Here is a 115,343-nt window from a genome sequence, read left to right on the forward strand (position 1 = left end):
AGCTTCCAATAAGGCAAGGCCTGCAACGCCAGCTACATTTTTTGAAGTCTCTAAAGGTAGCTGTTGCCCCTCTATTTTAGTAATCCTGATTCCTTTTTCAGCGGTTTTGGTAATCACCATTTCATCCCCAACACTATCCAATGCCACTCCGAGCACATCAAAACCACAAGAGATATTGGCAATGGTGCCAGGGCAAAATATTTTGACCTTGTTTTTCATCCGTTAGAAATTACCAATTCTAATAATATCCGCAAAAATACCGGAGGCTGTAACATCCGCACCCGCGCCCGCGCCTTTGATGATCATGGGCTGGTTTGGATAGCGTTCCGTATAAAAGAGTACGATGTTATCGCTTCCTTCTAAATTATAAAAATCGTGCCCTTTTGGTATTTCCTGTAATCCTACACTGGCTTCTCCTGCTTCAAATTGCGCCACATATTTTAGTTTGCTTTCCTTTTTAAGTGCATCATCATATAGTTTCTGAAAATCCGCTTCATACTTCACCAAAGATGCAAAGAAATCTTCGTTATTGTTAGTGTCCAAGCTTTCCTGTGGTAAGAACGATTTGTTCTTGATGTCCTCTATTTCCAAAACATGGCCACTTTCCCGTGCTAAAATCAGAATTTTTCGCATGACATCTATTCCGCTTAAATCAATCTTTGGGTCGGGTTCCGTATAACCTTCTTCTTGGGCCTGTTTTACAATGTCATGGAATGTAGTGCCGTTATTAAAATTGTTGAACACAAAGTTTAAACTCCCTGAAAGCACCGCTTGAATTTTAAGAATCTTATCCCCGGAAGCAATCAAATGCTTTAAGGTATCAATGATGGGGAGTCCTGCGCCAACATTGGTCTCGAACAAAAACGGAGCATTGTATTCGCGGGCCAACCTTTTCAAATGGGTATAGTTTTCAAATTGGGAAGAACAGGCAATTTTGTTACAGGTAACCACTGAAATACTATTGCCCAAATAATTTTGATAGGTAGAGGCCACTTCATCACTAGCCGTATTGTCAACGAAAATACTGTTTCTCAGGTTTAGGTCATTTACGTGGGCCAAAAATTTCTCCTTGTTCGCTTTCTCACCATTTGCCAATAAATCTTCCCATGATTTCAAGTCCATCCCCTGCTCATCAAAATGCATGGTTCTCGAATTTGAAATTCCTACGACGCGAATATTGAGCTTAAGGTTTTCTTTCAGGTATTTACGTTGTTGTTTTATTTGGTTCAGGAATTTGGAACCTACGTTCCCCACGCCCATCACGAAAAGATTCAGTTGTTTGATGTTTTCTTCAAAGAATTCTTCATGCAATGCGTTCAATGCTTTTTTAACATCCTTTTCATCGACTACACATGAAATGTTTCGCTCCGAAGCCCCTTGCGCAATGACCCTAATATTGACATTGTTTTTGCCTAAAGTACTGAACATCTTACCACTTAACCCTTGGTGACTTTTCATATTATCACCCACGAGCGCGACAATAGCCAAATTGTTCTCGGGCTTTACTTTATTGATTTTGCCTCTTTCAATTTCGTAGGCAAAGTTTTCGTTCACTATTGCTATGGCTTTTAAGATATCATTAGCCGAGATTCCCACGCAAATAGAATGTTCCGAAGAGGCTTGGGTTATCAATACCACACTGATATTCGCTTGGGAAAGCACTTCAAAAAATCGTTTTGAGATACCTGGAATCCCTACCATGCCCGGGCCTTCAAGAGATAGTAGGGAAATATTCCCGATGTGGCTTATACCCCTTACCGTTTTGCCTTGTTCATTTTTTGATTTGGTAATTAGCGTACCTGCTTCTTCAGGATTGAAAGTATTTTTTATTCTGATAGATATACCCTTTGCCAATACTGGTTGAATGGTTGGCGGATACAATACTTTGGCTCCAAAATGGGAAAGCTCCATAGCTTCTTCATAGGATAAATGGGCAATGGCTTTTGCTTGTTTTACCATTTTTGGATTTGCGGTATACATACCGCTAACATCCGTCCAGATTTCCAAAACAGATGCTTCAATGGCCGATGCATATATTGCCGCGGTATAGTCGGAACCGCCTCTTCCTAACGTAGTGGATTCACCATTTTCGGATGTTGCTATAAATCCGGGAGTGACTGTAATTTTGTGTCTTTGCGAACTAAAATAAGACTTGCAATTGGCATCCGTTGTTTTAAAATTAACGATATGTTTTTCATTTATCAATTGAGTTTTGATAAGTTCTCGGCTATCCTTAAAAACACAGTCCATATCCTCGCTTTGAAAATACTCGCTGATGATATAGGAGGATAACAATTCCCCAAAACTCACGATTTTATCCGATAATTTTTCCGTGATCTCACCAATGAAAAAAGCGCCCTCCAGCAAGGTTTCCAAAACATTTAGGTTGCTTTTTACACTGCTCAGGACTTTACTTTGCAAAGACACGGGAACTAATTCCTTTACCGCTTTTAGATGCCTATCCTCGATATTTTTTAAAACGGATTTATATGTTTCATCCCCTGTTGATGCCAATTTTCCGGCTTCCAATAATTCGTCCGTAATACCACCAAAAGCGGAAACTACAACAATAATGGTATCATCGTAGGTGGCGATGATATTCTTGATTCGTTTTATATTATCTGAATTTGCAACGGAAGAACCGCCAAACTTGAGAACTTTCATGATACTGTAAATTAGCTTTTAAGATTTTTTTTGGTGTGTTAAAACACGGGTACGAAGGTATATAGTTCATTAACCCCTAAGGGTTGTAATACCTGTTGTGAAAAAACCTGTAGTGAAGTTTTTTGAAGAGAAAACAAATTTTATGATCGTGCTTGTGCAGTACATGATAATTGTTGAACGTCAAAAGTAGTACATTTGGTATGTTAATCAAATGGTTGCACGGATTTTTGTGAAATCGTTATTTTTTATCTCAAAACATTAGGGAATGAAGCTTTTTACTGCCGAACAAATCTATTCTGCTGATAAATTCACAATTGAAAAACAAGGAATTTCGAGTGATGAATTAATGGAGAGAGCCGCAATACAGATTTTTAATTGGATGCATTTACGAATGCAGGGAGCTCCGGTAAAAATCCATTTGTTCTGCGGTATTGGTAATAATGGTGGTGATGGGATAGCCTTGGCAAGACATCTGCAAGAACACGGTTACAATATTGGCGTATATGTTGTGAATTATAGCGATAAGCGTTCAAAGGACTTTCTCCTGAATATGAATCGTTTGAAGGAAAGAAAAATATGGCCGGAATTTTTGGATTCAGATTGTAATTTTCCTGAAATTGGACAGGATGATATTATAGTCGATGCCATCTTTGGTATAGGAATTAATAGGACTCCTTCGGATTGGGTCATTAAATTGATAGCACATTTGCACGCTTCTAAAGCCTTTATTTTATCTGTGGATATTCCTTCCGGTCTTTTTACCGATAGTATACCCGAGAACAGGGAAGCAGTAGTAAAATCTAATTACGTGCTTAGCTTTCAAACTCCAAAGCTCGTTTTTTTCTTGCCGGACACTTCAGCATATATAGAACAATGGGAAGTATTGGATATAGGTTTGGATGCCGAGTTTTTAATGACTACCGAAACGGAATATAATCTGATCGGAAAAAACGAAGTACTACCATTTTATAGACCAAGGCAAAAGTTTTCCCATAAAGGGACCTACGGACATTCTTTGATTATAGGAGGAAGTTATGGAAAAATAGGCGCTGTACAATTGGCTACAAAGGCCGCATTAAAAATAGGTAGCGGATTGGTCACCGCTTTCGTTCCCGTATGCGGATATCATTCTCTCCAAACAGCGTTACCGGAAATAATGGTGTTAACGGATGAAGCAGAAGAGAGTTTATCGAATCTAGCGTACAAGATAGAACCAGATGCAATAGGAATTGGTATGGGTGCGGGAACGGAAAAAGAGACGGTGAATGCTTTTAAATCCTTTTTGAAATCGAATAAATCTCCGTTAGTAATTGATGCGGATGGATTAAATATACTTTCAACGAACAAAGAATTACTGGAATTGTTACCGGCCAATAGTATTTTAACACCCCATCCAAGAGAATTGGAGCGGCTCATCGGGAAATGGAAAGATGATTTTGATAAGTTGAAAAAAGCAAAACTATTTGCTCAAAAAATAAAATGCATTCTAATAATCAAAGGTGCGAACACAGTCACGATTTCGGGACAAAAAGGATATATCAATACTACGGGAAATCCTGGTATGGCCACTGCCGGAAGCGGTGATGTTTTAGCCGGAATTATTACGGGATTACTTGCTCAGGGATATACCGCTTCGGAAGCTTCCCTTTTTGGGGTATATCTACATGGTAGGGCAGGGGATATTGCCGTAGAAAATACAGGATATCAAGCTTTGATCGCTTCGGATATTATTGAAAATGTAGGTAAAGCTTACATGGACCTATTCAAAGTTCCTGAAAATGAACAAACGACTACTGAAGATGAAAAATAATTTTCCATATCATGTGGGCTTGGAAAATTTTAATTCTAATCAATACTCCAAGTTGAATAGCTATTCAGAGGCATAGTGTTCCATATTATCGTCACTGATATAAGTATCCGTAATCGTTTTGGAAAAGTCATCCGATACAGGTTTCTGGCTACTATCCCTTATATCATTACTTTCTAGCGTAATTAGATTGCCTTGGTCTTTCATGGAAATTTTCACATCTTTTTGTTCCAAGTTGGAATACAAAAATATTGTTAGTAAGAGCAGGCTAAAATAAATTAATGAACGTCTCATTTTTTAAAAGAGTTAAAAACTAAAACGTTTTAAAAGCAAGATTATAAGTACCAGAAAAGAGACATAAAATGATACCAAAGGAATAATGAAATACACAGTTTTATTGAACTGAATATTCTTTAAACGTTTAGCAGTAAGTTTATGTAAAAGTTCCATAATATTTTTTATCAAAGAAACGTTGAAGATCGGCTCTGAAAAATAAAACCATCGTGAATTGGAAAAACAAGCCTTAAAGCGGAATATATTTTAACAAGGAAACATAATTTATTCCACGATTTGGTCTAAAAATGAAATCCGGTCTTCAATCGGGAAGAACTTTTCTTCACTTCTTTGTCTTCACCCTTCGTTTTACCCATTTCAATGCATTCTCATATTCAATGAAGAATTTCATGGGTTTCTTATAAAACAATTTTTCAATCTTAAAGTTATGCATGTCTATTTCCTTCACGGAAACTATTGCAAAGGCCTTAAGGTTTTCCAATTCTTTTAGGTAGGTGTAAATAGTTGGATCAATGGCATAAGAATTTTTACGTAGGCTTATAAAGCCAAAGTTCTTGTCCCTAAAATGAATTTCTGAAATTCCAATGATTTGGTATGCACGTTCCAGTGTAAGGGTAGCCCCTTCATCGAACATGGAGACCATGTAGTTTTCAAAAACTTGAATTTTTCCAATTTCCAACTCGTATTCGCGTACGATTACTTTTCTCTTCGTAGATCCAACGTCCATTAAAGTGTATTATAGTGTGTCTAGGACGAAAGTAGCGGTATGCCCAAGGATTTGATAAAATATTAGATTAAAGGCTTAAATATCGTTCGTATTGTAAAGTGCTAGAACTGTTTGTATTTGTATTCCTACAGACTAGGATTTATGATATGAAAAAGGGAGTCCGTAATCGGACTCCCTTTTGTAAATCTATTTTATAGAAATGATTATTCCTCTTTTGAGGATTTTTCGGTTTTCTTGATTTTAATGGTCAATTCTTCTTTCTTTTTGTCCAAATCCATAAAAATACTATCGCCTTCCTCTAGTTTGGAATTTACAATTTCCTCCGCTAAAGCATCTTCGATATATTTTTGAATAGCTCTTTTTAAAGGTCTGGCACCATATTGTTTATCAAAACCTTTTTCCGCGATGTAATCTTTGGCGGCATCGGTTAGATTAAGGTCATATCCTATATCCTTTATTCTAGTGAACAACTTGGAAAGTTCAATGTCTATAATTTGGTGAATATGTTCTCTCTCAAGCGCATTGAATACAATGACGTCATCGATTCTATTTAAAAATTCTGGCGCAAAAGCTTTTTTGAGCGCATTTTCAATTACTCCTTTTTGATGTGCGTCCTCTTGGGCTTTCATGGATGCAGTTCCAAAACCAACACCTTGTCCAAAATCCTTTAATTGACGTGCTCCAATATTAGAAGTCATGATAATAATAGTATTCCTAAAATCTATCTTGCGTCCAAGACTATCGGTCAGGTAACCATCGTCCAAAACTTGTAATAGCATATTGAAAACATCCGGATGTGCTTTTTCAACTTCATCCAAAAGGATTACGGAATAGGGTTTCCTTCTAACTTTTTCTGTTAATTGTCCGCCTTCTTCATAACCCACATATCCCGGAGGTGCCCCTACCAGTCTGGAAATAGCAAATTTTTCCATGTATTCACTCATATCGATACGAATGAGTGCATCTTCTGAATCAAACAGTTCCTTGGCCATAACTTTTGCCAACTGCGTCTTACCTACACCGGTCTGACCCAAGAAAATAAAAGAGCCTATAGGTTTATTGGGGTCTTTTAGACCTGCCCTGTTACGCTGTATGGCCTTTGATACCTTGGCAACGGCTTCGTCCTGACCAATGACATTGGATTTTATTAATGCTGGTAGCTCTGCAAGTTTATTACTTTCCGTTTGTGCAATTCTATTTACGGGAATTCCGCTCATCATGGATACTACATCCGCTACATTATCCTCAGAAACCGTTTCTTTGTTCAATTTGCTATCGTCTTCCCATTGTTCCTGCGCCAACGCCAAATCTTTTTCAAGACTCTTTTCGTCATCCCTTAACTTGGCGGCCTCCTCATACTTTTGTTTTTTAACAACCGTATTTTTGAGTTCGCGAACATCCTCAAGCTTTTTCTCCAGTTCCAAAATTTGCTTAGGAACATCCATATTTACGATGTGGACACGGGAACCCGCTTCATCCAACGCATCTATGGCCTTATCCGGTAAAAAACGATCTGTCATGTAACGGTTCGTCAACTTCACACAGGCTTCAATGGCCTCGTCCGTGTAACTTACGTTATGATGATCTTCATATTTTCCTTTAATATTATGTAAAATTTCAATCGTCTCATCTACCGTAGTAGGCTCAACGATGACTTTTTGAAATCTACGCTCTAAAGCACCATCTTTTTCGATATACTGTCGGTATTCATCTAAGGTTGTGGCACCTATACATTGAATTTCACCTCGTGCCAAAGCAGGTTTGAACATATTGGAGGCATCTAGACTTCCAGTTGCACCGCCAGCTCCGACGATAGTGTGTATCTCATCAATAAAAAGAATAACGTCATCATTCTTTTCCAGCTCGTTCATCACGGCTTTCATGCGCTCTTCAAACTGGCCACGATATTTTGTACCAGCCACTAAAGAGGCCAAATCTAACGTTACAACACGTTTGTTATAAAGGATACGGGAAACTTTCTTGTTAATGATTCGTAAGGCCAACCCTTCCGCGATTGCACTTTTACCAACGCCCGGCTCTCCGATGAGCAATGGATTGTTTTTCTTTCTTCTACTTAAAATCTGTGAAACGCGCTCTATTTCTTTTTCACGCCCTACAACAGGGTCCAACTTATTCTCTTCCGCTAAATTGGTGAGGTCCCTCCCGAAATTATCCAATACGGGAGTCTTGGATTTTTTAGTGCCTTTTTGGTTGGAGGTTGCCCCGAAGGTACTTTCTTTTCCATCACCATTATCATCACTATCGCTCGGGAAAGATTCCGAGGTAGGCGCATCTACAATATCATCGTCACTGGTTATCATAAACTTGAACTGCTCCTTGACCCCATCATAATCCACTTTTAATTTATGTAAAAGTTTGGTAGTAGGGTCGTTTTCATTCCTTAGGATACACAATAACAAATGTGCCGTATTGATAGAGGAACTCTGAAATAGTTTGGCCTCTAAAAAAGTTGTTTTCAGGGCTCTTTCTGCTTGTCTGGTAAGATGAAGATTCTTTTTGTCTTTCTGAACACCACTGGCATTTGGATTGGAAGGACTAAGAATTTCCACCTTTCTACGAAGGTGATCCAAGTCTACTTGCAATGCATCCAAAATACTAATGGCCTTTCCATTTCCATCGCGAAGCAACCCCAACATCAAATGTTCAGTACCAATAAAATCATGGCCAAGTCGTAATGCCTCTTCTTTACTGTAGGCAATTACATCTTTGACCCTTGGTGAAAAATTATCATCCATAAATATCTGTATCAACTATAAAATTACTAAATCTCCTGCAATCATGGGCAAATACCGTACCTATATTCGTTAAAGTTGTTCTAAAAGACGAAAAAAGTAAATCTTTCCAAGGTTTTGGAGCGTATAATAAATAACCAACAGGTCATCAGAAAGTGTTAATAAATTATTGAATAAATAATAGATGATAAGCGTTGAACGCATCGATTTTACGTAAATTGTGATGCTTTTTTACTAATAAAAAACATTATAAGATTTTAAGATGGCTGAAGGAGAGAAATTGATTCCTATTAATATTGAAGAAGAAATGAAATCTGCCTACATTGATTATTCAATGTCGGTCATTGTGTCACGAGCGCTCCCAGATGTCAGGGACGGATTAAAACCGGTACATAGACGTGTACTTTTCGGGATGCACGAATTGGGAGTTAGAAGTAGTAGTGCCCATAAAAAATCTGCCCGTATTGTGGGAGAGGTTTTAGGTAAGTATCACCCACATGGAGATACATCGGTTTACGATACTATGGTAAGGATGGCGCAAGAATGGAGCTTGCGTTACATGTTGATAGACGGTCAAGGTAATTTTGGATCTATAGATGGAGACAGTCCGGCGGCCATGCGTTATACGGAAGCCCGTATGCGTAAAATTGCGGATGACATGTTGGCGGATATCGATAAGGATACCGTAGACCATCAACTTAATTTTGACGACTCGTTACAAGAACCAACCGTACTTCCCACCAGAGTCCCGCAACTTTTGATCAATGGAGCATCGGGTATTGCCGTGGGTATGGCCACCAATATGCCACCGCATAACCTGTCCGAAGTTGTAGACGGCACAATAGCTTATATCGAGAACAATGATATTGAAATCGATGAGTTGATTACGCATATAAAAGCACCTGATTTCCCAACGGGAGGAATCATTTATGGCTATGATGGTGTGAAGGAAGCCTTTCATACCGGAAGGGGAAGAATCGTAATGCGAGCCAAGGCTACTTTTGAAGAAGTCCAGGGAAGGGAATGCATTGTCGTGACCGAAATACCCTATCAAGTAAACAAGGCCGATATGATTAAGAAAACGGCCGATCTCATCAACGATAAGAAAATAGAAGGTATTTCTACTATACGCGATGAATCTGACCGAAAAGGAATGCGCATAGTGTACATTCTAAAAAGAGACGCTATTCCTAATATTGTTTTAAACACACTCTATAAATACACCGCGTTACAATCTTCATTTAGTGTAAACAATATTGCACTGGTAAATGGCAGGCCTCAATTATTGAATGTTAAGGAAATGATTCATCATTTCGTAGAACATAGGCATGAGGTAGTCGTAAGGCGTACGAAGTTCGAATTGAAAAAAGCCGAAGATCGGGCCCATATTTTAGAAGGGTTGATCATTGCTTCCGATAATATTGATGAGGTCATTGCTATTATCAGGGGCTCTTCCAATGCTGATGATGCCAGGACCAATTTAATGGAGCGGTTTAAGCTTACGGAAATTCAAGCAAAGGCTATAGTAGAAATGCGATTAAGGCAACTTACGGGTCTGGAACAGGATAAGTTGCGTTCCGAATACGATGAGATAATTAAAACCATTGCAGATTTGAAGGACATCCTTGACAAGAAAGATCGTAGGATGGCTATTATTAAGGAAGAGTTGTTGCAGGTTAAGGAGAAGTATGGGGATGAACGCCGCTCGGAAATTAATTTTGCCGGCGGTGACCTGAGTATGGAAGATATGATTCCCAATGAGCAAGTGGTTATTACCATCTCGCGTGCCGGGTACATCAAAAGAACACCGTTAACGGAATATAAAACGCAAAACAGAGGTGGCGTTGGTCAAAAAGCATCTTCCACCCGTAATGAAGATTTTCTGGAACACTTGTTTGTTGGAACCAACCACCAATATATGTTGTTCTTTACGCAAAAAGGTAAATGTTTCTGGATGCGTGTTTTTGAAATCCCTGAAGGTAGCAGAACGTCAAAAGGAAGAGCTATTCAGAATTTGATCAATATTGAGTCGGATGATATGGTAAAAGCCTTTATCTGCACGCAGGATCTAAAGGACGAAGAATATGTGAACAGCCACTACGTTATCATGGCCACTAAGAAAGGAACGGTAAAGAAAACTTCTTTAGAACAATATTCCAGACCAAGACAGAATGGTATCAATGCAATTACCATACGTGATAATGACGAACTTTTAGAGGCCAAATTGACCACGGGAACAAGTCAAATCTTCCTTGGGCTGAAATCCGGGAAGGCCATTCGTTTTGAAGAAAGTAAAACTAGGCCAATGGGCAGGAATGCATCAGGGGTTAGAGGTATAACCTTGGCCAATGATTCCGATGAGGTCATTGGAATGGTTTCCGTTCATAATTTTGAGGACGAGTTGCTTGTGGTTTCTGAAAATGGATATGGAAAGCGCTCCAGTATCGAAGATTATCGTATTACCAACAGAGGCGGTAAAGGTGTCAAAACAATCAGTATTACCGAAAAAACGGGTGATTTGGTAGCTATTAAGAACGTAACGGATTCAGATGACTTGATGATCATCAACAAATCGGGTATTGCCATTCGCATGAGCGTAGAAGATTTGCGGGTCATGGGAAGGGCTACACAAGGAGTTAAGCTCATTAATATCAAGGGGAATGATTCTATAGCCGCCGTAGCCAAAGTTATGAAGGATGACGATGAATTGGACGAAGCCGATATCATGGACATTGAAGTAAACCCTGATGAAGATGGCACGGGAATTGATAAAGGAGATAGCGAAGAGACAGAATCTTAAATTTTAAACACTAATAATTAATATAAATTTTACAATGAAAACTAAATTTTTAATTGTAGCGGCACTTTCTATCACAATGGCAGGTTTCGCTCAAAAAAGCGAAATAAAAGCTGCGGAGAAAGCCCTTAAAAGCGGTGATTCTGCTGGTGCTAAAACAGTGCTTGAAGCAGCTTCCGGTCTCATTTCTGGAGCCGATGAAAAATTGCAGGCACAATATTATTTTACGAGAGGTAAAATATATACCGATTTAGCCAAAAAAGGAGATGACAGCGCCTTTGAACCTGCTGTTGATTCTTTTCAAAAGCTTTTGAATATTGAAGAAAAAAGTGGAAAAGTAAAGTATACCGCTGAGGCTAATCAATACATTACCACTCTTACCGCAGATCTGGTGAATTCTGCCGTTTCCGATAATGGTAATAAAAAGTTCAAAGAAGCTGCCGAAAAATTATATATGAGCTATAAAATAAGCCCGCAAGACACTTCTTATTTATACTATGCGGCGAGTAGTGCCGTGAACGGTGGACATTACGAAGAAGCCTTAAAATATTATAATGAACTACAGGAAGTAGGATACGATGGTAGCGGTATCGTTTATAAAGCTACCAATACGGAATCCGGAGAAGTAGAGGCTATGGATAAAGTACAAAGGGATTTAATGGTAAAGTCCGGTACATACAACAATCCAGTTGACGAAAAAACACCTTCCAAAAAAGCTGAAATCGTAAAAAATACAGCTTTAATTTATACGCAATTAGGTCAGGATGATAAAGCTTTGGAAGCTTACAAAGCTGCTAGGGCAAACGATCCAAACGATGTAAACCTTATTTTAAATGAAGCCAATCTCTATTTCAAGTTAGGTGATAAGGACAAATTCAAGTCGTTGATGGCAGAAGCTATCGCGGTTGCTCCTGATAATCCAGACCTACACTATAATGTTGGGGTCATCAACATGGAGCAAGGCAATCTAGAGGAAGCAAGAGCATCTTATAAGAAAGCCTTGGAACTTAACCCAGGTTATACCAACGCATATTTAAACTTGTCTACGACCTATGTAAATGAGGGCAACGGTCTTATTGACGAAATGAATTCCCTTGGAAATTCAAGGAAGGATATTACTAGATATGATGAACTAAAAGCCAAGAAAGATGATTTGTTCAATGAAGGTGCTACGGTTTTAGAGGAAGCTTTGAAAACTAATCCGGACAATCAGGGTATTTTAACACAGTTGAAAAATATCTATGGTGCAATGGGCGATAATGAAAACTTTATGAGAGTGAAGAAATTGTTAGGGGAGTAATCACTTCGCTATATTGAATAGAAAGGCCCTCTAATGGGCCTTTTTTTATACAATTTTTTTAATTACCCTGAGCTTATGCGTGTAGTTCCTTAAGTCGTTATTGAATATTCCCGTATGGTCCAAACGGTCTATTCTGACCTTTCCGTTCACATGAATAATATAATTATTGTCCATGATGATGCCCACATGGTCAATGATTCCGTTGGCATTATCAAAAAAAGCAAGATCTCCGGCTTCACTTTCCTCCACAAAACTCAATGCGATCCCTTGTGTGGATTGTTCTTCCGCGGTCCGTAATAAGGTATATCCGTTTATTTTATAGACTATTTGAGAAAAGCCGCTAGAGTCAATTCCAAAAGGAGTTTTTCCACCATTTAGTTCTGGGGAATTTAAATATAATAGTGCCGTTTTTACAATATCCGTTTTTTCATTTTTGCCACTCTTTGTGTTTCCTTCATGCGTCACTTCTAATTTAAGGGCGGCACTAATACAGGCTCCTATTAATACTGGAGTTAACAATTCATTTTTATCGGCAACGTAAGATATCAGATCAGAAGCGTAAGTAGGATTCGTTTCGGCATGTATTTCCTGATATTCCTCTTGGGTTATGAAAATCAATTGTCGGTTGAGAATCCAACCTTCGCATTTATCAAAGGCCACCCTGATTTTGGACCATGTTTTTCTGGATTCCAAAACTTTAAAATGTTCACCAAACAAAAGCTGCGTTATCATGGCCGCAGAATGTTCTGCCGCAATCCTTACCGGAACTATACTTAATGGACAAATACCGTATTGCATGGATTTCTTTGCGAAACTATACTCTTTCCATTATCAATGCCGATGCTCCACCGCCGCCGTTACAAATGGCCGCAGCACCCAATTTAGCATCTTTTTGTTCCAATACATTTAAGAGCGTGACCAGAATTCTTGCCCCGGAACAGCCTAAGGGATGTCCTAACGATACGGCGCCTCCGTTTACATTAACATTACCATCCGAAAGTCCTAAAAGTTTCATGTTGGCAAGGCCTACTACGGCAAACGCTTCGTTAAATTCAAAATAATCTACATCTGTAATAGAAATGCCTGCTCTGTCTAGAGCCTTGGGCAATGCTTTTGCAGGTGCCGTGGTGAACCATTTTGGCTCATGGGCGGCATCGGCATAACCCTTTACTTTTGCGAGTGGTTTTATATTCAATTCCTTTGCTTTATCAGCACTCATTAAAATAAGTGCCGCTGCACCATCATTGATAGTAGAAGCGTTAGCTGCTGTAACGGTACCATCTTTAATAAAAGCGGGTCTTAGTGTGGGAATTTTTTCAATTTTAACGTTTTTAAACTCCTCGTCCTCTGAAACGATTATCGCATCACCCCTGCGTTGGAGTACTTCTACAGGAACAATTTCATTTTTAAATCTACCCTCGTTGGATGCACTCGCAGATCTTTCATATGATTGTATGGCGAAATTATCTTGATCTTCCCTGGAAAATTGATGTTCTACGGCACAAGCATCGGCACATACGCCCATAGCATTTTGATCGTAAACATCAACGAGTCCATCTTTCTGCATTCCATCTATAAGCGGGGTAGGTCCAAATTTTTGTCCCTTACGCATGTGTACATAATGTGGAATTAAGCTCATGTTTTCCATGCCGCCTGCAACTACGATTTCCGCATCGCCCAAAGCTATGGCCTGAGCGGCCTGCATGACCGTTTTCATTCCCGAGGCACATACTTTGTTAATGGTAGTACAAGGAACGGTATCTGGAATTCCTGCATAGATTGCGGCCTGTCTTGCGGGGGCTTGACCGGTACCTGCCTGTACTACATTTCCCATAAGTACTTCATTGACTAGCCCTGGTTTTAACCCTATTTTTTCTAAAGCTCCTTTAATGGCCACAGCGCCTAATTTTGGAGCTGGAACAGTTGATAAAGCGCCCATAAAACTTCCGATTGGAGTACGGACTGCGGAAACAATAACGACCTCTTTCATATTCTAATTTTCAAAATATTGACGAAATTACTAAATTATAGTGCAACCTTAGGGTATTGCTACCAATTCATCGTTTAAAGAGGAGTTTTTTCTATTTTTGGAAAATATACCTCTAAAAACGTATTCTTGGACAACCTTTACAAAAAACAATCGCTCATTTATAAGTACATTCTGTATTTCATTGCCGTTGGGTTCATTGTTTTCTTTTTTCCAAAAGGAGGTAAGTTCAAATACGAATTTCAAAAGGGAAAACCTTGGCAATACGAAAACCTTTATGCTCCTTTTGATTTTTCGATCAAAAAATCCGATAATGAACTTTTAGAAGAGCGAAAGCGTATAACGGAAGGTCAAAATAAATACCTCAAGTACAATCAGGAAACGGTAGATGCGGTCTATGAGAAATTCGAAGATAGAATAGCAGGTCAGTGGCTGGAAGCCAATCTGAACAATAATTTAAAAAGAAGACTTACTAAAACTGCTACTGAAATTCTAGATTCTATCTATACAAATGGAATTCTGGAAAATATGGGCAAAAAGCTCAGTGGAAGATATGTGTTTTTGGTGAAGAAAAACGAGGCCAAAAAGATAAGAACCTCAAACTTCATTAAGCTTAATGAGGTAGATAATCTGGTGAAGTCTGTTCTTGCACGAAAGGGATTATTAAATTTTCAAGAGGAATATGAAGAACTTTTTTTCGATTTAATAGCACCTAACGTCTCTTTAGATGAAAGTCTTTCAAAAAAAACGTTACAAGAGGCGCTGTCAAAAATATCCTATACCCGCGGCACGGTAGATGAAGGTAAATTGATTATTGCAAAAGGGGAGGTCGTAGAAGCCGAGAATTTGAAAATCTTGGAGTCTTTGAAGGCTGAATACGAGTCCGAACTTTGGACGGCAAGTAATTACTACTATATCATTATAGGTTACACGGTTTTGGTAGCCCTTGTATTATTGATGTTATTTCTATTTCTAAAAAAATATAGACCAGAGGTTTATAGAAATAATACCAAGGTCACTTTTATCTTTTTCAATATCTTATTAATGGTATTTATCACCACTATGGTCATCAAATATAATGATGCGTTGGTCTTTGTAGTTCCCTTATGTATTCTACCGCTTATTTTGAAGACTTTTTTTGATGCTCGATTGGGATTATTTGTGCATGTACTCACCGTGCTGATTTTAGGATTTGTAGTACCCAATAGTTTTGAATATATTTTTCTTCAAATAATTGTAGGTATTGTTACCATATTAACGGTCTCCGAACTGTACAAAAGAGCTAATCTATTCGTTTCTGTGGGCCAGATTACCTTAATTTATATTATTGGTTACTTAGCTTTTCATACCATACATGAGGGAAACCTGAACAATATTGCTTGGTTTACTTTGGGTCTTTTTCTGTTGAACGGCATGATAACCCTTTTTGTCCAACCCTTGATTTATATCTATGAAAAGGTATTCGGTTTGGTTTCGGATGTCTCTTTGTTGGAGTTATCGGATACCAACTCCAAATTGCTCAAGGAACTTTCCAACAAAGCTCCGGGTACATTTCATCATTCATTACAAGTGGCGAACTTGGCCGAAGCGGCCGCTAACAATGTAGGTGCCAATGCGATGTTGGTAAGGGTAGGAGCCTTATATCATGATATTGGAAAAATGAAGAACCCTACGTTTTTTACCGAGAACCAAATTACTAATGTGAATCCGCATGATGAAATAAGCCCAAAGGAAAGTGCCAGAATTATTGTTGATCATGTTATTAATGGAATAGAATTAGCCCGTAAAAATAAACTCCCAGATCGTGTTATTGATTTTATTAGATCTCACCACGGGACTAGTCTTGTGTATTATTTTTATCAAAAGCAAAAAGAAATTGGCGGTGAGGTGAATAAGGAGGATTTTCAATATCCAGGTCCGCTCCCTTTTTCTAAAGAAACAGCTATTTTAATGATGGCAGATGCCGTAGAGGCTGCATCTAAAAGTTTAAAAGACCCTACTTTTTTAATAATCGATGAATTTGTGGACAAGATTATTGATGGGCAAATAAAAGCGAATCAATTTTTGAACGCTGATATTACCTTTAAGGAGATAGAAAGTATTAAAAAGATTTTCAAACAAAAGCTCACGAATATTTACCATTTGAGAGTTGAATATCCTGAATAGTAATATGTTATATAAGTGCGAAAAAAAGTAAATGAATTGTTGTGTATTCGTGGTGGAAAAATGTACATTTGCATCCGCATTTTAAGCGAAAGTTCTTTAGAATATTATTTTTAGGAGAGGTGCCGGAGTGGTAACGGAGCAGATTGCTAATCTGTCGACGCGTAAGTGTCGCATGGGTTCGAGTCCCATTCTCTCCGCAATTTTCTTGAAAATTACAACAAGATAACCAAGTATCGGAGTGTAGTCCTTCGACTGCGCTCAGGATAAACTGCCCAACAACGTGTTGGGTTTTTTAAAGTTTGGTATTTTATTGAAATTGATAACCAAGTATCGGGGTGTAGCGTAGCCCGGTTATCGCGCCGCGTTTGGGACGCGGAGGTCGCAGGTTCGAATCCTGCCACCCCGACAGATAGGGTATTAAAATTAATTTTTTAATACGTAAATTAATGAAAACCAGTAAAATACATTTTTACTGGTTTTTTTTGTTTCCATTTAAGAACAAATCTCTTAGTGTCCTATTTTTTTTAGGAAATAAATTCTTAAATTTAAGGGGACAGCCCGTATTTGACTTTCGAGACGATTTGGCTTTCGTTTTAACTGATTTTATAATCTTTAAAAACGGAAGTGATGACAACTTCACACACATTTAGTATCAATTTTTTGGTTGAAAAAAAAATCAATCAGAAAAATGCCTCCTTCTCTTTATAAAAAAAAGTATAGAACAGTCGATGTTCATTTACTTAAATAAACTATTTCTTTGTTTTTCAGAAACTTACCTGCTCACATGTGAACCTCTAATGATATCTCAACTAATGACTAATAATAGTATTTCACAGCATATGGAGTGTTTTAAAAATAACATTTTAAACAAAGACGGAAGGAGGGATTGATATTGCGCTTAAAAGATTTGAGTTATCTCGGAAATCAAGTATATGGCCTGATTGAAATAGAAAATAAATCAAAAATTGATTTTGAAGTTGATTACATCAAACTATTTAAAGTAAATGGAAATAATAGAAGAAAGGCGTCATATCAGAAGTTAGAATTAATTCCTTTTTTAACTCAAGGTCTTCCTAAGAAAGTGAAAACGGGTAAGTTGAACAAGTTTTTATTTGTTTTCCCAAAGTTTACATTAGGCGACTCTGAAAAACTAGTTGTTGAAACAATTGAAAAGAATGGTAGCCGAGAACTGAAGCTACTTTGGAAGTAGATTTATCGTTAAAAAAATTATAGTCTGGAAAGCAATTCGTAACCCCGCCGATATTTTAAGGCAAACAATTTCAGTCCTTTTACAATCGAAGCGTATCGCATTTTAAGGTTAGCTCCTACCGTCCAGAGAAGGTAAAAAAAGTAGTGCTTTGAATACATAAATATAAATTTAATCGATTAACCATTAATTTACAATTTATTAACGTTAAATTTACATATAAAGTATTTCCAGACCAGCCGATTTTATATCTCAGCTCTTATTTTTTTAGGGAAGTGATTTCTCAAATTGTATGAATCTGTTATCTAAATCCTTTAAAAGACCTTTCTTTTTTTCGATATCTATAAAACTGAATTCTAAACTATTATAAACACATTCTTTAATATCCGCATAGTGAAAACTTGGGTAGCTTTTGGCTAAAGTCACAAATTGATCTGTCAAGTTTGTTCTTAAAATACCTGCATCGTCAGTGGAAATGACTATGGGAACACCATAGTCTTTAAAGAGCAAAATGGGATGCTCGTCTTTCCGAATATTTAATATAAAAGCATTACTGGTTAGATTTACTTCCACCGGTATTTTGTTTTCTGCCATATAACGTAAAAGTCTAGAACTATTGATTTCGTAGGGCATTCCTGTGGCGTGACCAATGCGATCTGCATTGGCTAAATAAACCGCATCATTTATATGCGATGTTAGTTCTTCCGGTTTTACCAGCCCTAGGGTGAGTTCACCCGCATGTAATGCGTAATTGACCTTTGTAAATTTCTTTTGACAATAGTTGAACATGAGCATATGTAACCAATAGTCCCGCATTGAAACTTCGCCATGCTCTGGAGCTACTATGTTCACCCCTACGATTAAATCACTTGTTTCGTCTGAGATTGATGACAGAATAAGACTTTTAAAAACATCGACGGGTGGCATGAAACGAAGAAGATAATTTTGGTACCGCATCGTAAAGTTATCCGAGTCGATTTTGAGACTATCATGTGGATTTTCAATATGTTTCGCGTTGAACTCGGCCACTTTCTCTAGGGCATTTTGTTTAATAATACTCTCATAAATTTTGTCAAAAATTGTAAAAATTGCTGTGGTATCTTTTTGGGATGCCAAGCTAAGAATCTTACTATTTGCATTTTTGAATTCAGAAAGGTCTAACCGAACCTTGACCTCTTTGTACTGTGTTTCTATGTAACTGACATTCTCTTTTATGGCCCTTTCTTTAAACTCCAATAAGCCTTCTGCGGTATAGTCATTAACGACCTCTCTGAATTTGCCAAACGAATCGAAGAAATGCTTATCTGAAGGTATTTCGGTATTATAATATTGGATGGACCAATGTTTTAGCATTTTCAATTTATACTCATTCAGCTTACCCTCTTCACGTAAAACGGAAAGTTTTTTCCAATTATTTCCTTCTTGTGGCGCTCTTTTGGCGACCATAGTTTTGATGTTTAAAAAGTAATCATCCTTAATTGCTTTTTCAATCAAGGATTCGGTATAGACCGAACCACTATAATGATGATGCAAATCTCCACCTTTGGGCATCTTGGACATAAAGGAAATCAAAGCAGCTTCATCATGCCTAATCCTTTCAAAATATTCATCAATAGACTGAGCAGAGATAATGGCAGTTCCAAAAAATAAATTGAGAGCAAGCAGGATTATTTTCTTCATACTTTATTTATTGGTTACTAACTATTTGGTTAGTTAAAGGCCGGTGTTTCCACCGACCCGTGCTTAAAATAAACTAACTCAAACTAACTTTTTAATACGTGACCCATTCATGCTTGGAAGTTCCATCCGGAAACAAATCTATAATCGTGAATGCGGGTTCAAATTCTTGAAAGGCACCTTGCCACCAGTTGCCACAAACCGCTCCGTTACACAAATATTTCACATTTAAATATTCTATTTCTTCTTGCATGTGCAAATGACCCGCGATACATAGTTTTACCTGTGGATGCTGATAAATAAGATTCTTCATTTCCAGAGGCTGTGAATTCATCAGTATTCCTTGTGGTAACACAATCAACTTTCCATCTTGCCCCACTTTGAAGAGTTGATGACAAAAGGATAATAAAGGTACATGCGACAATATGCATGTAAATTTATCCTTTGAGGCAACCAAGTCCTTTTCCAACCACTCCCATTGTTCTTCATCTAACTTTACTGTATACCCTTTGTCTTGATATTGTACGCTATCAAGGACAACAAAATGCCAGTCGTTGTGGTCAAAACTATAGTATCGCTTTTCCATAGCCAGTTCATCCATCGCCCATTGTTTTCCTGACATGATATTGCTCTTCGTGGGGTTGTTTAGTGAACCCCACCCATAAATATCATGGTTTCCGATACAGGCATGAATGGGTAGACTGTTATCATTCTTCAATACGGAGTGCCATAAACCCCATTGTGCTTTGGTATCATCTTTTGTGGCTTCCATTGCATCGAAAATAGCATCACCTCCATTGAGGATGAAATCTGGTTCTTTATCTAAGGAGTTTATCTTTTGCAGTGCTTTTCGCAATCCGTTTTCCGCTACTCCTTTGGTATCAACGTGGCAATCTGTCAAATGAATTATTCTAAAAGGTTTAGGGGATTCATTTACCGTTGTGGTTACGGGCATAGTGCACGCTCCAACTGTTACAATCGATGAATTTTTAATAAACTGTCTACGTTTCATTTGCTGATGCTTAGTTCATCGAAATTAGAAAATAATTACCCCTACTAGTATTCATTTCAATATATCGAAAATAGAACAAACGATTGTTCAAAACTAAATTATTTGATTGAATTATCAAAATAGTCGAGCAACTTTCCTTTTTAATGTAGTAATAAAAGACAGTGTTATTGGAGTAGAAGACAACGAAAAAAAACAGGATTCTTTGATTTTAAAATATAAATCCTATATTTGAACAATCGTTTGTTCTAAAAGTAATTGTAATACTGTCGTACTTACTATATCTTACATTCGAGTCTTAATCCTTTTTTAAATTTTAAGAAGAGAAAATTCCAACCAATGAATAAATCAATAACTGTAATAGGCAGCACAAATACCGACATGGTCATTCAGACACATCAATTTCCTCACCCTGGTGAAACCGTTATCGGTAAGAATTTTGTGGTTTTGCAGGGTGGTAAGGGGGCCAATCAGGCCGTAGCTGCCTCTAGACTTGGTGGCGAGGTAACCTTTGTGAGTATGTTGGGCAAAGATGATTTTGCGCAAATTGCACGAAAAGGGTTTGAAGCTGACGGTATAGAGACCAAGTTTGTTTACGAGACAAAAGAAAAACCCACAGGGGTTGCTTTCATTACCATAAACCACAAGGGTCAGAATTCCATAGTTGTTTCTCCCGGTGCAAACCAATGTTTGGGAGAAAAAGAAATTGATTCTTCGGTAAAGGCTTTTGAACAATCATCTATTCTGCTAGTACAGCTAGAAATTCCTGTACCTACCGTAGCTTACGTCTTAGAAATAGCGGCAAAGTATGGTAAAAATGTGATTCTGAATCCAGCGCCTAGCAAGAACTTGGAACTGGAAATTTATTCAAATTTATACCTTATCACACCTAACGAAACTGAAGCTTCTGAATTAACGGGAGTACCTGTAAATGATGTGGACTCGGCAAGTGAAGCTGCCGACATATTTTTGATACGAGGTGTTAAAAATGTGATTATAACACTTGGGGATAAAGGAGCTTACTTTAAGAATTCTGACGAATCTTTTTTGGTTCCTGCACAACTGGTGGAAACAGTTGATACTACTGCGGCCGGAGATATTTTCAATGGCGCTTTGGCCGTTGCGCTGTCAGAGGGAAATGACTGGAGAAGTGCCATCGAATTTGCCAATAAGGCCGCTTCCATCGGAGTCGGAAAATTGGGAGCACAGGCTTCTATTCCTTTCCGCGCGGAGGTAGATAAATTGGTTCATCATTAATATCATATAAAATTAGGAAAACAGATGCCAAGAAAACTTATAATTGATACAGATACCGCCTCGGATGATGCCGTGGCTTTAATCATGGCCGTGAAACAGCCGGAAGTATCAATTGAGGCCATTACCGTGGTAGCAGGTAATGTGCCATTAAATCAAGCGGTACAAAACGCAATGTATACCTTGGCACTTTGTGAGGCGGATTTACCTGTTTATCCAGGGTTGGATAAACCCTTGGTTCGTGCGCTTAAAACTGCCGAACATGTGCATGGTAATGACGGTATGAGTGATATCGGATTGCCACTACACGGTTTTACCCCTAAAAGTGAACATGCTGTTACCACGTTGATAGATAGGATAAACAAGTACGAGGGGGAAATTTCCTTAATCTGTTTGGCTCCGCTAACGAATATCGCCACGGCGCTACTTTTAGACAAGTCTATCGCGACAAAAGTGAAAGATTGTGTTATCATGGGCGGTGTAGGCCAAGGTAGAGGCAATGTAACCCCACTATCGGAATACAATTTTTGGGCGGATCCAGAAGCTGCTAAAATTGTCTTTGAATCTGGTATTCCCATTAAGATGGTGGGCTGGGATGTTTCGCGAGAATATGCTGTTTTTGATGACACAGAAGTACAAAAATTACGAGAAATCGGCACACCTTTGGCGGACTTTGCTGTCGATGTTCAAAAAACTTTGGTTGAATACGCACAACAATCGTCTCATTTAAAAGGGTTCGATTTGCCCGACCCCATCGCCATGGCTATTGCCTTGGATGATACAATCGCGACAGAAAGCAAAAAGGCTTTTGTTTCTATTCTTCTGAACGACGATGAGTCGCGTGGGCAAACAGTCATTGATTTTATAGGCTCATCCGGTAGACCTCCCAATGCAGAGGTAGTCTTGAAGGCGGATAGTCAAAAATTTATTGCGATGTTACATCGCGCTTTGGCCGAACATCCGGCATAAAAATCCAACAACTTTTAGGTGAAATTTTATAACGAATCCGAATGGATATAAAGAAACGACTGGCTATTCTGAACTTTTTAGAGTTTTTCTCATGGGGCTCATGGCTACTATCAGCAGGAGCCTACATGGTAGAAACTTTGAATTTCACAGGACTTCAGGTGGGTTCTGTGTATGCTACTTTAGGTATTGCTTCAATTTTTATGCCCCCTCTTCTGGGTATGGTAGCCGATAAGTTTTTAAATGCTGAAAAAGTATTTGGCATCTGTCATTTATTATTGGCGCTGCTCTTTTTAACCCTTGGTCAAATTACAGACTATGCTGCATTTTATGTGCTGATGCTTCTCGTTTCCATTTGTTATATGCCGACATTGGCCTTGAATAATTCCATCTCCTATTTTAATCTTGAAAATAAAGGTTTTGACGCGGTAAAAACCTTCCCTCCTATTAGAGTGTGGGGTACGGTAGGTTTTATTTTGGCGGCTTGGTCAGTCGATGCTTTGGGTTTTAAGGTCAGTAGTTCACAATTTTATGTTGGTGCGGTTGCTTCGTTTGTATTGGGCCTGTATGCTTTTACCTTACCCAAAGTCCCAGTTGATAATACTGAGGCTAAAACTATCGTGCAGCGCTTCGGTCTTGACGCTTTTAAGCTTTTCCGTAATCGAAATCTCGCTGTGTTCTTTATATTCTCAATGCTTTTGGGGATTGCCCTTCAGGTTACGAACATCTGGGGCGTCCCATTTTTGAACGACTTTGAGATTGACTACAGTGACTCTTTTGCAGTAAAGCATTCCGTATTCTTGATATCGCTATCCCAGCTATCTGAAGTACTTTTTATTTTGGCGATACCCTTTTTTCTGAAACGCTATGGTATCAAAAAAGTAGTGTTGATGAGCATGTTCGCTTGGATGCTGCGGTTCGCACTTTTCGCAGTTGGCTATCCTGAAGGCATAGGTTTGGTATTCTTGATTCTATCCATGCTGGTATACGGTATGGCCTTCGATTTCTATTTTGTGTCCGGTTCGCTCTATATAAATCGAGAAACGAGTCCGAAAATACGCTCTAGTGCGCAAGGTCTGTTTATGATGATGGTCAATGGAATCGGTTTTATGTTGGGCGCGTATGCAAGTGGTATCATAGTAGATTTTTATACTACCGAAGGCATGAAAGATTGGCCGATGATTTGGTTTGTTTTTGCCATCTATGCTATGGTTATTGGTGCGGCCTTTGCCATATTCTTTAGATACAAGCATAAAAAAGATGTCGAATTTAACTGATTGGAACTTATGAGATTTTTTATTGATACAGCAAATTTGAAGGATATCGAAGAAGCACAGAATCTTGGTGTACTGGACGGTGTTACAACCAACCCTTCGCTGATGGCTAAAGAAGGTATTGTTGGTGAAGAAAATATTCTGAAGCACTATGTGGATATATGTAATATCGTCGATGGAGATGTTTCGGCAGAAGTTATTTCTACAGATTATACAGATATGGTTTCCGAGGGAGAGATTTTAGCGGCCTTACATCCGCAGATAGTAGTGAAATTACCCATGATTGCAGATGGCGTAAAAGCTTGTAAATACTTTTCCGATAAAAAGATAAAAACAAATGTCACCTTGGTGTTCTCCGTAGGGCAGGCGCTATTAGCTGCTAAAGCCGGAGCTACTTATGTTTCACCATTTTTAGGAAGATTGGATGATATTTCTACAGATGGCTTGCATTTGATAGAAGAAATAAAGCAAGTATATGGCAATTATGGGTTTGAAACGGAAATCTTAGCGGCGTCTATAAGGCACACGATGCATGTCGTTAATTGTGCAAAAATTGGCGCGGACGTAATGACCGGACCGCTATCTGCCATCGAAGGTCTATTGTCTCATCCGCTGACGGCAAGTGGATTGAAAAAATTCTTAGCGGATTATCAAAAAGGTGATAACCAAAATATTAAGGTTTAGATAATTAAGTATGAAGATTTCAGTAATTAGAATTTTTACGCCTTTGTTATTATTTTTTTACACTACAAATGCGCAGCAAAATCCAAGACCCAAATTAATTGTTGGTATTGTGGTCGACCAAATGAGGTCCGAATATCTATATCGGTTTTATGACAATTACTCTGAAAATGGTTTTAAAAAACTGATGCACGAAGGGTTTAACAACAAAAACACCCATTACAATTACATACCTACGGAAACCGGACCAGGGCATGCAACAATCTTTACTGGAACCACCCCTGCAAACCATGGAATCGTATCAAACCATTGGTATGATAGGAAATCGGGTAAAATGATGTATTGTGTTGCAGATAGTACGGTTTCATTCATAAGAAGTTCGACAGATACTTCCGGAGATAAGAGCATATCACCCGCATCACCGAGAAATTTGCTTGGTACTACAATTTCTGATGAACTGAAGCTGCATACCAATAAAAGGTCAAAAGTAATCGGACTGTCCCTAAAGGATAGGGCTGCAATTTTACCAGCGGGACACCTAGCCGATTATGCCTTCTGGTTTGATGAAAAGAGCGGCAATTTTATTTCCAGTTCCTACTACACCGATATTTTGCCCTCGTACATAAACACGTTTAATGACAAACGTAAATCGGATGAGTTAATCAATACGATTTGGAAACCGCTATTATCCGACGATAAATATAGAAATAGTAATCCCGACGATTCTGAACATGAAAAAATCTTTGTGGGCAGGACAAAAGCCACATTTCCTTATGACCTAGGGAAGTTAAAGCATAAAAATGGTGGATACAGTCTTTTGATGCATTCACCATTTGGGAATACGCTACTTACCGACTTGGCAACAACCGTTATAAAAGAAGAAAATCTAGGTAAAGGAGAAACTACTGATTTTATATCTATTAGTTATTCGAGCACTGATAAAGTAGGACATGATTTCGGCATCCGCTCCAAAGAATTGGAAGATACCTATATTAGATTAGATAGAGATTTGGCAGAACTTTTGGCGTTCCTGAATAATGAAGTCGGTGAGGGAAACTATCTTTTGTTTTTAACCGCTGACCATGCTGCCAGCGACAATCCAAAATTTTTAAAAGAGGTAAACATTCCCACCGGCACATATAATCCAAAGTCGATGACCAAAATCTTAAACGATAAATTAAAAATGGCATTCGGCGAAGGTGCCAAAATCTCATTTATGGACAATACACAGCTATATGTTGATACAGATGCGGGCTCTAAAAGAGAAGTTTTGTATAAAATTCAAGAGTACTTGAATGATTTTGAGGGAGTGAAAGAGGTTTATCTACCTACTGGCGTTAATACTAAGATTTCAAATGGTGATATGGATATGCTCCTCGGAAAAAGTTACAATAGAGGTCGTTCTGGAGATGTGTATGTCGCGTATCATCCGGGTTGGATGCAGGATTGGGAATATGGCGCTACCCACTACACTTCATATAATAACGATACCCATGTACCCATGCTTTGGTATGGGTGGAATATAAAACCTGGTCAGTCAGCAAAAAAATATACCACAGACCAAATTGCGGCCACATTATCAATGTTATTGAGCATTCCTTTTCCAAGTAGTGCTCAAAAAGAAACAATGCAGGAATTATTCAATGATTATTAGCGAAGTTCATAAAATTCAAAGAAGTTTTAAGTTTTTTGGGATAGTTCGGATTTTTTTTAATAAATTGAACAAACGATTGTTCAGATTGTTTTGTATGCCAAACAGTTTGGCGTACTACTACGATACTTTAAAATTATGATTGAATTTATTCTAAACAATAAACACATTCGAACCGAAGCTAAATCTGGTATGACGCTGCTGGATTTTGTTCGGTATCAGCAACGCCTGACCGGTACAAAAATCGGCTGTCGAGAGGGCGACTGCGCTGCCTGTTCCGCACTGGCAGGAACCTTGAATAGTGATGGCGGCATTGATTATCAAAGTATAACATCTTGCATTTCCCCTTTAGGGAATGCCCAAGGAAAACACATTGTTACAATTGAAGGAGTAAACCTTACTAGTAAATTGAATGTCGCCCAAGAGGCTATGAAGCGGAACTATGCCACTCAATGTGGGTTTTGTACACCTGGCTTTGCACTATCGCTTACTGGATTTGCCTTTTCGGAAAAAGAGAAAAGCTACGATAATGTTCTGGCAGCCATAAGCGGCAATATTTGTAGGTGCACAGGCTATAAATCCATTGAGAGAGCGGCAAGAGAAGTAGCGGAGGAACTAAGTGACATTGATTCCGATAACAGAATTTCATGGCTGGTCAAGAATCGATTCATCCCAGAGTACTTCCTTGAAATTCCACACAAGCTTGAAAAGATAAGGCGTAAGACTAAAAATAGTAGGAGGTCTTTGCTAGTGTCGGGTGGAACCGACATGTATGTGCAGCGACCTGAGAGTCTAATCGAAGAAGATGTTTTCTTGGTTGCTGCCGAACAAAAGTTCAAGGGCATCCGGATAAAACAACATAGATGTTTCATAGGGGCCAACACTACAGTTACCGAGTTCTGGAATAATCCTCATATCCAGAAGATGTTTCCTAATTTAGACAAGCATCTTACTTTGGTTTCCTCGGAACCTATCCGAAATATGGCCTCCTTTGGTGGCAACTTGGTCAACGCATCTCCTATAGGCGATATGACCATTTTCTTTTTGGCGCTCGATAGTACTATCACGCTAAAAAAAGAGGATAGTGAGAGACAGATATCGCTCAAAGACTTTTATCAAGGATATAAAACGTACGATTTACAGGAGGGAGAAGTGTTGTCGGAAATCAGTTTTGATGTGCTTTCACCTAATACCTCATTTAATTTTGAGAAGGTCTGCAAGCGTACTTATTTAGACATCGCTAGTGTAAATACCGCAATCAGTATTGAGCTAAGTAATACAGGTACTGTTGTTAATGCCCATGTGGCCATGGGCGGTGTCTCTCCGATACCCAAGTACTTACGAAAAACCTCTGAGTATCTAATAGGAAAGTCTTTAGACGTCCTCACGATAGCATTGGCGGCCGAACTTCTCCAAGAGGAGATTTCACCTATTTCCGATGTTCGAGGCACTAAGGAATACAAACGTCTATTAGCAAGACAATTGTTCACTGCCCATTTTACGGAATTGTTTCCCAACAAATTTAAACTACAAGATTTTTTGACCCATGCAGCTAGTTAAGACCCTACACCCGCCAAAAGTGAAAAAGAGTTCAAAACCTATTGATAGGGGAATACGGAATATTGACTCCTATACCCACCTAAGGGGAGAATCTTTGTACGTAGATGATGTAAACGTCCGAGAGGGTACGTTACATGCGGTGGTTTTCGATTCGAATTGTGCCCATGGTAAAATCAAAAATATCGACTACTCCAAAGCTCTCGATTTGACCGGTGTCGTTAGTATTTTAACATCGAAGGATGTGCCTGGTGAGAATCAGATTGGCGGTATTTTTCCTGATGAACCCTTATTCGCAGAAGGTGAGGTACATTATTGGGGCCAACCCATGGCTTTGATTGTAGCGGAAACAAAAACCATAGCAAAAAAAGCCCGTAGGCTAATAGTAGCGGAGTATGAAGAGCTACCTGTTATAACAACTGCCAAGCAGGCAAAAGAAAAGGGCAGTTTTATAAGCGCGCCAAGGTCTTTCAATTTGGGCGATGTGGACGGCACATTTGCTGAATGCGACTATATTTTTGAGGGAGAATCATTCTCAAATGGGCAAGAACATCTTTATATAGAGGCACAAGGTGCCTATGCGGAACCATTGGAAAATGGTAACATCAGAATTGTTTCTTCAACTCAGGGCCCTACTGCCGTTCAAAAAACTACGGCTCAAGTTTTGGGTCTACCCATGCATAAAATAGAAATAGATGTAACCCGATTAGGAGGTGGATTTGGAGGTAAGGAAGACCAAGCGACTCCTTGGGCGGTCATGGCCGCATTGGCAGCACAGCATTTGAACCAATCCGTGAAATTGATTTTGGACCGTCATGATGATTTACGAATGACGGGAAAGAGACATCCTTATAATAGTACCTATAAAATTGGTCTATCAAAGGATTTGAAGATTTTGGCTTACGAGGTAGAACTACTTCAGAATGCGGGAGCTGCGGCCGATCTATCTCCGGCCATTGCAGAACGTACTCTTTTTCATGCAACCAATAGTTATTACGTACCTAACGTAAAATCAACGGTATATAGTTGCAAGACAAACCTTCCTCCGAACACGGCGTTTCGCGGTTTTGGAGGGCCTCAGGGCATGTTCGTAATCGAATCCGCTATAGCCCAAGCGGCATCTGAACTAGGGGTTTTACCGAGCGCTATCCAGGAAGCTAATTTGTTAGAAGAGAATCAGGAATTTTCTTATGGGCAAGTGGCTACCAAGGTAGAGGCTAAAAATTCGTGGATGTCCGCCAAAGAAAAGTTTCAGCTTGAGCAGGCGCGAGAAAAAATATATGAATTCAATAGCAATAGTCCCGTGGCTAAAAAAGGCCTCGCAGTAATGCCAATTACTTTTGGTATTTCCTTTACCAATACCCAAATGAACCACGCCCGTGCTTTGGTACATATTTATCAAGATGGGAGTATCGGTATCAGTACGGCCGCCGTTGAAATGGGGCAAGGCGTGAACACCAAATTACTCCAGATTGCCGCTGATATTTTTTCAGTAAACGGTAGAAAGGTCAAAATAGAAAGTACTAATACCACTCGGGTCGCCAATACTTCGCCATCAGCTGCGAGCTCAACGGCAGATTTAAATGGAAAGGCCCTTGTTATGGCCTGTGAAAACCTTTTGAATCGACTTAAGACTATCGTAGCGCAGGAATACAAAGTCGATGAAAAAGAGGTAGCGTTAAAAGATGAGTGGGTCTATGTAGCCGGACAAAAAACGGATATAACCTGGGAACAATTGATTTTTAAGGCCATGGCACTGCGCGTGGCACTAACGGAAAATGCCCATTACGCCACGCCTATTATCCACTTTGATAAAAGCAAGGAAAAAGGGCATCCTTTCGCATACCACGTATACGGTACGGCAATCGTTACTGCAACGGTAGATTGCCTTCGTGGCACCTATGAATTCGATAGTGTGAAAATTGTGCACGATTACGGAAAAAGTATGAATCCCGGTATCGATTTGGGGCAGGTAGAAGGAGCGCTCATTCAGGGTATTGGATGGATGACTTTGGAGGAAATCGCCTATGCCGAAAATGGCAGATTATTGTCGAATGCGCTGTCAACATACAAAGTACCGGACATCTATTCAGTGCCAAAAGAAGTGGAGGTTTTACCATTGGAAACGGATGGTAATGACATGGCCATTTTAAAATCAAAAGCGGTGGGTGAGCCGCCACTGATGTATGGTATAGGTGCCTATTTTGCTATTCAAAATGCGATGAAAGCCTTTAACCCTAACTATAAAATGAAGTTCCATGCACCAATGACTCCTGAAAAAGTCTTATTGGGATTATATAACCAATAGGACAATGACAGTTTTTCTTCTTCATAGCAAGCGTTGTTTTATTGAAAATAAATTTCAAGAAGCTACACTTTATATAAAGGACCGCTGTATACATTACATTTTTAATGGACAAAAACGTATTGACGACGTTCCTTTCACTTCTTACGGCGATTTCATCATCATGCCGGGCATTATCGATGCCCATGTTCACATCAACGAACCTGGTCGCACAGATTGGGAAGGTTTTGATACGGCGACACAGGCGGCCGCAGCCGGTGGAATTACTACACTAATAGAAATGCCATTAAATGCAAGTCCGGTAACGACAACTATAGATGCGTTTCGGCAAAAAAAGGAAGCTGCAAAGGGAAAATTGCATGTAAACTGCGGATTTTATGGCGGACTTATACCTCTCAATGCCGTTGAAATAGAGCACCTTATCACGTTTGGTGCATTCGGCATTAAGGGGTTTTTATCGCATTCCGGTATAGATGAATTTCCCAAGGTTGATGCTGAGCATCTTAAAGCCGTTGCTCCCGTTCTTAAGCAATATGACGTTCCCTTATTGCTTCATTGTGAATTAGAAGATGGTGAAGTGCCAAAGGTTAAAAATCCAAAAAGCTATCAAGAATACCTTGATTCTCGGCCTCAAAGATGGGAGAATAATGCCATAGACCTGGCATTGGAAATTCAAAAGGAATTCGATATCAAGGTTCATATTGTGCATTTGTCCGCATCGGAATTGATTGAAAAATTGGCTGACCGAAAATCAAAAACGGATAAGTTGAGTGTTGAGACTTGTCCGCACTACCTTTTTTTTAGTTCAGAAGAAATTCCAGATGAGGCGCCGATTTATAAATGTGCCCCTCCCATTCGGGAAAAGAAAAATAATGAATTGTTATGGGATGCAATTGAAAAAGGAACTATAGATTTCATAGCCTCCGACCATTCTCCAGCACCTGCTGAAATCAAACAATTGGGCTCCGGCGATTTCTTTACTGCTTGGGGAGGTATTTCCGGATTACAATTCACCCTTTCGGTAATGAATACAGAATTCAAATTGCGGGGTATTCCTTTAGAAAAACTAATCCCGATGTTGACCCAAAAACCAGCGGAATTTTTAGGTCTGGAATCCCGAAAGGGTTTTCTAAAGAAAGGTTACGATGCTGATATCACGATTTGGGATGATACTGTAGAATACATGCTAACCGAAGAAATAATAAACCATAGGCACAAAGCAACTCCATATTTGGGACAGAAACTGAAAGGAAGGGTTACCGATACATTCGTAAATGGATGTCATGTTGTTCACGCCTCGAAATGTATCAATAAAAACAAGGGTGAACTTTTAGAACGAAGTGGGCGCAAAGTAACAACTGGCAATAATTCAAAAAGGAGATGATGATGAAATTGATGATATTGCTCACTTGGCTTTTCCTTTTTGTATTTGTCGTTTTGGGAACGTACAAAATTCGCCAAATGATTAAGCACTTCAAGCAGCAGGGGAATGAAGTCAAAGTTACTTCGCTACAAACGTCTCAAAATTGGTTTTATGCGCTTCTTGTATTCGCCGCTTTGAGCGGCCTCGGCATTGTTTATCTTTTTTTAAGGGGAACCATCTGGGAAGGTCATTTTATGGAATGGATGAACCTGGTGGTACGTGTTATTCATATCACATTTGGTATTGCCTGGATTGGAGCCTCGTTCTATTTTGTTTTTCTAGAAAATGCCCTCAATCGCACGGAAAATGTGCGCGACGAACTTGCTGGAAATTTATGGGCCGTTCACGGTGGCGGTTTTTATTATTTGGAGAAGTACAAGTTGGCGCCTAAAAGGATTCCCAAAGACCTCCATTGGTTCAAATATGAAGCTTATTTCACTTGGCTTTCGGGGTTCTCGCTGTTGATTATCGTTTACTATTTCAACGCGAAGTCGATACTCATCGACCCAGAGGTGTTGGACATTTCCGCATTTACCGCAATAAGTATTAGTGTTCTTTCTTTGGTCATCGGGTGGATTCTATATGACCAAATCTGTAAACATCTGAGCAAGAACAAAACAATATTTACAATTGCCATTACCGTGCTGGTTTTTGTTTTTGCGTGGATTTATTGTCAGATATTTAGTGGTCGTGCCGCCTATATTCACTTCGGTGCTTTCTTAGGGACTTTGATGGCGGCCAATGTGTTCTTCGTGATTATCCCTGGGCAAAAACGTATGGTCAACGCTGCTAAAAAAGGAGAATTACCAGACCCCAAGGATGGGAAGGCCGCAATGATGAGGTCATACACCAATAACTATTTTACACTGCCGGTGCTGTTTGTGATGGTGAGCAACCACTTCCCTAGCACCTTCGGGAACGATTACGAATGGGCGGTACTTATCGCAATAACTGTTGGAACCGCTGGCATAAAGCATTATTTAAACCTTCGTGAGAAAGGACAACTCTCGGTGTGGATTATGCCTATTTCCGTTATAATTCTATTGGGGGTAGCCTTTACTACGGCACCCGAACCACCTAAGTATGAAAACTGCACAACCGAGGTATCCTTCACTGAAGTGGTCAGTATTGTAAAAAATAGATGTGCGGTCTGCCATTCCAAGAGCCCCAAGGACGAGGTTTGGAAAGTGGCTCCCAACGGGGTAATGTACGATACCCCTGAACAAATCTATAATCTAAGAGAGAAGATTTATCAAAGAGCGGTATTGAGTAAGAACATGCCCTTTAATAATAACCAAACAGGAATGCTCGAAGAAGAGCGTGATATGATTAATTGTTGGATGAACCAAGGCGCACCAAAGTAAAAAACCTCGGGGCAAGCATACGAGACATTAGAAGGAAAATTAACATTGATTACGGCGCAAGCGTCGGAGCATATTAAATCTCGATTATCGAGTAAACGAATATGATGACAACCTTAAACGAATTGAATGCTCAGAATGTGGAACAAGTTGCCGCGGCACTAAATAAGTGCTGTGTATCCGTTCAATGGGCGAAACTATTGGCAGACCAAAGACCTTTCACTTCAAGCAGTGATTTGATTGCAAAAGCAGCATCGATTTGGTACTCGAAATGTGGCAAGGAGGATTATCTGGAGGCGTTTAAAGGACATCCGAAAATAGGGGATGTTGAAAGCCTAAAAGAAAAGTTCGCACATACCAAAGAATGGGCCGGCAAAGAACAGGCAAAAGTAGATGATGCTGATATGGATACGTTGCTAGCCTTAAAAAAGGCAAATGATGAATATGAATCAAAGTTCGATTACATATTTATTGTAAGCGCAAGTGGTAAATCAGCAGAAGAAATGCTGGCTATAGTTGAGAAAAGGCTATTGAATTCGCCCGAAGAAGAGCTTCATGTTGCTATGAACGAGCAGCATAAGATTACGGTTATTCGATTGATAAAATTAATAGAAGAAGTTGCCCTGGATAAAAGCTTAAGAAGCCATATCACCACACATGGGCTAGATACAAGAACAGGGCTTCCTGCGGCGGGACTCCCCGTTTCGCTAAAGCAAATTAGCGGTAATGGCAAAAAATTATTGAGCATAGGCGTTACCAATTCAGATGGTAGGGTTTCCGATTTGCTTCCTCCTGGAAGAAACTTGGAAATTGGAGATTATGAAATGGTTTTCGAAACGGCATCCTACCAAAAAACCAAGGGGTTAAACTCCTTTTATCCCCAAGTACAAATTACTTTTTCAGTTACTGACAAAGGACACTATCACATTCCGTTGTTGATTAGCCCTTACGGTTTTTCTACGTATAAAGGCAGTTAAAAAATAAAAACAGAACAATGAATCAGAGTATAAAAAACGATACCAAGGAAGTCATTTTTAAGGATTTAGAAAATGCAAATAAGGCATTCAACAAACGCTACAAAGGTGACCGACAAGACAGGCAACCCGTCCATACGGTCTACGGTGGTGCACATCTATTTAATTCCGAAACGCCTAAGAATCTTGGTAAGATTGCCATTAAATCACTATTGCACTATGCCCCTAATTGTATAGCGTTTGCAAAGGCGTTTCAGCTTAAAGGATATGAAAGGCTTCCGGATGATGTAGCCAGTCAACAAAAAATGATATCAGAAATATCAGGATTCGATTATGCTGAACTCAAAAATCATGAAGCGGGCTTTTGCTACAAGATTTACAATAAGGTCATTGATAAACTAAATTCGGAACCAGTTGAAGATTTTAGAATAGATTTTGAAGATGGGTTCGGTAATCGCTCCAATGCCGAAGAAGACCAAACTGCGATGAACGCGGCCGAAGAAGTTGCTAAGGGCATGGAGGAAAATACACTTTCACCATTTATCGGCATACGGATTAAGCCTTTTACAGAAGAACTTAAAAATAGAGGATTGAGAACGTTGGATATCTTTCTGACCACTTTACTTCTAAAAACCGATGGAAAATTGCCTGATAATTTTGTGGTGATGCTTCCTAAAGTAACCATTCCAGAGCAAGTGACCGCCTTGGTGTTGTTTTTGGAAGTACTGGAGAAAACTTTTGCACTATCCCAAAATTCCCTAAAAATGGAAATTATGGTGGAGACCACCCAAGCCGTTATGGATGCTGAAGGTACTAATCCACTTTTGCGATTTATTGCGGCCAGTAAGGGAAGGTGTATTGCAACTCATTTTGGAACCTATGATTATACAGCATCCAACAATATCACGGCAAAATACCAAGAAATGGACCACGGAGTGTGTGATTTTGCGCACTATACTACCAAGGTAGCTTTATCCCATACGGGAATTTGGCTATCTGATGGCGCGACGAACACCATGCCCATAGGTCCGCATCGTGGGGAGCTCTCCAAGGAGCAGGAAGCTGAAAATAAAATGGTCGTACATCGAGCGTGGCGAAAGGGATATGAGCATATCAGACATTCATTATATAAAGGTCTGTATCAAGGTTGGGATTTAAACCCTGCCCAATTGCCTATGCGCTATACTGCTGTTTTTGCTTTTTTCTTAGAGAGTTATGACGATGCCGTAATACGGTTAAAGAGCTTTATGGAGACCGCTGCAAGAGCTACTCTTATAGGCGATACATTTGATGATGCCGCCACTGGTCAGGGGTTACTGAATTATTTTTTGAAGGGACTGAATAGCGGTGCGATATCGGAAGAAGAAGTATTAGCAACGGGCTTGACATTAGAAGAAGTAAGAAGCCGCTCCTTCGTTACTATTTTGAAGAATAGAAAGTTGGAGGAAGAGAACGTATAAGACATGTTTGATTGGATTCAAGTATTAAATGAATACAAAAAAAAGTATGAGCTCGTCGCACTGGTCACTGTCACAAAAGTACTGGGATCTGCGCCTTGTACTTTGGGTTCACGTATGATAGTCGCAAGCGAAAACGAGTTCCACGGCACGGTCGGAGGGGGTAAGATGGAGTTTCAGGTTATTGATAAAGCTCTGGAAGCTATAAAGAAGAATCGTATTTCGGAGGTCATATTTACATTAGGACCTGAATTTGAGCAATGCTGTGGCGGAAAAGTAGAACTTTTAATAGAACCTATGAACGGATTACCGGAGCTCTTTTTGTTCGGAGCGGGACATATTGGTGTTGAAATAGCGAAGATATTGGTGGGCACTCCCTTTAAGGTTAAGCTTATCGATTCTCGTAAAGATTGGTTTAAAGATTTAGAACTCGATTCAAGCATTGAAATCTGTGAGGTTGATATAAGAGATTTTAAAACCTTTCGAGATGCCGTAAAATGGGGTTCAAATTGTTATGTCTTGGTATTGACACATGACCATACCATCGATTTTGAAATTATCGCCACGGCCATACCAAAAAAGACAAAATACTTAGGTCTGATAGGTAGTAAAACTAAGTGTGTTCGCTTCAACAATATGTTGATAAAAGAGATGTCCATTCCTGAGGGGATGAGTGAAGTCGTATGCCCGATTGGATTAAATACCGGAGGCGAAACACCTAAAGAAATCGCAATTAGTGTAGCAAGCCAGCTTTTACAGATTCATTACGGTTTGGAAACAAAAGAGAACAGAAATTATTTAAACCAAGTAAAAAACTAAAAATATGAGTTATTCATTCAATCCACCGAAAAGATTCTTAATGGGACCAGGGCCGTCAGATGCGCATCCTAGAGTTTTGAAGGCAATGTCTTCTCCGTTAATTGGTCATTTGGATCCGCATTTCGTTCAAATGATGGACGAAGTAAAGGATATGGTACAGCAGACGTTTTTAACAAAAAACGAACTGACCTTTGTCGTATCCGCTCCCGGCAGTGCTGGTATGGAAACCTGTTTGGTCAATTTATTGGAGCCAGGTGATGAATGCATTATATGCATTAATGGTGTTTTTGGTGGGCGTATGGTTGATATCGCCCAACGATGTGGCGCCGTGGTTCACAAAATCAATACACCATGGGGCGAGGTTACAAATGTGGAACAGGTAAAATCCGCCTTAGAAAAATGCTCAAAACCCAAATTGGTCGCACTAGTGCATGCAGAGACTTCTACTGGAGCTTTACAGCCATTGGCTGAAATTAGTGACCTAGTGCACAATGCTGATTCGTTGCTTGTGGTAGATGCGGTAACCTCTTGGTGTGGTGTCCCTTTAAAGGTTGATGAATGGGGTATTGATGCCATATATAGTGGCACTCAAAAGAATCTAAGTGCGCCTCCGGGTTTGTCACCTGTAAGTTTCTCCCCTAAAGCGGTCGAAGCTCTAGAAGCGCGTAAAATCCAAGTACAAAGTTGGTTTCTGGATTTAAACCTTGTGAAGAATTATTGGGCAGGTGCAAAAAGGGCATACCACCACACCGCTCCCGTTTCGTCGGTATATGCCATGCACGAGGCACTAAGTTTGGTTTTGGAAGAGGGCTTGGAAAACAGATGGGAAAGACATCAAAAAATACATGAACATTTAAAGGTTGAGTTAGAGAATTTAGGATTTAACTATTTGGTAAATGAAGAAAATAGGCTTCCTAATTTGAACTCTGTTTATTTACCTGATGCTATTGAAGACGAGGCCAAACTAAGAAGTGTACTTTTAAACGATTTCAATATCGAAGTAGGAGGCGGTTTGGGTGATTTTGCCGGTAAAATTTGGCGAATTGGTATTATGGGCGAGAGTTGTACTAAAAATCATGTAAATATGCTCATCGGGGCTTTAAAGGAAATCCTATAAAGAGTAAGAAAACAACACCAACCGTTATTTTGAGGATAGAGACTTTAGCGTTAGCGCCAGAGTCTCTATTCCTTTTTCAATCTGTTCGGGAGAACTATATTCGTCTGGATGATGGCTAACTCCCTTACGACAGGGAATAAATATCATCGTAGTCGGACAGAGTTGAGCCATAAACAAAGTGTCGTGATACGCTCGGCTAATCATTTTTTTATGAGAATATCCTAAATTTTCAGTTGCAGCTTGCACTGCATCAACGAGCTCTTTTTGGCAGATTGCAGGATTGTCACAATTCAGTAGTTCAACTGAACTTTCAATATTTCTTCGGTTACAAATGATTTCGATTTCATTTTTTAAGTCCCTTATAGCCTTATCTCGAACGGCTACATTGGTATCTCTTAAATCTATTTCAAGATATGCCTCCTTAGGAATACTGTTTACAGCTCGCGGTTTTATATCCAAAATTCCTGTGGTCGCAACGGTATCTATACTAGAGGATTCTTTCGCGATACGTTCTACGGCCAAAGCAATCTCCGCAGCGGCACAACCTGCATCTTTCCTATCATCCATTAGCACACATCCTGCATGCCCACCCTGGCCCTTTAAAGAAACTCGCAAAGCACTAGGAGCAGCTATCTTTGTCACAATACCAATATCTACATTTTCTTTTTCTAAAATAGGACCTTGTTCAATATGCAATTCTACAAAGGCATCATAGTATCCTTTTTTTAGGGGAATATCTTTTAATTGACCATCAAAATTAAACCATTGTAAGAGTTCTATTAGGTCGCGACCTTTTGAATCTTTTAGTTTGCGAGCATTTTTCAAAGATAATTGGCCGCTTAACATGCGGCTACCTAAACAACCTATTCCGAATCTTGTGGGTTCCTCAGAGGTAAACAGCAATAACTCAATAGACCGTTCAGGCACGTAACCGGATTCCATTACATAACGGATTGCAGCTAAGCCCCCGAATACACCCACTGTTCCATCATACATACCGGATTCTGGTATGGCATCAATGTGTGAACCCGTTCCGATAGCGGGAAGCAAAGGGTTTTTGCCTTCCCATCTAGCAAAGGTGTTTCCAATAGCATCCGTTCTAACCTTTAGGCATAATTCAGAACATAAGGATATAAAGTATGTTCTTGCTTTTAAATCTTCTTTAGAATAAACAACTCTGGTAACAGATGGATTAGGAGTTGCGGAAATACTGGCAAGTTTTTTAAGTTCTTGATGTACTCTTTGCATATATTACTTACGGTTGAATTGGAAATCGATTCACATTTTTATAATAGATATAAATAGCAGGTTCTGTACCTAAAGCTCCAAACCATTGTGGACAGTAGGGAGCCATCCAGATACAATCCCCTTTTCTTACCGGATACCATTTATCGGCGAGTCTATAGATACCTTGCCCTTGCAAATACATGAGACCGTGCTCCATAATATGGGTTTCCACAAAAGGAAGATTTGCCCCTGGATTATAGGTGAATATGTTGATGGCCATATCGAATGCCATGTTTTCTTGGTCTGGTAAGAGGTTCTGCATTAATAAGTTAGGGTCATCACAATAGATGGTTTGGTCTATTTTTGATTCGTGTGAAACAACGATGTCCGGAGCCGAATACCCTTCGAGGAGTTCATATTTCTTATGAAAAGTCAAGATTTGAGTGTTTGGTTCAAATCCATTGAATAGGTAAGATTTTCCTACCGGAATATAGGCGTATGACCCTTTCGTCAACGTTTCTGTCTGGCCGCCGTCTAACTGTAGTGTTGTAGATCCTTCGACAACATAAAAGAAGATTTGTGTTTCTATATTTTGACCTTTAAGAATGCCATTTTTCTCAGGGGTAACCAATAACTGACAAAAGTCAGCTCCCATAGCTTCGTTGATGACCACATTAACTTCGCAATCGGTCCACCCCGGATAGACGCTATTCACAAAACCATCTCCGGTCAATAAAGCATGGTCTCTTTCGAAAACCGTAGTGGAAATCGCGGTAAGTTTTATATTTTTCATAGGCTCACATTAACTGTTTTGGTGTATAAGTTCTTTGATAAAATTATCGCACACTTCCAACGACTTTTCAATGTCTTCAGGAGTGACGTATTCCAATGGATTGTGGCTGATGCCATCCTTGCATCGCACAAATAGCATTGATACCGGTGCTATTTTAGAAATCATTACCGCATCATGACCCGCTCCACTTGAAATTTCTAAAACTTGACGTATTCCCGCTTTCTCGATACCGGTTTTTAGACATCTTTTTAAATTTTTGTCGCATTGAACACTTGTATTGGTCTGCATAATATTCCATACTAGATTCACCTTGCGTTCTTTGGAAATTTCCTTGGCCCTTTGTTCTAAAATTTGACCTACCTCCATTAGAAAATTGTCATCAAGACTTCGGATATCCAAGGTGTGTTCGACCTTACCAGGAATTACGTTTGGAGTATTGGGGATGACATTTAATTTACCAATGGTAGCGACCAATTTAGTTTGGTGTTCCTTTCCGATACTTTCTACTGCCAAAGCGAACTCTGCCGCAGCACATAAAGCATCGTTCCTTTGGTTCATGGGATAGGTTCCGGCATGGCCACTAATACCTGTCCAATGTACATCAACTCTAGTTTGTGAAGCGATACCGTTCACAAGACATACGGGCAAATTTTCATTACAAAGCACTGGGCCCTGTTCTATGTGGGCCTCAAAATAACCTAGACAATTTTCTTTGGAAATGGATTCGGAGTCTATATTGCTGGAAATACCGGAATTCTTTTGAATTACCGTCTGCAATGAAATTCCTTCATCGTCCTTTCTTTGCAGCCAGGATTTTTCAAAAAAACCTGCAATTGCTGAACTCCCCAGATATGCCGTATTAAATCTAGAACCTTCCTCGTCGGCAAAGGCAATGACGTTCAGATGAAAAGGAATTGGTAAATCGTTATTAATAATGTATTGTGCCATTTCCAACCCTAGAAGTATTCCGAGAGGGCCGTCATACTTACCTGCATCAAAAACCGTATCATAGTGAGAACCTATGATAAAATGTTTTGCATCAACGACCTTTGAAGAGAGAACACCTTTAATGTTACCAATGGTATCACGTTTTGTGTGTAAACCCGCCTTTGACATCCACGTCATCAATAAATCTCCTGATGCGGTGTGTGCTTCCGTGCCATAGGCCCTGTCGATACAATTTGTGGTATCGCTAATGGCTGCTAAAGCGTTTAATCTTTCAATAACTCGGTCAGTTCTAAGTTTCATTCAATGGATAAATCAGGTCTAGCTTAAAGGTGTTTTTGATTTGTTTATTCGCAATATAGACGAAAATCAGTTATTGAACAAACGATTGTTCTATTATTGCAAAATGTGCATTAATGACTAAGTATGAGGGGAAGAGGAAATAACCGTGCTTTTTTATTGAGGTTTCTTCAAACAAAGAACTCAAGACGAGTTCAATAACAAAAAGCGATAAGAGATTACTTTACGGCGCTTTTATAGAATCCCTGAAGTTCAGTTGTGTTGGTAAGAGAAGTCCCTTTTGTTTTAGGTTCTCTTCCTTTTCCGAATCCATTTGAGCAAGCAACATTTGAAAAGCTTTAGTTCCCATTTCCTCCTTTGGTTGTCCTATTGTAGTTAATGGAGTGGCCAAGAGCGCGGAGTATTCCTGTTCATCAAAGGATACGATGGAGAAGTCCTCTGGAATTTTTAAACCAGCTTCGGTAAAGGATTTAAGTGCACCCAATGTGATAATACTACTCAAAGAGAAAATAGCAGTGGGTCTTTTTGTTTTGGGCATCCCTATTATCTGCTGTGCAGCATTGTAACCATTCTCTTCGCTAAAGGAGTTCCCGATAAGTAATTTGGGGTCAAAAGCGATATCATTATCCTCTAGGGCTTTTTTGTAACCCTCTATTCTCATATCATTTTGAGAGGTATGCTCCACCCCCTGAATACAGGCAATTTTTTTGTGTCCTTTTGATATGAGGTGCTGTACTACTTTATAGGAGTCCAAAACATCGTTCGACGTTACGAAGGGGATATCAATTTTTGGAAAATAACGGTCAACTAATACCAAAGGTGTCTCCTTGTATAATTTGACTAGATGCTCTGATTCCAGACCGATAGGACAAACTATAATGCCATCAACTTTTCTTTTCTGCAATAACGTAATAGAGGCCTGTTCCACTTCCGTGCTGTTGTCACTATCGCAAAGAAAAACAGCATACTTGTGCAACCTTGCTTCGCGCTCGACGAGTGATGCCATTTTGGCGAAGAATGAGTTCGAAATGTCGGGGACGATAAAACCAACGGTCATCGTCTTTCTTAATCTTAGTCCTCTAGCATTTTCATTGAATGAAAAGTTAGCCTCGTTGGCCGCTTCGATTATTTTTTTTTGGGTGTCCTTACTAATACGGTATTTTGTCCCGATTCCATTCAATGTTCTTGAAATTGTTGATTCGGTAAATCCGGTAATCTTCGCTAAGTCTTTAAGTGTCTTGGCTTCTTTTAGTTCCATATAGTGTGGTGAATGTACAAAATCGTAATGATTCGTAAATGCATTTTTTCGTTTGAACTGCACTGCAAAATAAGGTTTTTATACAATAATGTTAAAGCGCAAATGCCATTAAAATTTGCAAAATTTGGTGGTTTTGAAATAATAGTTATATTTGAACAATCGTTTGTTCAAAAATTTTAACCGATTAGATTTTGATAGAATATTCTGACTTTTCGTTAGATAATCTTTCATAATCAAATAAAAATTGAACATCCGACTATTTTGACCAAGTAAATATTTAACCTTTTACACACTTAATTATGAAAAAACAAAACAATTGGGGTAAGCTGATTTTATTTATCAGCTTATTCATGTGCTCGATCGGCGTTTTTGCACAAGGGTCTACCACAAGTGCAATGTCCGGCTCGGTAACGGATGCTAGCGGATCTTTGCTAGGAGCAACGGTCATTGCGGTTCATGTTCCGACAGGTTCTGAATATGCAACCGTAACGAATGAAGAGGGTTTCTTCAGGATTGTCAATATGGAAACGGGTGGGCCTTACCGCTTAAATGTTTCGTACGTAGGTTATCAGACTTATGAGGTATCGGATATTTTTTTACGATTAGGTCAGACAACTAACCTAAATGTGACTTTACAAGAAGCTACCGAAGAATTGGATGAAGTAGTGGTTGTGGGAAGCAATACAGGTTCAAGTACTACCGGTTCAGGAAGTAACCTGGGTAGGGATGCTATTGATAAGGCACCTACAGTCGCTCGGGATTTAACCGACTTTACCCGATTGGATCCTCGTGCCAGTATCTCCAATAGTCCGAATGGTAATGCCACCACATTCTCTGGGGTAAATAATAGATACAACGCAATTTTCATTGATGGTGCTGTAAACAATGACCTTTTTGGCCTCTCTACTTCTGGAACTAATGGAGGCCAAGCTGGTATTTCGCCAATAAGTGTGGATGCCATCAAGGAGATACAGATTTCTGTTGCTCCCTATGATGTGACCAAAGGTGGATTTGCCGGAGGATCTGTGAATGCGGTGACCAGAACAGGAACGAACGAATTGGAAGGTTCTCTCTATTACTTGACAAGAAATCAAAATCTGGCGGGCAAAACACCGACGGATAATGAATCTGTGGAACGCACTAAATTACCTGATTTTACAGCAAAGACCTTTGGTTTTAGGGTAGGAGGACCTATAGTCAAAAATAAACTTTTCTTCTTTGTAAATACGGAATTTCAAAGGGACGAAACCCCATTCGCATTTCCATTGAATGATTATAACGGAGCATCTTCGATTGATAGAATAGATGAAGTTCGTGCAAGGCTATTGAATGACTACGGCTACGAAACCGGAGATTTTAGAAATACACTTTCTGAATTAAAGGGTGAAAAGGTGATAGCTAAATTTAACTGGAACATCAATCAAAATCACAAATTATCGCTTCGCCATAGTTATGTAAAAGGTGTACAGTCTGGTGAAGTTTTACAAGGAGTCAACCGAATACAGTTTTCTAATTCGGCCGTATTTTTCCCATCTACCACTAACTCGACGGCATTGGAACTCAATTCTCGTTTCGGAGACAATAAATCCAATAAACTTATTTTGGGCTATACCTCAGTCGTTGATGATAGGGATATAACCGGAGATCCGTTCCCCAGTATTCTTATCAATGACGGTAACGCAACGATTACAGCAGGTAGTGAACCTTTTTCCTACTCTAATGTAGTAGACCAAAAAACATTCTCGATTACAGATAATTTTACCATTTATAAGAATAAACACACTTTGACATTCGGTACCCACAATGAGTTCTATAAAATTCTGAATGTCTTCTTACCGTTACATCCAGCACAATATCAATATTCGAGTATAGATAAATTCTTTGCAGATGAGGCCTTCCTGTATTTATATGGACATACGGTAGGAAACACAGAAATAGGAGATGATGCAATTTCTGCTTCGGCCAATTTCAACGCAGCTCAATTGGCGTTTTATGTTCAAGATGAAATTCAGCTCAGCGAGAAGTTTAAGTTAACTGGAGGCCTTCGATTTGATGTACCTATTTTTGGTGATGATGCACCTCTAATCAATGATGACTTTAATACGAACACCATACCCCTCTTGGAAGCCGCAGGATATGATTTGGAAGGGGCGGAAGCAAGTAGGCTGCCTAAAAGCCAGATATTAGTTAGTCCTAGACTTGGATTTGAATATGACATCAAAGGAGATGGGTTATCAAAATTAAGAGGGGGTGCAGGTATTTTTACCAGTAGAGTACCTTTTGTATGGCCAGGTGGGGTTTACCTTAGAAATGGTTTATCCTCAGGCTTTACAGCTGAGTTTAATGGTTCTGGTTTTGCCCCTCCGGGAGCAGGGGGTATTCCTTTGAATCCAGATGTGAACAATCAAAATTTTAACGATACCAACCCATCTGGTGATGTGGACATTTTTGCCGAGAATTTTAAGTTTCCGCAAGTATTTAAGACCAACCTTTCCTATGAGAAAACGTTCGAATCTGGCCTTTTTGCTTTAATCGATGTCCAGTATACCAAAACTTTGAACAATTTGTTGGTTCAAAATGTGAACAGGGAGAGAAACCCTACCGGAACGTTAACGGGAACACCTGATGACAGACCCGTTTTTAGCGGTGATTTTATTGACCCAGACTACAATTTTATCACGCTGATGACGAATACTAGTAAAGGAAGTACATTCAGTACTTCGTTTCAATTACAAAAACGTTTTGGAAAAAACCTGAATGCAAGTGCCTCTTATAATTTTACAAGGGCGAGGTCCATCATAGACGGTACCGAGTTTATTAATTCTGATAACTGGAAGCGTTTTCATAGTATCAATGGTAGAAACTTTCCTGGAGACCCTCAAATCTCTCAGTTCGACACAGGATCAAGATTCACCGGACTGCTTTCTTGGAACAAGGAATTTAAGTTTACTGAAACCTTGATATCATTATTTTACAATGGTCAATCAGGTCAGCGTTATTCTTATGTATACAATGACCAAGGCGCTTTGAATAATGATAACCCTGGTAATAGTGAAAATAGAAACCTAATTTACGTACCAGCCAACCAGAGCGATATTGTACTCGTGGATACCGATTTTAATGGCGATGATGTAATTGGTGCTGGTGAAACGGCTGCTGAACAATGGGCTGCCTTAAATAGTTTTATTGAAGGGGATGATTATTTATCTGAACGAAGAGGACAGTACGCCGAGCGAAACGGTGCCAGAACACCTTTTGAAAGTGTGCTTGATTTAAAAATAGAACAGAGCTTTTTTATCAAACGAAAAAATGGTAAGAAGCATGATTTGAAATTCAGTTTGGATATTTTCAATTTCACCAATTTCTTGAATAAAGATTGGGGCAGACGGTATATTGTCAATAATAGAGGTAACACTTCTTTAATCGGTTTTCAAGGCTTTCAAGATGATGGAACAACACCGACTTTTTCTTTTCAAGCTCCGACCAATGGAGAGGCCTGGAATATTTTTGATGCTGGCATCAATAGTGCCAGATGGCAAGCGCAATTTGGGGTGCGTTATTCATTCTAATTTGTATTCACTTTCATAAGTTGAAAAGGCCCATCGCTGCTACGGTGGGTCTTTTTTATTCTTGATAGGGGGTAAATACTCCAGAGGCTTGCCTCGCCTTTCAAATTTAAAGTTCGAAAACGTATTTTTTTAATGTCCTATAGGCTTGCCCAGGGTTAATTTACTAAATAGTTCTAGATGCAAGGGTATGTCAATCAATAGTACTAAAATTTACTTAATACATTTTATTTAGTTCATTGCTTCCAAGAAGAGATAAATACGCCACTCCTCAATGGCGAAAAAAACCATTTCGGCAATGTTTCAAAGTTATTCGAATTTTCTTGATTCTAATTTTAGAAGTGGGTAATTTCCTTATATTTCCATATTAAGATTAATAACTTTTTATGGAGCGTAATGGCCAATATCTATGCATTTTTTCGGTTTGAGATAATTATAGAAACGTGATGGGAATGTTGTGGTCTTTGGAAGGATATCGAGGGCTGTTATTGGTTTGAGGAAAGCCCTTTTTGGGCGACTCATCATAGGCTTGACGATGCTAAGATCCTTAATAGAATAAATAGTACCTCCGATATCTTACACAATTTCATTTGTGTTATTTTATTCCTTAAATTGGTATCGCAAAAGACGCATAAAATTTGCATTAATTTGTACCATTTTAAATCGAGTTTAGAGTTCGGTTAATTATTTAAAATAAAGACCATAAAATACTGATAGTTAACATATTGTGGTGGTGTATTTAGTTCTGCCACCCCGACAAATAGGGTATTTTTTAATACCATTTTGTAACTAAACAAATGAAAACCTAGGATTTATATTTTCCTTGGTTTTATTTGAATAGTTTTAATACAATTTTTAGCGAGACCTATTCGGTTACCTATTTATTGATACCGAATTTACTACCTTGCTGTATCGTAATCGACTTTTCACGGCGATTTGACTTTCTCAAACCTTAACTTAAATAGTACTACTGCCCCCTTTGAACGCATAAACTATATGGTAGGTAGGTGCTATTATGATTATTCATTTTGTACTGAACTTGATTAGCGTTGGAAAAAACTTCAATATATGACATTCACTAACAGAGTTATCATTTTACTGTTGTGGGCCTCATTTTTTTCTTGCCAGAAGGAACAAAAAGAGGTTGCTAAAAAACCAAATATTCTATTGATCGTTGTTGATGATCTAGGGTATGCGGATTTCAAACCTTTTCAACAACAGGGTCAAAAAGCAGTTACTCCGAATATGGCCCGCCTTGCAGATGCTGGAACGGTTTATACGCAGGCTTACGTTACCGCCCCGGTATGTAGTCCGTCTAGAGCCGGATTGATTACCGGGAAAAATCAATTCAGATGGGACAAGCCCGCCAGTTGGGGTCCCGGACTTCCCGATAGTGTAAAAACCATAGCAGAATATTTAAAAACAGCGGGGTATACTACGGCTAGAATCGGGAAGAATGACCTTGGTCAAAAATTTCATAGGAACGATGTTCGTGAGTTTCCGTTGCATCACGGTTACGATGAATTTTTAGGTTTTAGCGCACATGCACACGACTATTGGTTGAATAGTACAGCGATAGAAAAAAGAACACCGGACCCTAAAGGCACTAGTGCGCTGTTAGGCCCATTAATGCACAATATGGGAAAAAAAAGTTATGAGGAGGGTTATTTGACCGAGATATTTACGGATGAAGCCGTTGATTATATAAAGAGAAAAAAGGATACTTCTTTTTTTCTAACATTATCGTATAACGCGGTACATCATTTAATACATGAAGTTCCGAAGAAATACTTGGATAAATACGATGTCCCCGAAATTCCAAATTATGACCCTGACAGTCTTTTAACCTATAAGAATCATGACGCGGGTTCTTATGCTGCGTACTATGATAAATATTCAAGGATAGGAGCCATACAATCCCCAGAAATGAGAAATTATTACTTGGCCAATTTAAATTGTTTGGACGATAATCTGGGAAGGGTCTTGGATGCGTTGAAAGAAGAGAGAATTGATGATGAGACCATCATTTTCTTTATTTCGGATAATGGCGGGTCTCCGTTAACAGGTTCGGATAACAGCCCTTTGACAGCTGGTAAATATTCCCTTTGGGAAGGGGGTATACGTGTTCCTATGATAATGGTTTGGCCTGGTACAACTGTTCCGGGCACTATTGAAAATGCGTATGTATCTGCGATGGATATTTTACCTACCATTGCCAAAGCCAGTAATTTTACGATTGAAGATACCGAAATAGATGGCATAGATTTACGTCAACCTAATCCCGATAGGCTATTGGTCTGGAAGTGGCAAAAAACTTGGGCGGCAAGAAAAGGAAACTGGAAATTGACCAATGCCAAGGAGAATCACTGGAAAAGCGAGCCATCGGAATACTATATAAAGCCGATTATCGATGACTTAAGTTTAAAACTATTTGATCTCTCAAAAGACCCAGGGGAGCGCAATAATTTAGCAAATGAATATCCCGAAAAGGTCAAAGCTTTGGAAGACCTTTACATTCAATGGTGTGCTGAACATATAGAGTAAATACAGGGTGCCTGTCACTCGCCAGTGATTTCAGTTTTTCTTCAAATTAAGCTACCTTGTGTTATAAATCTGTTTGAAACGTTTTACAGGCAATCGACTTACAAATGAAACCCTTCTTTTTCTTGGATTTTCCAATGATTTATAAGCTCGTCCTGCTATTTCTGGGACTACAAATTTCATTTGCACAGGAGACACCGCCCATTATCAACTTTTCACCCATAGTGTATGGGGCCGAAAACCAAAACTGGGACATTACCCAAAATTTTCAAAAATTTATATATGTTGCCAATAATGATGGGCTGTTGGAATACAATGGTTCTAAATGGACCTTATATCCTTCTCCCAACAATACCGTAATCCGTTCCATTGCTTCTTTTGAAGATAAAATATATACCGGAAGCTTTATGGAATTCGGTTATTGGACAAAAAATCACAAGGGTCTTTTGGAATATCAATCGTTATCCGAAGACATAAAAACAGAGTTATTCGAGGATGAAATAATCTGGAATATTTCAAAATTGGATAAATTCTTGATTTTTCAGTCCTATGATCGGATTTACTTCTATGATACGGTAACAAATCAAATAAACTTTGTAACGGACAAAAGAAACAACTATAGATTATTTGAAGTAAATCAAAATATTTACGTTCAAAAATACGATGGTAGAATATTAAAAATAGAAAATGGCAAAGAGTCATTGATTGCTAAAATTCCCGATGCGCTTGGTATAAATTATATATTAAGCATGTTTTCCTTGGACAATCAATTGGTTGTGCTAACACGTACTAAGGGACTATTTAAGATCAAGGACAAGAATCTTTCTAAGTGGAATATTCCTGCTGACACCCTATTGGATAAGTCCCGGATTTTTAGCGGAATCCAGTTAAAGGATAAAAGTCTGGTTCTGGGCACTATATCACAAGGAATTATTACAATATCCAAAGAAGGCAGAATCACGAATACGATTAACCAGTCTAAAGGTTTGAGCAACAATACGGTACTAAATCTTTTTGAAGACGCAGACGGTAATATATGGACAGCTTTGGACAATGGTCTGGACTGTATAAATATGCAATCCTATATTCAGGAGTATTATGACAAAGACGGCACCGTAGGTACCACTTATGCTTCCGTAGTCCATAATCAAAAATTGTACATCGGTACGAATCAAGGACTGTTTTATAAAAAATTGAATTCTAACGATAACTTGGAACTGATAAAGGGTACCAAAGGACAGGTTTGGTCGCTTTATGTTCACGAAAAAGAACTTTTATGCGGTCACAATTCGGGCATTTTTTTAGTTGAGGATACTAAAGCATCTCTGATAACAAATATAGCAGGTGTTTGGAATTTTAGAACCTTACCTAACCATCAAAAAAAATTAATGTTCGGGCATTATTCAGGCTTGGCATTTATAAGCAAACAAAATAAGAGCTGGCAGTTAGACCATAAAATTAGGGGGTTTGAAATTTCCTCCCGTTTTTTTGAAATTATGGAAGCTGATGATATTTGGGTAAATCATGAATACAAAGGGGTATATCGATTAAAACTAAATAAAGATTTAAAATCTTTTGATGAAGTGGAATTGCTTTCGGCAATACCAAAAGGAAAGGGTTCTGGAATGATAAAGGTTGGTAAGGATTTGCTGTATAGTAACGGTAACGGAATCTTTAAAATAAATAATAGCGAAGGAATACAGAAAGATTCCCTTTTAAGCGACCTAATACCTCATGATGGCTATAATTCAGGGAAACTCGTATTTGATGAAAAGGAAAGGTTGTGGAGTTTTAATTTGAATACTATCGGTTATGCCCAAAAAGGGCCCTTGAACAATATGGTGAGTACCAAGTTCATTCCGATAGAGCATAAATTGAGAAAAACCACGCTTAGTTTTGAAAATATCAGTCATCTATCCGGAAACCGATATATTTTAGGAAAGACTAACGGATATTTATTGATTGACCTCGATAAAATCATAAATACGCCCCATGAAATATTCTTGGATGATATAGAGGTAAGGAAAATGGATAACAATTTTATAAAGGTTTCTAAAAAAGGTGACGGTGAGTTTACATTTAATCAATCTTCTATACGTTTTAATTATAGTGTGCCCCACTATGATAAGTACGCAGATGTAACTTTTCAATACCGTCTGAAGGGTTTTCAAAATGAATGGAGCGATTGGAACGAGAAATCGTCAGTCGCTTTTGAAAAATTATCTTTTGGGAATTATGTATTCGAAGTAAAATCAAAAATTGGAAACCGCATCTCCAACAATATAAGTGAATATAGATTTACTATTGCAAGACCGTTTTACCTATCCAATTTGGCCTTGTTAGGATACTTACTTCTAGCAGCTATTATAATTGTACTAATACACAAATCCTATAAAAGATACTATCGCTTACAAAATGAAAAGGTGCTGTTAGAGAACCAACGTCAATTAAAGTTACAGACCATTACGAACGAGCAAGAAATGGTAAAACTTAAAAATGATACCTTAAACCAAGAGATTGAAAGTAAAAATAGGGAACTGGCCATTTCTACCATGAGTATTATTAAACGGAACGAAGTATTACGGACCATAAAAAAAGAACTGAAAAAGAATACCGATTTGGATAGTAAAACACACCCGGTATTTAAAATGATCGATAAAAATCTCAACAGCTCTAAGGACAAAAAGTTTTTTATGCAAGCGTTTAACAATGCCGATAAGGATTTTTTAAAGCGAGCAAAAAGCATACACCCTGAGTTGAGTCCTAACGATTTAAAATTCTGTGCCTACCTAAGATTAAATCTATCTTCAAAAGAAATAGCTCCGTTATTGAATATTTCGGTAAAAAGTGTAGAAGTGAGAAGATCAAGACTTAGAAAAAAGCTAAGTCTATCAAGAGATTCTAATTTAATCGATTATATTTTATCGATTTAAACACCGTCCCGTTCAAATTTTACCACTACAATACCACTACAATCAGAATATCAGTGTTTCTTTTTACTGATTATCGGGTTATCCCCTAAATTTTTAATGCCCTTGGTGATAGGGAGTTTGTAGGTTATTAACAAGACAATTTATCCCATATGGATTGTGTAGGTTTTTGTAACCTCCAAATTCAGCCTATCATAACATATATCTTGTTTCTTTACATAAGTATTATCAAAACCAATTTTAACATAAAGTACCCTTATATGAAACCAAAATTATCCAACCAAAGGAAAACCAAGTTTCTATTGCTCGTATTCTTGTTGGCAATAACTGTGGTTTTAGCGCAAGACCAAAAGACAGTTAGTGGTACTGTTCTTGACCAAAATAGTGTACCATTGCCCGGCGCCTCTGTTGTGGTTAAGGGAACGACAGTAGGAATGTCTACAGATTTTGATGGTAATTTTTCGTTAACCGCACCACAAGACGCTATCACTTTATCTGTATCCTATATTGGATATGTTACAAAAGAAATTGCTATTTCTGAAAACCCTCTTACTATTATATTGGAAGAAGACTCCAGTCAACTGGACGAAGTTGTAGTTGTTGGTTACGGTACCCAGAGAAAAAGCGATATCGTAAACGCCGTTGCTGTCACGGATATGGATAAAGCCTTATTGACCCCTACATCCGATGTCAATGAAATGTTGAGAGGTAGAATAGCAGGTTTACAGGTTGATGTAGGTGGCGGAACCTTGAGGCCGGGAGGAACATCCGATATTATTTTCCGCGGACAGGGATCAATAGAAGGCTCCGTAAGCGCTATATATGTTGTGGACGGTATTATTAGAGACGGCGGCATAGAGGATATTGACTCGGATGATATTGAATCCATCGAATTTCTTAAAGACGCTTCCGCACAAGCTATTTACGGTTCACGAGGTGCCAACGGTGTGGTTTTAATTACGACCAAACGGGGTAAGGCAGGTAAGGTGAGCGTAAGCTACCACGGTTTTGTAACTTCAAAATCGATAGAGCGTAATTTTGATGTCTATAGCGGACAAGAATTTGCACAGTTAAGGAGAGAGGCGGTTAGATCTAATAATGCTGATGATGTTTTTCCCAATGATGAAGAAATCTTTTCAGAAATTGAATTGGCATCCATAGCCAATAATGAGTTCGTTGATTGGGAGGATGAGCTGGTAAAAAATGGTTTCGTCAATAGTCAGGCTGTAAGTATTAGTGGAGGTACGGAATTGACCAAAATTTTCGGTAGCATCAACTATTTCAAGGAGGAAGGTATTATTCCTACTTCAAATTACACCAGAAAAACTTTGAGATTAAATGTAGACCAAAAAATAAACGACAAATTTTCCGTAAATCTTGATTTGAATATTTTAAACGATGATACGGAAAGAGCGGCGAATGTAAACGTAATCACATTCTCTCCGTTGGGCAGGGCTTACGACGAGGATGGAAACCTAACCCAATTTCCTAGCGGTGAAGAACTATCTGCGGTAAACCCTATTTGGAACTTACGCGAACAGGACAATGATGAAAAAGGGAACGACTTTGTCATCAACGTGACGCCATCATGGCAGATTACTAAAAATTTATTGTATCAATTAAAAACGAACCTTACACGAAGAACATCGGAACGAGGGCAGTATCAATCCTCATTAAGCTCCGCGGGTGATGATGTTAATGGAATTGCACGTATAGATAATCGATTAACGGAGTCTTATCTGATCGAGAATATTTTAACGTACGATAACGCTTTCAACGAAAACAATAAGTTAAATATAACGTTGGTCCAATCATCCCAAGAAAATAAATTCAGTAGGACATTTACGGAGGGTCAAGGCTTTACGAATGAAAGTCTCCGTTATGATGGCATTACGAATGCCATCGGAAATGTTACCGTAGAACGAGATAAAAATCAACAGCGTTTGGCTTCCTTTATGGCTAGGGCACGTTATAATTTTAAGGACAGATATTTAGTTACCGCAACCGCCAGAGCTGACGGCGCCTCCGTTAATTCCGAGGACAATAAATGGAGTTTCAACCCTGCGGCATCTTTTGCTTGGAAGATACATAATGAGAGCTTTTTAAGGGATGTTAGTACTGTTCAAGAACTAAAATTTAGGGCAAGTTATGGTTCCTTGGTAAATGATTTGGGACGTGCTTACACATCGCTTTTCACCGCAGAGGGTCAAAATTATATTTTTGATGGGGAATCTGCATCGGGATATTCACCTTCCGTTATTCTTCCAAATACCGATTTGAAATTTGAACGAATAACCACCCTAAATTTAGGTCTTGACTTTTCAGTATTCAAGAGGCTATTGGTCGGTAACGTTAATTATTATGATGCCAGGACAACCGATTTATTGTTGCGTCGAGGTGTGCCATCAACGACAGGATACCAATATACTTTCTTTAATGCCGGGGAATTACAGAATACCGGTATTGAATTGAGTTTAACGGCAAATATCATTAATACCGAAAATTTTAAATGGTCCGTTGCCACCAATTGGTCGAACAACAAAAATAAGTTATTGGAATTGTACAATGATGGTGATGGCAATCCCATTACTGCGGACGATACCTATGGTTATTATGTTGGGCAACCTGTAGATGTCATTTACCAGTATGAGTTTGATGGTATTTGGCAAGAAGAAGATGATTTTGAAAACGCTCCACAGGCCAATCCGGACTCTGCTCTTCCTCAGGAAGACCTTAGGCCTGGAGATATTAAGATTAGAGATACGAATGGAGTAGACGAAGATGGAAACGAAACAGGAGCACCAGACGGTAAAATTACGCAAGAAGACCGGGTATTCAAAAACCCCAACCCCGATTGGTTCGGTTCTTTATCAACCACATTTGCCTATAAAGGCTTTGACCTTTTTTTGGATTTTTATGCGGTAGAAGGTGTTACAAAAGTAAACCCGTTCTTGTCGTCCTTTAATAATGGCGGTACGCTTTCAGGAAAATTGAACGGGGTGGAAGTGGATTATTACACTCCGGAAAATCCGTCCACAACATTTCCAAGACCTAATTTTGACACGGCACCTCTGTATTTAAATGCATTGGCGGTCAGGGATGCTTCTTACGTTAGATTAAGAACCGTTAGTCTTGGCTATACATTATCCAACACAGTGACTTCCCGTTTAAATCTGGAGCAGATTAGATTTTATGTTACCGGAACCAATTTGTTTACCAATACGGATTATATAGGTTATAGTCCAGAGGTAAATATTAGGAACACGTTTTCAAATGCCGATACAGGGTATCCGGATGCAAGAAGTTTCACTTTTGGAGTAAGGGCTAAATTTTAAATAAAAAACATTTTTATGAAAACTAAAAAATTCTATACGAAATTCAAAAGTAGTGTTATGCTACTTACCCTATTGTTTTTCGCAATATCCTGCGAAGATTTTTTGGAAGAGCAACCTAGTACTTTAATAGACTCCGATTATATCTATACCACCGAGGACGGTCTCAGGTCCGGGGTAGTAAGCTTGTATAAATTCGATAGGGATAGGTATGATAATGGTACCGAAGATTACATGGGAGCCGTTTTGATGTCTTCTAGAAGTGATCTGGCTTTTAGTAGATCTGGATATACGGGTTTAATGGGTAGGTACCAAAGAGGTGTTTCCCCTATTGATCAGGGAGCTAATTTTGTATCCTCAATATTCTGGAAGCATTATTACAATATTGCGAATAAGGCAACGGAAATAATTAATGCAGCGGAAGTTTTGGATGATATAGATGACGATGTAAGAGACCAAATTGTAGCAGAAGCCAAATTTTTTAGGTCTCATTCCTATTTCTATTTGTACAGAATGTTCAATAACATTTATGTAACTACCGAGACCGTAACCGTAGATAACGCTTTTGATGTCATAGACGATAAGTCGACCGAAGAAGAAATCTTCGCATTATTGAATGACGATCTGGATTTTGCAATAGAACATTTAGAATGGGCGGATACTTTTGGAAGAGTAACAAAAGGCACGGCGAAACACGTAAAAGCAAAGGTAGCTATGTGGCAAGGCGATTGGGAAGAGGCCAAGTCCCAGGCGGTTTCACTTATTGAAGAAGGCCCGCACAGTTTGGTATCAACTACAGCGGATGTTTTTGCGGGCGATAGGAATAATTCGGAAGCCTTGTTCGTTGTACAATCCGAAGATGATCTATTAGGTGGTGGTGGCAATACCATGATGAATGCCAACTACGTTACACAATACTTTCAAATTTCCGGTATTGAAGCTAATATTGAACAGGGAGGTAGGGGTTTTTCACGCATATTGCCCAACTTATATTTATTGAATCTACTATCTGAAGACCCTAACGATACTAGGGATGATGATACTTATTTTAGATTGAAATATTACTATACCTCCGGAGATGATATCGGGCAGGAAATTGATATTTACGAACCTATAACGGACTTGAACAGTCCTAGCGACAATTATAGACTTTACTACCAAAGGCTTCATCCTTCCTGTATCAAATTTGCTCAAGAAGATGACAATCCCGAATCTTATCTTCAGCGAAGCAATATTATGGTGTACAGGCTTGCGGAGACTTATTTGATAGCAGCGGAGGCAATCATGAGGTCATCGGGAGACCCATTACCCTATATCAATGCTATAAGGACGAGAGCGGGCGCAACACCTGTAACCAGTGTAGATGAGCAAGTGATTTTGGACGAACGCGCACGGGAACTTGCTTTTGAAGGACAACGTTGGTTCACCATTAAAAGGATGGGACAGGACGTTACCAATAGACAAATGACAAACTATGCCGGGGATGGGGAGTATTTTCCTGCCAACTTAGGGGAAAGAGACCCAAGAACCAACTGGCGACCACATTTTATAAATTTCCCCATTGCACAGATAGATTTGGATTTGTTAGGTGCTAATTATCCACAAAATGACGGCTATAATTAAGAGTAGTTGAGTTGAATTTTGATTTTTGGGCATATGATTAAAATTATATGCCCTTATTTTAATAAAACCTAGTTAATAGAAAAGTCGATTTTTATGAAAATTGTTACGCTCCTCATTGTCATAGTGTTGCTGTGTTCTTGTACTTCCGTTAAAAAGAAATCCGATTTTGCGGATAATGTGGTCGTAGCCCATAGAGGAGCTTGGAAAGATAAAGGCCTACCGGAAAACTCGATCGCTGCTTTAAGAAATGCTATCTCGCTGGGGTGTACGGGTTCCGAATTTGATGTCCGTATGACATTGGATGACGTTTTGATCGTAACCCATGATGCCGAATACAACGATTTGGATATTGAAGCAACTCCTTTTGCGGAATTAAGAAAAACCCCGTTGGCCAACGGAGAGCCATTACCTACATTACAACAATATCTACTGGCAGGAATGGAAAATAACACTACTACACGTCTGGTGTGCGAGATAAAACCATCTAAAAGTAAAGAACGTAGTATTTTGATCGCTGAAAAAGTAGCGCAATTGATTGAAGAGCTAAAAGCCCAGGAAAAGGTGATATATATTAGCTTTAGTTATGATATTTTAAAAAGACTGGAAGAAATAGACCCAAAAGTACATACGCAATATCTTGATGGAAGCAAAACGCCGGATCAATTGAAAACAGATGGAATTGATGGTGCCGATTATTATTTTTCCATTTTTAAAAAGCATCCAGAGTGGATAGTAAGTGCCAGGAAAAAGGATATATCCCTGAATGCTTGGACCATTAATAAAGAAACGGATATCGATTGGTTTCTAAAAAAGGATTTTGATTTCATCACTACCAATGAGCCGGAACTGGTTTTGGAAAAATCAAAATAACGTTAAACATAAAAAATCTTAATTTAGCAATGATATCGGTAATCGATTTTCAAAATCCTTGAAAATGAATCATTCAATAATCTACATTTTTGTACTGTTCTTATTTTCCTGTAATGGGGAGCCCCAAAAAAAATTAGAAGAAGAGGAAGCATCCACAGCTTCTAAGACATATCAACTTGTTTGGCAAGATGAATTTGATGCAGATGGCACACCGGATTCGGAAAAGTGGGGTTTTGAACATGGTTTTATTCGAAATAGGGAAAAACAATATTATACGGCCCGTTCAAAAAATACCAGAGTTTCCGAGGATGTTTTAATTATAGAAGCACATAAGGAAGAAATAAAAAATGAAAGCTTTATAGCATCCGATTCAAAAAAGTGGAAGGAAAATCAAGAATACGCCCATTATACGGCAGCAAGTTTGACTACGAAGGACTTGGCCCAATGGACGTATGGTAAAATTGAGGTCAGCGCTAAACTCCCCAAAGGTATAGGTCTGTGGCCTGCCATATGGATGTTAGGTGAAAATTGGAAAGAAGTGGGTTGGCCGCTATGCGGGGAAATCGATATTATGGAACATGTTGGTTTTACCAAGGATTCTATATTTGGTACAGTACACACAGAAGCATTTAATCATACCAAAGGTACCGAAGTGGGCAAATCCGTATTCATAGCAAATCCATATACAGAGTTTCATGATTATGCTGTAGAATGGACACCGCAACGCATTGTTTTTTTACTGGACGGTTTAAAATACCATGAGTTCGTTAATACAAACAAAGACGAGGAAGAATGGCCTTTTGATCAGCCTTTTCATCTAAAGCTTAATATTGCGGTAGGTGGTGACTGGGGAGGACAACGGGGTATCGACGATACTATCTTTCCGCAACAAATGCTTATTGATTATGTCAGAGTCTATCAATTAAAATAAATAATGCTCATGCGATTTTTTATTTTATTTCTTTTTGTATTTTTTTCTGGCTTTACGACCCAAGGTCAGGAAATTTCTATAATGACCTATAATATCCGACTTGATGTTGCTTCTGATGGGAAAAATGCATGGCCCGAACGAAAGGATTTTTTAGTGGATCAAATTCAATTTTATGCTCCTGATATTTTTGGTATCCAAGAAGGAATGCCACACCAAACTCAATTTATTAATAGTAAGTTGATCAACTACGATTTTATAGGCCACGGACGGGACGGTGGAGAAAAGGGAGAATATTCGGCATTGTTTTATAATACGGAAAAATTCACCGTAGCGAACGAAAAAACGTTCTGGTTGTCTACAACGCCAGAAAAATTGTCCAAGGGTTGGGATGCGGCATATCCTAGAATATGTACGTACGGTCTATTTACCGCAATAGGTACCGGTCATAAATTTTGGATTTTCAATACACATCTGGACCATATTGGAGTAGCAGCAAGGTCCAAAAGTCTGATATTGATTCAAAGTGAAATCAACAAAGTCAATCTAGAGAAATACCCCGTTTTTTTAATGGGCGATTTTAATCTAGAACCGAATAGTGAACAAATTACCATGTTAAAGAGAAATATGGCCGACACAAAGGATGTCGCAAAACAGAAATTTGGGCCAGATGGTACTTTTAATGGATTCAAATTTTCAGAGCCTGTTTTACGACGCATAGATTATATTTTCTTATCCAAAACTAAGGACGTGGAAGTCTTAAAATATGCGGTGCTAAGTGACTCTAAAGATTTAAAATATCCTTCAGACCATTTACCGGTATATGTTGTGTTGCGCCCGGTACAATGAAAATATAAAGGATCCGGACCTCTGAGCTTGTTATTCTTCACAAATAGCAGTGCCGTCTTTTAGGAAATCTTCAACGTTTAGAGTATATGTTTCCTGAGGAATCATTGACCACAGCACCCAACATCGACGAGATTAGCCAAAGGCACCGATAGAGGACTTATTCAGGACAGTGCTTAAATGACTGTTTTTTACTGATATCGCGGATGAAGAGCATTTTTGCAGAACCAATTTCTTTAAAGTCAGAAGAAGGTGTTTATGGTTTTGTCAAAACCTTTTGATTTCCTATAATGATAGTCGTCCTGCTTTTTACTTGTTAATTTAAAATCAAAGATTTCAATCGTCTTGTCAGGGCAAAATTTTCCCTTGTCCAATCCGATGGAAATATTTGAAACACATGAAAAAGAATTCGGTCAGCTTTGGAATATTGCATACAAAGTTTTGTGAATAATCCTAGTGTAGCAGCTAAAGGCGTTGTTTCGAAAAAAACGGGAACAGCACATTACATTTTTCTAAGAGTAGGACGTCATTGGAAACCAATGTTCCTTTGAATAGGTGGTTTAATCTGATAACATTCAAGAGAACCTTGGACAAGTATGAAAACAGATGGGAAGTTGGCTATACTGGTTTTACAGATAGTGATAATGATTTTATTATTCCGTTTGAGATATCTTATGGGCAATCTAGAGCCAAAACGGACAGAGTGAGAGAAAGAGGTTATAGTTCTATTGACACATATGCCTTGGGTAGCGGATTTAATGGCTTAATCAAAATTATACCTGGAGTATATGTTGATATTGGGTTGAACATACCCTTAGGTATTGAAGTGCTAAGAAATTTGGAAGATAAAAAATCAAATAACTTTCTTGTTGGCGTTGTTGCCAGTCAGGGAGTAAAAATTATTCCATGGAAAGAATTTGGAATCGTTATTGGGGCAGGTATCTTTCAACAGTTACAGATTTCTAAGGTGTACAAAAGAAATTTTGGATTTGAATTGGAATTAGGTATTAACTTTTAAATCAGATCAACCCAATTCGCCAACAAAGTACACCATAAGTCATTATTACCGGAAATCCGAGTTTAGTACTACAGTTCACTAATTCGGCAGAACTAAATTATAGCAGAAAACTCAAAAAAGGCAGTTTTATATTTGGTAGTTTTTACAGGAGAATTAACGATGAAACAAATAGAAGAGGTTTTTTGATGAAGACAATTCTAACAAAAAAGGTTTATTGAAGGCGAAAGCGTTGATGTAAACAAAACACCTTAATGACTTTTAAACTGAACAACAGTTTTGAGGCTACAAAGGATTTAACTTTCTAGTTATTTACGTTCTACAATGGCAGACAGAGCATCTATGATAGAAAGGACAACTTTTTTATGAATACTGGCGCACGTTAGAATTTTGCCAAAGACAAGGAACAGCTTTTGAGACATCCCCTAATTTCTCCATCAACTGATTTTGAGCCAATTATACAGGGAAAACATCCATCCATGAAATATACTACGGAAAGGACCCATGAATAATTATTTTTAATACCTTGTTACGTACTTCCCCCACGAATAAAACTTCTAAACATTTTTATGATGGGGTGCTACAGATTCTTTTCGCTTTTACTTTTTGTCCTAGTATCCAGTACCGAAGTATTTTCTCAACAAGGTAAAACCCTCAAATCGAACTCTACTCGAGTAATTCTTGCGGGGGCCATGATCGATGTTGAAAAAGGTCAAATCGTGAACGATGTTCTTATCGTGGTCGAGAATGGAAAGGTCGTTAAAGTGGACAAGGCCAATGCGAATAAGGACTATGAAAACATTTTAGACCTTTCTGAATACACCATTCTTCCCGGGCTAATCGATTGCCACTCCCATTTGGTGTTGAACTCTTATGATAAATCTATTGACCAATGGGAACTACCGATTGCCAATTACGGTATTATGGGAACATTAAACGCAAAGAAAACACTTGATACCGGATTTACTACGGTCAGGGACATTTGGGGTATTTTCTATAGCGATGTCGCATTGCGCGATGCTATTGACAGGGAAATGATCCCTGGCCCCAGAATGTATGTCAGCGGCCCGGCCATCACAATGACCGGGGGTCATGGGGATTGGGAAAGTTGGATGGCCCCACAACTTGAACTAAAACAAAATCCCGCGGCCATTGCCGATGGAGTGGATGAGGTGAAAAAAGAGGTACGCCGTCATATCAAACAGGGAGTCGACCTTATCAAAATCACCGCTACGGGTGGTTTTGGTACCAGTGGTTCCATACCCGGGGCTGCAACTTATACTGAAGAAGAAATTAGAGCGGCCGTAGTTGAGGCCAAGAAACGGGGCTTAAAAGTGGCGGCCCATGCCCATGGCGCTGATGGAATTAAAAATGCCATTAAAGCAGGCATAGCCTCGATCGAGCATGGAAGTTTGATGGATGATGAGGCGATTGAACTGATGAAAAAGCATGATGTGTATCTAGTGATGGATCTACTGGCAGCGTACTACTCCCATATCGAACTGAACAAAGACTACAGCGACAAAAAGTTAGGGGAGAGCAACAATGAATTATATAATCGATTTCTTAACAATTTTCAGAAAGCCTATAAGCAAGGTGTGAAAATGGCTTTCGGTTCAGATGCTGGGGTATATCCACACGGACGCAATGCAGAACAGTTCAATTTGATGGTTCAAGCTGGAATGACCGAAATCGATGCCATAAAATCAGCAACGATAGCTGCCGCCGAACTTATAGGAATACAAGATAAAACGGGAAGCATCGAAGAAGGAAAATGGGCCGATATCATAGCTGTCAAAGGAAACCCCTTGGAGGATATTACTGTTTTGAAAAAGGTGGAGTTTGTAATGAAGGAGGGAAAGGTTTATAAATCGAACCTAAAATGAAAATCAGGTTATGAGAAAGCTTTTTAAGACAACATCAAATATCATTCTCTTGTTATCGATAATAGCTATCTCTTCCTGTAAAAAGGAAAAAGAAGCCAAAACAAATTATGACCTAATAATCTCAAACGTTAACCTAATCGACGGCACAGGAAAAGACCTACAAAAAAATGCAAATATCTATATCAAAGATTCAAAAATTTCTAAAATAGATACCGCAACAATTGTAAACAAAAGCCATAAGAATGTCATCGATGGAGAAGGAAAATACCTCATACCCGGCCTGTTCGATTGTCATGCGCATACCGGAGATTTTAAAGGCGACTTTCCCAGATTCATGCATTATGGAGTGACCTCGATATTAATAACAGGCGGGAGCACTTGCACGAATGATTATTTTCGTCAAATGCGAGAAATGGGCAAACAGGATTCCGTTCCGGCTCCAAGAGTGTTCCACACTAGTCAGCACTTCATCGTAGAGGGCAGCCATCCGGTGAAAACGTATACTAGCAGCAATTGGAAAGAGGGATCGACTTACTTCATTTTAAAGGATACCACACAAATTTCCAAATTGGTGAAAAAGGTTTCGGAATATCCCATCTCAGGTATTAAGTTGACCATTGAAGATGGACCCTACCCTCCCTACGTGAAACGTATGCCAAAAGAGTTTGTCGACCACGTGAACAAAGAGGCCTTAAAGAATGGAACTAGGGTATTCGCCCATGTAAGTGATAACGTTGAACTTAAAATGGCCATTGACGCCGGAATCAAGAACTTGTTACATTATACGGGTGTGGATTTGAATTTCGAGAAGGACAAAGAACTGATCCAAAGAATATACCGTGATAGTATCTCATGGGTGACTACACTAATGTTAGATAAGAGCATGATGTATCCTAAAAACCCTGAATGGTTTGATGTTGAAGATTTAAAAGAGATTTATCCTACCGAAGAATTCGAAAAAATGAATGATCCAGACTATATTTACCGGGCCGAGGAATTTGTGAAATTCTTTCAGAAATACTACGACTTCGATGATCCTACGCTGAAGCAAGTGATCGGTTTTCAGGTAGAGGATTTTATGCAACTATCCAAGAATGGTGTGAATATGGTTCTTGGAACGGATACCGGGAATGATTTCATTTTACCAGGGTATAGCTTGCACGAAGAAATGCAACTTTTGGAATTAGGCGGTATGGCTCCTGGGAAAATCATCAAAATGGGAACTTTGAACGCCGCTAAAATGCTAAAGGTTGAGAATCGACTTGGCTCTATTGAAGTTGGTAAATTAGCCGATATGGTGCTTTTGGACGAAAACCCTTTGGAATCGATCAGTAATACCTTAAAAATAAATAGCGTATTTAAAAATGGTAAAGCCCAAATTCGAATCGAATGATGAATTGATTGACCATTAAATTTTGTAATCTACTTTGATAAAAAGAGCATTTTTTGAGGTTATATGGTGAGCTGAACGTTTTTCTTTGTTAAATTAACTTTTAAATATCGGGATGGTAGGGGCATTTCAGAATTTGAATTATATTCCTTGGAATCAATTTTCTTTACAATTATATCTCGTAAATCAAAAAAATAAGCCTTCAACCACTTTTGAAGCTTAGTGCCCAAAAAGGGAATAAATATGAAGTAATTGATTTAAAATATTGATAATCTATGTTTTGTGGTTTCTTAAATCTCTAAAACCATATCAAAATCAAATAATGACGAGACTTATTCAGTTACCCATTGTAACTTTCCAGTAGCTTAAACCCGTCTTATTGAGATTCAGATTTTCAGAGAACTCAGATTTTAACTAAAACAATTGGGTCCCGATGACCAAGATATGTGTTCGGGCATTAATTGTAGGCATCATTTTTCTTCGTCATAATAGGAAAGTCCAAACAAGTAGTACAATAACTATCTTTAACCATCTTTACAAATTGATGAAATTACCTAAAAGATGAAAACCGTATTTCTCTTTCTAATAGCGTTATTTATTTCAACTATATGGGGTAGAGGGCAAAACTTATCACCTCCTATTAAAAACTACACCAGTTACGAGTACAATGCGGCAAGTAAAAACTGGGGGCTTACTATGGACGAAGATGGTGAGCTGTATGTAGCAAACAATAATGGATTGCTGCATTTCAACGGAGAGAATTGGACTCTTAATAAATTACCGAACAAAACTATTTTACGCTCCGTAGCCTTTATAAACGATAAAATATACACGGGATCTTATGAAGAGTTTGGTTTTTGGCAGAAGGACGAATATGGTTTGTTACAGTATTTTTCGCTCACACATTTGATCAAAGGGCATGAATTTACCAACGAGGAGTTTTGGCAGATCATCCAATTTAAAGATACTATACTCTTTAGGTCTTTTTCCACCATTTATATTTATAGGGATAGTAAGATTGAAGTAGTAGATTCTCCTTTTGTAGTGACGAATATTGCACGCTACAATGATGAAGTTATTGTAGCAGGCGAACACAGAAGACTATTTTGGTTAAGAAATGGTGAACTGGTACCTCTAGAATATCAAGAGGGACTACAAGACAAGATTATTGTGGACATGTTGTCCTTAGGGAAAGACCTTCTGATAGGTACTAAATTAAGTGGGTGTTTTATATTATCGGATAACGACCTGCGACCCTTGGAGGGCGAAATCAATAACGAATTGAAAGAACATCAATTAAATAAGGCTTTGACCATAGGCGATAATAAAATCGCCTTCGGCACTATCAAAAACGGAATCTACATCTACGATTCTAAACTAAGAACATTTCAAAATCTCAACAAGGAAATAGGCTTACAGAATAATACGGTGTTGTCCATGATTCAATTTAAGCAGCAATTGTGGTTAGGCCTTGACAATGGCGTGGACAAAATTCAACTTAATAATCCAATAACATATTATACGGATTATTCAGGAGCTCTTGGAACGGTTTACGATCTTGCAAATCATGATGGGGAGTTATACTTGGGCAGCAATACAGGTATTTATTATTTTCAAGAAGATAGATTACAGTTTGTTTCCGGCTCTCAAGGCCATGTTTGGGACTTGGAAATTATAGATGGTGAACTCTTCTGTGGTCACAATACCGGAACCTTTATACTTAAAAACGGAGTTTTAAACAAAGTGTCCAATATATCCGGAGGTTACCAAATTGTCAAAATCCCGGAAAAAGCATCGGATTTTATTCAAGGCACATATACGGGAATAGCCAAATTTCAAAAAAATGAGAACGGGACTTGGTTGGCCAGTAGGGTAGAAGGATTAACGTTTCCTGTAAAGCAACTCTGTTTTGAAAATACGAATGTTCTTTGGGCCGCACATCCATATAAGGGTTTGTTCAGGGTCAAGATGAACAATGACCACACTAAGGTGTTAAAAATCAAAGAATTTGATACGGATGTTATCCCGAATACGTTCAACATCAAACTGTACAACATTAAGAATCAGATTGTATTGTCAAGTGAAGGAAATTGGTATAAATATGACCCCATTATAGATAAAATAATAGAATTTAAAGAGTTCGGCAATTTCAATAACATGGATTTGGTGCATCATAACGAACTATATTATTGGTTTGCGGACAATGAAAATTCTAAAAAAATTATACATACTAATCTGAGGGGAAATCAATTCACGCTAGATGATGCACAATTAAAGCAAAGACTGGCTCCCGAAACAAAGACAATCGTAAATTATAATGATTCTATCTACTATTTCACTCTAAGTGACGGGTTCGGAAAATTCAATCTTTCCAGATTTCAAAACCAACTAAAAGATGTTGAGTTGCCCCGACCCAAATTAGGTTCCTTCAATGATGAGGAAAAAAAGTATTCCCTGAAAGAGAAAATGTTCGATGTCCCATATCATAAATCGCAAATCCTCACTTTGGAGGTATCGGCTGGCTGTTTTAAACAGTACAAATACTATTATAAACTCCGCGGTAAAATAGAGCAAGCTGCTTATCAAGATAATGGTACCATTACTTTTCAAAACTTGCCATTTGGGACTTATGAACTGGATGTACATACCGTTAGTATAGGCGATGAATTATCAAGTTCCCAAAAAATTACATTTCAGATCCTGCCCCCATGGTATTTATCTAAATGGAGCATATTGTTATACGGAATCTTATTGATTGGCGTGGTTTTTTTAATAAGGTTGTACAACAAAAATAAATTGGAACGCAAACATAAAAGGCTAAAGGAAAAATTACATAAGGAACAAGAAGAGCATTTGGCTTATTTAGAAAAAGAGAAATTAAGCAAGGAGATAAGGTCAAAACAGAAAGAGCTGGCCAGTACTACCATGAACGTTGCAAAAAAGAATGAACTGTTGCTTGAATTAAAGGCGTTGTTGATGATGAACAAGGATAAATTTGACAATAAACAACGATATCGCTCTTTCATGAAAAAATTGGATAGCTCTATCAATGACGATGAGGACTGGAAAAATTTTGAGGTGAATTTCAAAGAATTACATGAAGACTTCTTTGAAGTGTTGCTTGGCAAGTATCCCAAACTAACCCCCAAAGATTTAAAATTATGTGCGTATCTAAAAATGAACCTTTCTTCCAAAGAAATAGCTCCTTTAATGGGGATATCTATTAGAGGCGTGGAAATTCACCGGTATCGGTTAAGAAAGAAATTGAAAATTGATGGTTCTCAAAATATTTCCAACTTTTTGATTACAATAAAATAGAAAAGCATTTTATATGTAATGCGTTTTTTACTACTACATCATTTATACATCATTATGTTAAATTTTTGAGCTAAGCTTCCTTAATCACTACTGCAAAACCCGAGAAAAACAGTGTTTATCGGACTGATTTTATTGATGTAGTTTTTATGTAGCTATCTCAATACTGTTAAGACCCTCATTTTGATAATTTAGTAAAAATCTAACTCAATTTTTGAACAATTATGAAAATTAAAAACCATTTATTGACAATATGTTTTTTATTGTTTCAATTTTATGTACAGGCGCAGCAAGATGTTACTTTATCGGGAACCGTTTCCGATAGCAATGGAACGCCTTTGCCGGGTGCAAGTGTAATCATAAAGGGAACTACTACCGGAACTCAAACTGATTTTGATGGAAATTACATTTTAAACGATGTTCCATCTGTTGCAACTTTGACAATTAGTTATATAGGTTTTGTCTCTACGGACATCCAAGTGAAAGGTCAGACCATCGTTAATGTCACATTACAAGAAGATACAGAAACTTTGGATGAAGTAGTGGTAATTGGCTACGGTACACAAAAGAAGGCCGATTTAACGGGATCTATAGCTACTGTAAAATCCGAGGATATTGTTAGAACACCTTCTAACTCGCCTTTACAGGCATTGCAGGGAAAGGTAGCTGGTCTACAGGTAGTAAGTAGTGGTGCGCCAGGAACTTCCCCCACCATTAGGGTAAGGGGTATTGGCTCCTATGTCAACGGAGCTTCCGACCCATTGTATGTCGTAGACGGAACATTTTTTGACGATATCGATTTTTTAAATAATGAGGATATTGAAACCATTTCGGTACTAAAAGATGCATCAGCTTCCGCTATTTATGGGGTACGGGCCGCAAACGGTGTAGTATTGATCGAGACCAAATCAGGTAGGGCCAATCAGAAACCGCAAATTACGTACAATGGCTATCAAGGGGTTCAAATTGCCCATAATGTGGTAAAACTTTCCAATTCGGAACAATTTGCCACTTTGGCGAGAGAGTCCGGTTCCGCTGTGGAAGCACAATCCATAGACAATGCCATGCAGCGCTATGGGAGAAGTAGAATTAACCCTAACATTCCAAATGTCAATACAGATTGGTATGATTTAATATTGCGCCATGCACTCCAACAAAACCATAGCCTTGGGGTGGCGGGAGGAACAAATGGGATTACCTATTCAGTAGGTCTGAGTTACTTTGAACAAGAAGGTATCCTAAGAATGAAGAATGATTTTGAACGATTTAACATTAGAACCAAATTGAACGTAGATATAAACGATCGTTTAAGTGTTGGCGTCTCTACACTACTAAGCAACGCTACTAGATTTCGTCCCGAAGAAACTGCGTTTGCCCTAGCTTATTTTGCAGTACCGACAATGCCCGTTTTGGATCCATCCAAAACCGATGCCTTTCCCAGGCCTTATGCCAATGCCCAAGATTTGGGGTATAGAGGCACTCAAAACCCCTTTCCAATATTGGAGAACACCGAGAACAGAAATAAATCAAGGAATACCTTGGTGACCTTTGATTTGAACTATGAATTAATCCCCGATAAACTCTCGTTCAAAACAGCCTATTATCACAATCTTGAAACTTTGGAAACAAGAGAGGTAAGATTACCCTTTTTCTTTGGTAATGGAAATGCATTCAGGGAGAATGCTGAGCTGATTAAAAGAAATGAAACTTTTTCTGAACAGACATGGGACAATACCCTAACATATAATGACGATTTTGGAAAACATAATCTAACTGTTTTGTTGGGCACCTCTTTCAGGGATAGATCATTGGAACAATTAGAGGCTAAGGGTCTGAATTTCCCAAACGGCCCAGGTATTGGTGATGAATCATACTTTTTGGATTTGGCAAATACTATTGATATAGATGGTGTTGGAGACAATGGGGTTAGACAATACTTCTTTTCCTATTTTGGGCGTATTGCCTATAACTTTGACAGCAAGTACCTTTTATATGGGACATTTAGGGCAGATGCCACCAGTAAGTACCAAGAAAAGTGGGGTTACTTTCCTACAATTGGTGCCGGTTGGGTAGTATCTGAGGAACCTTTTATGGAGAACAACGGTATCTTGGATTTTTTAAAATTAAGAGCCAGTTGGGGTGAGTTAGGAAATGCCAATGTTGCAGCAAGTAGTGGTGGCATTACATCCGATGAGGTAGATGCAGCTTTTGGCGATGTAAGATTTCCCGGAATAGTCACCAGTAGCGACTTTGAGGCATTAAAGTGGGAAGTGACTGCCGAAACCAATGTTGGTATCACTACAAGATTGATCAATAATCAACTTTCTATAGATGCCGATTATTTTAGCAGGGAAACCAAAGATGCGGTCATTCCGGTATCAAGATTATTGGTACCCGGTGAGACAAGACAGAATGTTGGTAGAATTAGAAACTCGGGTTTTGAAATAGTATTAAATTGGAACAAGCAGGTTTCCGAAAATTTCAGATATTCGATCGGGGCAAATTTTTCAACTTTAAAAAATGAAGTGCTGGATTTATCCGGACAGGAGAATCTAACTACAGGTGGTGATACGGCGCAACGGACCGTGGTGGGAGGTACCATAAATCCTTTTTTTGGACTTGAGGTCGACGGGGTGTACCAAACCGATGAAGAAATCCAAGCAGACCCTGCAGCCGTTGCGGCAATCGGAGATGGATTGACCGTACAGCCTGGTGATTTCAGATTTGTGGATCATAATGGTGATATGGTCATTGACGCACAGGATAGGGTAGATTTAGGATCTTTTCTACCAACATATTCTTTTGGTTTTAATCTGGGGCTCAACTATAAAGCATGGGATTTCTCTTTGAACGTAATAGGTCAAGGAGGTAATGTTATAGCAAACCAAAAGCGTTTCGCCATACGGCAAACCCCGGACCCTAATATTGATAGGGATTTTGCCATAAACCGTTGGAATGGTCCAGGAACCTCCAATTCATATCCTTCGGCAAGAGGTATTAGAAACCCATGGAGCAATCAATTTCTAAACAGCTTCTTTGTTGAAAAAGGCGATTTCGTAAGACTTCAGAACGTTACGTTGGGTTATACATTGCCTCGATTGTCAGGGAAATTTAGACCGGACATTAGATTTTATCTAACTGCCGAGAGGCCCGTAACACTGTTTAATTATAATGGTTTTACTCCTGAGGTGGCAAATGGGAGAGACAATCAAACGTATCCTATTCCAGGGGTATATACGTTTGGCGTAAATATCAAAATTTAAAATTATAGCTATGAGACATATAAAAATCAACAAATCACTTTTGTTTTTCGCTCTTTTGGGAGTGATGTTTATAGGTTGTTCAGAACAATTGGATCAACCTGAACTGAATAATAATTTTGCCGGCGGCACCGATTTTTCAAAAACCGATGACATGGTTTTTTCACTTATCGGAGTGTATCAAGCGGTGACCAGCAGAGGCTGGGAACAACCTTTGGTAGTTTCTACTAGAGGAGATGATGTCACCGCGGCCGGTGATCAACAGGGGCTTATAAATCAAGACCGTTATGTATACGACAACTCCTTTTTTGGATCCCGGACGTTATGGGAAACCTATTATGGGGATATTATTAGCGCCCATACGGGTATGGAGCAAATAGAAAGGTATATGGAATTCGCCGATGCCGAAGGAATCGCCTTGGGCAACCAATATATCGCCGAAGCTAAAGTTTTAAGGGCGATACTACTTTTTCAACTATCGCAAGTTTACGGTGCCGTTTTTATCCCGGAATCCTCTGACCTTAATGATTTTGCTAATGTTACCGAAGTTCCTACTAAAGATCAGGTAATGCAGCATATTTCCGATCAGATGGATGAGGCCCTTCCATTTTTACCGGATATGCGACCTAATGAGCGTACCGATTTAAAAGGAGGAGTAACCCGGTATACGGCACTAATGATTAAAGCGGTGGCCAATCAGGAGTTAAAGAATTACCAAGGCGTTGCAGATGCTGCCGGTCAGATTATCGGTTCGGGAAAATTCAGTCTTTTCAACGATTTTTATGAGTTGTTCAAAACCCCGGGAAAACTTAGTGATGAAAGTCTATTTGAGTTTCAATATTCTGATTTTGGCGCTGGCGAAGGGGACAGGGTAAGCCATCTTTACAATCCATATGGACCAAATAGTTGGACTCCTACGGTAGCAGGAGCAAGTAATGGATGGGGATTTTTTGAGCCTTCCATGAAATATGTAGCGTTTATGTTGGACAGGGGGGAAACCGAACGTTTGGAAACCTCGGTATTTTTTAGTCAAAGAGGTATAGATAGCCTTATAGCAAGCACCAGCTATACCGCGGAAACATTACCTGATTTTGTCTCGCCTACAACGAGGGATGGTGATACAAACACATCCAATGTAAGGTCAATATGGTCCAGCGGAAAACATTACCTGCCCACGAACCAACTCATTCCCGGTCGTACGGCTTATGGTAGTAACAAACATTATATTGTCTTTCGTTATGCCGAAACCCTCTTGATATATGCTGAAGCATTGCTTCAAGGTGCTTCAGGTTCGGCAATATCTGCGGATGAAGCGGTAAATCAAGTTAGACAAAGGGCCGGACTTTCTCCGTTAAGCGGCGTGACCTTAGATCAGGTGGTCGATGAAAAATATGCTGAACTGGCCATGGAATGGGGGAAAAGGTTTTTTGACATGGTCAGGTTGGGAAGAGATGAAGAACTAAGTTTCGGGGGAAGGACTTTTACCCAGGACAAAGCTTTTGTTACCTACCATCAGGACCAAATTGACGAATTCCCTATTCTGGGCGATATATCAAACTAAAAAACAAACAAGATGAAAAATATTAAATACTTCTTTATAGGTTTAGCGGCACTTGTATTAACCTATGGCTGCGATCAAGGAATAGACGATATAACTAAAATAGATCCGGGAGCAGATGCATCTGCTCCACAAGTGACTATTAATTTTCCGGTTGAGGGTACAACGATCAAGGTATTGGAGGCAGTGACCAGTATTACCGTAGATTTTGAGGTGACCGATGATATAGAGGTTGCAAAGATAGACGCGCTTATAGATGGCAACACAATTGCGACCATGGGCAATTTTAAGGATTATCGCCGTGTGTTGGTAGATGATATAACCTATGACAATCTAGAGGATGGTGCGCATGAATTTACGGTAAATGCAACGGATATTGATGGTAAAACGACCTCGGTATCTGTCAACTTCGTAAAAGAACCGGCTTACATCCCCTTATATATGGGAGAAACCGTGTACATGCCGTTTGATGGGGATTATTTTGATTTAGTTGGCCTTAGACCAGCGGACAAAATAGGCTCTCCCGGATTTTTAGGAGAAGGTTTTGTAGGGCTCAATGCTTATGCCGGTGCAACGGATGCTTACCTTACACTTCCCTCGGAAGGGATACTGGATGAAGAATTTACTGCGGTTTTTTGGTATAAGGTCAATGCCGATCCTGATAGAGCAGGTATTTTGGTTATTGGTCCTCCGGACGAGGCAAATCCCGATGCCCAAAATAATAGGAATAACGGTTTTAGATTTTTTAGGGAGAATGCGGCAGGCAATCAACGTTTTAAATTGAATGTGGGTACAGGTTCTGCCAATGTTTGGTTTGATGGTGGCGAAGCAGCGGATTTAGCACCTGATTCAGGTTGGGCACATATGGCGTTCACCATTTCGGGAAATAGTGCCGCAGTTTATATAAATGGGGAAATAGTACGGGAAGGAGATTTAATGGGAGGTGTAGATTGGACAGGTTGCGATATTGTATCGATCATGTCGGGAGCACCTCGTTTTACAGGATGGAACCACAAATCGGACAGCAGTAACATGGATGAGCTACGAATGTTCAATAGAGCGCTTTCGCAGAGCGAAATCCAAAACATTATGGTCACGGAGGCGGGTGGTTTTGTTGGAACCTTTGATGAAGAAATGTTCTACATGCCTTTTGATGGGGATAATACGGAGTTGTTTAGCGATTTAGAAGCTACCGTGGTAGGCACTACCGGTTTTGCAGGAGAGAGTGTTGACGGGGAAAATGCCTTTGCGGGAGCTGCGGATTCTTATCTTACATTTCCTACTAATGGTCTCACGACATCGGAATTTAGTGCCACCTTCTGGTATAAGATGAACGCAGACCCTAATAGGGGAGGAATACTTGTAATGGGCCCTGAGGATACTGAAAGGGCGGAATATCCGGATATACAAAACTTACGTACCAGCGGATTCCGATTTTTTAGGGAGGGCAATGAAACCCGACAGGTTTTTAAATTGAATGTTGGTCGCGGTGACGGTGATACTTGGATAGACGGTGGAGATGCCGCGGCACTGGACCCAACAACTACAACAGATTGGGTGCATTTGGCCTTTACTATTTCCGACACAGAGGCAGCAGTTTATATAAACGGCGAGCAAGTAGCGCAGAATACACTTGATGGTGGCATTGATTGGACGGGTTGTGATTTACTGTCCATTGGTTCTGGTGCACCTCGTTTTAACCAATGGAACCATCTATCCGACTTAAGTTTTATAGATGAGTTACGATTGTATGGTAAAGCATTGTCTCAAGAAGAAATACAGGGAATCATGAATTCCGATTTATAAGATAGTTTTGAGTTAATTATATGAGGTTAGTTTTAGTTCTTATGGCTGTTGCATCTTTTTTAGTAGTAGGATGCAATGGCCATAAATCATCAAAAAAGCTTGAAACGACAAATAATACCGTCAATTCTAAAAAGTGGACGAACAGTGCTTTGTTGGATAGTGTTCAAAAACAAACATTTCAATATTTTTGGGAAGGTGCGGAACCCAATTCAGGACTGGCCCGTGAACGCATTCATCTAGATGGCATTTATCCCACGCATGATAAGGATATTATAACGATAGGAGGCTCCGGTTTTGGAATCATGGCAATACTTGTTGGAGTTGAACGCGATTTTATAACTAGGGAACAAGCTGTTGGACGATATCAAAAAATAGTTGACTTTTTAGAAAAAGCTGACCGCTTTCATGGTGCTTGGCCACATTGGTTGATGCCCAACGGTAAAACGGCACCTTTTAGCAAAAAGGACAATGGAGGCGATCTCGTGGAGACCGCCTTTTTAATACAAGGATTGTTGACGGTAAAAGAGTATCTAAATAAGGAAAATACAAAAGAAAGAGCGATTGCCAACAAAATACAGCAGCTCTGGGAAGAAGTAGAGTGGGATTGGTATACGAAAGGAGGAAAAAATGTCCTTTACTGGCATTGGAGTCCCGAATTTGGGTGGGACATGGACTTCGCCGTAGATGGTTACAACGAGGCGTTGATTATGTATGTTTTGGCAGCAGCTTCACCTACACATCCCATTGATGAGAACGTATATTACAAAGGATGGGCCCGAAATGGAGCGATTACTAATGACACCCTGTATTATGGTCTAGAAACCGAACTGGACCATTATCCGCACGATACATCACCTGTTGGTCCACTGTTCTGGGCACATTATTCCTATTTAGGCTTAAACCCGAAAGGACTTAGTGATCAATACGGTGACTATTGGAAACTGAATACTCATCACGCTCTTATTCATTACAAGCATTGTGTTGAAAATCCGAATCATTTTAAAGGCTATGGTAAAAAATGCTGGGGGCTTACCTCAAGTTATTCCATGAACGGCTATAAAGGCCACCGTCCAGATAGGGACTTAGGAGTAATTTCACCCACCGCGGCTTTGTCCTCCATGCCTTACACACCTGAAGAAAGTATGGCTTTCCTAAGATTCTTGTACACCGAACAAGATTCCTTAATAGGAAAATATGGTCCTTACGATGCTTTTAGTATGCAACATAGCTGGTATGTACCTCGCTATTTGGCTATCGACCAAGGCCCTATACCCGTTATGATAGAGAATTACAGAACAGGTTTGTTCTGGAAGCTATTCATGAAAAACGCGGATGTTCAAACAGGCCTGAAAGAATTGGGCTTTACTAGTAAAGAAATCAATTTATAATGAAACGTATATGTAGCTATATCTTTTTTTCGGCAATGGTATTGATGTTCGCATCATGTGATGAACAACAAGGGCCTGTTGGTGTTTCCGAATTACCGGAAGAAGCTGTTGATGACATGCCCAAAGAAGAAGAGCCGGAGCTTACGGATGAGGAACTGCTGGACTTGACCCAACTTGAAACCTTTAGATATTTTTGGGATTTTGCACAATCCGATTCCGGTGGGGCTAGGGAGCGATACCATCCCAATGAACCTAGTAGGGATCAAAATACCGTTGCTACAGGGGGAACAGGTTTTGGCTTAATGGCCATATTGGTCGGGATTGAAAGAGGTTTTGTAACTAAGGAAGAAGGAATGCAGAGGTTGACCAATATTCTATCTTTTTTAGAATCTGCTGATCGTTTTCACGGGGCTTGGCCTCATTGGATCAATGGTAGTAATGGAAATACCATTCCTTTCAGCGAAAAAGATAATGGAGGCGATTTAGTGGAAACCGCTTTCTTGGTGCAGGGTTTAATCTGTATTAAAGAATATTTTGAAGAAGGCGATGATGCCGAAAAGGCATTGGCGGCCAAAGCCGATATCCTCTGGAAGGGGGTGGAATGGGATTGGTACACCCAAGGTGAAGATACATTGTACTGGCATTGGAGCCCTAACTTTGGTTTTGATATCAATTTAGAATTGAAAGGATATAACGAAGTATTGATTGCCTATATTTTAGGAGCTGCCTCACCGGATTATACCATCTCTAAAAATGCTTATACAAACGGATGGGCCTCCAATGGCGGAATTATATCCTCGGATGTTCAATATGGACTGCCTTTAGTGGCAAAACATGCGGGGAATACCGCTTATGGGGGCCCCTTATTCTGGGCGCATTATTCATACTTGGGCCTTGATCCCAGAAACTTATCCGATGAATTTGTGAATTATACTGATGTAAATGTCAACCACTCAAAAATCAATTATCAATATTGTGTGGATAACCCGAACAATTTTCTTGATTATGGAAAAGATTGTTGGGGCCTAACGGCCAGTTATTCTAGAAATAATGATGGTAATATAACTTACAGGGCGCACAGGCCGGGCAGTAACGATATTGGAGTTATCTCACCGACGGCTGCTCTAAGTTCAATGCCCTATACCCCAGAGGAATCGATGCGTGCCTTACGCTATTTTTATTCCCATAAGGATAAACTTCTGGGTCCTGCCGGGTTTTATGATGCCTTTAGTCCGCAATATGATTTTTGGGTAGCAGAGGCCTATTTGGCCATTGACCAGGGACCCATTATAGTAATGATTGAAAATCATAGAACAGAACTTTTATGGAGGCTTTTCATGAAGAACGAAGACGTTCGATCAGGACTTGAGAAACTTGGTTTTTCCTTTTAAAATATAAATTATCCCAGTAATACGTATGCCGAAAAATAGATTAAAATATATCCTGATTTTAGCATTCGGTTTTGGGATGCAATTTCTTTTTCCCCAACAAGAGACTTATTGCAACCCGGTCAATATAGACTACACCTATATGATCTATAATGCACACAAAAACCTGTCATATCGTTCGGGTGCCGATCCTGCGGTGGTAAAGTTCAGGGATGGATATTATATGTTCGTGACCCGTTCTATGGGATATTGGTATTCAAAAGATTTGACCGATTGGAAATTTATCAAACCCAAACAATGGTATTTTCAAGGCTCTAATGCTCCCGCTGCTTTTAACTATAAAGACTCAGTATTATATGTAGCGGGGAATCCTTCTGGAACAATGAGTATCTTATATTCGGATAAACCCGAAGAAGGAGCGTGGCAGGCTACACCATCTATTTTACGCCAATTACAGGATCCTGCACTTTTTATAGACGATGACGGAAAAGGGTATATGTATTGGGGGTCTTCCAATAAATTTCCGATACGCGCAAAGATTTTGGATAAAGCAAAGCTTTTCAAACCTTCCGATACAACTTACGAACTGTACAACCTTCAACCGGAAAAGCATGGTTGGGAACGTTTTGGAGAAAACCATTCCGATACCATTCTAAAAGGATATATAGAAGGTCCGTGGATGACCAAATACAATGAAAGATATTATCTACAATATGCGGCACCGGGTACCGAATTTAATGTATATGGTGACGGAGTTTACATTGCGGATTCACCCCTAGGTCCTTTTGAATATGCTCCTAATAATCCATTTTCATACAAGCCGGGTGGTTTTATTAATGGAGCAGGACATGGGAGTACTGTTTTAGGACCAAATGGAGTCTATTGGCATTTTTCGTCCATGGCCGTAAACGTAAACATTGGCTGGGAACGCCGTATAGGAGCTTTTCCAACTTTTTTTGATAAAGACGGATTATTATATAGTGATACTTATTTTGGGGACTATCCACATTACTCCCCAGCTATTGGTAATAAAAAAGGAAGTTTTAGAGGATGGATGTTGCTTTCCTATAATAAACAAGTTAAGACTACTTCCCATGTGAAAGAATATATGGGTCAAAACCTTACCGATGAAAATATAAAAACGTTTTGGCTCGCTGAAGAGAATAATGAGCTACAACAGGTAGAAATAGATTTGGAAAAACCGTCGATGGTATATGCCGCACAGGTCAATTATAATGATTACCGATCGGATATGTACGGTAAAATACCTGGATTGCACCATCAATATATCCTCGAAGGTTCTTTAGATGGTACAACCTGGCAAGTACTTATAGACCAAAGTACCAACCAAAAAGATGTGCCCAACGATTATGTTGAACTATCGGTGCCAAAAAAAGCAAGGTATATCCGTTTTACGAACAAACATGTTCCAACGCCCTATTTATCGCTTTCAGATATCAGGATTTTTGGTAAAGGCTCGGGAAAAGCACCTAAAAAGCCTAAAAATCTTTCTATAAATAGAAAACATGATAGGCGTGATTTGATGATTACTTGGGATTTGGTCAAAAATGCCCAAGGGTACAATATTTTATGGGGAATTGCTCCTGATAAGTTATATAGCTCCTGGTTGTTGTACGAAACCAATTCATTGGAAATTAAATCCTTGAATACGGACCAAGGCTATTATTTTGCTATTGAATCTTTCAACGAAAATGGTGTGTCAGAAAGATCGGAGCCTATTAAAGTCAATTAGTCAAAAATTCAAAAAAAGAATATGATTAACATAGTAAAATATTTTTGGGTATTATTATTTGTTTTCTTTGGAACATTTTCAATACGTGCCCAAAAAACTATTCCACAAGTGGAAACCCTATTGTCCCAAATGACTTTGGAAGAGAAAATAGGGCAATTAAATCTATTGACCCCGGGTGGCGGAATAGCGACCGGTTCCGTGGTTAGCAAAAATGTAGAAGACAAAATAAAAGCTGGTAAAGTAGGGGGTGTTTTTGGGGTTGCCGGTCCGGAAAAAGTGAAACAGGCTCAAGATATTGCGATTAAAAACTCGAGATTAAAAATCCCTTTGCTTATAGGGTCGGACATTATCCATGGTTATAAAACTACCTATCCTATACCTTTGGGCGTTTCCTCTAGTTGGGATATTGCACTGATAGAAAAAGCGGCCAGATTGGCCGCCAAAGAAGCAACGGCAGATGGCATCAATTGGAATTTTTCTCCTATGGTAGATATTGCCCGTGACCCCAGATGGGGAAGAATTGCCGAAGGGGCGGGAGAAGACCCGTACTTAGGTGCAAAAATCGCTGAAGCCATGGTCAAAGGATATCAAGGAACAGATTTAACGCAACCGAATACGATGTTGGCCTGCGTTAAACATTTGGCATTGTACGGTGCTCCGGAAGCAGGTCGTGATTACCACACGGTAGATATGGGCAAGGTGAAAATGTACAATCAATATTTACCGCCCTATAAAGCTGCGGTCGATGCAGGAGTTGCCACGGTAATGACCTCTTTTAATGATATTGATGGTGTTCCGGCATCGGGAAACCAATGGTTAATGACCCATTTGTTAAGGGAACAATGGGGCTTTGATGGTTTTGTTGTATCGGATTATACTTCGGTAAACGAGATGATAGCCCATGGCTTGGGTGATTTGCAAGCCGTTTCGGCTCAAGCGATTAATGCGGGGCTAGATATGGATATGGTAGGGGAAGGTTTTCTGACGACATTAAAGAAATCAGTTGAGGATGGAAAAGTAACCGAAGCACAGATTACCCAAGCCTGTCGCAGAATATTGGAAGCCAAATACAAATTGGGACTTTTTGAAGATCCATATCGTTATTCGGATGCAAAAAGACCTGCCCAAGATATTTTAACCAAGGAAAACAGGTCATTGGCGAAGGAAATCGCAACTAAATCCTTTGTGTTATTGAAAAACCATAATGAGGTTTTACCTTTAAAACAAACTGCAAACGTGGCCCTCGTTGGTCCATTGGCCCATAGCCGTAACAATATGCTCGGTACTTGGGCACCTACAGGAGAGCTGAAATTAGCCGTAACAGTTTTGGAAGGTCTTAATAATAACTTCCCGAACGTTTCAATAAGCTATGCTAAAGGAGCTAATATTACGGATGACCCAGAATTGGCAAAAAAGGTAAATGTTTTTGGTCCAAGAGTACAGGTCAGTGACCAATCTCCCGAAACGTTAATGAACGAAGCGATTAATTTAGCTCAAGCTTCAGATGTGGTAGTCGCTGTAGTGGGGGAGGCTACAGAAATGAGCGGTGAAGCCGCAAGTAGAACCGATATTTCTATCCCTGAAAGTCAAAAAAAGTTGATCAATGCCCTGGTCAAAACAGGAAAACCTACAGTACTGGTCCTAATGAGTGGCCGTCCCCTGACTATTCAAGAAGAGTTTGACCTTCCGGTGAGTATTCTTCAAGTATGGCATCCCGGGGTAGAAGCAGGGAATGCCATTGCCGAAGTATTGTACGGCAACTACAATCCGTCAGGAAAATTGACCGCTACTTGGCCAAGAAATATAGGTCAGATTCCAATATATCATAGTGCAAAAAGAACAGGTAGACCGGCATCGGTAACGGGTGAATTTCAAAAATTCAAATCCAATTATCTAGATACACCCAACACACCTTTGTTGGCTTTTGGTTATGGGCTGAGTTACACTACTTTCGAATATTCCAATTTGACTGTGGACAAAAGGGAAATTAAGCAAGGTGAACCTGTAGAAGTAAGTGTAACGCTAAAAAATACGGGAGATTATGATGGGGTAGAAGTGGTGCAATTATATCTGAGAGATGTAGTACGGAGTATTACGCCACCAAAGAAACAATTGAAGGGGTTTCAAAAAGTTTTTTTGAAAAAAGGAGAGACTAAAAAAGTTACTATTACGCTTTCCCCTGACGATTTGAAATTTTATAACAACAATTTAGAGTTCGTTGCCGAACCAGGAATCTTTGAGGTTTTTGTAGGCACAAACTCCGATACTCAATTAAAAACAGTTTTTGATCTAAAATAATGCTACGTATTTTAAAAACGACTATACTTTTCTTTTGGATTTGCATTGGACATGCCCAAGAACGCTATTTGGATGATTTATTTTCGAAAATAAGCGTTAATACCTATACCTATTCTGATACGCTTCAGTTGGATTTTTACGGTGCTAAGAAAGATACATTAAAAAATAGACCGTTATTGATTCTTGTACATGGTGGCGGCTTCGCTTCTGGAAAAAGGGATAATCCCCTGGAGAAGAAGTTTTGTAAAGAGATGGCAATAAAAGGATATGCGGTAGCTTCAATCAGTTATCGACTAACACGCAAGGGAAAATCTTTTGGGTGCGATTGTCCGGCAAAACAGAAATTACGGACTTTTGTAGAAATATCCGCAGATATCTTACAGGCAGTTTCATTTTTGTCGGAACAGAGGAACCTTTTTGGTATCGATACAGAAAAAATAATATTGATAGGCAGTAGCGCTGGTGCGGAAGGTGTGCTTAATACGGCATTCATGAAACATCAAGAGGAATATATGACACTGCTATATGAAGATTTAAAATTTGCAGGGATAGTATCTTTTGCGGGAGCGGTCGTAGATGCTCGTTATATTACCCCAGAAAACGCTGTTCCTACATTATTGTTCCATGGAAAAGAGGATAATTTAGTGCCTTTTGGGAGCGCATCGCATCACTATTGCCCCTCAGATAAATCTGGATATCTCCTTTTGGATGGTTCGGCATCCATAGCTCAACGTTTGGAAAATTTAAAGATAAGTTATCAATTAATGTATGATACCAAGGGGAATCATGACTGGGCAAATTTGGCCTATAGATATACCGATGAAATTTCGGAGTTTATTAAAAAGGTCGTTATTGATGAACAACATATACAATCAAAAATTCAAATCGATTCAAATGAATAATATGTTCAGAAAACTAATTTTGCTATATATCATCGGTATTATTGTATTAGGATGTAAAGGAGAAACGAAGATTAACGAACCAGAAAAGGAATCAACACCCCCGAACATTATTTTCATCATGGCCGATGATCACGCGGCGCAGGCCATAAGTGCATATGGGCATGAGATTTCTAAATTGGCTCCTACGCCCAACATAGACCGGATTGCCAAAAACGGGACCTTATTCGAAAATGCCTTCTGTACCAACGCAATTTGTGGTCCAAGTAGGGCGGTCATCCTCACAGGAAAGCACAGTCATATCAACGGATTTCGTATGAACGGTGAAAAATTTGATGGGAGCCAGCCCACCCTTCCAAAACACTTACAAAAAAAAGGGTACAAAACCGCTGTTGTTGGTAAATGGCATCTGCACGGTAATCCTACAGGATTTGATTATTGGGATGTATTGAACGATCAAGGTAATTATTATAACCCAGAATTTATTAAAGGTAGCGATACTACTATCATAGAAGGTTATACAACAGATATAATTACGGAGAAGAGCCTAATTTGGTTGAAGAATAATACGGATAACGGGCAGCCATTTTTTCTTATGGTGCATCAAAAAGCTCCCCACAGAAATTGGATGCCCGCTTTGCGCCATGCAAACAAATACGATTCTGTAAACTTTCCATTGCCCGAGAGTTATTTTCCGACATTTGAAAAGCAGCAAACCGCTAAGGAACAACAGCAGACTATTTATAAGGATATGTACGAGGGGCATGATTTAAAAATATCCGTTGGGTATGGTAAAACAGAATTGGCCCACAATCCTTGGAAAACAGATTTTGAACGAATGACCCCTGAGCAGCGTAAAAAATGGGATGAGGCCTATTTGCCAAAAAACAATGCTTTTCATAAGGCCGACCTGCATGGGAAGGAATTGGCTATTTGGAAAGGGCAAAGGTACCTACAGGATTACTTGGCAACTATAGCTTCGGTAGATGAAGGTGTAGGGGAAATTTTGGATTATTTGGAAGAAACCGGTCTAGATGAAAACACTTTGGTCGTATATACCTCTGACCAAGGTTTTTATTTAGGTGAAAAAGGATGGTTTGATAAACGGTTTATGTACGAAGAATCACTTCGCATGCCTTTGTTGATGCAATTGCCCGGTGTTATTGCGCCCGGGAGCAAGGTTAAAGCTATGGTACAGAATCTTGACTTTGCCCAGACTTTCTTGGATTTTGCCGGAGGGTCGGAATTCACGAATGATATGCAAGGTGAATCGTTCACAAACTTGCTTAGCGGGGATGTAAAAGACAGTGATTTTAGGGATGTCATATATTATCATTACTATGATTACCCGGCTTTTCATATGGTCAAAAAACACTATGGCATACGTACCAAGCGCTATAAGCTGATGCATTTTTATGATGATATAGATGCTTGGGAGTTTTACGATTTGAAGGAAGACCCCAAGGAGTTGCATAATATCATAGACGATGATGATTATAATGAAGTTGTAGCTATGATGCGGAAAAAATTGGATAGTGTTCAAAACCATTATAAGGTAACCGATAGAGAATTTGAACAAGCTCCAAAAGAAAAAGTGGACAAGGCTTATGAACAGTTCAAAAAACTCAGGGGAGAGCCCTCATTCCAATAAAACAAAACAACATATTGTTCTTAATTCCCCTAGTAGTGGGCTTTGTAGTGCATTCCCGAACTATTAATGTACTTACACAACATTAAATATGATAATCCAGGGATAATCTTAATAGCTGGAACAAAAACCTAATAGGCACTTATAATGGTTTTCGATTTTCTGCACCAGTGGTAAGGCGTATAGATTATGTCTTTATTTCAAAGAATACTTTTAAACTACTCAAATATGGAGTCTTGAGCGATTCCATAGATTGTAAATATCCATCAAATCATCTTCCGGTGTTTGTACGTTTAGGTTTTGCGGATTTTTAATCAGTATACTTCATCAAACTCTGTGTATAAAGAATTTTAATATTCAGGTTCTCGGAAAACCCAAGCTGACCTACTTTGCATACGAGGGGGTAAAAAGGAACTCACCAAGTTTTTGGCAGGGGACGAAACGGTAACCTTTATCCTTACGGATTCTTCAATGAAAAGCAGCGTAAAGTCGCACGAAAATTCTTGTATCAGATTAAGGGGTTGTACCTGCAAAAGTAATCATATGATTTTCTTTTGAGGGACGGTATGTTGATTTGTACATGCTGTTGATCAATTCTTTCATTGATTGTGCTCGGATAGGATAAAGTTAGCTAATAGATTACCTTTATTTCAATCGGTTTGTCCTCAAAGATTCTATCTAAAGTTAGGCATCCGTTCTTATAATCAATTGGAAGAGTCCTTTTGCCGTGCATGATTTTTTTAGGTATGTCCATATAAATTTTGAAACGGAAAATCCGACTTTTTGGAATTCCTTTATAGCTGCCGCCTTTTTTTTCGATATTTAAGGTAAGCTCTTTTTTAGTTTCATAATAGCTGATGTTGGTCAAAGCGTACCGACCTTCTTGAAATCCATAATCCGTACCGTTGTCTTCGTATAGGGCGAAGCTATTTTTTTTATGGGGATATATATGAATTTCAAGACTGTCCATTGTGGCCTCACTTAACTTCCGTGCTTTTGGCATCATCGGAATTATGGCACCGGAGCGAATGAACAAAGGCATTTCATCAAGGGAAGAGGTAGTGTTTATGGTAGAGCCTCCCTGATGTTCTGCCTTCGTTTTCATATCTATCCAATCATCCCCTTTGGGAAAATAAACCTTTCGGCTTGCTTCCGCTTTATGGTGATCGGTAATGGGCGCAACCAGAATTTCCTTACCGAAAAGATATTGATCGTCAATTTCGTAGGTTTTCTCATCCTTTTCATAAATAAGGGGTAGGGGCCGTATTAACGGAAGGATATCACTTTTTATATTTCCGGCATAAGAATAGATATATGGAATGAGCTTGTAATGCAGATTGTTCATATTCTTATAGATGGTGAAGGTTTCATCAGGTCGTTTCCAAGGTAATTCACCTCCTGCCCATTCATTATGGATTGGAGTAGGTCCCATCTGTACCAATTGTACGGCCCGTACATATTTTGGTTGTTCTTTATTATAAAATCCTTGAATTTCAGAGGAATAGTTGATGCCGAACCAGCCCGAATTGATCATTGCCCTGGTCGCCCCTTCGAGATTGCCATAGTCTGCATAATTGATAAAAGGGTACCGTTGAATACCGGTATAACCGGATGCCAAAAGGTTGAGCGGCCTTTTTTCGTATTTCGAGATATAACGATTCGTCATGTGTTTCAGCCAAAGTAGCCAATAGGCATTGTGCATTTCTTTACCCGTGGCCCCCGTGGCCCATTTGTCATAGTATTGAATGCGCTGTACATGGGAATCTTCTTTGAAACCGGTCACTCCCAAAGAAAAGTGTTCCTCATCAAAGAAATCAAAGAGCAGGTCCATGGCCTTTTCCGAACTAACGTCGGGATAGTGGTTCAGGTTGAGGTAAGGCTTCATGATGTTATGTATTTCCTTATCCTTTTCATTGACATCGGTATGTATCCATAAGTCTACGGGATGTCCTTTCCGCATCATATTTTCTACCCAAGTTTTAGGATCGGGAAATTGTTTGTTCCACCAATTGAACCCTGCAAAATCAGTAGACCAGCCAGGCTCGGTTCCGATAGATTCAAAAGGAACACCACGCTTTTTGAATTCCTCTACATAAGTATTGTACTGTTCCGCGTTCCATGTATTATCTCCATAATTGCCTCCGGCACCATAACCACGAAAAGAGAGCCCGTAAGCGTGTTTTGGCAAAATTGCCGGATAGCCTGTTGTCTCAAAGTAGGTTTTTACCTGATCTTTAAGGGTACCGGTAAAGAGTAGATAATCTAAATTTCCATTTGTTGTGGCGAGCTCAAGTATTTGTTCTTTTTTCTTCCCAAAGTCAAAGGAGGTCTCATAGGCCGTTAATAAAGAGATGCCAAAGCCGCCCGTTGAAAAAAATGTGGGTATGGTGACCTCAACCTCGCCCGTTGTACGTTTTTGATTAACGTAGATAGACCAATTACGTATATTTTTGCCTCGAAGATTAAAATTTTCGTACTGTACACCACCTCCAAAATAGGCATCTTTCTTTCCAGTAGCATCCATAGAAAAATAACTTCGCTTCTGCGTTTCGCCAAGTTCGGTCAAAAAATCAATGGGCTGCTCAACGACTAGGGTTTTTCCATCGGCCTTATACAAAGCCAACCGCAACGGATTATTATATATGCGAAGACTAAGTGAATCTGTGCGTAGAGCATAGTACATTTTATTTTCGGTAAAAGTATAGGTCAGGTCGGGATCTTTGGCATTCATGACCAACTCGTCATTTATTGGATTTGTGTCCAAAGCCTCTTTTCTGACCTGGATCCTGAAAGCGTTAGAACGGTATGGTTCAACGGTAATATGCGCCTGCTTGTTCGCGAATTCATATATACCGTCTTGTTTTGATAGCAATTCAACTTTTCCTACTGGTTGCCAGTCAATGGTTTTATGTATTTTAGTTAGTACTGGATTGGCCCAATTTACCAAGTTCGCATCTTTATCATTGCTTTTGGCCGTAGTATGCAATTCAAGACTGGTAATACCGGAAACATCCAATTGTATAGATTTTGGATTTTCTTTTCCTTTAAGTAAATCACTTTCGTAAGCAATTTCACCATCTAGTTTTATATAGGCAGTGGCCGCGCCTTGTCCATTGGTAACATCATCAATACCTACAAGTACTTCAAACGTTTTATATTTACGGTCAAGGTCATATTTAATGCGTGATGTAGCATGCGTGCCGATACCTTTTTGATAATCGATTCCTAAAAGTTTAATGGGGCCGCCATTGAAATTCTTATTCATCCTGGACTTGAACTTGCCTTGTTCGGAAGCCTCGTTCCATTCATTGGCAAAGGGGATATCGGAAAGATAGATTTCTTGGCTTAGTACAGCGTTGAAGCCGATCAGGAACAATAACGAAAGCCAAGAGAAACGGTTTGGATTCATAAATATCGATTTTTAAAAAAGACTTTAAATTTAGGGAATTTTATATGGTCGGTTCTGGTCCAAAAGTATATTTATACTAAACTTATGAAGTATTAATTTACTGTACAGGTAATCGAAAGCGGTATGAAAAAATTACTGTTCGGAGCCAGTTATGGTTTGACAGGAATTTGAAAAAAGATTTCAAAGCCTTTCCATAGATTCACACTTACCTTTATCGCTTATGTATCGCGAGGAAAATCTATCTATCATTATTTAAAAATGAAAAATAAAGGCAAATATAGAATGAATGTGATACAGATAGTATCCTATTGAAATATTACGGCTTTAAGTAGAATTATATCTATTTAAAAAGATGATGAACTATATTTTTGAATAGCGTATCAATAATTGATTCAAGAAGCTGATTAAACAGTTTTTTTAAATACTTATGATGCAAAAACTTTTTCAAAATATAGCGGCAGTATTGTAGGTGGAACGTAATCCAAAGTCTATTTTTTGTAACATATCATACAGATTTCGTTATAAATTAGTCCCATATATAGTCAATAACAGAAAAGCCAACAAACGTTTGCCGAATTAAGAAAATATTAGCAATCTGTTATTTTGAAAAAAGTATTTTCACGCAAAATTCTAAAACGCTATGTATCACGCATTCATCTCCTTAATCGTTTCTTTGGTCAACTGTATTTTTTTATTCCAATCATCTGATTTTTCTAAAGTGGAAAATGTAAATTTTGGAAAGCTCAAGGACTCGTTAGAAACACCCGTGCTTAAAATGCTATGGCGTACCGATGCGGTTTTCAAAACTCCTGAATCAGCTCTTTTTGATGTTGAACGAAATGTAATCTACGTGAGCAATCTTAATGAAAACCCACGCGAAAAGGATGGTAACGGTTTTATTTCCAAAGTTGGTAAAGACGGCAAAAACATAGAGGTTGAATGGGTTACAGGTTTAAGTTCACCAAAAGGTATGGGGCTTCTAAACAATCTGCTGTTCGTGGCAGATATTGATGAGGTTGTTGTTATTGATGTGGATAAGGGAAAAATCACTGCGCGCTATAATTATCCGGATGCCGCAATGTTAAATGATATTTCTATAGATGCTAATGGCACCGTTTGGATGACCGATATGGATGCAGGAACTATTTGTTTCTTAAATAAAGGTAAAATAGAAAAATGGCATTTAGGTTTGGACAGGCCCAATGGTATTTTTGTAGAAGAAAATCGCATTTTAATTGCTTCTTTTGACGGGAAGTTCACCGCTTACGATCGCTCTTCAAAAAAAGCAACGGTACTTGGTACAGGAATCGGAAAAGGTGACGGAATTGAGAAAACTAAATCAGGAGCATATCTTATTTCTGATTGGGACGGTGAAATTTTTTGGGGAGATGAAGGTATGGTCACATCTATTTTATCCACTGAAAAAGAAAATGTACAATCTGCGGATATAGGCCTGATAGCCGATGAAAATATTCTACTCGTACCCACTTTTTTAGACAACCGTTTAGTAGCGTACACTATTAATTAAAATGCCTTGATTTAATCAAATCATTTTGCCTAATTTAATTTACTACAAAAAGCTATACCATGAAACTTACAATTACCATTCTCTGTTTTTGCCTTTTTGCTTTATCTCATGCTCAAGAAAATCCGCTAGGAGATTTTACCTTTAACAAAGATATTGGAAACCCAAAAATTGCCGGTGAGGCCAGTTATGATGAGGCCACGCAAACTTATACCATTAAAGGTGCGGGCGAAAACATTTGGGGACAACGTGACGAACATCGTTATGTATACAATAAAATTAGTGGTGATTTTGTGGCAACTGCCAATTTTGAATTCGAGGGGTACAATGAAATTCATCGTAAAATAGGATGGATGGCTCGTAGTTCCGATGCAGATAACGCTATGATGGTCGGTGGTTTTCTTCATGGCGACGGGCTGTTTTCCGGTCAATGGCGCGAACGGAAAGGTGCAGAAATGCAATTGGGTCATGATGAAGTTCGTGCGCCAAAACGTTTTTACCAAGTAATACAATTAGAGCGTCGCGGTAATACTTTTATAGTACGTGCGGCACACCCTGGTGAACCCTTGCAGGTGATCAGTGAAAAGGTTCTCGACCAAATGCCTAAAGAAGTATTGCTCGGCCTTGTAATATGTTCACACGACGCCAATACTGTTGAGACTGCCAAGGTCTGGAATGTTCGTATAGACCAGCCGATGCCCATGGATTATAATCCATATCAAGAAGGGTGGATAGGCAGTCGCATGGAAATCATGAACGTTTTTGACGGAAAACGCAAGGTAATACATACGAAAAACGATAGGTTTGAAGCACCAAACTGGATGCCCGACGGCAAAAAATTGCTTTTTAATATGGAGGGCTCGCTATATACAATCCCCATTGTTGGCGGAACACCCGAGAAACTTAACACAGGAGTTGCTGATAAATTAAATAACGATCACTGTATTTCTTTTGATGGAAAGTTGCTGGGCATTAGCCATAACGATGGTGAAGGCTCCAATGTATTTTATTTGCCCTTAGCGGGTGGTGAACCCAAAGCGCTAACTTCTCAAGCACCCTCATACCTTCACGGCTGGGCGCCGAATAATAAAGAAATGGTTTACGTGGCGCAAAGAGGGGAAGGCGAACCTTATGATATTTACAAAAAATCAATTAAAGGTGGTAAAGAAGTCAAACTCACCAATAATAAAAATTTAGACCATGCCGACGGGTGCGAATATTCTCCTGAAGGAAAGTATATCTATTATAACGCCGCCAAAGGAGGAAGTGCTATGCAGCTATGGCGAATGAAACCTGATGGAAGCAAAAAAGAACAACTCACGTTTGATGAGTACCACGACTGGTTTCCTCATATATCTCCTGATGGAAAATGGATCGCCTTCATTTCTTTCGGCCCAGATATTGAGCTAAATTCACACCCTCCCCTAAAGCACGTTATGCTGCGTTTAATGCCGGTTTCTGGTGGGGCACCTAAAGTAATTGCACATTTGTACGGTGGGCAAGGCACCATAAACGTAAATTCATGGTCGCCCGATAGTAAACACATTGCTTTTGTAAGTAATTCTAGCAAATAATAAATACTAAATAAGCCGCGGTTTTGTGGCAATAATAAATATAGATTATAAATTATGTTGACAAGAAAATTTGGAAGAACCAATTGGCAGGTCAGTGAGATTGGTTATGGTATGTGGGGGATGGCTGGTTGGACGGAATCAGACGATTTACAATCTGCCAAAAGTTTAGATCTAGCCGTTGAAAATGGCGTAACTTTTTTCGATACGGCCTGGGGCTATGGTGAGGGTCATAGTGAAGAGCTGTTAGGGGAACTGGTTCGCAGACACCCTTCTAAAAAATTATATACGGCGAGTAAAATTCCGCCCAAAAACTTTCAATGGCCCGCCAGACCAGAATACGCGTTTGAAGATTCATATCCGGTATCACACATTATCGAATATACCGAAAAAACGCTGGCCAACTTAAAAATGGAACAAATTGATTTGATGCAATTTCATACATGGGACGACAATTGGAGCAATCGTGAAGAATGGCAACGTGCTATTGAAGACCTGAAAACATCTGGTAAAATTGCTGCCATGGGCATTAGTATGAATCGATGGGAACCTGAGAACGGGATAAAAGCATTAAAAACAGGAAAAATCGATACCGTACAGGTGATTTACAATATTTTTGACCAAGCACCTAAAGATATACTTTTTCCATTATGTGAGGAGTTGAACATTGGCGTAATTGCCAGAGTGCCCTTTGACGAGGGTACTTTAACGGGCAATATTACAAAAGAAACAACCTTCCCCGAAGGAGATTGGCGCGCCTCTTACTTTGTGCCTGAAAACCTGAATTCAAGCGTTGAACATGCCGATGCCTTACGCCCTCTCGTGCCTGAAAATATGACCATGGCCGAAATGGCACTTCGCTTTATTCTTGAAAATGATAGTGTTGATACCGTTATTCCTGGTATGAGAAAACAACGTAATGTCTTGGCAAATACGGCTACCAGTGATGGTAAAGGATTACCGGCCTCGTTACTTCAGGAGTTACAAAAACACCGATGGGACCGTCAACCAACGGCTTGGTCTCAATAACTTATGGTATGATCAAATGATAATTTGATTATAGATTGGAAAGTACAAAAAGTGCCTTTTGAACAATTTTCTCGAAAGGCACTTTTTGTTTTGATATTATAATTTCAAAATCAAAATATAGAGACTATTGGCCTTTCTCCCTTTCTTTATCGTAATTGTTCCTTAATTAAATGTAAGAGCAATTCATTTTTTGCAATGTAGCCGTAATCCGTAGAAGGGCTTGCTTTTGCAGCTTTGAGTGATTTTTCAGCATTGGTTTTGGCAACCTTGTAATTCTTTTGACGAAAGGCCAACTCAGCTCGGTAATAGGTAAACCAAAAAGCCTCTGGTCTAAGCTCCATTGCTTTTTCAAACCATTGAGCCGCCTGAACTAAGTCTTTTTCTTTAAGATAGTAAAATTGCGCAGCATCAAAATAGGTTTGGGCTTCTACAGGGTCACTGGTATTTATAATCTTATCTGAAATTTCCTTGAAGATAATCGCATCAGAATCTACGAACAGCGGCATTATAATTTTAGTATTCTCCCATGCAATGTACATATCGCCCCCGTTGGTAGTAAAGTTTTCAAAACCGATCGCAAGGGTTTCAAGCGTATCTTTAAGTGGTGTAACGCTGACTTTGAAACGAAGCAGGTCATTGTTAGGTTCGTAACCTCCCGAACCCCAAAATTCACTGTTTTTATGTATAATAATAGTCCACTCTTTTTCATCGGGAATAGAATATAAGCCATAAGTACCGGCCGGAATTTTATTATCCATTAAGGTTACATCACGGTCAAAAGTTAATTTTGTTGATGCATTGGCACCGGTTCGCCACACTTTGCCATAGGGAATCAGGCCGCCAAAAATTTGACGTCCTTGTTTGTTCGGTTGTCCATATTCGATGACCACTTCACATAGACCAACCGTTTCGTTGACCGTTTTTTTAGGACTTAGGCTTGGCTTGTTGATTTGGGCACTTATAACGGTTGTAATGATAAGACTGAACAGTAAAAGAATCCTTTGTATCATACTTAATTTTTTTTTGACAAATATAGTTTTTCTGTCCAGAGCTTTCCTATTTAGTTTTATTGATTTCTTGGGTATATCAGCAACGTAAATCAAAAGTCTCTACGTATCCAAATTATCGCTATACATATCGTTTTTACTCCATCGACATAATTTAGAGGTTGGCCAAAGTAGTTTTGGAGGGCCAATAAGAATAGAAATATGTTCGCGATCAAGAGTGGTGTCGTCATTTTTTCCAAACTACGAGCGTACCGTTCTCATCGATTGCTGGATCTGCAAACGGTCCTGCGCTTACATTTGGTGTTACTCGCTTTGTGCCGAAAAAATCCTCATTAAATTGTATTGTACTTCCATCAGTATGTTCAAAATTACATTTTGATAATTTGGTTTTACTGAAATTATCAGTGGTATATAATTTCGTTTTCTTCTCTGCGGGATATTGAAAATTAATGAATCGTAATTTCACTTCGCCATCGGTCTCAATTATTTTGAAATCCGTTTTTAATTCCGATAATTCGTTGCCGTTTTTTTCTGATTTTGGAGTCTTTATTCCGTTCAAGTAAGTATTACCATCAAAATGGCTCTTGTATTTGGTCGAATCATATTTGATGATGGCCTCAGGTCTGTTCCGCCATGCAAAAACATTATTATAAAATTGATCATCTCCTCCGAGTATGACAGATAAACCCGCCATTTCTGTGCTATGGGGTAAAAAATAGGGCGTAAATCGCTTTAATTCGGGCGTGGTTAAAATGTGGCCAAGAAAAAGATTATGCACATACGCGCCACCTTGCGACCAGTTGTGGAGTGCATTTTTAGATAGTAAAATGTTGTTATCTACTAAAAACGGGCCGTGATTTACCTCCACAAACAAGTCTTTATCATAATTACGGTACATTAAATTTTCGGTGACCCGCGCGCCTTGGGTCATCCAATCCAACCATATACCGCGAACGGCGTCATGTATTCTGTTTCCTTTTATTACGACATCTACGGGTGCGTGGAATTTGATACCAGCAATTTCCCAGCCTTCAAACTGATTTTTAACGTTGATGTTGTATATGTGATTGTCTTCAATACGGCTATAAATAGCTCCCATACTACCTGCTATACCCGCTTGCTCGCAATTGTAGATTTTATTTTTTCGAACTATATGCGAACCAATATTTTCTTTGTTCCACTTGTTGCGCATCACATTGAAAATAACTTCTATGTAATGAATGTTACCGTCTCTATTGATGTTTCCTTCATCTTTCGTCCATACGTTGTGGCCAGTACCGCGTTCTTTGCCCAGAGTAATGCCCACGCACCTCGAATCAGAAATAATGTTGTCTTCAATAACCCAACCTTTGTTCCAATGTGTAGCGATCATACCGATTTGTTCAGCGGTAGGTGCGGCCCACTGCGTAGCGGCTTGGCTAAAGTGAAAACCTTTGATGGTTATATAATCGATACCTTGTTTTGAGGGGTAAAAACAAGTTTTTCTAGTAGAAATTTCAACGTGTTTTTTGTTTGGGTCAACTCTTTGAAAATTGGCCCAAATCGTGGTAGTTTTATCAGAAACCTCTGTATACCAAGTGTATTTCTGCTGTTCTCTGTTTTTTGCGCCTTCATCAATTATTGGGTTATGCACTTTTGCAAGTGAGTCTACCTCAAATAAAGACCGCCCCTCTAAAAACACATCGCCCGTGTGGTGAATTCTTCCTTTATCCATGAACCAATCACCTTCAATTACCTCTAAAAACGGATTATAATCTTTAAAAAAAGAATTAGGAAGAACCACGTTCCAAACACCGCCTCTCAATTTTTTCCAGTCCGTAATTATTTCAGAACCCTTAATTTCTACTTTTTCATTGGGAGCTGCGCGGTAAAGAATTCTTTTTGTGTCGCTATCGCCACCTCTCGGTGGATTTATCCATTCACGATAAACACCTTTGTGTACGGTAATGGTGTCACCAGCGTAAGCCTTTTGCGCTGCTGCCATAATGGTTTTAAATGGCCGCGAGCGCGATCCGTCATTAGTATCGTTACCGGATTTTGATACATGGTATTCATTGGCCAAAACCACGGTTTGCATTAAGGAAAACCATAGTACTGTGAGCAATTTTCTCATCATTTATTAATTTTTAGTTGATTTCGATATTAAGGGTATCTATACTTCGGGGGCAATGTTCAAGAAGTGAAAATAACAATAATTCATTATATGCTGACTTTACGGATTACAACTAGATCTATATCCTTTTGTATTTTTTGGCAATGGATTGTCCTTGCGATGGAAAAAGGTGAACGAGGATATGATTCACAAAGCATCCTATTTTATTTTTTGCAAAATTTAATATCCAAGTATGGGAACAACCTGTCCATTAGAATCCCTTCGGATGCCAAACGGATCATTTATTAAAAAAACAACTAACACCATTTTGAAAATGACATCGTATTATTTCATCTAAAAAGTTTTTACGATACCGTTATCCAAGATGCTTTTAAAATCTTCTAGTTCAAGAATAAGTAAGTATATATTAAATCGATAATTTTTGAAAATTAGAGTAGAAGAAAAAAATAGTCCAACTAAAATGATGCTTTCATGGGCCGGAAAGTCAATTCCATTTTTTAATACTTAAAAAACAAAATGGATTTTCAAATAAACTTGGATTTATTATGTGCGTTTGATTCATAGTAGCCTGGCCATCATCTTTTTTCCATCATAATGGGAAGGTCCAAACAAAAAATACTATACTTACAAAACTGGTTCTTTTCAGAAAAAATATTATAAAGCGCAGAGATTGGCGAATGGTGTACCCTCCCAGTACAAAGATATCTTCGATAATTTCTATGGCCTATCTTTAACTTTCGTTAGAAATTGAAGCAATCCTCGAAAAGATGAAAAAAACACTATTAGTTTTACTGGCAATAATAGAGTTATCCTGTGGTAATAAAAAAAGCAAAGGAGTCGCTGAACCTTTCCAAGATGTCGTAAAAAATACTACCTCCGTAAGGTCATTGGAAGAGCTTCGTGCAGAATTCTTAAAGCTCCGCTTTGGAATGTTCATTCATTTCAACATGGGTACCTATTATGAAATAGAATGGGTAGAGCCGGGGAAAGACCCTATGACTTTTAACCCTACTAAACTGGATTTGGCACAGTGGGCAGATGCTGCGGTATCCGCAAAAATGAAATATGCTGTCCTGACCACCAAACATCATGACGGATTCTGCCTTTGGGACACTGAGACTACCGATTATGATGTATCATCAACCCCGTTGAAAGGTCGGGATATTGTCCGGGAGTATGTAAACGAATTTCGTAAAAAGGGGATAGAGCCTCATTTCTATTACTCTATTTGGGATAGAACATTAGGTATTGAAGATACCATCACACCACAGGACAAAGTATTGATTAAAAAACAGCTGAAAGAACTTCTGACCAATTATGGGGATATACCTACTTTGACCATCGACGGTTGGGGAAACTGCGGTACGATATGGAATCGTGCCGATTATGATGAAATAGTAGGTTATATAAAATCTCTTCAACCAGAAATATTGGTGACGGACCATTACCAGGTACAACGAGCCTTTGCAAGGGAAAGAGGTGGTAAAAGTTTTCAGATAGATCCGGACGGACGGGAGTTCATCACTTTGGAAGAGGCTTATGAAATCAATGATTTTCTTCATTTTGAGGAACCCATTGGTAAATATGCTTGGGCACCAGAGCACAATGCTTTTGCCTCACATCAAGGTCCTACTATAAATAGCAAATGGTTCTGGAAAAAGAGTTTTCCAACAGAGGAACCTATGTCTGTAGATGAAATTGTAAACGGACATCTTAAAGTACTCGAGGACAGAAATTGTAATTTGTTGCTCAATGTCGCCCCAAACCCATATGGCCTAATTGATGGTAATGTAGTACAACGATTGAAAGAAGTTGGAGAAGCATGGAATCCTTAATCTTATTTTTGAACATACGTTGCGCACTTATGCTCATTTGTTTAAAAGAATGCTTCAAATCTACTATGATTTGACCCTTTGTTTCAAGAGTTTGTTTTGTATTGAATGTATTTTTAAACGTCAAAACGGCTAATTTTAAACAATACACTATGAAAACCAAAGTAATTCTTTTTTTTACCTTAATATGTATTTCAGTCTCGGCTCAAGAAATACAGCAATCCGAATCCGAAGGGCTTTCCGGCCTAAAGGATTATGTGCATACCACCAAGTTGGGAATAATGACCAAATGGCGAAAAGATTTTGGGCCGAACGCCGAAGATGTCGATACAAGGATTACGAACGATATTATCGAAAACGAGTTCAATTCTGGAACGGTAACCACCTATCCCAGTAGCAATTGGGATGGCGAAAGGGAGTATGACCTTAGTAGGATAAATGAATTGGTTAATTACTACTACAGTAGGAATAAGCCCATTATGACACATTTACTCTTCGCACCGAACCAATATTTCCCAAAGTGGTTTCCTAAAAAAGATTATTCCAAAAAACAACTGAGGGCACTTATGGATCATTGGTTAAAAACGATTGCCGAAGCTAACGATAATGGGAAAAAAGTGGCTACTTGGAACGTTTTGAACGAAGTTTTTGAGCACCATGGCAACGGTTACAAGGGGATAAAGCACCCTAAAGGACAGCCTGGTTCTGAAAATGAATGGATCAAATTGGGATATGAGCCCGATAATTCTGGTTTGACAGGCGATGCAAAAATCAATAAGGAACACCCACTTTTTATTAGGGAAATATTTGAGACGGCAGACAAATATTTTGAAGGTAAACTAGAATTGCGCGATTGGAACATTGAATTCATGGAGCAGGCCAAACGCCATGGTATGTATCAGTTGGCAGCACATATGGTAAACTCTGACATCCCGTTGGATGCCATAGGATTTCAAACCCACATTAGTACAGCTGCGGACTATGAATGGGATAGTTTCGTACAGAACGTAAAGTCGTTTCGTGCCCTTGGCCTGGAAACATGGATCGTGGAAATCGATTTTGGTGACAAAGACCGATTTTACAACGAGGAGGAAGCTTTACGCCAAAAACTGATCAATTACAATCTGGTACGCGCCGCTCTGGAATCCGGTATGGAATGGATCCAATACTGGGGACTAACAGATGGCGGTACGTGGCGCGATTATCAGCATGCTCTAATGTATGACGATGCGTTTACCAGAAAACCCGCCTATTATGGTGCCGAAGAGGCCTTGAAAGCTTCCGAACGCCTAAAAGTAAAGGCCAAAGGAAACTGTGGAGGTGAGAAGTTGTATATGAATATCGATGGAAAACGAATGGCCTCATGGGTACTTTCACCCGAATGGTCCGATTATGCCTATCCTTGGTTCACGAAAGATGCAGAAATATCCTTCGAGATAGATACTTCGGAAACCGCTGCATGCAAGAAGGATCAGGAAAAGGGCGCATCTGTAGCAAAACTATGGAGCTATGGTACAGAATATGAAGTAATAAATATGAAATCCGTAAAGGTAAAAGCACCGAGCAGTTTGCCCAAACCCCTTAAAGAATTGGATATACGAACACAGGCAAGAACCTATATAATTAACCGTACTAAAGATGACATCGAAGCTGTAGAACGATTTAATATTTATAATGCGCCTACCATTGACGGATTCTTTCAACGCATTAATCTGCGTCCACATACGGGACCGGAATTCTCCATTTCAATGAAACAAGTTGCTCCCGGTTCTGTCATCGCCATCACTCGCATCAACGATAACGGAGAAGAATCGGCGAGGACTTTCCTGACCGTGCCCAATTGATAATCTAAAACAAGAAATGCATGAGACATTATATTGGTTTTTTAGTATTTGCTTTACTATCCTTGGGTTGTAATGAAAAGCAGAAAGAAAAGGGGAAAATTGCTAAAAAACCGAATATCCTGTTTATTTCAATTGATGATTTGAGGCCAGAACTCAATGTTTATGGGCAATCACAAATAGTGTCGCCCAATATTGATGCACTGGGTGCCGATGCTACGGTCTTTAATAAATCGTTCTGTACAGTTCCTGTTTGTGGGGCTTCGCGCGCCAGTATCATGACGGGTATTCACCCAACGCCTAGCCGTTTCGTAGATTATGGCTCCCGAATAGATGAAGAGGCGACGGGTGTTATTTCCCTAGTGGAACACTTTAAGAACAATGGTTATTTCACGACATCGGTAGGTAAAATTCTGCACCATCCCAATGATGGTCTAAAAGGATGGTCCGAGCAGCCGTTTCGCCCTGATTACCCAAATACTTTGAATCAACAAGAACTTTGGCGCGATTACCAATCTGAAGAAAATAAAGAGAACTATAACACTTCCATGCTTCCACTCGGTGCCCCTGGGCCGGCATGGGAAGCTGCCGATGTTTCTGACAATACTTATTTTGATGGAAAAACGGCCGATGCCGCAGTGGCAAAGTTGGATGCGCTTGTCAAGGCTAAGGAACCGTTCTTTTTTGGAGTAGGTTTCATTCGCCCGCATTTGCCTTTTAATGCGCCCAAAAAATATTGGGATCTATATAACCCCAAAGAAATAGAACTTGCCGAGAATACTTCGTTTCCTAAAGATGTTCCCTTGGATGCTTGGCATAATTCAGGGGAATTACGTTCGTATAATAATATCCCGAACGACACTTTGCCAATATTTGACGAGCAGGCGTTGAAATTACGTCATGGCTATTATGCAAGTGTAAGTTATATTGATGCGCAGGTAGGGAAAGTAATTGATAAACTCAAAGCGTTGGGACTGTACGAAGAGACCATAATAGTGCTATGGGGCGACCACGGTTGGAGCTTCGGAGAACATGGACTTTGGTGCAAACATTCCTGTTTTACTAATGCGCTACGTGCACCTTTAATTATGAAATCTATTGAAAATAAGCACGGTAAAACTGATGCATTGGTAAGTTTTGTGGATGTGTACCCTACACTTTGTGAATTGGCCGATCTGGAAAAACCGTCCCATTTGGTGGGCAAAAGTTTCGCATCCATATTGAAAAATCCTGAAGAAAAAGGGAATGAATATATTTATGCACGTTGGCAGAATGGCGAGACCATAAAATCCGACCGTTATACACTGACCCAATACTTTGATAAGAACGGAAAACCAAAATCACAAATGCTATATGACAACTTTACCGATCCGGCAGAAGACAACAATATTGCAGAGACAATAGCAGCTGAAGAAGCACTCCAAACTTTAGCAAAAGCGCTGCAATTGCACTTGGAAAATAGAAAATAGACATTTGTGCTGTACATAAAACCCTTATGCAACATTTGTATCACAGAATGCACTATACTTGGCATGGTAAACTTATAACTACCGTTAATTTTATAAAATATAAAAATGAGAACATCACTAATGAACTGTAAACACTTAAAAAAGGTATTCTTTATTCTCTTTATCGCTTTATTTGCGAAGCAGGGTACTGCGCTGGCACAAGATGCTAACAAGGATTTTAAACAAATTGATGCGCGTCCGATCCCGAAGTGGTGGACAGATGCCAAATTCGGAATCTTCATTCACTGGGGTCCTTATTCGGTACCTGCATTTTCCAAAGTGGGTGAATATTCGGAGTGGTACTGGCGCGATTTACGCGATACCTCCAGAGTGAGCCATAAAGAATTAAAAGCATTTCACGATAAAAATTATGGTGAAGGATATACATACCCTGATTTTGTAACCGATTTCAAGGCAGAAATGTTCGATGCCGATCAATGGGCTTCCATTATGGAAGCTTCTGGAGCCAAATATGTGGTTTTGACCTCAAAACACCATGATGGCTATACGCTTTGGCCGAGCAAAGAGGCAGAAATGTCATGGGGAAGGCCTTGGAGCAGTACCAATACAGGTCCAATGCGTGATTTGGTAGGTGAACTGACCAATGCTGTCAACAAAACCAGTATGAAAATGGGACTTTATTATTCTTTATACGAATGGTATAATCCGTTATATACTTCGGATGTTGATTTGTTCGTAGAAAAACATATGTTTCCACAATTTAAGGATGTAGTAACCAATTACAAACCGGAAGTTATTTTCTCGGATGGGGAATGGGAACATCCCTATACTACTTGGAAATCCGATAAATTATTAACGTGGCTTTACAATGAATCCCCGGTAAAAGAAACCGTAGTCATTAATGACCGTTGGGGTAAAGATACCCGTCACCACCACGGTGGATATTATACCACTGAATATGGCTCTGGCTTAAATACCGATAAAGCTTGGGAAGAAAACAGGGGCATGGCACATTCTTTTGGATATAGTCGTACTGAAAACCTATCGGATTATAATTCTTCCCAACAATTGACGTATATGTTGATAGATATTGTAAGTAGAGGCGGTAATTTTCTTTTGGATATAGGACCTACGGCAGATGGGCGTATTCCCGTAATTATGCAGGAACGCTTAAAAGATGTGGGAGACTGGATGGCAGTCAACGGAGAAGCTATTTATGGCACTACACCGTATAAAACTAGCTGCCAATGGACAGAAGGTACTGTAGCCGATGCAAAAAGGGGTCGTTACAAAGTCAAATATGATATTATGAAACTTACGGTAAATCCTGATAAAGGTTTTGCCACTAAAGAGATTTTCTTTACGCAAAAAGGAAAAAACCTATACGCTACCTGTCCTATTTTTCCGGACAAGGCCTTGATCATTAAAGATCTGAAACTATCCAATGACTCAGAAATAACACTTTTAGGTATGAAGGATAAGTTAGATTGGAAACAAGACGGAAAAAATGTTGAAGTTATCATGCCTATGACCAACCCGTCGAAGATGCCGAGCAAGTTTGCATCTACCTTTAAGATTACTAATATTAAATAAATTTTCAATAAATGCTTCGCTCCAAACACATATTAAATTTTATAGTACTATTTTCTATTTTTACGCTATTCAGTTTTTCGGGATGTTCAAATAATGAAAATTCCACATCAGAACCTGATGCTGTTGAAAATCCGGAGCCAGAGGAAAAGGAAGAGGAAGAAGAAAAGGAAGAGGAGGCTGATGACCCAACATCCGCTGTTGTACAGACGAATGCCAAGACGATGGTAGACAGGAACGGTGAAGTGATTAGAGGTACACCTATCGCTTTAGGTAAGGCCAACTTTGCGGTAAATACTTTTGCGCTTTCACAAAACCCTGCTACTTATGTGACCATAAAAGATTTAGGCCTGAATACGGTACGTATTGCATGGATAGATCCATGGTACAGAAGGGAAGGGTTGGCAGAACAAGCCTATACTGTACAGGAAATACTACCTTTTTTGGATAAGTGTGTTGAAAATGCCACAGCAGCCGGTATCAATATCATCATTAATTATCATGATGTTGGACAATACCAAAAAACACAAGGATTTGGTGATATGGCCGAGTTTTGGGAAGCTGTTGCCCCGCGCTACAAGAATAATAACTTGGTGTATTATGAACTGAACAATGAACAGGTATTCTCTTCTTCTGCTTACCTGTCCGACGAGTTTATGGGCCCGATGAAAACTATTTACGATCAGGTACGTGAAGACGCTCCTTACCGCCACATAATTTTATTTTCCTTTCACTCGCTGGCATTGCCAATGAAAACTATTGTGGATGGGTATGATTGGATCGATTGGGATTACACTACCGTTGGTTTTCATCTCTACGGTAATGGTCAGGGTGGCGATATTTCTGTAGAGGAAGCTAATATGTTCGATTTGGTCGAAAATTATAGGACTGTTTGTACCGAATGGAGCTATCCTGGTGATTTTGGATATATCAAAGAATTTTTTAATAAAACTTTAATGGCAGAAGTGGCTGAGGACAACGATTTTGGATGGGTAGATTGGCGTAGCTGGAACGATGCGACTTTTGATGAATACGAAAATATTTTAGTGCCAGATGCTCAAACAAAAGGCTATTGGTGGTTAAATTAAGATTTGGAAGACTGTTAATTTGAGTTAGTTTTTCTGAAACCGTTTCCTATTGTCAGGAAGCGGTTTCTATTTTTAGTGATATAATCTTTTTTGGATTATTGAAATAGAATAGGTTTTTGAGGTATTTCAGTGATATGATTGATACCTTCCTTGATTTTTATTTTACGATTTCCCGGTATATTGCGAAAAACCTGTCTTTTTGTATTCAACCAATATATATTAAGTTCTTTTATGGATTGTGCTTTACCGATTCCAATTTCTTGCTGTAGGCTAGATGCTCCAAAAGAACCACCGGTACCAACAGTTCTATAGATTTCTCTTCCATTATCTAAAACCAATTTTAAGCGTACGCCAATGGCTGAACGATTTGTTTGTACACCTTCCAATTGTATTGTAATCCAATTGTTCATGGAAATAGGATTTTCAAAAAGTACATTAGTAAACGTATCACCTTCCAAAGCACCGCCCATAACGGCATAAATATCCTGATCACCGTCTTGGTCTATATCCGCAAAGGCCACTCCATGCCCTTTTTGTATATGGCCAAAACCACCTGCAGAGGTCACTTCCTCAAATTTTTCGCCATTGAGGTTATGAAACATTCTGTTGGGTACAACTGTACTTAATTCAGGGGCTCCAGTACCCACATAAAAATCTAAATAGCCATCATTGTCCAAATCTCCATAGTTTGAGCCCATTCCGTACATGGTCTTGGAAATACCGTATAGTTCAGATTTTTCACTAAAACTACCATCACCTTTGTTAATGTACAATTTTGGTTTTGGGGTCCAAACATTTAAGTCCTGTAATTCCTTTGCATAGTCTTCTGGAACACGATTATGAAGATTCTCAGTATAATAACCGCTTACAAAAATATCTTGAAAACCATCATTATTAACATCAAAAAACCAACAAGGAAAACTGTTTCTGGGTTTTAGTACATCCGCTTTAAAGGCAATTTCCTTAAAATATCCCTTATTGTTCTTGAACAAGAGATTATTCTGGTCAAGAATCGAAACATACAACTCTGGCCATCCATCATTATCGATATCGCCCCAATCAACACCCTTTACAAATTTGTTTAGATTTCCTAGTCCATATTGTTTGGCAACTTCCTCAAAAGTGCCATCACCCTTGTTTCGATATAATTCGGATAGGTGACGACTTTGTGCAGTTCCCTCATTCCCAATAAATAGATCTAAGAATCCATCCTTGTCAAAATCGCCCCAAGATGCTGTTTGGGTAGGGTGGAAGCTCAATAAGCCCGCAGACTTGGTCACGTCATTAAAAGTACCATCACCATTATTTTGCAATAGGGAATTGGGATGGGTTCCATATTTACCGAACCAAGCACCACGCAGGACCAGAATATCATTATCCCCATCATTGTCATAATCGGCGTGTATAGCGTTTAAACCACTTACGATACCTATAAGCCCCGATTGTTGAGTCGCGTCATCAAAACTTCCTTTTCCATTGTTCAAGAATAATTTCACCTGATCTTCCATACCATATGAAGTGGCAAAAATATCCAAGAGCCCATCGCCATTGAAATCGTCAACACAAGCACCCCCTGAGAGTCCGTTTTCGGCAACACCTACATTCATGGCTATTTCTTCAAAACGGGGAAAATCTTTTTGCTCCGAATTCCAATTGGGAAAGGCAATCAAATGCTCAGGCGGTACTTTCCCCGGATGCTCACCAAGAGTCATATACGCTACATTGAGCAACCATTTATACCGTTGAAAGGGAAACTTGCCCAATAGCATCCGGTATACTTCGATCGCTTTTTCAGATCCTTCCCTCAATTGATGAATCGCCGGCTTTTGTAGGGGCAGGATACAGGAAAAAGGAGAGTGGGCATTTTGACAATTTTGTTGTTCACCAAGTCTTAGATAGGCCAGTGCCAAAAGGTCAAAAACATCCTGTGTCTCTTTATTTAGTATTTCAGGATAGGACTTGTCAAAAGTCTTGAGGTATACCGTTATTTTTTCAATACACTTTTCGGTTTCCCCACCCCTTAATAGTTCTTGCCAATAGCGCAGTCGTTTTTGTTTAGGGTCGGCCAGTGAACCATCAGTAAACTCGGGCGCCAAATATTGAGCCATTTTCCTGTTCCAATGATAGTACATAGTAGGATTGCCATTTTTTACGAGGGAATCTAACCTGGCTACCATTTCTTCCGTTTCGTTAACCTGTTGTTTTTTATCCTTACAGGAGATAAACAATAGCAGGGATACACCAAGAAACCAAATCTTTTTCATCTCTTTTATGAACCATTGTAACGTATGAACTGTAGAAAATCATCGTTCTTGGCGGCAATGATGTACGCTTGGCCACTAATAGTTATCCGAGCTAAGTCCTTTACATCGCCATGCGCGAAAAAACCACTTTTTAGACCTGGTACGGGTGTGAAATTTCCTTTGCCATCACCTGTCAATAAAAGACCATGGCCAGCATCGGCACGAGGTGTTTCTGCTTCGGATTGATATAGATTCCCCGCAACGAGAATATCCAAAATATCATCTTTGTCAAAATCGTCTACCAGTATTTGATTAATGGGGGATATCTGGGCCTCATTGGGCAATGGATGTATCTCAAAACGATCTCCTTTATTTTCAATATAAGCACTTGCGAACGAGGTAACTTGGTAATGAATGCCTTTTTCCAATTTTTCCTCATCATAAATATCTGTCAAGGTCGCGGTAGAGAATTCGTCATAACTCTTGAATTTCTTTTTGATGACCGGCATCTGCTGTGAAGAACATTCCCGTCCTCTAACAGGATACTTTTCTCCTTGATTGTAATAGCTCAGTACAATGTCATTGGTTTTGTTCCCATCAAAATCATTTAGGTTCACATCAAAAGTAGCATCTTTGCTAGCTTTATACTTATAATTGAGTCCTAAGTTTCCAGCAATCAAATCCGTATCACCGTCATTATCAAAATCACCTTGTGCCATCCCGAACCACCACCCAGTAGTGTCTTCTAATCCTAGGTCTTCGGTAACATCTTCAAATTCACCCTTATTGTTTCGAAGAACTTTAATGGGCATCCACTCACCGGCAACAATAAGATCGTCCCAGCCATCTTTATCATAGTCCATAAATACCGCGGAAGTTACCATCCCAAATTTTTCCTTCAGGAACGGTGCGACGCTTTCAGTAACGTCCTTAAACTGCGGTTTACCTTTGGTACTCACATTTTCGAGGATATAACTATGGGGAGGGTAGGGGTAGTTAGCAGGAAATAGTCTACCTCCCACAAAAAGATCTTGATCCCCGTCGTGATCGAAATCATTAGCAAAAACGCGACTTCCACTGGTAATCATTTTAGGCAGCGCATCAAAACTTTTCGAAAAATTACCCTTGCCATCATTTACATAAAGACGGTCCTGTAACATTTCAGAAGTATAGGCAAATTCATTTCCTCCACTTACGATATATAAATCATTATCGCCGTCATTGTCCGGGTCAAAAATAAGGGCATCCAGATCTTCATAATTTCGATCGTTGACTAAAATTTTTGTCTTTTGTTGTTCAAAGGTGCCATCGGCTTTTTGAAAGAACATCCCTCCAGGATATTCATGGGCAGCACCAACGTAAAAATCGTCTAATTGGTCTCCGTTCAGATCACCTACTACCACTCCTGGTCCAAAGCTAGAGGTTCTGTGCGGCAAAAGAATTTCGTAGGTATAGTCATTGTATAGATTTTCTTTGTGTTTGTAAATGGCCAAAGAATCCGTAGAGGAATCAAAATATGTTATGTGCGGTAATTCTTCATCCGGCACTTTTATATTTTCAGAATCTTTGTAATCAACAATTAAATTTTGGTTTGCTTTTACGTTTTCCAAGAATTGCAACCTACCATTGGGCCATTCAACCTTTATAGTCTCTATCAATTCTACATCACCGAGACCAAAGTGCAATTTCGGTGCTACGGAAGATTGAAAACCACGGGTAAGTGTCAATTCTTGATATTGGTTATTTTCTTTAGTTGAGATAGTGGCCTTAACACCGATACCCATTGTGTTCTTTTCGGTACTTTCAAAAGATAATGAGATGAAATTGTTGAATTGGTTGCTCGTGTTTTCAAACAAAGAAACTTCTTCATCAATATTGTTGGTCACTATTTCCAAATCGCCATCATTATCTAAATCTACATATATGGCCCCGTTGGAAAATCCGCTATGCTCTAGCCCCCATTGAGTGGTGACCTTATCAAATGTTAAGTCGCCATTGTTTCTAAAAGCATAGTTGGGTAATGTCTCCGACGGCATGCGTAGCGACTTAATCAAGAGACTGTCCTTATGACGTTTCTCCCCTGCCAGAGCGGCAAAATAATCCTTATTGTTGATTTCCCTTCTGGAACCGTTGGATACGAAAATATCTTTATTGCCATCATTGTCCAAATCTGCGAACAAAGGGCTCCAACTCCAATCCGTTGATGAAATACCCGCTAATCTTGAAATTTCAGAATACTGTGGATAATTTTCTTTCGTGGTTCCTATGAAGTGTTGTAAAGAGTTTTGCATAAATTGTGTTTGGAACCCAGCTTCTTTGACTTCTTGTAATAGGTAGGGGTCCATGCTGGCCATATTCGCTTTTGAACGCCTATTTATTTCGGCATCCATATCAACCTGCAAAATATCCATATGGCCGTCGTTGTCAAAATCGCCAATATCGGCTCCCATACCATAATAGGAAGTGTGCTTTGTGCTTTGTGCTATGGTATTGGTAAAGGTTCCATCTTGGTTATTGATATAAAGTAAATCCGGGCTATTAAAGTCCGAAGACACATAGATATCCTGCCAACCATCATTGTTGAGGTCTGCAGCAGTAGCACTTAAGGCTAAGCTGTAGACTTTCATTCCAGCTTCTTCGGTAACTTTTGTAAAGGTGTCACCGTCATTTCTGTAAAGCTGATCAGACTGTTGATCGGTAACCAAATTCATCATTTCACGTAAGGATTTTGAATCAGTAGTAAAAGGAGTCACAGGATAATTTGCAATGAAGACGTCTAGATCTCCATCTTTATCATAATCCAAAAAGGTAGCGTTTACACTATTCCCTGAATCATTAAGATTGTAAATTTTACCTTTTTCCGAAAAAGTAGTATCACCGTTATTTATAAAAAGTTGGTTTTCTTTGTTGCCTGATTGCCCGGCCACGCTTACATAAATATCCAAAAGACCGTCACCGTTAACATCGGCCATAGTAGAACCGGTGTACCAGCGTTGGTCACCTTCGATTCCGGCTTTTTTGGAAACATCCTCAAATTTTAAATCGCCTTTGTTTAGATAAAGTTTGTTAGCTACTTGATTGCCAGTAAAAAATAAATCGGTAAGTCCATCATTGTTGATGTCGCCGGCGGAAACTCCGCCTCCCATATAAATGTAGGAGTAAGTGAAGTAGTTTAAACTATCCGTCTCGGTCAATCTATTTAAAAAATCAAGGGAAGTACTTTCTTTTGACAGTTTTTTAAAAATATTCTTTATTGTAGAATCTGTAGAATTTAAGGATGTTTTCTTCTCGTTCTCCGTACAGCTTAATAAAAGCCCTAAAAATAATAGAATGAAAATATACTTGTTCATAATCGCTCACCTTTCTTATTACAGTGTATAAAATTACAAAAGGGCAGAAGATTTTCTGCCCTTTTATAGTTACATAAATATTTAATTTAAACTATCCTAATCGTTGATTAAGGGATTTGTATCTATTTGGATAGTTGGTATTGGCAAAAAGCGTTTGCTAGCTGAATAATTAGGTTTGATTGGAGGAGTAGATTCCTGTAAAACTTCAACATCTAATCCCCACCTGATCAAATCCAAGAAGCGTTTACCTTCACCGGCCAATTCTATTCTTCTCTCGTGTATAAGTGCTCTAAATGCCTCATCAACGGAACCAACTGGAAAACCTGCCGCATTCATTTCAGGAGAACCATATAATGGCATGTCCACACTAGGCCTGCTCCTAACTTGGTTCATAAGGGCAATGGCATTGCTTAAACTGCCACCACTCCTAAAAAGTTCAGCTTCCGCTTTCATTAGAAGCACATCTGCATAACGCAATAATCTAACGTTTGTACCATTATCCGGAGTATGTACTTCATCCTCAATGTAAGTGGAATATTTACGAAGAGTGGTATTTTGACTTCTTGATCCGCCAAAATTATCCAATGGAGGATCTTGAGGATCTCCCCAAGTTCTGGTACCGTTAGCCCACTTAGAAACTCCGGGAATATGCCAAGTAAAATTAAATCTGGGATCTTTACCGGCCGGACCATCTGCTTTATCTTCATACGCAGCTCGCATGACCGGATTAACTCTACTATTGCTCCACCCACTATAATCGGCACTTCTCAAAGTTGGAGTGGAGTTTCTGTTACCATCATTATTGCCCCAAATGCCACCAGTGGACCCTTTGGAAAATTCAACTTCAAAAAGTGTTTCATCATTAAATTCACCGGCTACATTGAAATTGTCCAGATAGTTATCCACGAGTCTATACGACGTTACTTTATTTAGGGCGTTAAATGCCTCATCATATTGTTCCGTGAATAGATAGGTTTTGCCCAACATTGCATATGCCGTCTCATTATTGGCTCTTCCAGGACTCTGTTCTGCCTTGGTACGCATACCTTCTGCTGCAAATTCCAAATCAGAAATCACTTGATTGAATATTTCAGATTGGGGACTCTTGGGCTGAAAACCTAAAGTACTTTCACCCAATTTCAAAGGTACATCACCATATCGTGTAGCCAACCTGAAATAATAAACTGCTCTCATAAAATGGGCTTCGGCTACCAAAGGTTCATAAAATTCAGGGTCGGTAGTCCATTCTTTGGAACCATCAATTACAAAATTTGCTCTTGCTATACCTTTGTAAAGAGCTTGGTAGTATTGACGTGGAGCACTGAAAGACCCATCTAACAAGAAATCGGAGATGTTCTGTAGTTGTGCTTGTCCAGCAACTGATAAAGTCATTTCATCAGAAACATGATCTTCTAAGAAATACCCCCAGCGACCATACATCCCTTCTGATCTAAAGGCTGCATAAGTGGCAACAACGGTGCCCTCTTGTAAATCTGGTGTAACAGCAACAACTGCCGGATTTATACCGTTAGTGTTCTGAAATTCCAAAAATTCATCCTCGTTACATGATACTGATAGAACCACTAACGATAAAACTAAAAACGTATTAAATAGCTTTTTCATAATAATTATTTTTTAAAATTCAATTTGTAATCCTGTTAGGACCGTAGTTGGTGCTGGTGTGAATCCTTCATCTAAATTAATACCATCAATAACACCTTGAGTGAATGAAGGTCTTATTTCAGGATCGTAACCAGAATAATTAGTTATAGTCAATATATTTTGAGCACTTAAATATAAACGTAATTTTTTAATTGACCCTTTTAGGATATTACCTAAAGTTTTTTGTGGTAAAGAGTACCCCAATGTTACATTCCTTAATCTTAAATACGAACCGTCTTCTATATACTTCGTAGAAATACGTTGGTTTTGATTAGGATCAGAAGGAGAATACCGCTCAAATCTACCATCAGGATTTGACGCAGTATATCTGTCCAACACATTCACACCCCAGTTACGAACGCTACTGTAATTAGTAGTATTGTATTTTGCGTGGTTAAACGCATCTACTCCTTGTACACCTACAAAATACATACTAGCATCGAAACCTTTATAAGATCCGTTTAAATTTAATGAGTATGTGAAATCCGGATTGGGGTTACCGATTACTACCCTATCATTGTTATCGATTACACCATCTCCGTTTTGATCTTTAAAGCGAATGTCACCGGCCGTTGTGCCTATTTCTGGGTTCAAGGTTACTGAACTTACCGGTATTTCTGTATCACCTCTTGTAAAAACAAAATTCCCATTTTCGTCAACTGACCTGTTTACTGGAATACCTGTACCTACTTCTTGGTAAGATTGTGCTTGAGATACACCTGTTACGGCAGCTTCTACGCTCTCAAAAAGTCCATCTGTTTCATGCCCGAAAAACACAAAAGGAGCCTCACCAGGGATAGTAAAAGAGGCATTACCTCCAGCTGCTCCAAAATTAACTTCCTGACCCGGCAAACTCTCAACTTCATCGGCAATTCTAGTGACTAAGGGGTCTACATGGGAAACATTAGCCAAAACACTCCATTTAAAATCTCCTTCATAATCATTATAACCCAAAGTAAGTTCATACCCCTTGGATTCTACCGCTCCAGCATTTATGAAATTTGGATTCAAACCTTCGGAAGTATCTACGATAGGTACTACAATTAAATCCTCGTTGTTGCTTGTAAAGTAATCCGCTTCTAGCGTAAATTTATTATTGAAAAGCCCCAATTCCAGACCAAAGTTCGTTTTCTCACTAGTTTCCCATGTCAAAAAAGGAGACCCTATCTGATTTACAGAAACTCCTGGGAAACCGTTAACAGAGCCGAATGAAGGATCCAATGTTGGTACTGTAGCAAACTGTTGGGCAGAGTTATTACCCGTGACACCAAAGCTACCACGTAATTTTAAATTGCTAATGGTATTGCTATCCTGTAAAAAGCTTTCATTGGATATAACCCATGCTGCGGAAGCGGCAGGAAAAATCTCATCTCTAAATCCTGGTTCAAATTTACCATCGGCATCTCTACGGATGGAGCCCGAAAGAATATATTTATCCTTGTAGGTATAACCGACCCTACCGGCTAGAGACAACAATTTATTTGGTCGAAAGAAAGAGTTTATCACCACTTCTTGACCTGTAGCCGGATCACCTGTCACATTATTAAATTCAGTAATAGCATTGGGATCAGTGTTGGTCAATCGTGTGCTGTTTGAATTTATTTTTTGTTGTGTTTGTTCAAAAATGAAAGAGGCATCCATTCTATGATCCCCAAACGATTTATTGTAGGATAACACGTTAGTGAACACCGTACTTAAGTTTCTAAAACTTTGTTTTTGTAATGTTTTTCTGATATTTTGACCGTCACCATCCAAAAGTTCTGGACCAAATGTATCAACATTACTATTAATATTTTGATCAAAAAGGTTAACACCCCATTGAGCCCTATTTGTTAAACCTGGAGCTAATTGTAGTTCCACGTAAACAGATCCCACTATATTAGTTCTAAAACGCTCATTGTCCTGCGTCTCAGCTATCAAAAGGGGATTAATGGCATCTAAAAGCACATTGTCCCGCTCTCTACTTCCACCGGTAAAACGACCATCTGGACTTCTTGGTGGCAAATAGGACGGAATTTTTGTAGCCCATGTAAATAAGAAGTCATTTCCTCTTCTTTCGGGAGCTACTTGCCTATTGTATCCCAAGTTCAATGTTTGACCAACTTTTAAAAATTTCCCTAACTTATAATCTGTATTGACACTGAAATTATAGCGTTTGAATTCCGTATCAATCTGAATACCTCCTTGATCAAATATTCCTGCACCAACTCTATAGTTTACATATTCGGTAGCACCGGATACTGAAAAATCGTGATTGGTGATAGGGGCGGATTGAAAAACCTGAGCTTGCCAATTGGTATTTGCAGGAACGAATCCAGGCTCCAATAAGCGACCAGGAGTATCATTGACTCCAAAAGGAGCATTTATGCCGTCTCCAGCAGCAACATCTTCAGTTATGGCTATATCTATCAACTGTTCGCTTGTAATCAAATCATATAGCTTTCCTTTTGGAAGAAAATTGAATCCTGAATAAGTATTATAAGCAAATTTAGGTTTACCTTCTCTACCTTTCTTAGTGGTAATAATGACTACACCATTTGTACCTCGTGATCCGTATATTGCAGCCGCAGCCGCATCTTTCAAGATATCTACTTTCTCGATATCATTAGGATTGATAGCCGTTACGTCATTTATAAAAACCCCATCCACAACATATAATGGATTCCCATTGCCAAACGTATTAAAACCACGTATAGTAACAGTAGAGCCTTCTCCTGGTGCACCACCACTACGTACTTGTACTCCCGTAGCTCTACCCTCTAGTGCTTCATTAACAGTAGCCACAGGCAAAGCAGTAATTTTTTCACTGTCTACCGACGCTACCGAAGTAGAAACATCTGATCGCTTACGTGTACCGTAACCGATTACCACGACCTCATCCAAAGCGGCAACATCTTCATCTAAAGTAATGTTGACCGTATTGCTGCCATTAATAGCAACCTCTTTGGTTACAAAGCCCAAATAGCTAACTATTAGAGTTGCGTCTTGGGCCACGTTGTTCAACGTGTAATTCCCATCAAAATCTGTCGTAGTACCGTTATTTGTTCCTTTTTCTACCACCGAAGCACCCGGTAAAGGAGAGCCTTCAGAGGTAACGGTGCCCGTTATTGTCTGCGCAATCCCCAGACTGCTTGACAATAGTAGTATAAAAAAGAAAATTCCTTTCATAAATTTAATGTTCATAATTTAAGTTTAGTTATTTAGTTTAGATTATTTTGAAAGTTAACTTGATTCATTACTTTATTTGGTTTTATTTCATCCTCATGCCTTTTTAAATTGTTAGTTAGTTATCGTTCTTTTTAGAATGTAAATTTAATTATAATAAAATGTTAAATTCAAATAATAAAAATAATATTCGAGATGAAAGAACATGTATGACTAATGATGCAAATATTAGCAATTTTGTTGCATCTCTATATTTTAATGTGTTTTAATGTGTTTTTATAGTTCAAACGTTAAAAATTTCATTAAAATCATAAAAGTATAAAAAGATTATTTATGAACCCTCTGCGTGGGTAAATGTCCAAACTCTGCTTTATAGCATTTGGTAAAGTAGGAGGGCGAAGAAAATCCTACCATGTATGCAACTTCACTGATATTATTATTACCGGAGGCCAATAGATTTTTAGCCTTTTGAAGCTTTACCTTTCTAATAAACCCCGTTACCGAATCTCCGGTCAGTGTTTTAACTTTTCTGTATAATTGGCTCCTACTTAAAAAGAATTGTGAAGCCATTTGTTCAACGCTCAAATCCGGTTCGTCTATATTTTCGTTTATGTATTCCAGGACTTTTTGCACAAAAACATTATCCAACGTAGTTGCCTTAGCCTGTGAATCTTCTGAAATACCATCGTAATTTTTATTGAAGAGTATTCGTCTACTTGTTACTAATTGGCTCAAGGTAGCTTTGAGCACATCCATATTAAAAGGTTTGGTAAGGTAAGCATCAGCACCCGAATCAATACCTTTTACTTTATCGTTTGGCATTGCTTTAGCGGTTAGCATCAAGAGGGGTATATGACTGGTCTTGATATCGCTTTTGATTTGTCTGCACATTTCAAAGCCGTCCATTTCGGGCATTATCACATCTGTCAAAATAATATTCGGCAGTTTATCAGCTGCAATTTCTAAACCTTTTAACCCATTTTCAGCAACAATGATATTGTATAGTTTTTTTAGTTCGCCCTTAAGGTAATCCCGTAATTCCGGATTGTCTTCTACAATCATCAAAGTGTGCTCTTTGCTATTTTCCTCTAGCTGGTTTTCGATGTTTTCAATTTGTTCGCCATCGTTATTTGTGATATTGCCTTCCTCGGAAAATTGAACCTCATTTTGATTGAAATGTTTTTTTCCTAAAGGAAAAGTAACCGTAAAGCGAGTGCCTTCCTGTATTTTGCTCCCTACTTCTATTTTTCCCTTGTGCAGCATCATAAAGTTTTTGACCATTTCAAGGCCAATACCCGTACTGCCATAATAACTTTTGTTTAGTTTGCCAACTTGATAAAAGCGATTAAAGATTTTTTTGTATTCTTTTTGGTCTAGTCCAGGCCCTGTATCCTCTACCGAAATAGTGAAAGCATCTACTGGCTCTACTTTGTTGACAAGGGGCAAAATCAAAGCTTCTTTCTCTCTTCTTATTGCTACGGAAATGGTTCCATTTTCCGGTGTAACCTTAAATGCGTTAGAGAGTAGATTAAATACTATTTTCTCTAACATATCCGGATCCAGCCAAGCCATTAATCTATTGGTAGGTGCAGCAAAATTAAGTTCAATATCCCTATGTGCAGCTTCTTCCTTAAAATATTCCACAGTATTGTTTACAAAGGAAACGACGTCTATTTCTCTTGCTTGGATAGGTATTTTGTTGGATTGTAATTTCCTGAAATCCAATAGTTCGTTTATTAGTCTGGACAACCTATCAGAATTTTTGTGAATGATTTTATGTTTTTCCTTTACCTCTCTAGGTAGGTCGAGATTTTTATTTTTGATAAGATCCTCAATAGGATTTTTTATCAATGTTAGCGGTGTTCTGAACTCATGAGATATGTTTGTGAAAAACTGTAATTTTTTATTGTGTAGTTGCTCTTCCTGTAATCTCTTGTCCCTTTCGAACCTGATTGCCTGTTTTTCCCTAAACCTGTCTTTCAGGAATTTATTGAGCATAAATACCGCTATTGAAAAGATAACAAGATAAATTGAATAAGCGGTTCTGGTCATCCACCAAGGAGGTAGAATAGTAATTTTCAATTCTAGAGGGCTTTGGTTCCATACCCCATCATTATTGGCCGATTTTACCTTAAAAACGTAATCTCCCTGAGGGAGATTGGTATATGTAGCGTTTCTTACGTTGCCAACATAATTCCAATCCGTCTCAAAACCATCCATGTAATAAGCATATTGGTTTTTTTCTGGTCTAGTAAAACTAATGGTTGAAAACTCTATGGTAAAGACAGACTGTTCATGGTTCAAGGTGATGCTTTCTGTTTCTGAGATTACCTTTTTTAAAGGTGATTTTTCATCAGTTGGCAAGACCTTTTTATTAAACAGTTTAAAATCCGAAAAGTAAAGAGTGGGTTCTACTTTATTGATTTCAAGTTCCTTGGGGTTAAAATAGTTCACTCCCAAATACCCTCCAAAATATAGAGTGCCATTTTCGTCTTTTAAAACAGAGCTATTGTTAAAATAGTTCCCAAGCAACCCATCATCAACCGTATAATTCGTGGTTTTCTTATTTTTTATATCCAATCTTGAAATTCCCGACTTCCCACTTACCCATAATGAACCATCGTCACCTTCTATAATCGCATTTATAGAAGTGTCATTAAAATCATAGATATCATCATATTTTATAAATAGATTCTCGGCTTCATGATAATTAAACAGTCCACCACCTTCGGTTCCAATCCATAATTGTTGTTCTCTATCTTCATAAATAGATAGTATGTGGTGGGTGCTTGGATGTATCCTTAATTCCTTGGGCATTCTATTTTTCATAGAAACGACCGAAGGTTCACCTTTGTCATTCATATTTACCTTGTATAGACCGCTAGTCGTGCCCATCCATATATTGTCTCGGGAATCTGCAAAAACTACCCTAACATCCGAATTGATCAAGTTAAGATTTATGAACGAAGAAGTATTACAATGAAAAAAAGCATTTTTGTCCGGATCATAATAATGCAGTCCGCTTAAGAACGATGCAATCCATATGACGCCCCTTGAATCTTCGGTAAAACTTAGAATACCGTCAGAAGTTAGGGAGCCATTGGTTGTCTCAATGTTATAATTGATAAATTTTTTGCTCCCCTTTTCAAGAAAATAGATGCCTCCGCTCCAACTTCCTACCCAAATATTTTCTTTACTATCTATAAAAACAGTTTGTATGTCATCACTTTCCAAACCTTTGTAAGGACTCTTATTTTTACTGTTGACATGTATGAATTCTTTGGTTTTTGTATCGTATATATCCACTCCGCCTCCTTCCATGCCGATCCATAACTGCCCATTTTTGTCTTTGGCGATACCTGTAACGGATGCGGCCTGTAAAGAATTGATATTGTTTGCCAAGCTTTCAATGGCATTGAATTTATTGTATAGCTTGTCATAGACTCCCACACCTTTATTGTAATACCCTATCCATATTCTACTTTGTTTATCAGAAAAGAGGGACCAAATTGAATTGGAGGCCAGGCTGTTCTTTCCGAACTTACTATATTCATATTTCTGAATTACGTTTCCGTCTAGGTCTAGAGCGTACAGCCCATCATTTTCTGTCCCTACCAAAAGTGTATTTTCATCTGAATTAAGTAGGGAGAGAATTCTTTTATTAGTAACGGGTATATGATTTATCTTAACTGAATTAACTTGGTTAGATACTTTCATAAGACCTTTTGAGGCGGTACCCAACCAAAGGTTGTCATCTTGGTCCACGACTAATGATTCTAGATATTCAGAGATACTGCCAATAGTACCGTCGATATTAAAGGTGGCTTGTTTAAAAGTTTTTTCTTCTTCGTCCAGATACTTTAGTCCTAGACTTGTAGCACCATAAAGTCTGCCACTTTTAGTCTTTTTTAAGCTATTTATGAATAATCTCGGTTCCGAGTCTTCATCCGAACTTATTTTGGAAACTTTGAAAGAATCCAAATCAATACTGAGTAAACCATTGCCATATGTCCCAACGATCAGGTTTCTGTTATTATCCTCGTTCATTGATTTTACAACCACATTGGGGGAAAGCAAAGTCGAGGAGCCTTTTATATCAATTCTTTCAAATCTATCAAAATCTCTATTGTACAGACTAAGGCCATCAGAAGTGCCTACCCATAAACGATTGTCCGAATCCAGAAAAGTGCAATATATTCCGTTGCTACCAATTGAAAACTCATCATCAAAATCATATGTATATAAGTTATGGTTAATACCATCATACCTATAAATACCCATGCTAATGGTGCCAATCCAAATAAAACCGTAAGAATCTTCAATGATGCTTGAGATAGCGCGTTGTGAGATGCTCTCCTTGACCCCTACAAAATTATAGTTCTCAGGAGTTTTTTGTGAGTATATTGCTTGCCATCCACAGGAAAAAAGTAGCACAGTTAATATACACTTTTTACAGGAT

69 protein-coding genes and 2 tRNA genes (1 of these 71 running past the window's edge) are annotated in these 115,343 nt (G+C 39.0%); 50 read left to right on the forward strand and 21 right to left on the reverse strand.

All coding sequences use genetic code 11. The annotated features are described in order from the left end of the window. Together ACKWBX_RS08050 and thrA are read right to left on the reverse strand one after the other, a co-directional pair. Positions 1-219: the 5' portion of a homoserine kinase gene (locus ACKWBX_RS08050; RefSeq protein ID WP_413968158.1), read on the reverse strand. The gene continues 705 nt to the left of window position 1, outside the view; only the first 219 of its 924 coding nucleotides appear in the window; its start codon is at positions 217-219; its stop codon lies beyond the left edge, outside the window. Between the two features lie 3 nt (positions 220-222). Beyond that, on the reverse strand, positions 223-2,664 hold the full coding sequence (thrA, locus tag ACKWBX_RS08055) for a bifunctional aspartate kinase/homoserine dehydrogenase I (protein WP_413968159.1): 2,442 nt from the start codon (positions 2,662-2,664) through the stop codon (positions 223-225). 265 nt (positions 2,665-2,929) lie between these two features. On the opposite strand from thrA, the gene ACKWBX_RS08060 reads away from it, so the two are divergent. Continuing rightward, positions 2,930-4,474 (forward strand): NAD(P)H-hydrate dehydratase, encoded by a 1,545-nt coding sequence (locus ACKWBX_RS08060; RefSeq protein WP_413968160.1) that lies wholly within the window; start codon positions 2,930-2,932, stop codon positions 4,472-4,474. Positions 4,475-4,534: 60 nt separating this feature from the next. Here ACKWBX_RS08060 and ACKWBX_RS08065 read toward each other — a convergent pair whose 3' ends face one another. The 3 genes from ACKWBX_RS08065 to ACKWBX_RS08075 all read right to left on the reverse strand — a co-directional run bounded on the left by ACKWBX_RS08065 (position 4,535) and on the right by ACKWBX_RS08075 (position 8,248). Then, the gene (locus tag ACKWBX_RS08065) at positions 4,535-4,765 is read right to left on the reverse strand and encodes a hypothetical protein (RefSeq protein ID WP_413968161.1); all 231 of its coding nucleotides are present in this window, start codon (positions 4,763-4,765) and stop codon (positions 4,535-4,537) included. A gap of 322 nt (positions 4,766-5,087) precedes the next feature. Further along, positions 5,088-5,492 carry an STAS/SEC14 domain-containing protein gene (locus tag ACKWBX_RS08070; protein WP_413968162.1) on the reverse strand — a complete coding sequence of 135 codons (405 nt, stop codon included), beginning with the start codon at positions 5,490-5,492 and terminating at the stop codon, positions 5,088-5,090. A gap of 203 nt (positions 5,493-5,695) precedes the next feature. Continuing rightward, positions 5,696-8,248, reverse strand: a complete 2,553-nt coding sequence (locus ACKWBX_RS08075; RefSeq protein ID WP_413968163.1) for an ATP-dependent Clp protease ATP-binding subunit — start codon at positions 8,246-8,248, stop codon at positions 5,696-5,698. Between the two features lie 259 nt (positions 8,249-8,507). Between ACKWBX_RS08075 and gyrA the strand changes: the two genes are divergently transcribed. Both gyrA and ACKWBX_RS08085 read left to right on the forward strand, forming a co-directional pair. Further along, a complete protein-coding gene (gene gyrA, locus ACKWBX_RS08080) occupies positions 8,508-11,045 on the forward strand; it encodes a DNA gyrase subunit A (RefSeq protein WP_413968164.1) in 2,538 nt (845 codons plus the stop codon). Positions 11,046-11,079: 34 nt separating this feature from the next. Continuing rightward, positions 11,080-12,342 (forward strand): tetratricopeptide repeat protein, encoded by a 1,263-nt coding sequence (locus ACKWBX_RS08085; protein WP_413968165.1) that lies wholly within the window; start codon positions 11,080-11,082, stop codon positions 12,340-12,342. Positions 12,343-12,387: 45 nt separating this feature from the next. On the opposite strand, the gene ACKWBX_RS08090 is transcribed toward ACKWBX_RS08085, so the two are convergent. Both ACKWBX_RS08090 and ACKWBX_RS08095 read right to left on the reverse strand, forming a co-directional pair. Continuing rightward, on the reverse strand, positions 12,388-13,140 hold the full coding sequence (locus ACKWBX_RS08090) for a C40 family peptidase (protein ID WP_413968166.1): 753 nt from the start codon (positions 13,138-13,140) through the stop codon (positions 12,388-12,390). A 16-nt stretch (positions 13,141-13,156) separates the two neighbouring features. Then, positions 13,157-14,332: an acetyl-CoA C-acyltransferase gene (locus ACKWBX_RS08095; RefSeq protein WP_413968167.1), complete on the reverse strand. Its 1,176-nt coding sequence runs from the start codon at positions 14,330-14,332 to the stop codon at positions 13,157-13,159. A 126-nt stretch (positions 14,333-14,458) separates the two neighbouring features. Here ACKWBX_RS08095 and ACKWBX_RS08100 point away from each other — a divergent pair, with 126 nt between their 5' ends. From ACKWBX_RS08100 to ACKWBX_RS08115, 4 genes are all read left to right on the forward strand, one after another. Further along, positions 14,459-16,495, forward strand: a complete 2,037-nt coding sequence (locus ACKWBX_RS08100) for an HD family phosphohydrolase (protein WP_413968168.1) — start codon at positions 14,459-14,461, stop codon at positions 16,493-16,495. Positions 16,496-16,608: 113 nt separating this feature from the next. Beyond that, positions 16,609-16,692, forward strand: a tRNA-Ser gene (locus tag ACKWBX_RS08105). A 134-nt stretch (positions 16,693-16,826) separates the two neighbouring features. After that, a tRNA-Pro gene (locus ACKWBX_RS08110) sits at positions 16,827-16,901 on the forward strand. A gap of 480 nt (positions 16,902-17,381) precedes the next feature. Beyond that, positions 17,382-17,705 carry a DUF4138 domain-containing protein gene (locus ACKWBX_RS08115; protein ID WP_413968169.1) on the forward strand — a complete coding sequence of 108 codons (324 nt, stop codon included), beginning with the start codon at positions 17,382-17,384 and terminating at the stop codon, positions 17,703-17,705. A 264-nt stretch (positions 17,706-17,969) separates the two neighbouring features. Here the strand turns inward: ACKWBX_RS08115 and ACKWBX_RS08120 are convergent, their stop codons facing one another. Further along, positions 17,970-19,382: an adenosine deaminase gene (locus tag ACKWBX_RS08120; protein WP_413968170.1), complete on the reverse strand. Its 1,413-nt coding sequence runs from the start codon at positions 19,380-19,382 to the stop codon at positions 17,970-17,972. Between the two features lie 91 nt (positions 19,383-19,473). Next, complete coding sequence (locus ACKWBX_RS08125) at positions 19,474-20,391, reverse strand: metallophosphoesterase family protein (RefSeq protein WP_413968171.1); 918 nt, start codon at positions 20,389-20,391, stop codon at positions 19,474-19,476. A 336-nt stretch (positions 20,392-20,727) separates the two neighbouring features. Here ACKWBX_RS08125 and rbsK point away from each other — a divergent pair, with 336 nt between their 5' ends. From rbsK to ACKWBX_RS08190, 13 genes are all read left to right on the forward strand, one after another. Further along, on the forward strand, positions 20,728-21,645 hold the full coding sequence (gene rbsK / locus ACKWBX_RS08130; RefSeq protein WP_413968172.1) for a ribokinase: 918 nt from the start codon (positions 20,728-20,730) through the stop codon (positions 21,643-21,645). Positions 21,646-21,669: 24 nt separating this feature from the next. Beyond that, complete coding sequence (locus ACKWBX_RS08135; RefSeq protein WP_413968173.1) at positions 21,670-22,611, forward strand: nucleoside hydrolase; 942 nt, start codon at positions 21,670-21,672, stop codon at positions 22,609-22,611. Between the two features lie 41 nt (positions 22,612-22,652). After that, a complete protein-coding gene (locus ACKWBX_RS08140; protein WP_413968174.1) occupies positions 22,653-23,885 on the forward strand; it encodes a nucleoside permease in 1,233 nt (410 codons plus the stop codon). A 9-nt stretch (positions 23,886-23,894) separates the two neighbouring features. Beyond that, a complete protein-coding gene (fsa, locus tag ACKWBX_RS08145) occupies positions 23,895-24,566 on the forward strand; it encodes a fructose-6-phosphate aldolase (RefSeq protein ID WP_413968175.1) in 672 nt (223 codons plus the stop codon). Between the two features lie 10 nt (positions 24,567-24,576). Continuing rightward, positions 24,577-26,217, forward strand: a complete 1,641-nt coding sequence (gene pafA, locus ACKWBX_RS08150; RefSeq protein ID WP_413968176.1) for an alkaline phosphatase PafA — start codon at positions 24,577-24,579, stop codon at positions 26,215-26,217. Positions 26,218-26,352: 135 nt separating this feature from the next. Continuing rightward, positions 26,353-27,774, forward strand: a complete 1,422-nt coding sequence (locus ACKWBX_RS08155; RefSeq protein WP_413968177.1) for an FAD binding domain-containing protein — start codon at positions 26,353-26,355, stop codon at positions 27,772-27,774. Further along, positions 27,761-30,079 (forward strand): xanthine dehydrogenase molybdopterin binding subunit, encoded by a 2,319-nt coding sequence (locus ACKWBX_RS08160; protein WP_413968178.1) that lies wholly within the window; start codon positions 27,761-27,763, stop codon positions 30,077-30,079. The genes ACKWBX_RS08155 and ACKWBX_RS08160 overlap by 14 nt, the downstream gene beginning before the upstream one ends. A gap of 4 nt (positions 30,080-30,083) precedes the next feature. Further along, positions 30,084-31,460: an allantoinase AllB gene (gene allB / locus ACKWBX_RS08165; protein WP_413968179.1), complete on the forward strand. Its 1,377-nt coding sequence runs from the start codon at positions 30,084-30,086 to the stop codon at positions 31,458-31,460. A gap of 77 nt (positions 31,461-31,537) precedes the next feature. Further along, complete coding sequence (locus tag ACKWBX_RS08170) at positions 31,538-32,863, forward strand: urate hydroxylase PuuD (RefSeq protein WP_413968180.1); 1,326 nt, start codon at positions 31,538-31,540, stop codon at positions 32,861-32,863. Between the two features lie 101 nt (positions 32,864-32,964). Then, the gene (gene uraD, locus ACKWBX_RS08175) at positions 32,965-33,837 is read left to right on the forward strand and encodes a 2-oxo-4-hydroxy-4-carboxy-5-ureidoimidazoline decarboxylase (RefSeq protein WP_413968181.1); all 873 of its coding nucleotides are present in this window, start codon (positions 32,965-32,967) and stop codon (positions 33,835-33,837) included. Between the two features lie 17 nt (positions 33,838-33,854). Next, complete coding sequence (locus ACKWBX_RS08180) at positions 33,855-35,294, forward strand: DUF6986 family protein (RefSeq protein ID WP_413968182.1); 1,440 nt, start codon at positions 33,855-33,857, stop codon at positions 35,292-35,294. Positions 35,295-35,297: 3 nt separating this feature from the next. Then, positions 35,298-36,110 carry a xanthine dehydrogenase accessory protein XdhC gene (gene xdhC, locus ACKWBX_RS08185; RefSeq protein ID WP_413968183.1) on the forward strand — a complete coding sequence of 271 codons (813 nt, stop codon included), beginning with the start codon at positions 35,298-35,300 and terminating at the stop codon, positions 36,108-36,110. A 4-nt stretch (positions 36,111-36,114) separates the two neighbouring features. Further along, positions 36,115-37,227 (forward strand): pyridoxal-phosphate-dependent aminotransferase family protein, encoded by a 1,113-nt coding sequence (locus ACKWBX_RS08190; protein WP_413968184.1) that lies wholly within the window; start codon positions 36,115-36,117, stop codon positions 37,225-37,227. A 24-nt stretch (positions 37,228-37,251) separates the two neighbouring features. Here the strand turns inward: ACKWBX_RS08190 and ACKWBX_RS08195 are convergent, their stop codons facing one another. The 4 genes from ACKWBX_RS08195 to ACKWBX_RS08210 form a co-directional block, all read right to left on the reverse strand. Further along, complete coding sequence (locus ACKWBX_RS08195; RefSeq protein ID WP_413968185.1) at positions 37,252-38,475, reverse strand: M20 family metallo-hydrolase; 1,224 nt, start codon at positions 38,473-38,475, stop codon at positions 37,252-37,254. Positions 38,476-38,482: 7 nt separating this feature from the next. Next, on the reverse strand, positions 38,483-39,247 hold the full coding sequence (allE, locus tag ACKWBX_RS08200) for a (S)-ureidoglycine aminohydrolase (RefSeq protein WP_413968186.1): 765 nt from the start codon (positions 39,245-39,247) through the stop codon (positions 38,483-38,485). Between the two features lie 9 nt (positions 39,248-39,256). Beyond that, positions 39,257-40,495: a M20 family metallo-hydrolase gene (locus ACKWBX_RS08205; protein ID WP_413968187.1), complete on the reverse strand. Its 1,239-nt coding sequence runs from the start codon at positions 40,493-40,495 to the stop codon at positions 39,257-39,259. A 220-nt stretch (positions 40,496-40,715) separates the two neighbouring features. Then, complete coding sequence (locus ACKWBX_RS08210; protein ID WP_413968188.1) at positions 40,716-41,813, reverse strand: LacI family DNA-binding transcriptional regulator; 1,098 nt, start codon at positions 41,811-41,813, stop codon at positions 40,716-40,718. Positions 41,814-42,049: 236 nt separating this feature from the next. Here ACKWBX_RS08210 and ACKWBX_RS08215 point away from each other — a divergent pair, with 236 nt between their 5' ends. From ACKWBX_RS08215 to ACKWBX_RS08320, 22 genes are all read left to right on the forward strand, one after another. Further along, positions 42,050-45,319 (forward strand): TonB-dependent receptor, encoded by a 3,270-nt coding sequence (locus tag ACKWBX_RS08215; RefSeq protein ID WP_413968189.1) that lies wholly within the window; start codon positions 42,050-42,052, stop codon positions 45,317-45,319. 1,065 nt (positions 45,320-46,384) lie between these two features. Further along, positions 46,385-47,860: a sulfatase family protein gene (locus ACKWBX_RS08220; protein ID WP_413968190.1), complete on the forward strand. Its 1,476-nt coding sequence runs from the start codon at positions 46,385-46,387 to the stop codon at positions 47,858-47,860. A gap of 104 nt (positions 47,861-47,964) precedes the next feature. Then, the gene (locus ACKWBX_RS08225) at positions 47,965-50,790 is read left to right on the forward strand and encodes a helix-turn-helix and ligand-binding sensor domain-containing protein (protein ID WP_413968191.1); all 2,826 of its coding nucleotides are present in this window, start codon (positions 47,965-47,967) and stop codon (positions 50,788-50,790) included. A gap of 257 nt (positions 50,791-51,047) precedes the next feature. Continuing rightward, positions 51,048-54,122, forward strand: coding sequence for a SusC/RagA family TonB-linked outer membrane protein (locus ACKWBX_RS08230; protein WP_413968192.1), 3,075 nt, complete (start codon positions 51,048-51,050; stop codon positions 54,120-54,122). Positions 54,123-54,137: 15 nt separating this feature from the next. Continuing rightward, positions 54,138-55,742, forward strand: coding sequence for a RagB/SusD family nutrient uptake outer membrane protein (locus ACKWBX_RS08235; protein ID WP_413968193.1), 1,605 nt, complete (start codon positions 54,138-54,140; stop codon positions 55,740-55,742). Positions 55,743-55,835: 93 nt separating this feature from the next. Then, positions 55,836-56,612, forward strand: coding sequence for a glycerophosphodiester phosphodiesterase (locus tag ACKWBX_RS08240; RefSeq protein ID WP_413968194.1), 777 nt, complete (start codon positions 55,836-55,838; stop codon positions 56,610-56,612). A gap of 64 nt (positions 56,613-56,676) precedes the next feature. Next, positions 56,677-57,543, forward strand: coding sequence for a glycoside hydrolase family 16 protein (locus ACKWBX_RS08245; RefSeq protein WP_413968195.1), 867 nt, complete (start codon positions 56,677-56,679; stop codon positions 57,541-57,543). A gap of 9 nt (positions 57,544-57,552) precedes the next feature. After that, positions 57,553-58,389 carry an endonuclease/exonuclease/phosphatase family protein gene (locus ACKWBX_RS08250; RefSeq protein ID WP_413968196.1) on the forward strand — a complete coding sequence of 279 codons (837 nt, stop codon included), beginning with the start codon at positions 57,553-57,555 and terminating at the stop codon, positions 58,387-58,389. A gap of 526 nt (positions 58,390-58,915) precedes the next feature. Next, positions 58,916-59,404 (forward strand): hypothetical protein, encoded by a 489-nt coding sequence (locus ACKWBX_RS08255; RefSeq protein WP_413968197.1) that lies wholly within the window; start codon positions 58,916-58,918, stop codon positions 59,402-59,404. A gap of 44 nt (positions 59,405-59,448) precedes the next feature. Next, a complete protein-coding gene (locus ACKWBX_RS08260) occupies positions 59,449-59,622 on the forward strand; it encodes a hypothetical protein (protein WP_413968868.1) in 174 nt (57 codons plus the stop codon). Between the two features lie 351 nt (positions 59,623-59,973). Beyond that, the gene (locus ACKWBX_RS08265; protein WP_413968198.1) at positions 59,974-61,287 is read left to right on the forward strand and encodes a metal-dependent hydrolase family protein; all 1,314 of its coding nucleotides are present in this window, start codon (positions 59,974-59,976) and stop codon (positions 61,285-61,287) included. A gap of 10 nt (positions 61,288-61,297) precedes the next feature. After that, complete coding sequence (locus ACKWBX_RS08270; protein ID WP_413968199.1) at positions 61,298-62,680, forward strand: amidohydrolase family protein; 1,383 nt, start codon at positions 61,298-61,300, stop codon at positions 62,678-62,680. A gap of 558 nt (positions 62,681-63,238) precedes the next feature. Beyond that, the gene (locus ACKWBX_RS08275; protein ID WP_413968200.1) at positions 63,239-65,995 is read left to right on the forward strand and encodes a helix-turn-helix and ligand-binding sensor domain-containing protein; all 2,757 of its coding nucleotides are present in this window, start codon (positions 63,239-63,241) and stop codon (positions 65,993-65,995) included. A 221-nt stretch (positions 65,996-66,216) separates the two neighbouring features. Next, a complete protein-coding gene (locus ACKWBX_RS08280) occupies positions 66,217-69,255 on the forward strand; it encodes a SusC/RagA family TonB-linked outer membrane protein (RefSeq protein WP_413968201.1) in 3,039 nt (1,012 codons plus the stop codon). A 10-nt stretch (positions 69,256-69,265) separates the two neighbouring features. Further along, entirely contained in the window at positions 69,266-70,813 is a 1,548-nt protein-coding gene (locus ACKWBX_RS08285) for a RagB/SusD family nutrient uptake outer membrane protein (protein ID WP_413968202.1), read from the forward strand. Positions 70,814-70,825: 12 nt separating this feature from the next. Further along, positions 70,826-72,616 (forward strand): LamG-like jellyroll fold domain-containing protein, encoded by a 1,791-nt coding sequence (locus ACKWBX_RS08290; RefSeq protein WP_413968203.1) that lies wholly within the window; start codon positions 70,826-70,828, stop codon positions 72,614-72,616. Between the two features lie 20 nt (positions 72,617-72,636). Continuing rightward, positions 72,637-74,004 carry a glucoamylase family protein gene (locus ACKWBX_RS08295; protein WP_413968204.1) on the forward strand — a complete coding sequence of 456 codons (1,368 nt, stop codon included), beginning with the start codon at positions 72,637-72,639 and terminating at the stop codon, positions 74,002-74,004. Next, positions 74,004-75,395, forward strand: coding sequence for a glucoamylase family protein (locus tag ACKWBX_RS08300; protein WP_413968205.1), 1,392 nt, complete (start codon positions 74,004-74,006; stop codon positions 75,393-75,395). Before ACKWBX_RS08295 ends, ACKWBX_RS08300 begins: the two co-directional genes overlap by 1 nt. 25 nt (positions 75,396-75,420) lie before the next feature. Then, positions 75,421-77,145 (forward strand): family 43 glycosylhydrolase, encoded by a 1,725-nt coding sequence (locus ACKWBX_RS08305; RefSeq protein WP_413968206.1) that lies wholly within the window; start codon positions 75,421-75,423, stop codon positions 77,143-77,145. 21 nt (positions 77,146-77,166) lie between these two features. Beyond that, the gene (gene bglX / locus ACKWBX_RS08310; RefSeq protein ID WP_413968207.1) at positions 77,167-79,443 is read left to right on the forward strand and encodes a beta-glucosidase BglX; all 2,277 of its coding nucleotides are present in this window, start codon (positions 77,167-77,169) and stop codon (positions 79,441-79,443) included. Continuing rightward, complete coding sequence (locus tag ACKWBX_RS08315) at positions 79,443-80,345, forward strand: alpha/beta hydrolase (protein ID WP_413968208.1); 903 nt, start codon at positions 79,443-79,445, stop codon at positions 80,343-80,345. The genes bglX and ACKWBX_RS08315 overlap by 1 nt, the downstream gene beginning before the upstream one ends. A 1-nt stretch (position 80,346) precedes the next feature. Next, a complete protein-coding gene (locus ACKWBX_RS08320; protein WP_413968209.1) occupies positions 80,347-81,993 on the forward strand; it encodes a sulfatase family protein in 1,647 nt (548 codons plus the stop codon). A gap of 628 nt (positions 81,994-82,621) precedes the next feature. Here ACKWBX_RS08320 and ACKWBX_RS08325 read toward each other — a convergent pair. Further along, on the reverse strand, positions 82,622-85,399 hold the full coding sequence (locus ACKWBX_RS08325) for an NPCBM/NEW2 domain-containing protein (RefSeq protein ID WP_413968210.1): 2,778 nt from the start codon (positions 85,397-85,399) through the stop codon (positions 82,622-82,624). Positions 85,400-86,039: 640 nt separating this feature from the next. On the opposite strand from ACKWBX_RS08325, the gene ACKWBX_RS08330 reads away from it, so the two are divergent. The 3 genes from ACKWBX_RS08330 to ACKWBX_RS08340 are packed head-to-tail and all read left to right on the forward strand — an operon-like array spanning position 86,040 to position 89,524. Next, positions 86,040-86,927, forward strand: coding sequence for an SMP-30/gluconolactonase/LRE family protein (locus ACKWBX_RS08330; protein ID WP_413968211.1), 888 nt, complete (start codon positions 86,040-86,042; stop codon positions 86,925-86,927). 59 nt (positions 86,928-86,986) lie between these two features. Further along, positions 86,987-88,498 (forward strand): TolB family protein, encoded by a 1,512-nt coding sequence (locus ACKWBX_RS08335; RefSeq protein ID WP_413968212.1) that lies wholly within the window; start codon positions 86,987-86,989, stop codon positions 88,496-88,498. Between the two features lie 54 nt (positions 88,499-88,552). Then, complete coding sequence (locus ACKWBX_RS08340; RefSeq protein ID WP_413968213.1) at positions 88,553-89,524, forward strand: aldo/keto reductase; 972 nt, start codon at positions 88,553-88,555, stop codon at positions 89,522-89,524. 146 nt (positions 89,525-89,670) lie between these two features. Here the strand turns inward: ACKWBX_RS08340 and ACKWBX_RS08345 are convergent, their stop codons facing one another. After that, entirely contained in the window at positions 89,671-90,534 is an 864-nt protein-coding gene (locus ACKWBX_RS08345; RefSeq protein ID WP_413968214.1) for a DUF2911 domain-containing protein, read from the reverse strand. 223 nt (positions 90,535-90,757) lie between these two features. Beyond that, complete coding sequence (locus ACKWBX_RS08350) at positions 90,758-92,644, reverse strand: right-handed parallel beta-helix repeat-containing protein (RefSeq protein ID WP_413968215.1); 1,887 nt, start codon at positions 92,642-92,644, stop codon at positions 90,758-90,760. A gap of 767 nt (positions 92,645-93,411) precedes the next feature. Between ACKWBX_RS08350 and ACKWBX_RS08355 the strand changes: the two genes are divergently transcribed. The 5 genes from ACKWBX_RS08355 (at position 93,412) to ACKWBX_RS08375 (ending at position 100,464) form a co-directional block, all read left to right on the forward strand. Continuing rightward, positions 93,412-94,479, forward strand: a complete 1,068-nt coding sequence (locus ACKWBX_RS08355; protein WP_413968216.1) for an alpha-L-fucosidase — start codon at positions 93,412-93,414, stop codon at positions 94,477-94,479. 149 nt (positions 94,480-94,628) lie between these two features. Continuing rightward, a complete protein-coding gene (locus ACKWBX_RS08360) occupies positions 94,629-96,320 on the forward strand; it encodes an endo-1,4-beta-xylanase (protein WP_413968217.1) in 1,692 nt (563 codons plus the stop codon). A gap of 20 nt (positions 96,321-96,340) precedes the next feature. Next, positions 96,341-97,786 (forward strand): sulfatase, encoded by a 1,446-nt coding sequence (locus ACKWBX_RS08365; protein WP_413968218.1) that lies wholly within the window; start codon positions 96,341-96,343, stop codon positions 97,784-97,786. 105 nt (positions 97,787-97,891) lie between these two features. Further along, on the forward strand, positions 97,892-99,379 hold the full coding sequence (locus ACKWBX_RS08370; RefSeq protein ID WP_413968219.1) for an alpha-L-fucosidase: 1,488 nt from the start codon (positions 97,892-97,894) through the stop codon (positions 99,377-99,379). An 11-nt stretch (positions 99,380-99,390) separates the two neighbouring features. Beyond that, on the forward strand, positions 99,391-100,464 hold the full coding sequence (locus ACKWBX_RS08375; RefSeq protein ID WP_413968220.1) for a cellulase family glycosylhydrolase: 1,074 nt from the start codon (positions 99,391-99,393) through the stop codon (positions 100,462-100,464). A 95-nt stretch (positions 100,465-100,559) separates the two neighbouring features. Here the strand turns inward: ACKWBX_RS08375 and ACKWBX_RS08380 are convergent, their stop codons facing one another. The 5 genes from ACKWBX_RS08380 to ACKWBX_RS08400 all read right to left on the reverse strand — a co-directional run bounded on the left by ACKWBX_RS08380 (position 100,560) and on the right by ACKWBX_RS08400 (position 115,318). After that, positions 100,560-102,728 (reverse strand): CRTAC1 family protein, encoded by a 2,169-nt coding sequence (locus ACKWBX_RS08380; protein WP_413968221.1) that lies wholly within the window; start codon positions 102,726-102,728, stop codon positions 100,560-100,562. Between the two features lie 5 nt (positions 102,729-102,733). Further along, positions 102,734-106,057 (reverse strand): VCBS repeat-containing protein, encoded by a 3,324-nt coding sequence (locus ACKWBX_RS08385; protein WP_413968222.1) that lies wholly within the window; start codon positions 106,055-106,057, stop codon positions 102,734-102,736. Positions 106,058-106,153: 96 nt separating this feature from the next. Continuing rightward, positions 106,154-107,680 carry a RagB/SusD family nutrient uptake outer membrane protein gene (locus ACKWBX_RS08390; protein ID WP_413968223.1) on the reverse strand — a complete coding sequence of 509 codons (1,527 nt, stop codon included), beginning with the start codon at positions 107,678-107,680 and terminating at the stop codon, positions 106,154-106,156. Positions 107,681-107,692: 12 nt separating this feature from the next. Further along, on the reverse strand, positions 107,693-110,902 hold the full coding sequence (locus ACKWBX_RS08395) for a SusC/RagA family TonB-linked outer membrane protein (RefSeq protein ID WP_413968224.1): 3,210 nt from the start codon (positions 110,900-110,902) through the stop codon (positions 107,693-107,695). A gap of 309 nt (positions 110,903-111,211) precedes the next feature. Further along, the gene (locus ACKWBX_RS08400; RefSeq protein WP_413968225.1) at positions 111,212-115,318 is read right to left on the reverse strand and encodes a hybrid sensor histidine kinase/response regulator transcription factor; all 4,107 of its coding nucleotides are present in this window, start codon (positions 115,316-115,318) and stop codon (positions 111,212-111,214) included. Between the last annotated feature and the right edge of the window lie 25 nt (positions 115,319-115,343).

Origin of the sequence: Maribacter algae, assembly GCF_047345745.1 — a bacterium.
Lineage (GTDB): Bacteria > Bacteroidota > Bacteroidia > Flavobacteriales > Flavobacteriaceae > Maribacter.

Coding starts and splice junctions, on each gene's coding strand:
- thrA (WP_413968159.1), bottom strand. CDS start 2,664: ATGAAAGTTCTCAAGTTTGGCGGTTCTTCCGTTGCAAATTCAGATAAT.
- ACKWBX_RS08060 (WP_413968160.1), top strand. CDS start 2,930: ATGAAGCTTTTTACTGCCGAACAAATCTATTCTGCTGATAAATTCACA.
- ACKWBX_RS08065 (WP_413968161.1), bottom strand. CDS start 4,765: ATGAGACGTTCATTAATTTATTTTAGCCTGCTCTTACTAACAATATTT.
- ACKWBX_RS08070 (WP_413968162.1), bottom strand. CDS start 5,492: ATGGACGTTGGATCTACGAAGAGAAAAGTAATCGTACGCGAATACGAG.
- ACKWBX_RS08075 (WP_413968163.1), bottom strand. CDS start 8,248: ATGGATGATAATTTTTCACCAAGGGTCAAAGATGTAATTGCCTACAGT.
- gyrA (WP_413968164.1), top strand. CDS start 8,508: ATGGCTGAAGGAGAGAAATTGATTCCTATTAATATTGAAGAAGAAATG.
- ACKWBX_RS08085 (WP_413968165.1), top strand. CDS start 11,080: ATGAAAACTAAATTTTTAATTGTAGCGGCACTTTCTATCACAATGGCA.
- ACKWBX_RS08090 (WP_413968166.1), bottom strand. CDS start 13,140: ATGCAATACGGTATTTGTCCATTAAGTATAGTTCCGGTAAGGATTGCG.
- ACKWBX_RS08095 (WP_413968167.1), bottom strand. CDS start 14,332: ATGAAAGAGGTCGTTATTGTTTCCGCAGTCCGTACTCCAATCGGAAGT.
- ACKWBX_RS08120 (WP_413968170.1), bottom strand. CDS start 19,382: ATGAAGAAAATAATCCTGCTTGCTCTCAATTTATTTTTTGGAACTGCC.
- ACKWBX_RS08125 (WP_413968171.1), bottom strand. CDS start 20,391: ATGAAACGTAGACAGTTTATTAAAAATTCATCGATTGTAACAGTTGGA.
- rbsK (WP_413968172.1), top strand. CDS start 20,728: ATGAATAAATCAATAACTGTAATAGGCAGCACAAATACCGACATGGTC.
- ACKWBX_RS08135 (WP_413968173.1), top strand. CDS start 21,670: ATGCCAAGAAAACTTATAATTGATACAGATACCGCCTCGGATGATGCC.
- ACKWBX_RS08140 (WP_413968174.1), top strand. CDS start 22,653: ATGGATATAAAGAAACGACTGGCTATTCTGAACTTTTTAGAGTTTTTC.
- fsa (WP_413968175.1), top strand. CDS start 23,895: ATGAGATTTTTTATTGATACAGCAAATTTGAAGGATATCGAAGAAGCA.
- pafA (WP_413968176.1), top strand. CDS start 24,577: ATGAAGATTTCAGTAATTAGAATTTTTACGCCTTTGTTATTATTTTTT.
- ACKWBX_RS08155 (WP_413968177.1), top strand. CDS start 26,353: ATGATTGAATTTATTCTAAACAATAAACACATTCGAACCGAAGCTAAA.
- ACKWBX_RS08160 (WP_413968178.1), top strand. CDS start 27,761: ATGCAGCTAGTTAAGACCCTACACCCGCCAAAAGTGAAAAAGAGTTCA.
- allB (WP_413968179.1), top strand. CDS start 30,084: ATGACAGTTTTTCTTCTTCATAGCAAGCGTTGTTTTATTGAAAATAAA.
- ACKWBX_RS08170 (WP_413968180.1), top strand. CDS start 31,538: ATGATTAAGCACTTCAAGCAGCAGGGGAATGAAGTCAAAGTTACTTCG.
- uraD (WP_413968181.1), top strand. CDS start 32,965: ATGATGACAACCTTAAACGAATTGAATGCTCAGAATGTGGAACAAGTT.
- ACKWBX_RS08180 (WP_413968182.1), top strand. CDS start 33,855: ATGAATCAGAGTATAAAAAACGATACCAAGGAAGTCATTTTTAAGGAT.
- xdhC (WP_413968183.1), top strand. CDS start 35,298: ATGTTTGATTGGATTCAAGTATTAAATGAATACAAAAAAAAGTATGAG.
- ACKWBX_RS08190 (WP_413968184.1), top strand. CDS start 36,115: ATGAGTTATTCATTCAATCCACCGAAAAGATTCTTAATGGGACCAGGG.
- ACKWBX_RS08195 (WP_413968185.1), bottom strand. CDS start 38,475: ATGCAAAGAGTACATCAAGAACTTAAAAAACTTGCCAGTATTTCCGCA.
- allE (WP_413968186.1), bottom strand. CDS start 39,247: ATGAAAAATATAAAACTTACCGCGATTTCCACTACGGTTTTCGAAAGA.
- ACKWBX_RS08205 (WP_413968187.1), bottom strand. CDS start 40,495: ATGAAACTTAGAACTGACCGAGTTATTGAAAGATTAAACGCTTTAGCA.
- ACKWBX_RS08215 (WP_413968189.1), top strand. CDS start 42,050: ATGAAAAAACAAAACAATTGGGGTAAGCTGATTTTATTTATCAGCTTA.
- ACKWBX_RS08220 (WP_413968190.1), top strand. CDS start 46,385: ATGACATTCACTAACAGAGTTATCATTTTACTGTTGTGGGCCTCATTT.
- ACKWBX_RS08225 (WP_413968191.1), top strand. CDS start 47,965: ATGAAACCCTTCTTTTTCTTGGATTTTCCAATGATTTATAAGCTCGTC.
- ACKWBX_RS08230 (WP_413968192.1), top strand. CDS start 51,048: ATGAAACCAAAATTATCCAACCAAAGGAAAACCAAGTTTCTATTGCTC.
- ACKWBX_RS08235 (WP_413968193.1), top strand. CDS start 54,138: ATGAAAACTAAAAAATTCTATACGAAATTCAAAAGTAGTGTTATGCTA.
- ACKWBX_RS08240 (WP_413968194.1), top strand. CDS start 55,836: ATGAAAATTGTTACGCTCCTCATTGTCATAGTGTTGCTGTGTTCTTGT.
- ACKWBX_RS08245 (WP_413968195.1), top strand. CDS start 56,677: ATGAATCATTCAATAATCTACATTTTTGTACTGTTCTTATTTTCCTGT.
- ACKWBX_RS08250 (WP_413968196.1), top strand. CDS start 57,553: ATGCGATTTTTTATTTTATTTCTTTTTGTATTTTTTTCTGGCTTTACG.
- ACKWBX_RS08265 (WP_413968198.1), top strand. CDS start 59,974: ATGGGGTGCTACAGATTCTTTTCGCTTTTACTTTTTGTCCTAGTATCC.
- ACKWBX_RS08270 (WP_413968199.1), top strand. CDS start 61,298: ATGAGAAAGCTTTTTAAGACAACATCAAATATCATTCTCTTGTTATCG.
- ACKWBX_RS08275 (WP_413968200.1), top strand. CDS start 63,239: ATGAAAACCGTATTTCTCTTTCTAATAGCGTTATTTATTTCAACTATA.
- ACKWBX_RS08280 (WP_413968201.1), top strand. CDS start 66,217: ATGAAAATTAAAAACCATTTATTGACAATATGTTTTTTATTGTTTCAA.
- ACKWBX_RS08285 (WP_413968202.1), top strand. CDS start 69,266: ATGAGACATATAAAAATCAACAAATCACTTTTGTTTTTCGCTCTTTTG.
- ACKWBX_RS08290 (WP_413968203.1), top strand. CDS start 70,826: ATGAAAAATATTAAATACTTCTTTATAGGTTTAGCGGCACTTGTATTA.
- ACKWBX_RS08295 (WP_413968204.1), top strand. CDS start 72,637: ATGAGGTTAGTTTTAGTTCTTATGGCTGTTGCATCTTTTTTAGTAGTA.
- ACKWBX_RS08300 (WP_413968205.1), top strand. CDS start 74,004: ATGAAACGTATATGTAGCTATATCTTTTTTTCGGCAATGGTATTGATG.
- ACKWBX_RS08305 (WP_413968206.1), top strand. CDS start 75,421: ATGCCGAAAAATAGATTAAAATATATCCTGATTTTAGCATTCGGTTTT.
- bglX (WP_413968207.1), top strand. CDS start 77,167: ATGATTAACATAGTAAAATATTTTTGGGTATTATTATTTGTTTTCTTT.
- ACKWBX_RS08315 (WP_413968208.1), top strand. CDS start 79,443: ATGCTACGTATTTTAAAAACGACTATACTTTTCTTTTGGATTTGCATT.
- ACKWBX_RS08320 (WP_413968209.1), top strand. CDS start 80,347: ATGTTCAGAAAACTAATTTTGCTATATATCATCGGTATTATTGTATTA.
- ACKWBX_RS08325 (WP_413968210.1), bottom strand. CDS start 85,399: ATGAATCCAAACCGTTTCTCTTGGCTTTCGTTATTGTTCCTGATCGGC.
- ACKWBX_RS08330 (WP_413968211.1), top strand. CDS start 86,040: ATGTATCACGCATTCATCTCCTTAATCGTTTCTTTGGTCAACTGTATT.
- ACKWBX_RS08335 (WP_413968212.1), top strand. CDS start 86,987: ATGAAACTTACAATTACCATTCTCTGTTTTTGCCTTTTTGCTTTATCT.
- ACKWBX_RS08340 (WP_413968213.1), top strand. CDS start 88,553: ATGTTGACAAGAAAATTTGGAAGAACCAATTGGCAGGTCAGTGAGATT.
- ACKWBX_RS08345 (WP_413968214.1), bottom strand. CDS start 90,534: ATGATACAAAGGATTCTTTTACTGTTCAGTCTTATCATTACAACCGTT.
- ACKWBX_RS08350 (WP_413968215.1), bottom strand. CDS start 92,644: ATGAGAAAATTGCTCACAGTACTATGGTTTTCCTTAATGCAAACCGTG.
- ACKWBX_RS08355 (WP_413968216.1), top strand. CDS start 93,412: ATGAAAAAAACACTATTAGTTTTACTGGCAATAATAGAGTTATCCTGT.
- ACKWBX_RS08360 (WP_413968217.1), top strand. CDS start 94,629: ATGAAAACCAAAGTAATTCTTTTTTTTACCTTAATATGTATTTCAGTC.
- ACKWBX_RS08365 (WP_413968218.1), top strand. CDS start 96,341: ATGAGACATTATATTGGTTTTTTAGTATTTGCTTTACTATCCTTGGGT.
- ACKWBX_RS08370 (WP_413968219.1), top strand. CDS start 97,892: ATGAGAACATCACTAATGAACTGTAAACACTTAAAAAAGGTATTCTTT.
- ACKWBX_RS08375 (WP_413968220.1), top strand. CDS start 99,391: ATGCTTCGCTCCAAACACATATTAAATTTTATAGTACTATTTTCTATT.
- ACKWBX_RS08380 (WP_413968221.1), bottom strand. CDS start 102,728: ATGAAAAAGATTTGGTTTCTTGGTGTATCCCTGCTATTGTTTATCTCC.
- ACKWBX_RS08385 (WP_413968222.1), bottom strand. CDS start 106,057: ATGAACAAGTATATTTTCATTCTATTATTTTTAGGGCTTTTATTAAGC.
- ACKWBX_RS08390 (WP_413968223.1), bottom strand. CDS start 107,680: ATGAAAAAGCTATTTAATACGTTTTTAGTTTTATCGTTAGTGGTTCTA.
- ACKWBX_RS08395 (WP_413968224.1), bottom strand. CDS start 110,902: ATGAACATTAAATTTATGAAAGGAATTTTCTTTTTTATACTACTATTG.